The following is a 110,104-nucleotide window of genomic DNA, read 5'->3' as shown; positions in this document are numbered from 1 at the left end:
GTGCCGCTGCCGTCGGGCAGCTTCAGGTCGGTGAAGACCACGTCCGGCATTTGCCGCACGAGCTGGATGCGCGCCTCGCGCAGGTCACCCGCCTGTGCGGTGGTCAGCCCGTCTTCACTCACCACGGCCGCTAGCGCCTCGCGGGTCTCCGCGTCGTCATCGACAATCAAAACATGTGGCATCGCGTCTCGTCAGTTAGTTGGCGAAGGGTTCGGAACGCGGCCCTCGCCGCACGCGTGCAGGGCTACACCCACCGGCCTTCGCCCAGTTCTCCTTCCGCCTATCGTCAACGGAATTCGCCTCGAACCAGGACAGCGCTGCCGTCATCGCGTGCCTCGGTCTCATTCGCAAACGTCCGATCACTATACGCAACGATCCTGAACCCGCCGCGCCCTGATCGTGGCAAGGTGATGCCCCAATGCCAGCCACCCTCCTGTTCAAACACGTGGAGAATCGGGCTTACCGTACCACTGGCCACAACGAAGGCGGAAGTCATGGGATCTCCAGAAGTCAACCACCTGGCTAAGCTACGATCACTCGCATGCAGAGAAGCCCGAGCTCGTGCGGACAGTAGCAATCGCCGTTCCTGGGAAAACGATGCACATCGCGTCTGGGCATACGGCTATCGCGATCGCCGACCATTGGCTAGCAGGTTTGCTCGCCGCGGCGTTGCTGCCTTCTGCTTCTTCGCTGTCTCGTGGTGTCCGACAGCGCACCCTGTTGCAGAGCCCTGCCGCGCCCAGGGCTAGCATTTCGAATACCCGTGTCGCGGGAAAGGCTTGTCGAGGAGCGCAGCGAGCAATTCCGGGTGCAGGCGACTATCGACACGTGACGACGGAGAGGCGGTCATCGAACTCCCCATCCTGCTCCAATTTGGTCACCAGAAACGAAGAGAAAAGGCGGAATGGCACTCAACGCCGAGGTGCTTTCGATCATGTAGATGATTTCGCAGTCCGTGTCCCCTCGTTCTTTCGAGCGGAAAGCTGCGCGGCACGCTTTCTGCTGTGCGACATGCGACTGTGGCTGGCTCAACGGCGCGCAGTCCCACGAGTGAGGAGGAAAGCGCCATGGAAGAATCCGATCGACCGAAGGCTGGCTACGCTGAGGCACGCGCCGCAGATCAGTCATACGGACACGTCCGCGCCGCCGTTTCCTGGAGCGCTATCGTGGCGGGCGCGGTCGGCATGGCGGCGTTCTCCCTAATCCTGCTAACGCTCGGTACCGGTCTCGGCCTCTCGTCGCTATCACCATGGCCGGGCAGCGGCACGCATGCGAAGACATTCGGCGTTGCGGCCATCATCTGGATATGCGTGACACAGGTCCTGGCCGCCGGTCTCGGTGGCTATCTCGCGGGGCGGCTGCGCCGGCATTGGCCCAGCATTGGGACCGACGAAACCCACTTTCGCGACACCGCGCACGGCTTTCTTGCATGGGCGCTCGCCACGCTCCTTTCCGCCGCGTTCCTGACTTCGGCTATTTCGGGGCTTGCCGGGGAAGGCGTGAGCGCAGGCGTGCAAAGCGCCTCTCGGAGGACAAACGAAACAGGCGGGCTTGTCAACCGCGGTAACGCCCTCTCCGCCTATGCTAGCTGGCCCATGGGCTATCTGATCGACGGCATGCTCCGCCCCGCTGCTGGCGCTACTGAATCCAACACCCAAAGTCAGGACCAGTTCTTCGCCACAGCGGCGCAAAAGCAGGAAATTGCGCGCATTTTTCTTAACAGCCTTCCAGCAGGCGGCCCGCTTTCGCCCGAGGACAGCGACTACGTGGCGCGCATCGTGGTTCAAAGAACCGGGCTCGCGCCGGCAGATGCGCATGCGCGTGTCGCAACCACCTGGGCGCGCTTGGAGGAACACGCCAGCGCCGAGGAAAACGCCGCGCGCGCCACTGTGGAAGCTGCCCGAAAAGCAACTGTCCATGTGACGCTGTGGCTGTTTATTTCCTTGCTCATGGGCGCATTCGTCGCCAGTCTCATGGCGACGGTCGGCGGCCGGATGCGCGAACTCTGACGGCATCTTATTCACTCGTACCTTGAATTGTGAGGAGGCAGACATGCGCTCAATACTTCTTTATATGCTCGGTGTCCCTATTCCGATCATCATTCTCATCGCGCTTTTCTGGCACTGAACCCCAAAGGTGTGACAAGCGTTGAGGATCACGTGAAGTCGGTCTGCTCGCCCGCAGAGGGCGCAGAGGGCCGGGCACGATGTGCCTTCGACTAACCGGAAAGTCACATGAGATTCACGCAATCGGGTGCCCTCCCTGTGACGATCGGCCTTTCGGTGCACTCTACTTCTGCTGTGGGACTACACAGACGGCCACTGGTGCGCCTTTCACACATTTCAGCTGGAACGCGTTGTGCCGGGAGGAATCGGATTCTTGTCTTGAGTCGAGGGCAATTCATTTTCAGACCGCTCGTGTTTGCTTTTTTCCCGTGCGTCGCGTTCGGCCTGCTGCGTATCAGCGGGAGGCGTGCCATGCAGCACTCCCTTTGAGTTGGCTTGAGTGCGCTTCTGCATGCTGGCCTCCTGGCGTTCGATTGGCCGCGCAGCAATAGCGCGGCACTCAATCCGCAAAGCGCAACTCGCATGCCGAGGGTGTCGCGTATGGGCAAGTCGAAATCAATTTCCCCGGCGTTACCGGCCCTCACCGTCGCTCATGCATAAAATGCATCGATGCTTTCCTCACGCCTGAAGCGGCACGGCAAATGCGCCAGCGAGTGCTCACGTTCAAAGGAGTCGATCATGACCATGATGAATCCTCAAGCGCCCACGGGCGGCGCACGCATCATCGGCGGCGGTACGGGAGAAGGTCCGGGCCCCGAAATCATGGCTGCCGCAACTCTCGACGGCAACAAAGTCGTTTCCGCCGATGGCGAGCATGTGGGCAAGATCTCGGACATCATGCTCGACGTGCGTAGCGGGCGCGTGGCATATGCCGTGCTCGCACAAGGCGGCTTTCTCGGCATCGGCGATCATCTGCATGCCATCCCGTGGAGCGCGCTGACGCTCGACACAGTCGAGAAATGCTTCCGCGTTGATGTAAGCGCGCAGCGCATCAAAGACGACCCCGGATTCGACAAGGACCACTGGCCGTCTATGACCGATCAGGCCTGGGGCAGCGAGCTGCATCAGTACTACAACCGTGCGCCCTACTGGCAATCTGCGGTCGAGCCACCCATGCGCGATCTGCCGTAATCTTCGCTGTCGGAGCGCACGCCGGGCCGATGCCCCCGGCGGCCCTCTTCCAGGCCGTTGTTGGGGCAGCGTCCAGCCCATTTGCATTTGTGGCTTCGGCGCTCGAAACTCCATGCAACGGCCAACCAAACCGATTGCACAGATTTCCCTAATTGAACCGCGAATGCTGGCGCATGGAGACTCAAGCCCGCATAAGACTCAATGAGCCCAGGAGATAGCGCGCATGTCCAACCAGAAGAAGAAAAGGCAAGCGAAGGAAGAGAAGCCGAAGAATCCTGTGCGTGCCACGCGGTCGAAGCCGTTGCCCAGGCCAGCCGGACGGGCGTCTATCCTTACTGAGCAGCGCCGTCTAAAAATGGCGCGATCGCCCCACGCTTATGTTCGGGGCAACACCGCACAGTTTTATGAATGGATCGTAGAGGCGAACGGCGACTCACTGCCGCACGGACCAGCGATCTGGATTTGCGGCGACTGCCATACCGGCAATCTTGGGCCCATTGCGAACCAGGACGGCAAGGTCGAAGTCCATATCCGCGATCTCGATCAGACCGTAATTGGCAATCCGGCGCACGACATGATCCGCCTTGGCCTGTCTCTCGCGACTGCGGCGCGTGGCTCGTCGCTGTCCGGTCTCACGATCGTACACATGCTCGAAGCGCTCGCCGCCGGCTATGAATCGGCGTTCGAGGCCAAGCACCGGAAACCGCGGCTACCCGAGCGTCCCGAGGCTGTCCACCTAGCGATGAAGATGGCTGTTCGCCGCTCATGGCAACACCTCGCCCAGGAGCGGATCGAGGATCTGGAGCCGACGATTCCCTTGGGCAAGCGTTTCTGGCCACTCAGCCAGGCAGAATGCAAGGCGATCGACGCGCTCTTTCGCGACGGTGCCATTTCGAGTCTGCCCACCGGCCTGAGCGGTCGCAATGATGCGGGGAAGGTCAAGGTGCTCGACGCGGCGTACTGGGTCAAGGGCTGCAGTTCGCTCGGCCGGCTTCGGTACGCCGTGCTGCTCGACGTGGACGGCGGTGTGATCGAAGGCGACGATCTCTGCCTCATGGATATCAAGGAAGGCGTCAAGGCCGCCGCGCCGCGGTACGAAGACGCGTCGATGCCTCGTGACAATGCGGAGCGTGTGGTGGAAGGCGCCCGTCATCTCTCCCCCTTTCTTGGCGAGCGGATGCGCGCGGCACGCATGCTCGATCGGGCTGTCGTGATTCGCGAACTGCTCCCGCAGGATCTCAAGCTCGAGATCGAAGAACTCAACAAGGAAGAAGCGCGTAGAGTCGCGTTCTACCTCGCTGCGGTGGTCGGCAAGGCCCACGCCCGCCAGATGGATCCGACGACTCGACGCAGGTGGCTCGGCGAACTCCGCAGCGGCCGATCGAAGTCAATCGATGCGCCGTTGTGGCTCTGGACGAGCATCGTCCAATTGGTGAGCAGCCATGAAGCTGGATATCTTGAGCATTGCCGGCGCTACGCAACGGGGGCGAATTGATCGGGTATCAGCGAGTTTGGCGGGTCGTTTCAAACAGAAACCACACACGCTCCTCGGTTTGATCGATCGAGCTCTCGATCAGGCTTGCCGTCGCCACGTCCTCGTTTTCGTCACAGAGTTGATGGGGTTCGCGCATGAATCTCACGAGCGGTTCATTATCGTGACGCAGTTCGTCGAGCATTGCCTCGGACGCCACAAACGCATCACTGTTGTCGGAAAAGCGCTTGAGGGACGCGATCTGACCCACCGAGCGCAGCGTTTTGCCGCCGAGCTTGCGCGCCCGCCCAGCGACGGGATCGACCACCACAAAAACCAGGGCCGCCTAGTCGTCGAGCAGCAGATGATAGTCCCGGAAATGCGGTCCACTCACGTGCCAGTGAAAATTCTTGGTGTTGACAAGTAACGTAAAGACATCGGCTAGAAGCGTGGTGAGCCCACTCAATACCGCTTTGCGAGCCTCCGCTCCGATGTCGGTAGGGGGCGTCAAGTTCGGTGCACCTGCGTCGTGAGTTTTCGGCACCTTGTTCGCCATAATGCTGTCTCCTTTGATCGTACAGGGTGAGTTCGCAGCACCCCATCGCTTGTTCTCAGCGCACTGCATGAATTGCCGAGCTACATGAACACGGTGCTTTCGCTATGCGCGGGTCACGTGCCAGTAGCGCTCGAGCCTTGCGAGATCGGCAGGAAAACACCCATCGAAAGCGCGTAGCTGACTTGCGTACTCAAGGACTGCGCGGCGCCTGATCGTGACCGCACGAGCGCTGAGTCGTTCGGGGCGCCACATTTCGTCGAGTAACGTTGCGCGCAGGCCGCTACCGGGCCGGTGCGGAACAGGCCCTCGAGTTTTTTCAACTCCCTGGGCGTTACTGCCGCCCTCGGGGCGCTATGGTGCTAGCGCGACTGAGCGCTCGTAAAGTGCGCTACCGTCGGCAGCATCGGCGGCGAGCTACCTGGATTCACCACATAGCGCCTTCGCCGCAGCGCCAAGGGCTATCGCCGGATCGCCGAGCGCCGTACCGGGCTTCTCCTGAGGTTCGCAACCTTTCGGGTGTCCGATGCTGCAATTGCGCAGCTACTGACGCGAACTATGTCTGCGTCCCTCAGATCAAGGGCTGCGGGGACCGCTCCCACACTCCTGGCGGTCAGCAGGTCTCCGATTAGGAAGAAAATCTATAGAGGGCCGAAAGGCAAAGTCGCTACAGTCCTAACGCGTTCTAACTGGAAAACTCCACGACAATCAAAGATATCCCTACGCCGCCGCACGATTGGTAACATATGTGGCTCGTTGCCAGCCATGTAACGAACGAGCTCAGGCCAAAGCCAGCCAAATGCGCCACGTCTTCGCCGCGGGTTAGCGGTGACCGTCCGCTTACAATTCAGACGCTGCCGTGCCCGAGCCCCAACGTGGATGCGTATTTGAATCTTCGAGGCCGTTCTTTCTGATAGCTTTCACGCGCTGGCGCAAAGCGATGTCCGATTGGGTGGAGAAGAAGTGGTTAGACGGTTAGGTGCAAAAAAGGGACTCGCAGTAGTTACTTCAGAAAAGTCCTATAGCACGCCGAATGGCGCGCTTTCGACCGCTTTCACTCGATACGCTGTCTGGGGAGCACGCTCATATCTACGTCACCGGTAAGCCATGCGACGAACGAGCGACCACTCAACTCACCTTTCGTCTCGTTGGCGTCTATACGAGTCGGCATCTCGAAAATGACTTTGCCGCGTGCTTCATTGGCGAGCGCAACTGGTGCAGCGCCGAAATTGAAAGCGATTCTGAGCGTTTCGCCATCGCCCAGTCTCCAGCCGGCGATCAAGGCTTTTTCGCCTAGCACATCAGCGCCGAGCGCTCTCGCGCTTTTCAGTCGCGGGGTAATGAGCTGTGCGCGAACGGTGAGGACCGATCGGTAAAAATACAACCAGTCGAGGCGATCACTTTCATATTCGTCTACCCCATGGGAAGATGAAAGTTCGAATGTATGCCTATTGTTCGGATCGGGAATCTGCGCACGGCGCTTTTCATCGGCGAAGGCTGAGAACTTTTCGAATTCGCGCCGCCGCCCTTCGCGAACCCCGTCGGCAAGTTCGTCGGGATAGTCGGTGAAGAAAAGGAACGGGCGCCTGGAACCATACTGCTCCTCCATGAAAAGCAGCGGAATTTGTGGCGAAAGAAGCAACAAACAGGTAGCTACGCGAATTGAATCATCGTCGGCGAGTGAGCGCAGACGCTCCCCCATTGCACGATTACCCACTTGATCGTGGTTCTGGAGGAACATGACAAACGCCGTCGGCGGCAGATGCGTACTTCTCTCGCCCCAGGGCGTGCCACCGTGAACGGGCGACGGATCGCCCTGATACACAAAGCCTTCAGAAAGCACGCGCGCCAATTTTTCGATCGGCCTTTCCGAATACGCGCGGTAATAGCCTTCATTTTCCCCTGTCAACAAAACGTGCAGCGTGTTGTGTGCGTCATCGTTCCATTGCGCTTCGAAGTGTTTTTCCAGCAGGCTGGCCGTGTTGCGCTCGTTCTCGAGCACGAGATGCACACTACGGTCTGCCTCGACCGAACTGCGTATCCGGTCGGCGAGTTCGCCCAACCATGCGTCGTTGTCGATCGCATGAACGGCATCAAGACGTAGACCGTCGAAGCGATATTCGTTTAGCCAGTACAGCGCATTCTCGAAGAAGAAGTCGCGCACTTGCGGACGTTCGAAGTCGATCGCTGGCCCCCACGGTGTATTCTCGCCTTCCCGGAAGAACGTCTTCGCGTAGGCATGAAGGTAATTGCCGTCCGGTCCGAAATGGTTATACACCACGTCGAGGAACACCATCAGGCCAAGACCGTGCGCGGCATCGATGAGCTGTTTCAACGCTTCGGGACGGCCATACGCGGAATCCGGGGCGTAAGGCAACACGCCGTCATAGCCCCAATTGCGCCTGCCCGAGAAGTCGTTGACTGGCATCAATTCGATCGCCGTGATGCCCAGTTGCACGAGCTCTGGCAGTCGCGTAATGACACGTCTATAACCGCCCATCGCGCCGATGTGCAACTCGTAAAGCACCGTTTCCTCCCATGGTCGGCCGTGCCAGTCGGTATTCGTCCATCGATATGCGCGCGGGTCGACCACCTCGCTCGGGCCGTGCACGTCTTGTGGCTGGAAGCGCGAGACGGGATCGGGTACCGCCAGGCCTTCATCGAGGCGGTACCGATATAACGCGCCCGCGCCTGCATCTGCTTGTGCTTCGAACCAGCCGTCGCCGCTTGCGTCCATGTCGATAAGCTCTGGCTTCGCGCAACCGGCGTCCTGGATCTCGAGTTGCACACATTCGCGGGACGGCGCCCAGAAACGAAAGCGCGTACGCGGATGCGATGTCTGCCCGCCAACAAGATGCGCACCAAAGGGCAGGCAATACGCGTGAAGCTGCTGATACGGATCGAACGGCCGTTTAAGCATAGTTGTGTGCCCGGCTGGAGCACGGCGATCATCGGCAGGTCCGTCGCACACACCATCGCGCGCGCGACGACAAAGGCCGCTTCTCCCGCGGTCGACTACTTGATACCACTTTCGCAGCATCACGACGCTATGCGGCTATGTGATCGATATGCTATGGCGAACCGGGTCCGCCTGCGCCGCCAGAATTCTCCGCTGAAATTTCTGCCTCTGCCCTATGCCAATATTCGTCGGTATGGTCGTTCGGGCACCCTGCTTTTTCCCACAGCTCGTACGCCCGCCGTCGGATTCGCGCCTCCCGGTCGCTTTCTGAGTGGGTCTCTTCTAGACGTGTTGTGCCGCCGATCGCTGGCGGATCACTGGCCGGGAATGTCTCTTCGACCGCCTTGTCGATCTTCGCTTCGGGCTCTTGATCGGCACTCCTTTGCTCCGTCGCATCTACAGTCATTTGAGCCTCCGTTTCAGCCGTCAGCGGGCAACCCGAGCGGCGTTTCAGTATTGCGGCCGGCTTGGATCGCGCGGCGCAGCCTCTTCGCCTGCTGCACGTCATTTGGGGGATAGCCGCCGACCGATGAGGAAGGGAGCGCCGGTATTTCCGGCCCCGGCGCGGGCGAGTCGATACCTGGACCATCGCAACGTGAAATGTCCACTACGTGGCAGCTCACACTGAGCAGGCGCCATGCCCGCCAAGCGAGCCCTCGTAATAGGCATCTATCGGTCCCCGGGTCCCTCAAGCAGGACGGATCGCTTAGTTGGTTAGTCGCCGATAGGCGCTCAAGTGGCGGACTAGCCCCTGCGCGTCGCCGCGTCTTTCGAGCAACAGCGCTAAATTGTGATGGGCGTCCGCGTAAGAAGGATCGACCAACAGACATTCTTTGTAGCTTCATCTAGTGGGCGAACCTCGTCGGCATACAACAGTTGCTGAAAGACGAGCCCATCTTCTTCTGCACGCACCTGCACTACTCGAGTCCTTCTTTTGGATGCCCATTTAGCCAAGGCGCACCGGCCGCTTTGCGCGAGCGCCTGCTGAAGCAGGCTGTACGGCTTTCCGCCGCGCTTGTCAGGTGCAATGTAATAGGCCTTGTCGTATAAAACCGGGTTAATCGCCTCCTCGGGGATAAAGGCCATTATCTCGACAACATGACTGGCGGCATCTTCCAATGCCTTTAGCTCGTCGCTGGTGAAAAACACGGATCTGTCCTTTTCGAATTCGTAGCCCTTGTTCATGCTTGAACGCTCGACAACGTCACCCGTCTTCTCGGAAACGTATTGCTGCCTCACGCGCACGAGCCGTTTGGCGCCAGCATGTGGAATCTGACGTCAGATGAACTTTCAGTCGCCGTCTAGAGCTTCACTGGGATCGGAACAAGCCCGAAAGACAACGACAGGGAGGCGATTGAGCGGGCGGGCATGAACTTCCCCTCGCGGATTTGTACCTTTGTGGCGCAAAGGACGTTCCGCGGCAATGCTTGTTTCACTGTCGGATCCTAAGCATGCCAAACCGATGTACCGCACCCATATTGTGCTCACCAGCCGGGTAGCTGGATATGTGCATCAGCTGCTGGGGACTTCACGCTTGAGGTTTGAGAGCATCTCTTCCGAGACTCGGCAGATCGCGCGAAAATACCGCTGCGGCGGTCTGCATCGTTGCGCAGCCTGTCCATACAAGAACTGCCACCAACTTTCAGCCCGGCGGCGCACGTAGGCGCCTTGGAAAGCGCATTTTTGGGACCAACCTGACGACGAATTCCGAAGCCTCGCCACGGCGGTGCGCAAAGCCGGTTGTTACGAAAGGTCGTCTGTCCCTCTCGCTGAATTTCGCTGGGCAGACCCGATCAGTCGCCCGGTCGGTCCACCTGAGGCATGAGGCCATTTCGTGCTCCGACTCCCGTGTAGTTCCACGAGTTTCGAGCAATCCATTCATCCATCGGTGCGCCGCACCATAAATATTTCACGCCAGACGTGACAGGCAAGTTTGCCCTGCCCCCCCATGAGCGGCTACCTTAGTATGAGGAAGGCTGCTGCCTGGTTCGTGACGGCCTTACCGCTCTTGTCGAAGGAATGGCAATGAGCATGAACTCGTCGCGGAATCTGGACGTCGCGACCGCAGGCCCCATCTGGGAAATTGCTTGTCTGTTGGGCCACTGCGGCTGGATTCGGGCTGTGGCAGTAGACAATACGGCTAAATGGACTGATACGGTTGCGTTCATTACCGGCGTTCTTTTACGCGTGATATTTTGCGAGAGTCGTGGCGAGTGCGGCGCGGAAACTGCAAAGTTCCCCCGTCAACCTAGAATTTGAGTCGACCTGGGGACTCTCATCCCTAACGTCCGTATGATTGCGCAACTTGAAATGGAACTGCCATGTCCTCTCTGCGCGAACATCCCGCCGTCGCACATCCGGTGTGTCTAACAGTGCGTGCCGCGCCCGGCAGGCTCAGGATTGTCCCCATCTGGCAGGCGCTGGGGCATTGCGCCGCACGGGCGCGCTTGAGCCGCGTGCATTGCAACGGGAAGCAGCATTTTGACGAACTCGTAGTCACTTTCGACGCTGTTTCGCCCGCCGAGCTCAACGAAGCCCTTCTCCGTCTGAACGCGCAAACCTGGGTTATAACCGCTGCAATACGGGCCTGATTCGGCGGAAGACCTGTACCTGGCTCGTCCACATTGCCTCTCAGAAGCAGCGGTTTGCAGATTGAGACGACATGCCATGCTCACGATGCGCCGTGAGATGCACACGCCGCTTTCAACTGCCGCGCGCGGCGGTCGGCTCTCGCGCTCGAACTCATTCCATTGAGTCGCGAGCGCAAAGGCCGAAGTCCCAAGAGTCCACCATCTGCTCGCGAAGTGTGGGCAATCCGTGGGGCGCGCCACTGCGATCATCGCGATGGTGAGCAGAACGGCTTGAGATGACGTCACGGCCGCTCTGATCAACGTCACGCCGATCATGGGCCTAGAGACAAACCGTGAAACGGCGCCGCGAACATCTAAACAGCTGGTTAAAGCTTGAGACGCGACTGTATCGGCACGCGCCTTGCGGCGCCCTCAACCACTCGAATACGCAAAATCTCAGTAAGCGCCTCAGCTGGGCCGTTCGTCCAATCGCGGGCGCGTAAAGCATGATGGTGAACTGGAGCTGCCGGTCAGGTGGCGGTATGCGGCGGACTGGCTCGCGTGTGCAGCTTATCGGCCACACACCAGGGCAAGAGCTCGTCGATGCGGTTGATTTTGTGATCGGCGATATGGGTTAGCACATAGTCGAGATAGGCACGCGGATCGATGTCATTCAGTGTGCAAGTGCCAATCAATGCGTACATCGCGGCTGCCCGTTCGCCGCCGCTGTCTGAGCCGGCGAATAAAAAATTTTTCCGGCCCAGGCTTACGCAACGCAGCGCGTTCTCCGCGATGTTGTTGTCGATCTCGAGCGTACCGTCTTCGCAATACAACGCCAGTGCGCTCCACTGGTTCAGCGTGTAGTTGATCGCCTTGGCCGTATCGGACTTCGACGACAGCGTTTCGAGCTTTGCCCTGAGCCACGCTTCGTAGATTTGAAGCAGTGGTCTGGCTTTCTCCTGCCGTATTCGCAGCCGTTCGGCGGCGGGCCTGCCGCGAATGGCGGCCTCGATGTCGTAGAGCCCGCCAATATATTCGAGTGCCTTTTGTGTTGTGTCAGATGGCGTGCGCACGTGGATGTCGTAGAACTTTCTCCTCGCGTGGGCATGGCATGCCGCCTCGCGTATCGAGCCATCGCGGAACAATTCGTCGAAGCCCGCGTAGGCGTCCGCTTGCAGAGTTCCTTTGAAGCTGGCGAGATGGGTTTGAGGATGGATGCCTTGCCGGTTCGGCGAGTACGCGAACCAGACGGAAGCCGGTTGCGTCGAGCCCGAGCGACGATCGTCGCGCACGTAGACCCACAGCCGGCCAGTGCGGGTCTTCCTGTTGCCCGGTGAGAGCACCGGGATCGGCGTGTCATCCGCGTGCAGCTTGGTGGCCGACACCGTATAGCGGCGCAGCGCCTCTGTTAGCGGTGCGCACAGCGCCTCGCACTGGCCCACCCAGCGACCCATGCTGGCCCGGTCAAGCGTCACGCCGTCGCGCGCCGCGATCGCGGATTGCCGGTACAACGGCTGGTGGTCTGCATACTTCGAGACGAGGATATCTGCCAGCAAGCTCGGATGGGCAATGCTCCGCTCGATCGGCAGGCCGGGCATCGGCGGCTGGGTGATCGTGCTGCAGCATGGGCAAACCAGTTTGCGCCGGATCGTGCGAATGACCTTGAACGCGGCTGTGACCCGGGCGAGTTGTTCGGATGAGTCCTCGCCGAGCGCCCGCATTGGTTGACCGCAATCCGGGCAGCTTGATTCAGGCTCGAGCACATGATCCTGGCGCGGCAGATGCGCGGGAAGCGCTTGCCTGGAAGCCGCTTCGTCCGTCGTTGGGTTCGAGGTGGACGCATTTGCACCGAGGGCCTGCGCACGCTGCACATCCACAACGCCGCGCCCGGCGGCCAGGTCCTCAAGTTGAGTCTCGAGCGTCTCGATTTGCCGCTGCAGTTGCTCGGACTTGCGACCAAACTGCATGCGCCTGAGCTTGTCGATCTGCGCCTTGAGCTGCTCAATCTCGACATCGCGTTCGGCAAGCAGACTACGGGCCTCGACCAGCAAGGCCTTCAGCAGTTCGATATCGTCAGGGAGATCGGCGCCGTTCGACATGCGCCGTAGTTTACGAGTCCGCCGCGCGGTTTACAACATCGATAGTGCTGAAGTGCGGCGGGGCTGCCGCCAGTCGATGCCCTCAAGCAGCATCGACAGTTGCGCAGAGCTCAGATGGACCTTGCCACCGTCGGCCTTGGGCCATATAAAGCGGCCTCGTTCAAGCCGCTTCGCGAGCAGCCAGATTCCGTCCTCCGTAGCCCAGAGAATCTTTACCAGATCGCCCCGACGGCCCCGGAAGATGTAGACGTTCCCGCCCAGCGGATTCTCCTCAAGCGCTGTTTGCACCTTCGCTGCCAACCCCTGAAACCCGCATCGCATATCAGTGACGCCAGCAGCGATCCAGATGCGCGTGCCTGCCGGTAGGGAGATCATGAGCGCAGGCTACCCAGCACGATCCGCAACATATCGGCATCAACCATGCCGTCCACTTTAACCACCGCACGACCGATCCGAATCTCGATCGTGCCGACAGGTGGTACAGGCTTCGCGCTCTGCGCTTGCACTTCTGCCGGAGCTGATGCGATGACCTCCGTCGGCGTGTCGCTTAGCAGTACGACCGGCATGAGCCCGGCAGACCGAGTTTGCTGATCGGCCAGATATCGCCGTCGCCAGGTGAACAGCATGTTCGCGTTGATGCCATTCTCCCGGGCCAGCTTTGCAACTGATACGCCCGGCTCACAAGCGGCCGCTGCCAATCGCTCACGAAGCTCCCGGGGGTAATTCGGGCGCCCCGTTCGTGTACCCGGCTTCTTCTCTGCCGACTGTGTCAAAGTGATGCCCATCAGATCGGAAATGATGGGCATCACTTTGATGTCGCCCTCAGCCACCGTCCATAACGGCCGGCACGAGTCGCTTACGAAGAAAATGGAAACGCCGGAAATCGCTTGTCGCGATGAATTCAGATACGTTTAACTGGTTCACGTTTTATCGTCTCCACGGCGTCCTTATCGCGGACACCTTTTTATCGAAGCTATCGAAGGCCAGATATGAGGCCATAGGCACACTCGGTTCCGCCGGCAAGCCTGGAAAGCTCCTTGACACCATCTGCCGCTGGAGCAACAGCGCACGAGCCGGACACTGATCGAGAGTGTGGGGAGAGACTATAAAAAGCGTGGGGAATCGGCCAATGCATTTTAGGCTGCGGAGATGCATGCAAGGCATACCGGCGCTCGAACCTGCGCGGGGATGTGATAGCGAGAGGTTTCGTCGAGCGTTCGCCAGGGAAAATCCCAATCCTGCTCGCGAGTGTGCGACTGAGGTTCCGGTATGGCCCCGCGACTGTGCAAGGTTACTGGCCGCGGATCAAGGCGAGGCGTACCTGAACGTATGCGGTCGCTCTCGGCAAAGCGGCAGTAAGAGTGCCAAGGGTGGTTTCCAGCATCGCGCACGCCCGAGGAAGCGTCAGTGTCTCTCCAGGAGCTGAAGGACGTGATCGGAAAGAAGTCAGTTATCTCGCGCCTGATGCATGCACTGGCGTAGGCCGCGTTGATTCTGTCACCGTTGCGTGTGTCACAACGCGCTGCCGCCTCCGAACCGCCGGTGCCGCCACGTTTGGGCATTCGACAGAGCGGGCAAAACTGTCGACAATTCGTCGCTACATGTCGATCTCGCTGTCGAGGTTGAGTCGTTCTGTTATGTGTGTCTGATCAACCTGTCGTGCTCGCATGGAGAATTCGATGCTGCGATTTGTCGTAGTTCGCGGATCCCTGACTTGGGGCGTTGGTACCGCTGTCATTTTCACGGCAATTCAGGTTTTGCAGCAACACGAAGTCGGAATGCCAGATGTCACTAGAAATATCAGTATGTTCATGATCGGCGGCATTTTTTGGGGGCCACGATGTGGTGGTTGGGCGGCCGCAAGAAAGGAAAGTCGAGACACGAGCGATGACTCGAGCCATTCAGCGGTTCCCGGCCGACAATATCGGGCGGTAGCCGGCCATCTTCAGACGGTCGCTTTAGTGCTTAACTTGCCATTCAAGCGGCCGCTCGGCTCGAACAAGGGACCTTCGTTCCGGCGTCGCGGGCGACAAGCCATCCGCCGCAGCTGCGACGGACCGATCAGCTGAGGCGCGTCGACGATGTCCTCTCAGACTGAAGGCGCTTTTACCGAGGCAGGTATCCAGCGACATTGCGCAGCCTTTCAGTTAGCTGAAGCCTTAGACGGTACCGCCGGTTGTGGCGGGCCCGGTGCGAGTTGCATGTCAACATCGACAATCCCACCGTTGATCGATAGTCCATTTCTGTCGCGTATGGACGCTGCTGCTTGCATGCACCTCAGAAGAAATTTCGGCTCGCCGCCGGGCAGATTCACAACCCGGAGACAGCGGTACGTAAAGGTCTTACGGTCGGGACCATCGCCCCGTGCAGCAAATCCGCTCGTTGCGCCGGGCCCGCTGGCCTCTTCGGGTAAGAATTCTGCATCATTGATCGCTATCGGAGTCCATCCGCAGCGGCCAGGGCGGTACTGGTCGAGAAAGACGCGAAGAGAGAAGCTGGCTTGCCCAGCCGGAACCCGAACATAGTCCTCAACGGTCTGGGCTATCCTGGGTGAACCCGACAGCGACTGTCGAAGTTCCCCCAGGCAATTTTCTTACTGCCATCGGCCAAGACAGCGAGGCTGGCGTCGTACGTCGGCGAGCCGACGTGCCAATATTTCATCATCGATGCGGTACCCGCCGAAGGAACGTCCCTTAACTGGCTATGGAGACGCGAGTCTGCGCAGGGTGTGCGAGGTGCCAGGCGTTCACTGCGCAGCATCAGGACGTCGGCACGCCAGCCGCGCGTCAGGACGCACCCCGTTGCCTGAAGACCGTCTTTGCCCACGCAGTTGCGTAGCTAGCGAAATGCTAACAGACCGGTAGTTGCATTTCCCGAGTCGACGGACACAGCGGATGACGGCTTGACATTCTGCCCATAGTGTCAAAAAATGCCCGTCCGGTGTCGCCACCTGCCTGAATGCTCGGGAGCAGACTGCTTCGGCAGAGGCCACTCCCTCGAGTTTCACGCTCCGATGTGGATCCACGCGTGCGATTCCGCTGCAAAGCGCGCTCGATCTCACTCAACTTCACCGACTACGGTGACCACGGACGAACGTTACGCACGTTGCTGCTCGACACGGACTCGAGGGAGGACCGTTACGCCGCTTCTGCATAATGCCGTCCGTGCGCGGCTCGCGACTACCATAGTGTGCAGCATCTGTTTGAGTAGGAAGATCGCTGTGCTGCCAATCGCCAACGACCCCGGATACGATATCCGCCATGCCGCGGAAAGAGACCATCGAATATCACGAGCAATGTGATTGCGGCACCATTCCGCTGCGCTTGATGTCATTCGCACCTTTTTTCTATGGATTCGTTCTGTTCCGTTCGCCCCCGCGATGCGGCGGCATGAGTGCCTAGCGATCCAACGATGAACGCTCCTACGACTGTGGAGCGACATTGGCCCGAGGGCGTCGTGTGGTTGTATGCGTCCATGATCTTGTTCATCGTAAAAATGCGGACTACGATTGCATCGCGTTTCCCCCGCATTTGTCGATGGCAACATCGGTGAGTCCTCCAGACAAGTACGCGGGTACGAGCAGTGAAGAAGTCGTCAGTCAGATGCATTGGGACACCCTGGCGTCACATGATGCACGAGCACGGCCGCGGCGTATTCGCTGGGCTTGCACCAAACTGGTCCCGTAGGCGCCCGTTCGGCTCGCCCCGTTTCAGCCCAAAAGCGAGCGCCGCATCGAAAGCAGCGTGCAGGCTGGTGCGCGTTCCTCGAACCAGCGGTGGTCGCTGCCGTCGATCTGGATGAGCTCGCCCAGGCAGGCCCGGCGCGCGCGTGGCTGGTAGACCTTCGGCGGGCGCTGGGCGCGTGGAATCCAGAGTCCGGCGTCCGCCATCAGCTTGCGGACCGTTTCCCTTGATAGCACCAGACCATGGCATTCAGCCAGCTTCTCGCAGGCCAGCGTCGGGCCGAAATCGGCGTAGCGCTCGCGGAGGATCTCCAGTGCCCGCTGCGCCAGACCCGCAGGCAACTGGTGATTGCTGGCGCCGCCACGCCGCCGCGAAACCAGCCCGGACGCCCCGGACTCGCGATACCGCAGCACCAGTCGCTCCACCTGACGACGGCTGATGCCCAGCCGTTCAGCCGCACGCCACGGCATCAGCCGTGCCTCGGTGACGGCCTCGATCACCTTCAGGCGGTCCAGCTCGCGCATGCTCATCGCGATCATCCCGGTACAGGCGAAATCCATTGGGGCCAGGAACAACCGTGCCATCAACAGGCCGAATGTATATATGCAATCCAGCACCTGCTTGCTGTAGGCCAGATCATTTGGCAAACGGGATGAGGCCATGTATAAGTCCGCAACCACCCTCCTCGCCACACACAATCACCTTAGGTCGCGCCGTTGGATATTCCCAGGGGTGGCTGAGGGATGTCCACGAGTCGATCCACACAATTCGGAATACTTATCATATCGATCGACAAACACCGAACTCCCTTCGCGCATGCACACGAAGCTGCGTGACGCGAAGGGCTAACGTTCTGCTAGACGAATAAGGAAAGAAGCGCAGTCGTTAGTTGTAGCCAAGAATCGCCGCCGTAGCGACATCGGCGCGATCGCTTGGGTTGCCAACCAGCGCGACGGTTGGCTCGTGCAAGAGCGATTGATACGGATGCAGGTAAGGTTCGTTCGCCGGATCGGCATCGTCCTTCTCGACCGGCTTGGAGAGGCTGTTTTTGCGGAAGTCCATCATCGTCTCCTGGTATAGGATCTATGTGTTCGAATGGGCCGTTTCATATTCACTGAAACAAAACCATCGACCCGTAAGGGGCCCTACACCAATTCAGCAAATTCGATGCCGAGGAGGCGACGCTTGTCGCCCCAAATCGATCGAAACGACAAGCATCCCGCGCAACCATAAGGCGTGTACGCCTTGCCCCCAAATCGTGACAAGGATTCGGCCTTACATCAGTTGTAAAGCCCACAGAACAATATTACATCACATTATGATATTTTTCCCTCTACCTCGAAACACGAGGCAGCCCGCCCTGTGAAGGCTGCCTCCGGCCCTCGGCTATTGCGAAGTCGTCAGCTTCAGGTTCGGACGCAATTCGTGCGTCACCGCTTCGAGCTGTCCTTTCCGATGGTCCGACACCTGTTCGATGCCGGTCTTCAGCACTTCCTCGCAAAACGCAATTCGCATGCGGTAATACTCGGCCTGTAGTTGTGCGTCCAGGACCCGCTGTTCGGCCTGGAACAGTGCCATGCGCAATTCACCCAGCGCGCGTTGAGCCTGCTTCTCCGGCGTTGCGGCATTGTGGGCAATCAGGTTTGAAAGCCAATGCAACATGGATGAGCCTCCCCAGTCTTCGATTTCGCGATTGCACGCGTCAAGGTTCATAACCACCCGAACTGTCGCTGCGAAAAGACTATCAGAGGCGAACAAAAGCCGTGTGTGCACCAACGAACGTGTTGTATAAACACCGCAAAAAGAAGGAAAAAATGATCGCTTGTGCGAAGCGGTAATCATTCCGTCGAACGATGCCTTCGTTAAACGCAAATAGGGATCGATGATTCGTCAGGCCTATGGGCAAATCACCGTCATTTTGAATGGCCCGCCGTTCGCCGCGGCATGCGCAACGGCTTCGTTCGCTTCGTCGAGTGCAAATGTCGTCACATCGAAATGACCGAGATCCAGCAAGCCGCCGCGGATCAAACCGGTCATCAGCGTCACGGCTTGCGTGGGGTACATCCACTTGCCCTTCAACGTGATGTCATTGCGCATGATCCACGGATACGGCAACTCCAGTCCCGCACCGCCCAGCATGCCCACACCGCCCATCAGCACTACACGCCCATACGGGCGCACCGCCATCACCGCGGTGCGCACCGTCGCGGCCGGCACCGAAGGCGGCATGAGGTCGATCACGCAGTCGATCGGCCCAGGCGCGGCTTGTTGCATGCGCTCGCGATCCGTTGCTTCGTCGCCGCCAAGCGCAACGGTCCGCACGCGCTCGCCGAATTTGCGCGCCAGCGTTTCGAGCGCTTGTGCGTTGCGGCCGGGGGCAACGACACAGCGCGCGCCCATGGCAAGCGCGACCGCAACGCATGCGCTGCCGAAGTTGCCGGTCGCGCCGCTCACGAGCACGATCTCACCAGCGCGCAGATCGGCGGCCAGCAGCCCGCCATAAGGCACGAGCAACGTGTTGAGCGCACACCATCGCGTGGCGTCGGCCGCATCGATCGTGCCGATCGTTCCGATACGCACCGCGTTCTCGGTCGGCACCCGCAGTTGTTCCGCGAACGGCCCGTCATGGAAATAGCGCTGCAACTTCGCGCCGCCCTCGCCTCGCGCGCTCCAGCCCTGCAACACGATGTCGGGCATGAGCGCGTCGTCGCGCGAGCGTACGGTCGGGTCGCAGAACACCCAGTCGCCCGCTTGCAGATGCGTCGCATCCGGACCGGTTGTCCGCACCCGGCCGATCGCGCCGCAGCCCGGCACGATCGGCAATTCGATGGGATAGCGGCGTGCGCCGCTGAACACTTCCTGCGCATAGGACAATACCGGCGCGGCAACGACATCCACGATGACCTCACCGGTGCCGGCAAGAGGCTGCGGAATCTGTTCGATCGCGAGCGGCGTGTTGAGCGTTTTCAGAATGGCGGCTTTCATGGCGCTTCCAGTAGGGGGACGCGTCGATTCTGGCAGGCTTAAAATCGGCAACAAGGCCCGGCGCGATCCCAGGATTGCGCAGTCCCTCCCTGCGCGAAGCGAATGCAATGACAACCACGACTCGAAGCCAATTCGGCGATTTTCTGCGCTCCCGGCGCAAGAAGCTACGACCTGCTGACGTCGGCCTGAACGACGGACAGCGCCGGCGCACGCCGGGCCTGCGGCGTGAAGAAGTCGCGCAGCTAGCGGATATCGGCGTGGACTGGTATGTCCGGCTCGAGCAAGGGCGCGCGGTCAGTCCTTCGGAGGCGACGCTCGATGCGCTTGCGCGCGCATTGCGGCTGGATAAGGCCGAAGCGGCCCATTTGCGCGCGCTCGCGCATCGCAACGAGCCGCGCGCTTTCGTCCGCGAGAGCGTGCCGCCCACCATCGCGCGGGTCGTCGCGAGTCTCGATCTGCCGGCTTACGTGACCGGTCGGCGCTGGGACATCCTCGTGTGCAACGAGGCCGCCTCGGACCTGCTCGGCTTCGATCGTCTTGCCGCGCGGGACCGCAACATCATGATCTACATGTTCATCGAGCCCGAGGCGCGGCGGCTCTTTGGCGCGAGCTGGTCCGATGAGGCGCGCCGCATGATCGCGCTGTTTCGCACGAACCACGACCTCTATGCGGGCGACCCTGCGTTCGTCGAACTGGTGGAGCGGCTGCGTTCAGGCAGCGACGAGTTCGCGCGCTGGTGGATGGCGCACGACGTGCGCAGCGGCGCGTCGGGCCAGAAGGTCTTTGCGCACGCGCAGCACGGTACGCAGCGCTACGAGTATGCAACGTTCCAGGCGAACGACGATCCCGCGCTGAAACTCGCGATCTACACGCCGGTCGATGGTGAGGTCTCCCAGGAAACCGTCAACTAGCGCCCAACGCGCACAGCCGCTCGACAATCTCATCGAACGATGGCCGCGCGTGCGCCTGCGCGGCGAAACAGTCGGCAACGAGCGCATCGATGGCGGCGCGATCATGCGCGTCTGCGGCCGAGCGTTGCGCAAGTTCTTCGAGCAGGCAGCCGAATGCGCGCACCTCGATGCGCTCGAGTGCATCGGCCAGCGGGCGATCGTCGATATCGTGAAGCGACGCCGCGCCGAAGTCGCCGAGCAATACGCGCCCTGCACCGTCATGCAGGATGTTGTGCGCATAGAGGTCGCCATGCATGATCCCGCGCCGATGCAGGTGCTGCACCGCCGACGCGATGCCGTGTGCGATCTGCAACGCAACCGGCGTGTCGAACCAGGCATCGGCCGCGTAGACGTCCCGCGTACACGAGTCGAGGCTCGGCGGCCCGGCGAGATTGCGAAACGCCGGTTCGATGAGCTCCATCACGAGTCCGTGCTCGCCCAGCGGATGCCCGGTGAGCCTGCCGAGCACCGGGATGAGGTTCGGGTGCCGTCCGGCTTGCAGGCACGCGGCCATTTCGAGCTCCGGCAACCCGTCGCTCGTCACCGCGCCCTTGAACAGCTTGACGGCGATCGCCTGGACCGGATGCCCGTCGGCAAGCAGACGCGTGGCGCGATGCGTCACGCCCGATGCGCCCTCCCCGATCGTTTGTCCGAGCGCGAGCGTATGCCAGTCGATGTCGGGCCCCGGCGCATTGGCCAGCGCCACCTGTTCGCGCATGGCGTTCAGCGGATTGCCGGCGTAGGCGAGCCACGCCAGCCGCGGCAGGCGCAACAGCCACTCGGGCAAGGCGTCGAGCCGGTTCGCCGCGATGCGCAGCAGTTCGAGCCGGTTGCAGTCGGCCATCGACTCAGGCAGCGAGCGCAGCCGGTTGCCCGCAAGCATCAGCTTCTGCAAATTCGGGCGCTCGCCGATTTCCGCCGGCAGCGCGTCGATGTCGTTGTCGGTCAGGATCAGCCAGCGCAATTGCGGCGGCAGCGCATGGCCCAGAACGTGCCGGATGCGGTTCGCCTTGAAGCCGACCATGCTGAGCGATTCGCAGTCGCCGAGCACGGCCGGCAACTCGGTGAACGGGTTATTCGAGGCGAACAGAATGCGCAGATGGCGCAGTCTCGGCAGATCGTGCGGCAGCGAGGTGAGCGCATTGCCCGAGAGGTCGAGCACCTCCAGGGTGTCGGCGAGATCGAAGATCTCGCGCGGAAATTCGGTCAAGCCGCAGGCGAGCTTGAGCTGTCGCGCGCCGGCGAGTTGCCCGTCACGAAGTTGGTCGAGGGTAGCGGTCTTCACGCGTGAATTGAACTGGAAAATGGCAAGGCAGTCGCGTGCGCGGTCGTGCAACCGGGGCAACGCGGATTCGGCCATGGCAATTCTAACGGGAACGACCGTGGAGAGCGGTTATCGCGGGCAAAAGGGGGCGCGGACGGTGTGCGCAACCGGCATTTCGATCGGACCCTGTGCGAACACCCGCCCCCTAGCCCCGCGCAATACTCATGTCCGAATCTGGCCAGATCCCAGCCTCTATTTGCATTAAAGTCTGGGCATGCGCCTCGACCCGGAAACCTGCTACCAAAGCATGCTCTCGAAAGATCGCCGTTTCGACGGCTGGTTCTTTGTGGGCGTGTCATCCACGGGAATCTACTGTCGCCCGGTCTGCCCGGTTCGGCCGCCCAAACTCGCGAACTGCACCTTTTTCCCGAACGCCGCCACGGCCGAACGCGCCGGCTTTCGTCCCTGCCTGAGGTGCCGCCCCGAGCTTGCGCCGGGCAACGGCCTGCTGGACGTGTCGAGCCGTCTGGCCCGGGCCGCCGCGGCGCTCGTTGAGGAAGGCTTTCTGAATGACGGCAGCGTCGCCGCTCTGGCCGCCCGAATCGGTGTGACCGACCGGCATCTCAGGCGCATTTTCGATGCCGAATTCGGCGTATCGCTAATCGAGTTCGCGCAAACCCAAAGACTCCTGATGGCCAAGCGCCTGTTGACGGACACGTGTTTGCCCGTCAACACGGTTGCCCTGGCGTCGGGCTTCGGCAGTGTCAGGCGCTTCAACGATCTCTTTCTGAAGCGTTATGGGCTCAATCCGCTCCGGTTCCGCAAGGGGCCGGACGCGCCGCAGGCGGAAAGCATGACGTTCGCGCTCGGCTATCGACCGCCGTTCTGCTGGTCCGGCATTCTCGGTTTCCTGGAGCGCCGCAGCATCGACACCGTCGAGCATATCGGCGACGACGCTTATTCGCGCACCGTCGCATTGCATCAAGGCGGACGGACCCTTGTTGGCTGGATCAGCGTGCGCCATGCGCCGCATCGATACGCACTCGATGTGACGGTTCCTGTCGCCCTCGCCCCGGCTATCGGGCAGATTCTTGCGCGTGTGAGACGCCTCTTTGATCTGGCCGCCCGCCCCGATCTGATCGAAGGGCATCTAGGCGATCTGGCTTGCGTGACCCCAGGCATGCGCGTGCCGGGCAGCCTCGACGGCTTCGAGATCGCCGTGCGCGCCATCGTCGGCCAACAAGACACGATGTCGGATGCACGAGAGATCCTCTCGCGCGTCGCAGATCGTTTCGGAATGCATATTACTGGCCCGCAAGGATTGACGAGGACCTTCCCGGCCGCCGACACGATCGCCTGCGCACCGGTCGCTGCGCTCAGGGAAGCCGGCGCCACACAGGCCCACGCCGAAGCCGTCATTGCGGTCGCACAAGCCGTCTCCTCGGGACGCATGGTCCTCGAACCGGCGGCGCCCCTGGAAGAAACGCTCGCCGCGCTCCGGCGGATTCGTGGCATCGGCGAATGGGCGGTTCAGTACGTCGCCATGCGCGCCCTGGGTTGGCCCAATGCCTTTCCTGAAAGCAACCCCGCAACGCGAGAACTGCCGGACTGCCCGAATCCACCCCAACCCAGCCACCACGGCGACAAATGGCAGCCTTGGCGCGCTTACGCAACCGTGCGCATCTGGGAACAACTGGAAGGCCAACGCCCATGACACCGGCTTACCTGATTTCGAGTCCACTGGGCGATATTGCCCTGCGCGTGGAAGACGATTTCCTGACGGGGCTGTTCTTCGTCGGCCAGAAATATTTCCCCGAATGCTCGCTCATGCCGGTTCGCAAGGACGCGCCGCCGCTCGTCCTCCTCGCCCGGCAGCAGGTGGACGAATTCTTCGCGGGTGGACGCTGCGTCTTCACGCTTCCGATCGCTTTGCGCGGTACGCCGTTTCAGCGGCGGGTCTGGAAAGCGCTTTCCGCCATCCCCTATGGGAGCGTGATCTCATACAGCGATGTGGCGAAAGACGTGGGTTTGAGCGCTGATCACGCACGCGCCGTCGGCAGCGCGGTTGGCCGCAATCCTGTTTCCGTCATCGTGCCCTGCCATCGCGTCGTCGCGACATCGGGCAGTCTAACGGGCTACGCGGGCGGCATCGATCGCAAAGCGGCGCTGCTCGGACTTGAGAGCCGGTCTGCTCCGTCACCCCTGTTTAGCCTCCAGTGAGCGCCATCGAGCGCCTTCGGTTTTCCGAAAACCAGAAAGGATTCCTTCCCTTTTTCGGCCGTGGCTGCCGGGCCCACTCCCGCTCGATCAAGCGCGGTGCACGCCGATCCTGAGCCCGAATCTGTGCGCGCCGATCAGGGTTTGCTGAGGCGCGGCAGCGCCCTGGACCGGGTTCACATCGTGGACCGGCAAGTTCAAGGTCCTGCGCAGCAGGTTGAGCCGCCTTTGCAGATTGGCCGAAGGCCGCGTGGGCATCACGCGTCCTTCGTAGTGCTTCAGGATCGCCCTGCACCCGTCGAGCAAACCCGCTTCGAGTCGCGCCGCAGCATTGCCGCCAAGCACGGTATGGCCAAAATCGAAGCGCTTTCGACCTGGGCTCAGCACGGTCTCGAAGTCCTCGATGATGTCGTTGACGAACGCCACGCGTTTCGCCTCGTCCGCGAGGCAGAACATGGCATAGGTCTCGTCGACGTCCTGATCGACATCGCCGTATGGCGACGCGGGATCGAGGTAGTCGAGCAGCGACGCCTCGAAACGCCGGTCTTTCTGATCGCCCGCCACCACGATGATGTTGCCCAGATTGACAAACGTCTTCATGCCCAGCTTGAGATCGGGAGCGGCCTTCGGATCGCTCTTGCCGCTCTTGAGCCATGATCGCGTTTGGGGCCTGCGCAAGCCCGAGGGGTCAAAACCCGGATGGATGCGATCGGTATTGCCGATGAACGAATCGGCGGCCACGATCTTGCCCATCTTCTCGAGACCGTCGGGACCCTTGAGTGCGCCGATGAATCGCTGCAACGGCGTTTTGTGGCCATTCGCGCGTTGGGCGAGCGCGTACTCCAGCGTGGTGAGGCTTTGCAACCTCATCTTCCCCCATTGGTAACTCGAGTTTCTCAGAGCCGCATCCAGTGCGGCCAGCACCCTGCCGGTGTCGTTGCCCGCGACGCCGGGTGCCGTCGAGCATTGACGGATCAATTCCCTGTATCGATCCGTGAAGCGCGTCAAGGCCATTTTCTCCTCGCCGCTGAGCAGGACGAGTTCGGCGCCGGGATCGACCAATCGCGCAGTGATTCCGCCGTGCCGGATCTTCGCGAAAGCCACCGCCTTGTTCTGCGATACGGCTTCGCCCTTGATGACGATGCGCTCAGGCTCGCCGACTGGTGGTGTGTGCCCCGTCAGCAGAAACACCCTCCCCGCCTTCAATTCGTCGACGGCGCTGATGTCCTGGGCGCGGATGGGTTCTTTCACGGATAAGGGCATGTCGCGACCTCGAATCAATCGGCACAAACGGCACAATCGTGCACAATCGGCACGGGGAGAGCGAACGTCTCTCCCACGCCGTTCGGGTGACAACATAACCGCAACCGCGCGCTTCGTCATTGCACCAAAGTACAATCGCCGCCAACACGACAACGCCGCCGCCCAGCCCGCCTCGCTCTTTTGCCAGGTCAAGAGAATCTGTTCCTTCGCCTTGATGAGCGTCGCCACGTGCTCACGCAAGCGCTCGCGAATGCGTTCGGTCGGGCCGCCAATCGAAAGCCCGTGGAGGTCGCCGCCGAAATCGAGCGCCACGGCCACCGCAGAAAGCTCGGGCGCGCTCTCGCCGATATTCGCATACCAGCCTTGCTCATGCGCCGCGCCAACCTGTTCGGTGAATGCGGCGCGACCCAGGATGGACGCCTTCCCGGGTAACAAGCTGCCGTAGTTATCAACGGCATTGGCTCCGGATAAGGCATCGAAACCTGTCATCGCGCGAATGGCTAACTGTCAGATAAAAACCACTGCTTATAAGGGCCATCGATACGACTAATCAACGTCTGACCGTTCAGGCAGCGTCAGGCGGGCGACATATCGCACCCATGGCTTCCTCGTACACGTCCGGGCGTCGATCCAGCCATACCGGCACCGTAGCGCGATACGCGTCGAGCGGAGCGGGATCAAGCTCCGCGCGCACCACGGTTTCTTCGTGGCTCGATGCGAGCTGCCAGTACATGTCCGCCGGGCGCCGCAATCACACTGCGAATCCACCAATGCGAAGGATTACTCAATGATCGCCCCCCTTCCCCTGGATCAACGCCTCGGGGTGACGTTCGAGATAATCGGAAAGTGCGTTCAAGCCTGCAAGCGTGCGTCGCAACTCGGTCAACGCCTGGCCTACGTCACTCTGCAATGGCGAACCCTGGTCAAGAATCTCCTTTGCCGACCGAAACGCCCGCTGCGCCGATTCAAGTGTCGAGTGCGCCGCAGGAACGACTTCCGCATCGAGCCGCGCAAACAATGCGTTCGACTGCTGGAGCGTCGCGTCCAGATTGCTCCCAATCTGATTGATCGGCATCTGGTCGAGTCGGTGCACGATGGTCGACAACTGCTCCTGAAGTTCCTCAAGCGAGTTGGACAAGGTCGGCAATTCGACAGGCGAGCGATCCGTATCGACGTGGGCCGGGGGCGCGTGCGGAAATACGTCGAGCGCGATGTACTTCTGGCCAGTCAGGAGACTTCCGGTGCGCACCTGTGCGCGTAGTCCCTGGACCACGAGATTACGTAGCAACACCTTGCCTGCTGCTCCCGCGCCGTCTCCCAATGCATCGCGATAGCTTCGCCCGAGCCTTGAGGGATAAAGGCTCAGCGTGACCAGCATGTCAAAATGCTCGCTCGCGGGTTTGAGGTCGATATTAACGGCTGTGACCGTACCCAATACGACACCCCGAAATTCGACGTGCGCCCCAACCGACAAACCTCGCACCGACTGCGCGAAGCGCATCTGGACCACGGCAGGCGGCCCGTAGTTCGCCCGCATGGCGTCTGCCCGGCTACCTGCGAGCGGAAAGTCATTGGCGTTCGCGTTCGCCTCGGCACGGACGTTCCCATGCGACGTGTCGAACGCCACGCCGCCCTCAAGCAGCGCCGCGGACGGCGGCGAGTCCAGCCTCATGCCGGCGGAGTCAAGTGTGAACTCGACACCGCTCGACTGCCACCATCGAGTACCGGAAGCGACCAGGCGATCAAAAGGCTTACGTACAAACACGCCGATGCGAACGTTACCGCCATTGCGCTCCAGCGAATAACCGAGAACCTGCCCGACCTGCGCGCCGCGAAAATAAACGGGTGAGCCGGCATGCAAGGACCCGAGCGAAGCGGCACGAAGGACGAAACGCGCGCCGTCCTCCTCGCCGGTCATCACGGGCGGCATATCCAGGCCGGTGAATGCATGACAGGCTCGAATCGAATGGCGGTCGATATCGACGTCGATCCAGGTACCGGTGACAGCGGTCATGAGCCCCGAAATGTCTCTCACGTCAATGCGCGGGCGCACCACCCAGAACTTCGTTCCGCACATCGCGGCGCGCTGCGCGGCGGCATCGAGTTGCAACTCGGCGTAGACGTGTAGACCGTCAGCCGAGATATGTAGACGGGCGAGCCGGCCGATATCCACCCCGCGATAACGCACGCGCGTTTTCCCGATAGCCAACCCTGCGCCGGACGCAAAGCTCACGGTTACGAGAGGACCGCCCTCCATCAGCGCATGAGCAAACGCCAAACCGCCAATCAAGGCCCCCACGAGCAACGCGGCCCAGATTACCCTGGGTCGCAGCCAGTCATTCACAATTTCCCCGTGACGACATCCCACACGCCGATCGCATATCGGTACGCGAAGGCCAATGCACGGCCGAGCGCGCCAGCAAAGAAGCTCGACGCATTGTGGGCAGCCCGTCGTTGTACACGCTGTCCGGGTGCGCGATGCCGTCGCGCTCGTTCGATTCTCTTAGCCGGATGATTCACGGTGTGCGCGCAACCAGGCGAGGTTGTCAGTGAAATTCGGACCGGTAGCCGATCGCGAATGCGATATAAATCAGGGACGCGAGCAGGCCTGCCATCGTCCCATAGCCGTCTCGCGAACCCGGGCCTTGTGTCACGTGGAATGGCATGCCGACGAGCAAATAGGCCACGCCGAAGGCAATTGACACCATCAGCGGCGGGGAAACCGACATCACGAGTTCGGCGAAGGCATGCATGGTCAATTCACGAATGTCCGTCATTGAATGAACGCGGCCCACAACAGGCGACTGGCACGAAAACAAGGCGACAACGCCCCCTTGGCCCAGACAGCCTCGTAGTCAGCACAACTGTCAGCGCAACTGCGCGACGAGTGCGTCGGCGCCCTTGTCGATGCCGGTTCTGGCCGCGCTCAGAGAACCGAACGCCGCCGGCAGATTCATCGCGTTCGGATATTGTTTTGTCACATAGGCGCGCAGCAGACGCCCCGACGCGCTGTCGTACACTTCCACGGCATACGACACCGAACCGCTGAACGCCCCCTTGCCTCCGCGGATCGCCTGAACGCCGTTATAGAGATTTCCGGCGATATCGAAGTGCATCACTTGACCGATCACGGCAGTCGTTTTCTCCGCGCCCGTCAAGGTGAGCTTCACGCGCAGCGCCGCCGACGACGGATGGGTTGCCAGATCGAACCGTTTTGACAGTCTCTCTGCAAAGGTCTTGTTCATGTAGTCGGCGAGCGCGGCCTTGTCTTCGTCCGACAAGTCGCCGAACTGGTTATCGCTGCCCTGGTACACCACGACCGGATCGACGATGATCTCCGAATAGCGCGACCAGATAACGGGCGCCGCATACCTGAACGGCGTTTGGGACGAGTCGTTATCCCGGTTCTCCTTCAACTGCGAAGACGAGGCGAGGCTCGTATAGGCGACGGGCTGCACGCCCGCACACGCGGACACCATCAGGAGTACTACGCAAGCTGACGACGTCTTGGCGAATCGGATATTGAGCACGGAAGCATCCTTTCAAATGGTGCCAAATGCCCCGGGCATTCGGCTGAGGTCACGATGCGACGAAGAGTAGCATCGGCTCGCTCGAGTGTAAACCGTCTACCCGGTTTGTTTTTGACCGACCGGAGGGGTACAATCGCGGTTTCGTCATCAAACCGGCGCTCTCCTCCCGCGTGCAGGCCGTACGCGCACCATGCGAGCGCGAAATGCAGCGCCCAGCAACAATGGATAACCAGACACGTTCCGAGATTTCCCGCAAAAAGGCAATTGACGCTGCGCTTGCAATCTTGAGCCGAGACGGAGTCGGCGGATTGACCTTCGATGCGCTTGCGCGCGAGAGTGGCATTAGCAAAGGCGGACTGCTTCACCAGTTTCGCAACAAGCTCGGGGTGCTGCGCGCGCTGCTTGATCGTCAGCGCGAGCAGTTCGAGCAGATCGCGCACGAGCACCTGGCCGGTGGCACGGCACGGACTGAACCCGTTCTTTCCACACAGATCGCTATCTTCAGGGAGTCGATCAACCAGCCGGACTCCGTCGCACGCGCGGTGCTTGCGGCCCTGATCGAAAGCCCGGCCCTCCTCGATGACCTCAAAATTCACGATGCGGTCAAGATGGAGAAACTTCAAGCCGAGGCACGGGACCTCGAACTCTCGTTGCTGCGCTACTTTGCGGCGAGCGGCATCGCGTTCAGCACGCTGCTCGGGCTGTCAGCCGTGCCCGACGAGTTGCGCAACCGGCTTTTCGATCGGCTGCTAGACGACACGAAGTGGTGACAGCGCCGCTTCGTCAGGCTTGACGACGGGCCGCATTCATTCGATCACTGTCGCAACAGTGAATGTGTTACCACGCTCCTGCGTCTCAGAACTGCGATTGCCTTCCGTCATTCTCCGCGCGACTATGCATAACGACGCAATGCAAAGCACATCAGGCCCCAACAGGCCAGTTGCCGCCGTTCGCCATCGCCATTACACAGTCATCCGATCGGCTGCTCCGCTCACGCGAACCAGGCGTGCCGGGTGTCTGTGATCAACCAGACCCGCCATTCAAACCGTGACGGAAACTCGCCGCTGAGTGGCGACAGAGCACTTTCCCATGACATGGCCGGTCTAAGGTTCGCTGTCGTGCCCGAGCGTTTCCTGGAGGAAGGCGATGAAACTCGCCAGCTTCGGCGGCATGCGCGCGTCGGGCAGATGCACCACATGGATAGGCCAGGTCTGCGCCGGCCAGTCGGGAAAAAGACGAACGAGCCGACCCGCATCCAGATCTTCCTGCAGCATTACCTGAGGCTGAAAAATTACGCCCAGTCCGGCGAGTGCGGCTTCGCGAAGCGCGAGGCCGCCATTGACATCGAGCCGCCCACGCACCGCAATGCACTCCACGCCATTGCCGTCGGGACGGGCGAAATACCATTCACGTTGGGCTCCCGCTGCGGCCACAAAAGTCAGGCAGTCGTGCTGTACCAGATCGGCGGGCACTTGCGGCTGCCCGTAGCGTGCCAGATAGGCCGGTGATGCGCAGGCGATACGCGGCGAATGGGTCAACGGCCGCGCAATCAAGCCCGAGTCCGGCAGTACGCCAGCGCGGATGGCAGCGTCGAAACCTTCGTCCGCCAGATCGACGAAGCGATCGTTAAGTGACAGCTCCACCTGAACCTCTGGATAGCGGTCGAGGTACGCGGCAAGCGCCGGTACGAGCACACGCGTGCCATAGATGACCGGGCAACTCACCCGCAACCGGCCACGCGGGCTGTTCTGCATCTCTCGCGCATCCAGTTCGGCAGACTCCACCAGCGCCAGAATTTCGAGACATCGCGCGTGATAACGCTTGCCGAGTTCGGTCAGGCTCTGACGCCGTGTGGTGCGATTGAGCAGTCGGCCTTCGAGGCGTCGCTCCAGCTCTCGAATATGGTTGCCCACCATCGTGGGCGTCATACCGCTGCCTTCGGCTGCGGCGGTAAAGCTGCCGAGTTCGACCACGCGTGCAAATACCGCCATGCTGCTGAATCGATCCATTCACAAGCCCAGTTAAGGAGTGTTCGAAGGAATGTCGGGTTTATCAAATCCGACTAAAAAATAATACTAGGGCCTTCGCTTCACTCACAATCCACATTGAGTACTCACCATGACTATTGCAGGCGCGAATCTCCAGCATCAACACGTCGTCCTGCTGGGCGGCACATCAGGAATCGGCCTTGCCACGGCCCAAGCCGCGCTGGCCGTCGGTGCCTCGGTAAGCGTCGTTTCATCACGCAGCGAGCGAGTCGCCGACGCAGTCGCGAAACTCGGCGACCGGGTCAAGGGATACACGGTCGATCTGAGTAACGAAGCCGCAATACGCGCGCTGTTTGGGCAAGTCGGCGCTTTCGACCATCTGGTCTATAGCGCGGGGGATTCGTTGCGAACCGGAGCGCTCGCCGACATGGACCTCGCGACGGTCCGTCAGACTTTCGAAGTGCGACTCTTCGGCGCCATTGCCGCCGTCAAGCATGCAGTGCCGTTTCTCCGTCCCGGCGGCTCCGTGGTGCTGACCGGCGGTATTGCGAGCGTGCGGCCACACAAGGGTTGGACGGCACTGGCCGGCGTTTGCAGCGCGATGGAAGGTCTCACACGGGCACTCGCGTTGGAGTTGGCGCCCATTCGCGTCAACCTCGTGAGTCCAGGTTTGGTGCGCACGCCGTTATGGGATGACTTGCCCGAGTCCGAGCGCGAAGCGCTCTACGCCGCGAGCGGAGTGGCCCTGCCAGTTGGTCGTATCGGCGAAGCGAAGGACCTCGCGCAAACGTACATCTACTTAATGACCAATCGCTATGCTACGGGCCAGACCATAGTTGTCGACGGCGGTGGCGTGCTGGTCTGATTAGTATTAGTAACAGGTAACGGGCTCGACGAAAGCGATGACCGCCACGTCCTGAAAGCTGCCGAAGCGGTCACGCTTCGTCGAGCCTGGCTGGAGTCCGATAACATCGACACCCGACTCACTGCTTGAGTGGCTACAGAATTCCGCCGCAGGTCACCAGCGCTTTCGGTCATCTTTGTGAGCGGCGACATTGACCCGGCACGTATCCGGCATGTAACCCGCATTGGCGACGCGCTGCTGCATAAGCCTGTCGATGAAAGCACCCTCGCCCGCCACATCGCGCAGGCGCTCCACATGGGGTAGCAGCGAGCCAGCGAAGGTTCACCCTGGCATCTTCGGATTACTGAATTTGTTGTTTCAACTTGCTATTATCCATGAAGCTTCGAGACAGGATTCCCCGGTGAAAGTGGTCAGCATAACTCGATAGTAATTGGCATCAACAGGGTTCCGGCAACACGGCCCGCGCGGCCATTCGCCGTCGCGTTCTGCGTCTTTATCATCCGCTCGCAACGGCCAACCGTGGATGAACAGGTCTCCGGCAAGCTCACGTTCTTGAAGTACGCGGTCGCTGCGATCGCAATTGGCCCTCGGGCTGCTATCGACGCGAAAGTGGTTCGCCCATGTGGTTGCTGTCCGTATTCCCGCGGCGACAAGCGGCAACGCCGGCACTACGCCCTGCCATGGCAATGCCGGCATCGAACTTCTCAACGACATATGCAAACCAACCACAACTCATCATGACAATGAAAGCGGAATCCACAACGACTCCCCACTTCCTGATGCGTCGGCGCGTTCTGGGCACGGCATTGTGTGGCGCGCTGAGCGCATGTGGCGGTAGCGCCGCCGTGACAACAAGTTCGGGTTCGGCAACCGGGCCAGTATCGGATGCACAGGTTAATGCGGCACTTGCGCAACTCGATGGGCTCGCACGCAGCATGATGGCAACCTCGGGCATCCCCGGCATGTCGGTCGCGGTTGTGCGGGGCACGAACACCGTCTTCGCGCAGGGCTACGGCGTCACCAGCGTGACAACCCAGCAGGGTGTCAACGCCGACACCGTGTTCCAGCTCGCTTCGGTCTCCAAATCTGTCGGGGCGACGGTCGTCGCGGCGCAGGTCGGTCAAGGCGTCGTGAGCTGGGACACCCCCATGTCCCGCGTACTGCCGTGGTTCACGCTGGCCGACCCGACCACCACGGCGAAGGTGACGGTCGGCGATCTCTACGCGCATCGCTCGGGATTGCCAGAGCATGCCGGCGACACCCTCGAAGAGATCGGCTACGACCAGACGCAGATACTGCAACGTCTGCACTACCTCGCGCTCGACCCGTTCCGTACGACCTATCACTACACGAACTTCGGGCTCACCGCGGGCGCGGCCGGCGTCGCGGCGGCAGCGGGCGTGGACTGGGCCACGCTCTCGCAGCAAGCGATCTACCAGCCGCTCGGCATGACGCGCACCAGTTCGCTCTACGCCGATTTCGCCGCACGCTCGAATGCGGCCGCGGGCCATGTTCTGGTCAACGGCAAATACGTGCCCGGCCCGCTGCGTGACCCCGACCCCCAGTCACCGGCGGGCGGCGTCAGTTCGTCCGCGAACGACATGGCCCGATGGCTAGCCATGCTGCTTCGCAACGGTACCGTCAACGGACAGGTGGTGATTCCCGCCAGCGCGCTTCAGCCGGCACTCTCCCAGCAGATCGAGAGCCGCCCCGCCACCGCGACGCTGCCGGCCGCGTATTACGGCTACGGCTTCGTTGTGAGCACGACCGCCAGCGGCCGCGCAATGTTCAATCATTCCGGCGCGTTCACCGCCGGCGCGGCGACTACCTTCATGGTCGTGCCGTCAATGGACCTCGCCATTGTCGTGCTCACCAACACGGCGCCAGTGGGCGTGCCCGAAGCGCTCGCGCAACAGTTTTTCGATCTCGTGCAGTATGGCAAGGCCCAGCAGGACTGGCTGGCGTTTTTTACCTCGGTGTTCGCCGTGTACTCGCAACCGGTGGGCGCGCTGGCGGGCGCGACGCCCCCCGCGTCTCCTGCACCCGCGCAGCCGCTCGCCAATTACGCTGGCGTCTACGCCAACGACTATTTCGGTCCGCTCCAGGTCGCCGTCCAGGACAATGCGCTCGTGCTCACTCTCGGCCCCGCCAGCACGCAGTTCACCTGCACGCACTGGAACGGCGACGTGTTCAGCTACGTCCTGCCGCCCACGGAGGCTCCGGCTGGCTCGCGCTTCGAGGTCAGTTTCGCGGGGCAGCAGGTGACGCTCGACAATTTCAACGAGCAGGGCTTGGGGACGTTCACGCGCGCGTCGTAGCCGGGCGGTGAAGCGCGCTTCGCCGAGGGCGCGGCGCGCAACCCCGTTTTCAGGTGGATCGGATTCGTCGTATTCAGAGCGGAAAGACGCCCATCACCACGCATGCCAACGTCATGACAACCGACGCGCCGAAAAGGAACGGAATGGCGAATTTTTGATGCTCGGACAATTCCAGTCCTGCCAGGCCGACCAGAAGAAACGTCGCGGGCGTCAGCGGGCTCACCGGAAAGCCGGTGGTCATCTGCCCGAGAATGGCGGCCTGAGCAACCTGAATTTGCGGGACGCCAAGCTGATGCGCCGCGTTCGCCACGACCGGCAGAATGCCGAAGTAGAACGAATCCGGATCGAAAATCAGGCTCAGCGGCATGGAGATCAGCCCCATGATGAACGGGATATGCGAGGCGTGTTCCGCAGGAATGAAGTGAACGGCGGCGTTCGCCATGGCATTGAGCATGCCGGTTCCGGACATGACACCGGTAAAGGCGCCGGCCGCGAGCAGCACGCCGGCCATCATCAGCGCGGCGCGGGCATGCGCGTCAACGCGTGCGCGCTGTTCGTCGGCATTCGGGTAGTTGAGAAACAGCGCGATGACCGTGCCGATCATGAACATCACGACCGGCTCGACCTTGCCGCTGATCATCACGCCCATCACCAGGACGGTCAGGCCGAGGTTTGCCCAGAACATTTTCGGCCGGCGCAGCGCCCGCTCCTGTTCTGACAACTCGCGCGTCGGCACGACGAACGCGGCGCCATCGTGCACCAGGCCGAGGCGCCGCTCTTCACGCTTGCCCAATACGAACGCGGTCACGAGCACGAATACGATGCCTACCACCTGAGCGCCAATGAGCGGGGTGAAAATATCGATGGCCGGGATATGCAGCGCGACGGAAGCACGGATCATGACCCCGCTCCAGGGCAGAAAATTGATGCCCGCCCCCAACGCCGCCATGCAAGTCAACAAGCGCTTGTCCATGTTGAGCCGTTCATAGACCGGCAACATGGCTGGCACCGTGACGAGGAAGCACACCGCGCCGGAGCCGTCGAGGTGAATGAGCAGCGCGAGCATTGCCGTGCCCATCAGAATGCGCGTGGGGCGCCCGCCCACCATCCGGAGAATGCGGTTGATGATGGGATCCAGCATGCCGGCATCGCTCACAATGCCAAAGTACAGAATCGCAAAGATAAACATGCCGACGACGGGCGCAACGCTCTCGATGCCCTTGACGACGAACGTCGCCGTTTTCAATCCGGAGCCGCTGATCAGTGCGGCAACGATGGGTACGGCGATCAGCGCCACGAGGGGCGACATCTTCTTCGTCAGGATGAGCGTCAGTAGCGTCAATACCGATATGAGCCCGATGATTGCCAGCATGTTGTCTCCGTGCGCCGTTTAAGTACGGCAGATATTTCTAATAAAAAAGGCAGCCGCCTTGTCAGATGCTCTGGCGTTTGGCGAACATCGCCCGAGTCACCCTGGAACCCGGCTCGCGCCCGAGTTGCTGTGAAATCCAGACGGAAGTGTCGACGAGCCGCTCGAGGTCGATGCCGGTCGTAGCGCCCAGGCCGTGCAGCAGGTAAACCACGTCTTCCGTCGCGATGTTCCCCGACGCGCCCTTCGCATACGGACAGCCGCCCAGACCGCTCACGGAGCTGTCGAACACGCGCAGCCCGAACTGGTACGAGGCGTGTACGTTGGCCGCGGCCATGCCATAGGTGTCGTGGTAATGACCGGCCAGTTGCGCCACCGGCACGCGCGTGGCGACCGCCTCCAGCATGCGCAATACCGAAGCCGGCGTGCCTGTGCCGATGGTGTCTCCCAGCGACACTTCATAACTGCCCAGCGCCATCATTTGCGCGGCGACCTCGGCCACCCGTTGCGGATCGACCGGCCCTTCATAGGGGCAGCTCACCACGCACGAGACATAGCCGCGCACACGCACGCCTTCGCGCTGCGCGGCCTCGAACACAGGCTGAAAGCGCTCGATCGACTCGCTGATCGAGCAATTGATGTTGCGTTGGGAGAAGCTCTCCGAGGCAGCGGCGAATACGGCCACTTCGCGCACGCCATGCGTCAACGCCGCCTCGAACCCCTTCAGGTTGGGCGTCAGCACCGGGTAGGTCACGCCCGGATGCCGCGGGAGCGCCGCCATCAGCTCGGCGTGATCGGCCATTTGCGGCACCCACCTGGGCGAAACGAAAGATGTCGCCTCGACCGTGCGCAGACCCGCCGCGACCAAACGTTCGATGAGTTCGATCTTCGTTGCGGTCACAACCGTCTGCGTTTCGTTCTGGAGCCCGTCACGGGGGCCAACCTCGACGATACGGACCTGGGTCATGCCCCCTCCCATGCAGGCTTGCGTTTCTCGAGGAAGGCGCTGAGACCCTCGCGGCCTTCGGTTGACGCGCGCACATCGGCAATGACGTCGGCGGTCATCTCCAGCAATGCCTCGTCGACCGGACGATCCACCACGTCATCGAGCAACTGCTTGGTGCGCGCCAGCGCGGCCGGTCCGGCGCCGAGCAGCTGTTGCGCAAAGCGGTCAACGGCTGCGTCGATCGCACCCGGCTCGCATAGGGCATGCACGAAGCCGATACGGTGCGCCTCGGTGGCCGTCAAGCGCTCGGCGCTCAGCATATAGCGCCGAGCGGCCGCCGCTCCCATGGCCTGCACCACGTACGGAGAAATCGTCGCCGGCACGAGACCGATGCGAACTTCGCTCAGGCAGAACTCGGCCGCAGGATCGGCAATACGAATATCGCAGGCCGATGCCAGTCCCATGCCGCCAGCAAAGGCATGTCCGTGCACGCGTGCGATCGTCGGCTTGGGGCAGGTATGCAGCGTGTTGAGCATCCGCGCCAGCTCCACTGCGCTGGCCCGGTTTTCCGCGTGGCTGTATTCGGCCATCTGCTTCATCCAGCCCAGGTCGGCGCCGGCACAGAATGCCTTGCCGCGCCCCCCCAGCACGACTACCCGTACGCCGGTGTCGGCGCCCACTGCGCGCACCGCGTCGGTCAGCTCGCTGATCAGCGCCTCGTTCATTGCATTGCGCATGTCGGGACGGTTGAGCCAGATCGTGGCGACGCCGCGGGCGACCGCGATTTCAAGGTTTCGATAGTCCATACGCGCCCGCTCAGTAGGATTTCGGCAGCCCCAGCACCTTTTCGGCGATGAAGCACAGGATCAGTTGCGGGCTCACGGGCGCGAGGCGCGGAATCCAGCTCTCGCGCATGTAGCGCTCCACATGAAACTCCTTCGCGTAGCCCATGCCGCCGTGCGTGAAGATTGCCGTCTCGCAGGCGCGAAAACCCGCTTCCGCGCCGAAGAACTTCGCGGCATTGGCCTCGGCGCCGCAAGGCTTGCGCTGGTCGTACAGCCATGCGGCCTTCATCGCCAGCAAAAAGGCGGCTTCCAGCTCGATCCAGCGCTCGGCGAGCGGATGCTGAATGCCCTGGTTCTTGCCGATGGGACGGTTGAACACCTCGCGCTCGCCGGCATATCTGGCAGCGCGCGAGAGCGCCGCGCGGCCGAGACCGATCGCCTCGCTCGCGATCAAGATGCGCTCCGGGTTCATGCCGTGCAGGATGTATTCAAAGCCCTTGCCCTCCTCGCCAATGCGGTCCTCCACGGGAATGCGCAGCCCATCGATGAATAGCTGGTTCGTATCCACGCACTTGCGGCCCATCTTCGGGATCTCGTGCACTTCGATCTTGCTGCGGTCGAAGTCGGTGTAGAACAGTGAGAGTCCCTCGGTACCCTTGCACTCCTCCACCGGCTTGGTGCGCGCGAGCAGCAGGATCTTCGCGGCCTCTCGCGCGGTGGAGATGAACACCTTCTGGCCATGCACCACGTAGTGGTCGCCTTCGCGCACGGCGCGCGTCTTGAGCTTGAGGGTGTTGAGGCCCGCATTGGGTTCGGTCACGCCAAAGCAGGCCTTCTCCTTGCCGGCAATCAGCGGCGGCAGCATGCGCTGCTTCTGCTCCTGTGTGCCAAATACCACCACCGGATGCAGGCCGAAAATGTTCATGTGCACCGCCGACGCGCCTGACAATCCCGCGCCGGTGCTCGCAATGGTGTGCATCATCAGCGCGGCTTCGGTAATGCCGAGCCCCGCGCCGCCAAACTCCTCCGGCATTGCAATGCCCAGCCAGCCGGCATCGGCGAGCGCGCGGTAAAACGCTTCGGGAAACTCGCCATCGTTGTCCCGCGCATACCAGTAATCGGCGTCGAACGGGGTGCAAACTTTCTCGATGGCATCAACAATCTGCTGCTGGGATTCTGTGAGTGCGAAATCCATGGTGTGTCTCGTGAAATTCTTTAGGAGAACTGAGCCGAATCGTGCTCAGGTGGGCGTGGCCGTGCCATGCGATTGCACGAGGTCATCGATCTCGGCATCGGACCAACCCAACTCGCGGAGGATATCGGCGGAGTCCTCGCCCAGACGCCGGGCGGGTGACGGCTCGACGCAAGCGCTACGAGACCAGCTCGTCGGGTTGCCCAGCGTGCGCAAAGGCCCTTCGGTCGGATGCTCCTGATGGCCGATAAAGCCCACGGCGGTGAGATGCGGGTCGTCCACCAGATCGTGCGGAGAATTCATCGGCATGTTCGGGATGTCCGCCTGCTGAAGCAGCGCCTGCCACTCCGCCGTGGTGCGCGTGTGCATCAAATCCGCAACCCAGGCATAGACCTCGTCGATATGTCTCGCGCGGTTGGTATGGGTGGAGAAGCGATGATCGCTTTCGAACTTCCCGGCCTGACCGATGGCAGTGAAGAACGCGCGCCAGTGCTTGTCGTTGTAGATCAGCACGCACAGGTGCCCGTCCTTCGTTTTGTACGGCCGGCGGTGCGAGGTCAGGAGCCGCGCATAGCCGGGCTCGCCGTCCTGCGGCTCGAAGCTCAGGCCCGCGAGGTGATCCCCCAGTACGAACTGCGCCATGGCCTCGAACATGGGCACGACGACCGCCTGTCCGGTGCCGGACTTCTCGCGCTCGTAGAGGGCCGTCGTCACGGCATAGACCGTGTGCAAGCCCGTGACACGGTCGGCCAGCGTGAGCGGCGCATAGCAGGGTTTGTCGGCGCCGTACTCGCTCATCAGCCAGGGCAGCCCGGAAGCGCCCTGGATCAGGTCGTCATACGCCGGCTTCGCGGCATACGGGCCGTCCTGGCCAAAGCCGCAACAGGACACGTGGATGATGCGCGGATTGACGGCACGCACGGCTTCGTAGTCGAGACCCAGACGCGCCATCGCCTGGGGGCGCACGTTGGAGATCAACACATCGCAGCGCTCAGCCAGTTGCAGCGCCGCCTTGCGCGCTTCAGGCTGCTTGAGGTCCAGGACAAGGCTGCGCTTGCCGCGGTTGGCGTGTAAAAAGATATGCCCCATGCCGGGGTGCTTCATCGGCCCCACATGGCGCATGTTGTCGCCGTCGGGTGACTCGACCTTGATCACCTCGGCGCCGAGCGCGGCGAGAATCTGGGTTGCGAAAGGCCCCATCACGACGGAGGTCAGGTCCAGGATCCTCACGCCAGCCAGCGGGCCGCCGCGCGCCTGCGCAGCGGTTTCGTGCCCAGGGCCCGTATTTTCGTCCGGTTTCATCGTGTCTCCTGCATGTTGGTAATCGGCCGGTCAGATATCGGCGACATGCGAGCGACTGTAGGCAGAGCAACGATTCCCGTCCAATTGCGTTTTCGGCTCGGACGATCTTTTTTTCGAATCGAAGATGCATTGGCGCGGCGCAACCCTGGCCCGACGATTTACAGAAAGTATTGACGGAGCCTAAAATAGATAAAAATAGCTATCGATGCTGAGATGAAGACGCACTATCTCCGATACTTCTCCGTTCTGGCCGAGGAATTGCATTTCGGGCGAGCGGCGGAGCGTCTGTCCATTACGCAGCCGCCGCTGAGTTCGGCCATCAGGGCGCTGGAGGAGGAAGTCGGCGCCCGCCTCTTCGATCGCGACAGCAAGCAGGTCCAGCTCACGCCGGCCGGCGCCGCCTTCCTGGTGGAGGCCCGCATCATCCTGGAGCGTATTGCACGCGCCAAGGACACGGCCAAGGCCGTCGCCAGCGGCAGACGCGGCCGCCTCGATGTCGGGGTGACCAGCTCGTTCTTCTATCGCGAGGTGCCGAGGATCCTCACGGCATTCGACGAGGTGATGCCGAATATCGAGGTCATCCTGCACGAGACTGGATCGGCCGAACAAGTCCAGGCGCTTTTGCACGGTGAATTGCATGTCGGCTTCATCAACGCCGCCACCGTGCCGCCCCAGCTGAAATCGATTCCGTTACGCGCGGACAAGCTGGCTGTCTGCCTGCCGGAATCTCATGCCCTCGCGCAGCGGGAGTCGCTTCGTATCGCGGATCTGGAGCACGAGCACTTCGTCATGTTCGACCGCGAGATCGCGCCCGCCAACTACGACAACGTCATCGCCGCATTCAGCCGTGCCGGCGTGCACCCGCGCACACGCCATGCAACCCGGACCTGGCTCAGCATCGCGGCAATGGTCGCCAACGGTTTCCACATCGGACTCGTGCCGGAGAGCATGGCCCGCAGCGGCATGCGGGGGGTATGTTTCGTTCCGCTTGCGGATGTGGGCGCCGTGACCCCGGCGCTGATCGCGTGGAACCCCAGCTATGGCTCGCCGGGTCTGGACACCTTCGTGGAATGCGCAAGACGGCATACTGGCCCGGAGAGCGCCGCATTCGAGCACGACTGAATCGGGTGCACAGTCGCGGGCCGTGAGCAGGGCCCACCGTTCAAGCCGTTCCAAAGCGCCGAAGCGTGTCTGGCACGGAGCGTCCCGATCGTTGCGAAGGCAACAACATTCATACGGGGCGCGCTCTTCACAACGGCTCTCAGTAGCGGGGCGTCGATCGTCACGTTGAGGATAGCCCAAATCCCGTCCCGTTTTTGGCTGGAAATCTCCGGCTCCTCGGGGTGGGCCGAATCGGCCCGGATGGCGCACTGACGGGCAAATTCCGCCGGCGTCATCCATTGCAATGCAGAGCGGGGACGCGCCTCGTTATAGTACTCACGCCAGACCTCGATTTTGCCTCTGGCGTCCGCCAGTGACAAGAACCAATGCGCGTTGAGGCACTCTTCCCGGAAGCGCCCGTTGAAGGATTCATTCTTTGCGTTGTCGGTCGGTTTGCCTGGACGCGAGAAGTCAATCTCGACGCCGTTTTCATACGCCCATTTGTCCAGCGCCTTCGAAATGAATTCGCTCCCATTATCTGTCTTGATGTAGCGCGGAAGTGGGCGGCATTGAGCAAGCCGCGTCAGCACTGCAACGACATGCTCGCCCCGCAGCGAACCATTGACTTCGATCGCCAGACATTCCCGCGTGTAGTTGTCGACGACCGTGAGCGTGCGCAGCCGGCGGCCGTCGAACAGATTGTCCGCCACGAAATCCACGCTCCAGATTTCGTTGACCGCGCTGACCATCTGCCGGGGCTGCCTGCGCCGCGCCGACTTGTTGCGTCGTGGCCGTTTGGGAGACCGCGCCAAAGCGGGGGCACTATGCCGCGCTATGGTGAATTGGTGCCCCAGCCACGTTCAAATGTCGTGCTGCCAGCCAAACAGAAATACCGTGCTTTCTCCCCCCGACACGCCTTTGCGCCCACCGCGCACCCACTTCGTTGCCCCCGCAACCTATAACGCAAGGTTATGCAATGGGGTGATCTTGTGATTTGACGCCAAAATTTGTCCCTTCGACACTCGGAGCACACGTTCCCACTCATGGAGAGGCCTGTGCCCGTCACGAACCGTACTTCTCTCGCCCTGAAGGCGAGCCTCGCCGCACTCACGCTCGCATCGTCGCTGTTCGCGCCCGACGGCAGCGCGGCAACGCTGCGCCTGGGCGTGCGCGCCGACGCGCTCACGCTCGACCCCATTGCTTCGAGCGACAACCCTTCCATCTGGACCGAGCTGCTGATCTACGACCAGCTGGTGCGCCCGAGCCGCGACGGCAAGCGCCTCGAACCGGGTGTGGCTGAGTCGTGGACCGTCTCGTCCGACGGCAAGGAGTTCCGCTTCAAGCTGCGCGGCGACGCGCGCTTCTCGAACGGCCAGCCGGTCACGGCCGCCGACGTGGTGTACTCGCTCAAGCGCGCTGCCGGCGAAAAGTCGTCGTGGGCCAGCTTCTTCAAGCCCATTGCGAGCTACAGCGCCGTGGACGACCACACGGTGGTGATGAAGCTCGACAAGCCCTTCACGCCGATGCTCAACAACCTCGCCATGTTCAGCGCTTCGATCCTGCCGCAGAAGCTCGTGGAGCAACAAGGCGACGCGTTCTTCGAACATCCCGTGGGTTCGGGGCCGTTCGTGCTCAAGAGCTGGGCGCGCGGCCAGCGCCAGGTGTTCGAAAAGAACCCGTACTACTGGGAAAAGGGCAAGCCTTCGGTGGATGGCGCAAGCGTCGAGATCGTGCCCGAGGACAATGCGCGCGTGCTCAAGCTAAAGGCGGGCGAGCTGGACGCCATCGTGGGCATTCCCTACAACCAGGTCGACGGCCTCAAGCAGGATGCGAACATCGCCGTGCAAAGCGCGCCGGTGTTCCGCATCGACCTCGTGCAGATCAACACCACGAAGCCGCCGTTCGGCGACCCGCGCGTGCGCGAGGCGCTCAACCTCGCCGTGGACCAGGCCGGCATCATCAAGGGCATTCTGCGAGGTAATGGGCGCGCGGCCACATCGTCGCTGCCGGTCATGGCGTACAACAACACGCAGTTGCAGCCCTACCCGCACGATGTCGCGAAGGCGAAGGCGCTGCTCGCGCAGGCCGGTCTCGCCAACGGCTTCAAGACTTCCATGCTCGTGCCCGGCGGCGACACCGTGGCGCGCCAGGTGGCGAGCGCGCTGCAAGCCGAACTCGCGCAAATCGGCGTGCAGGTCGATTTGCAGACCATCGAGGCGAGCACGCAGTTCAGCACGACCAAGGCGGGCAACTACGAAATGTCGCTTAGCTATGCGACGAGCGACACGATCGACCCCGACCAGCTCACGGGCTTCACCGCCGTCAATCCCGAGCGCGCGAACGCGTTCCACACGCAATGGAAGGACGAGCGCGTGAATGCGCTCTACGCGCAGGAGCGCGTGACGCCGGACGGCGAAGCGCGCGGCAAGATGTTCAAGGAGATCGAGCAGCGCGTGCACGACGGCGCGCCGTTCATCTTCCTCTATACGCCCACGGAGCCGTATGCCTACCGCCGCAACGTGACGGGCTTCGAGGTGTTGCCCACCTCGAACTACTCGCTCAAGAACGTGGTGATGCATTGATGCGTTTTCGCACTTCCGCGGGCCTTCACCGGAAACCGTCATGAAACTCGTCGCATTCTGCGTGTCGCGCGTGATCCAGCTGGTGCCGGTGCTGCTCGGCATCACGGTCATCGCCTTCCTGCTGCTGCGCGCGCTGCCCGGCGACCCCGCCACGCTCATGCTGGGCAGCCGCGGCACCGCGGCCGATATCGCCAACCTCACCGCGCAACTGGGTCTCGACCGGCCGCTGTGGCAGCAATACCTGTCGTTTCTCGCGGACATCCTGCGCGGCAGCTTCGGCCAGTCCATCGCCTATCGCAGCGCCGTCGCGCCGCTCGTGCTGGCGCGTCTCGGCCCCACGCTCGCGCTCGTGGGCGTGAGCACGCTCATGGCGCTTGCGCTCACGGTGCCGCTCGCCATGCTCACGGCGCTCAAGCGTGGCGGCCTCTTCGACCATGGCGTAAAGCTCGTGTTCGTCGTGGCGCTCTCCATGCCGCCGTTCTGGCTCGGCATCCTGCTCGTGCTGCTGCTGTCGATTCACTGGCCGCTCTTCCCGGTGTCGGGCTATGGCGAAGGCTGGGTCAGCCACCTCTGGCATCTCGTGCTGCCCTCGGCCGTCATCGCGCTCGGCACCGCCGCGCTCACCATCAAGTCGCTGCGCAGTTCGGTGATCGCGGTGCTGGGCGCCGACTTCGTTGACACCGCGCGCGCCAAGGGGCTGCGCAACGCCAGCGTCCTGTGGAAGCACGTGTTCCGCAATTCGCTCATGTCCACGATCTCCGTGCTCGCCGTGCATACGAGCTGGGTGATCGGCGGCACGGTCGTGATCGAAACGGTGTTCGGCATTCCGGGCCTGGGGTCGCTGCTCGTCTCCTCGATCGGCACGCGCGACTATCCGATGGTGCAAGGCCTGACCGTCGTGTTCGCGGTGCTCGTCGTCATCATCAACCTGTTGGCGGACGTCGCGTACTCGCTGATCGATCCGCGCGTGAGTCTGTCATGATGCTCGCCGCCACTTTCCGCCTCGCGCGCCGCGCCACGCGCGGCCACAGCCTGCGCGTGGGCCTCGCGATGCTCGCGCTGCTGATATTCGCCGCGCTGTTCGGCCCCGCGCTCGCCGCGCACGACCCGCTCGCCGTCGATCTGGGCCAGTCGCTCCAGGCGCCCGGCGCGGGCAGCCTTCTCGGCACCGACGAACTCGGCCGCGACGTGCTGGCGCGCGTGCTCGCCGGGCTGCGCACCGACCTCGTGGTCGTGGCCATCTGCGTGGCGCTGCCGTTCGTGATCGGCACGGCCGTCGGGCTCGTGTCCGGCTACTTCGGAGGCTGGGTCGATCGCGTGATCATGCGCCTCGTCGATATTCTCTGGGCGTTTCCGTTCTATGTGCTCGTCATCAGCATCGTGGGCGCGCTCGGGCCCGGCACGGGCAACATGTATCTCGCGTTCTCGCTCGTGGTGTGGATCTCGTTCGCGCGCATCGTGCGCGGCGAGGTGCTGCTCGTGCGCCGCCTCGAATACACCCAGGCCGTGCGCGTGCTCGGCTACAGCAACGCGCGCATCATGCTGCGCCACGTGCTGCCCAATGTCATCACCCCCGCCATCGTGTTCATGATGTCCGATGTCGTCCTGACGATACTCGCCGTCACTTCGCTCGGCTTTCTCGGTCTCGGCATCCAGCCGCCTACGCCCGAGCTGGGCATCATGATCTCGGAGGGCCGCACCTTCATTCAGGACGGCTGGTGGATCTCCGTTTTCCCAGGGCTTGCGATCGTTTATATCGGCATGACGTTCACGCTGATCGGCGACGGGCTCGACGACCTGCTGAGGCCCAAGCGATGACGCCCGAAACCCGCATCGACAACAATGACGTGCTGCTCGACGTGCGCGACCTGCGCGTGAGCTTCGGCGACGCGCAGCGCACCGTGGCCGCCGTGGACGGCGTGAGCTTCAGCGTGCGCCCCGGCGAGATTTTCGGCCTCGTGGGCGAATCGGGCAGTGGCAAGAGCGTGACGTGCCGCTCGCTCGTGCAGCTTTTCGGCGGCGCGCGGCCGCTGCGCACGGAAGGCTCGCTCAACTTCGCGGGCCGCGAGCTGGTGGGCGCGTCCGATCGCACGCTGGCCGACATTCGCGGCCGCGAGATCGCGATGATCTTCCAGGACCCGATGACGGCGCTCAACCCCACCATGCGCGTGGGCGCGCAGATCGAGGAAGGCTTGCGCCGCCACTGGAAGCTCACGGCGCGCCAGGCGCGCACGCAGGCCATCGACCTGCTGAAGTCGGTGGGCGTGACCGCGCCCGAGCGGCGCATCCACGACTATCCGCACGCGCTGAGCGGCGGCATGCGCCAGCGCGTGCTGATCGCCATCGCGCTCGCCTGCCGCCCCAAGCTGCTGATCGCCGACGAGCCGACCACGGCGCTCGACGTGACGATCCAGGACCAGATCCTCAAGCTTGTCGTGCAGTTGCGCGACGAAACCGGCATGGCCGTGCTGCTCGTCACCCACGATCTGGGCGTGGTGGCGCAAACCTGCGATCAGGTGGCGGTGATGTACGCGGGCCGCATTGTCGAGCGCGCCGAGACCGTTGCGCTGTTCGAGCGGCCCTCGCATCCGTACACGCGCGCGCTGCTCAACGCCCTGCCCGCCCATGCGCGGCGCGCGGGGCGTCTCGAACCCATCGCGGGCGCGCCGCCCGACCTCGCCGCGCCCCCTGCGGGCTGCCGCTTTCACCCGCGCTGCACGCACGCCGCGCCCGCCTGCGCCGAGGGCCAGCCGCCCTTCGTCGGCGTGGGAGAGGGGCATACGAGCGCCTGCATCCGCATCGAGGAAATCGCATGACCACGAGCTTTCCTTCATCGAATGCGGCCGCGCTCGCGCCGCTGCTCGAATGCCGCGACATCAGCGTGACGTTTCGGCAGACGCGCACGGCGCGCGACCTGCTGAGCGGGCGCAAGCCGCTGAAGCTGCACGCGCTGCGCAATGTCTCGCTCGCCGTGAAGCCGGGCGAAATACTCGGCGTGGTGGGCGAGTCGGGCTGCGGCAAGAGCACGCTCGGCCGCACGATCGCGGGGCTGCAAGCGCCCGATTCCGGCGAGCTGCGCTGGGAAGGCCGCGCACTGGCGGCGGGCGGCGACCGCAAGGCCCGCGCGCGCAACATCCAGATGGTGTTTCAGGACCCCTATGCGTCGCTGAACCCGCGCATGACGCTCGGCCAGATGCTCGACGAAGTGCTGCTCGTGCATGGCCTCGCCGCGAGTGCCGCCGAGCGACGCGAGCGCGTGGACGAACTGCTGCTCATGGTGGGGCTCGCGCCGCAACTCAAGGAGCGCATGCCGCATGCGATCAGCGGCGGGCAGCGCCAGCGCGTGAGCATCGCGCGCGCGCTGGCAGTCGAGCCGCGCCTGCTGATCGCCGACGAACCCGTGTCCGCACTCGACGCCTCGGTGCAGGCGCAGATCATCAATCTGCTCGAAGACCTGCGTGCGAAGCTCGGCATTGCGATCCTGTTCGTCGCGCACGACCTCAACGTCGTGCGCCATATCAGCGACCGCGTAACGGTGATGTATCTGGGCGAAGTGCTCGAATCCGCCTCGGCGGACGCGCTGTTCGAAGCGCCGCATCATCCCTACACGCACGGCTTGCTCGATGCGATTCCGTTGCCCGACCCGAAGCACCGCAAGCGCACGCCCGGCGTGACGGGCGAGTTGCCCGACCCGCTCCATCCACCCGCGGGATGCAGCTTTTCTTCGCGCTGCCCGCACGCCGTCGACGCATGCCGCGCCGCGCGCCCTGCGCTCGCACCGGCCGCCGAGCCGGGCGAACTACGCGAAGTCCGTTGCATCCGGCCGCTCTCCACCACCGGCGCGGCGCTCGCGCCGGTCCACCTGCATCGTCACTCCTGAACCGCCCTATGCTCTTCGAACGCACCCCTACCCTCGACGCGCTCGGCGACCCGCTCGTGCGTCACGCCGTGCAGCGCTTTGCCGGCGCCGGACTCGCGGCGGACCGTTTCGCGCTCACGCTGCTCGTGCATGCCCACGACCGCACCGGTCGCCACGCGCCGCTCGCATGGCGAGGCTATGCCTCGCGCGGCGATGCGCAGTTCTACCCTTGCAGCGTCGTGAAGGTCTTTATCATGGCGGCCGTCGAAGCCGCGCTCGCCGAAGGCGCACTGGAGGCGACGCCCGAGATCGAACGCGCCATGCGCGACATGATCCGCTGGTCGAGCAACACCGCCACGAACTACCTGATCGACCACTATACTGGCACGACCGGCGACACCGAGCTTGCTCCCGACGTGATGGCGCAGTGGGCCGCCGCCCGTGAGCGTATCAACATTTGGCTCATGTCATTAGGACTCCATGAGTTCTCGGGCATCAACATTGCCCAGAAACTCATGGACGACGACCGTTATGGCCGTGAAGCGGAGTTCGTGAAATGGCGCGGCGAAAACCACCACAACCGCCTTAGCGCGAACGCGGCCGCCTCGATGCTCGCGCGCATCATGGACGGCGCAATGGTGAGCGCCGAGGCCAGCGCGCGCATGGCGCAGCGGCTGCTGCGCCCGCGCGACGCCGCGTTCGCGGCCACGCCGGGCGCGCAGGTGAGCGGCTATCTCGGGGAGCGGCTGCCGGAGAGCGTCAAGGTCTGGTCCAAGGCGGGCTGGACAGGCTGGACGCGCGACCCGCTCGCAAGCTACCGCCGCCACGACGCGCTGCATGTCGCCACGCCGGAAGGGCTGCGCTACACGCTCGCGGTGTTCACCGAAGGCGAGGCCGTTTCCGCCGACGACACCGTGCTGCCCGGCATCGGCGAAATGGTCTTTGAGGCGCTGAGCCAGGCGTATCCTCAGGGTCTTGTGGTCGACGCGGTCTAGGCGCAGCGAGTGACGGTCCAGAACGAACGGCGGGGCTTTGCGATGAGGCGCCACATATGGAACTGAAATGGCTGGAAGACTTCGTGAGTCTCGCAACGACGCTCAGCTTTTCCCGCTCGGCGCAGGAACGCTGCGTCACCCAGTCCACTTTCAGCCGACGCATCAAGCAACTCGAACAGTGGCTCGGCACGACCCTCGTCAGCCGCGTGAGCTTTCCGGCCGAGCTCACGCGCGACGGCCGCCTGTTCCTGCCCGTTGCGCGCGAAACGATCGAGACGTTCTACGCCACGCGCCGGCTTTTCGAGGCGCGTACGCACGACATCAGGCCGACGCTCACGTTCTCCGCATTGCACACGCTGGCCGTGACGTTCTTCCCCGCGTGGTTGTGCGAGGTGTCGGAGCAAATGAGCGCGTTCTATCCGCGTCTTTGTCCGGATCACGGCGGCATCGAGGACAACATCAATACGCTGGTCGAAGGCGAAGTGGATTTCCTGCTGACCTACGCGCACGAGTCCGTGCCGATGCTGCTCGACCAGACGCGTTTTCCTCGGCACGTGCTCGGCACGGAACAGGTGTGGCCGGTTTGCGCGTCGCCTGCACGCGAACGTCCGCTCGATCGCGCCATCAGCGAGCACACAGCGCTCGACTACCTGAGCTACGGCGGAGACTCGTTCTTCGGCGTCGCGCTCGCCCGGCTCTTTCGTGAACGGGCCGCGTTCGAGCGCAACGACGTCTACGAAAATACCATCGCCGTGGGCCTGAAAGCGATGGCAATGGCCGGATGGGGCGTGGCATGGTTGCCTGAATCGCTGATCCGCGATGAACTTGCCGCGGGCACGCTGTCGCCCGCGAGCGACGATCCCGCATGGCGGTTTACCGTCGATATCTGCATCTACCGGAACGCCGACGCCACGCGGCCCGTTGTCGACGAGTTCTGGGCGGCGTTGCGCCCTGCGGACGCCGGCGCATAACGACACCGCATCGTTTCATTCGGGAGCGTACGTCGACATTGCGCCCCGTGGCGCGATCTGCGCCTCGATCCAGCGCGCGACGGCAAAGAGCCGCGCGTCGTGGCCGCGTCGCGCGCTAACCAGCAGGCCCACGGGCCAGCGCCCCCGCGCGAAGCCACAGCGCATGCTGAGCGACGGCTGCCCGCTCAGATTGAACAACGCCGCATTGCGCGAGGCCAGCTGGTCGTAATCTGGCGGAATCGCATCGAGCGAGGCAGGCAGCGTTTGCGCCGAGGCCGTCACCATCACGTCGACGTTTCCGGCGATACGCTCCATGTGCTCGATGAAGCGCGTGCGCCGCTGGAGCGCCTCGCGCCATTCGCCCTCCGCTATCGTCGCCTTGCGAGCGAGTTTCGCATGCAGTTCGGCGCTGAACCGCTCCGGCTGCGTGTTGAACGGTGCGGCGAAGCTCTGCCACGCCTCGCGAAAGAGGAGACGGGTTAGCTCGTCTGCTTCGTCCCACTGCGGATCTGCGCATTCAACGAGCGTGGCACCCGCGCGCTCCAGTTTCACGAGCGCGTCTTCAACGGCGCGGGCGATGTCGGGCTCGGCGTTGGCGAAACCGCTTGCGAGCACACCCATACGCGGCGCGCATTCAAGCGGCAGATCGGCAGCCGCATTCGAACCCTGCGCGCCGAGCGCGTTCCACAGCGCCTTGCTGTCATCGATGCCGCGCGTGAACCAGCCCACATGATCGAGCGTGGGCACGAGGGGCACGACGCCCGTGGCGCTGACGACATGTTGCGTCGGCTTGAATCCCGTCACGCCGCAGCAATGCGCGGGATAGCGGATCGAGCAGGCCGTATCGGTGCCGAGTGCGGCAAAGGCGAGCCCCGCCGCCACCGCGACGGCCGAGCCGCTGCTCGATCCGCCCGGATCGAGGCGCGGCCCCCACGGATTCACGGTGTCGCCAAAAAACGCGTTGAGGCCCGTCGTGCCGTACGCCAACTCATGCATCGCAGTCTTGCCGAGCAGAACGGCGCCCGCCGCGCGCAGGCGCGCCACCACATCGGCGTCGCGCGCGGGCGTTTCATCCGGCCATAGCGCCGAGCCGGCGGTCATCCGCACGCCCGCCACGGCGATGTTGTCCTTCACCGCCACCGGTATGCCATGCAGCATGCCGCGCCAGTTGCCCGCGTCGCATTGCGCGTCCGCCTCGCGCGCCGCGGCCAGCGCCTCGTCGGCCGTCACCGTCAAATACGCGTTCAGCCGGGGATTGACGGACTCGATGCGATCGAGCAGTGCGCGCGTGAGCGCCGTCGAGGTGATCTCGCGCCGCTTCAGGCGCGCCGCAACGCTCGTGAGGGACTCGAAGTGCGGACTATGCATCGCCAACTCGCGGGGCGAACAGCGTGGCGAGCGCGGGACGATAATGACCGTCGCGACCCTCGATCGCTTCGGCGGCGAAGAGCGCGTTGAGCACGGCTTCCTCGGTCGCTTCGGCCGCCGCCTGGAACAGCAGGTCGATGCGCGCCTCGTTCAACCGCTGCGCAGGCACGAAATCGCGCGCCTCGTCGTGGTCGAACGCTACGGCCGTCGAAAAACCGAGCGCGATGTCACCGCTGCCATGTCCCCAGAATGCGCCAAGGCGCGCGAGGCCCGCGCCGCAGCGGCGTGTCACGCGCAACAACTGGCGATAGTCCAGCGGGATATCCGTCGCCATCACCACGATCACCGAGCCTTTCTCGGCCACCGCGCTTCGCTCACCATCGCCGCCATCGTCGGGATGCGGCGCACGCGCGCCGCCCGGCAGCACGAGATCGCCCGGCCTGCCAAAGTTCGTGAGCGCAATCACGCCCAGGTGCCGCGTTTCACCGCCCAGCACGAACTGGCGCGACGCACTGCCAATGCCGCCTTTGAAGCCGAAGCAGACCATGCCGGTTCCCGCGCCGACGCTGCCCTCTTCGACCGCGCCCGCATGAGCCGAGCGCAGGGCTTCCCGCGCGTGCGCCTCGCTGACCGCCATCGCCTGAATATCGCTCAAGTGACCGTCGTTGCATTCGCACACGACCGGATTGACGGTGGCCGTCGCGCGCCCGATATCGGCATTTGCCTCGATGGCCGCGCGAATCAGCGCCTGCGAGCAAGCTGCGACCGAGAACGTGTTGGTGAGCAGCACCGGCGTTTCGAGCACGCCGAGTTCCTCGATCTGCACGAGGCCGACACTCTTGCCGAACCCGTTGATCACATGCGACGCGGCCAGCACGCCCCGCCGATAAAGATTGCCGTCGTGCGGCAAGATGGCCGTCACGCCCGTGTTGACCGCACCTTCGCGCAGCGTGCGATGGCCCACGCGCACACCTGGCACGTCGGTGATCGCGTTGAGGCGTCCGGGCGGCAGCGTGCCGCACACCAGGCCCCGTTCTCTCGCTCCCCATCCCATTGCGTCGCTCCTTCGCCCCGCTCACGCGTTAAAGCCGCCCGGCCTTGACGATGCTGCGCAAAAACACGCGCGTCTTTTCGCCTTCGGGCGCATCGAATATCTGCCGCGGCGGCCCCGACTCGTAGACTACGCCGCCTTGCAGAAAGCACACCTTGTCCGCCACTTCGCGCGCAAAACCCATCTCGTGCGTCGCGAGCACCATCGTCATGCCTTTCGCCGCCAGGTCCCGCACGATGTCGAGCACCTCGGAAACGAGTTCGGGGTCGAGCGCCGAGGTGATTTCGTCGAGCAGCAGCACGGTCGGGTCCATCATGAGCGCGCGCACGATCGCCACACGCTGTTGCTGGCCGCCCGAAAGCCGGTCGGGAAACGCTTGCGCCTTGTGCGCGAGCCCGATGCGCGCAAGCAGGCTCATGCCCGCCTCGCGGGCGTCATACGGCGCCATGCCAAGCACCTGGATCGGCCCGAGCGTCACGTTGTCGATCACGCTCATGTGCGGAAACAGGTTGTACCCCTGAAACACGATGCCGACTTCGCGGCGGAGCATGTCGAGATTGACGCCGCGTCCGTCGATGCGATCGCCATGCAGCGTGATGCGCCCGCCATCGATGCTTTCGAGCTGGTTGATACAACGCAGCAGCGTGGACTTGCCGCAACCGGAGGGGCCGATCAGGCAGACGACCTGATGCGCGTCGACGTCGAGCGAGAGCCCCGAGAGCACTTCGGTTGCGCCATAGCGCTTGGTGACGTTATCGATTTCGATCAGTTTCATGCGTAGTCCTCACCGGTCGTGCTCACATGCCCGCGCGCATGCGTCGGCGATCGCGCTCGATCAGGCGGTCGACAAAGCGCGCCTGCGGAATCGTGACGAGCACGAAGACGATCGCGACCGTCGTCACCGCCGAAAGATTGAAATTGTTGCTGGCGATGATCTTCGACTGATTGAATGCGTCGATGGTCCCGATGATCGCGACGAGCGCCGTGTCCTTTTGCAGGCTGATCATGTTGTTCAGCAGCGGCGGCACGATCCCGCGCACGGCGAGCGGCACGGTCACGAAGCGCAGCGTCTTCAGATACGAGAGCCCCAGCGAACGCGCCGCCGCAATCTGGCTGGGGTGAACCGATTCGATGCCGGCACGATAGATCTCGGCAGTGTAGGCGCCATACGTGAGCGTGAGCGCGAGAATCGCATACGTATTCGACGACAGATCGCGCAGCACGGGCAAGTCGGTGAGCGGAAGACCAAAGCCGATCAGATAGATGTTGATGATGACGGGCAGCCCGCGAAAGAGGTCGCAATAGGCGATTGCGAGCGTGCGTATCGGCTTGCCCGCGCGGCCGGGCAAGGTCCGTGCGATTGCGATGGCCAGCGCCCACACGAGAATGCACACAGCCGAGACCGCGAAAATTTCGAGGTTGGTCACGAAGGCGAGCAGGATCGCCTTTGACGATCGCACGATGAGACCGACATCGAAGAACGTGCGGCTCACGGCGGCGTCGTTGGCCACGAGCAGCCATGCGAACGCACAGGCCCCGACGAGCGCGGCGGAGTACGCGAACGACTGCCACGAGGCATCGGAAGCCTGCGCGCCGCAAGTGCGCGCGGCGTAAATATCGTCCGCGCGCTGGGCGCGCGCCGATAGCAGAACCCCTTGCAGCGCCTTGCATCCCAAAGCAAACGCGATACCGCAGGCGAGCGCCGCGCCCGCCATCACGGCAACGGGCGGCCAGCCCGCCGACACCGCGACGCGGGTGACGTGGTACGCCGTGAACGCAACGAGCGCGAATGCGAGCACGCCCACCGCGAGCGCGAGCATGCCCCGGCCGCGATGGACGCGCAGCCGGTTCATCGCGTACCACGATCGCGCGCGATCGCTGGTGAGAGTGGATTCGGTAGCGTCCATGTCGGGGTTCCCGTCAGTCGGTCAGGGTTTCCAGAAAGCCACCGACGCCGGTGAGCGTCCCCATTGAGGTACGAGATAGGTGGCTTCGAGCTTCTTGAGCGTGCCGTCGTTCTTCAGGTCGGTCATCACCTTGTCGATCGAGGCCCGGTTGGGCGAGCCCTTCGGATAGACCCCGGCCGTCTCCTGCCCCGACACATACTGGCCGACGATCTCGAGCTTCCCGTGGGCGTTGGCCACCTGGCCGAGCACGATCGTCGTGTCGGTGAGCACCGCATCCACTTTGCCCGCCACGAGCGCGGTGAACATCGACGAGGTATCGGGAAACACCTGCACGTTGGTCGCCTTGATCTTCTCGGGCACGAACTGGACGAGCGTCGTGCCCGCCTGCACGCCAATGCGGCTCGACTTGATCGACTGCTCGGTCACCGGGTCTTTCTTGCGTGAGGCGACGCCGAAGTCCGATTGCTGATACGGCACCGAGAAGTCCACGACCTTCTTGCGCGGCTCGGTGACCGAGATCTGCGCGAGCGCGATGTCGTAGTCTCTGGTTTGCCCGGCAACGATCGAGTCGAATGTCACGTTGACGAGCTTGAGCTTGTCGAGGCCCAGCCGATGCGCCATGTTGGCGGCCATGCAGAATTCGAAACCGTCCTTGATGGTATCGGGCGTGTCGCCGTTGAAGTCGCCCACGGCCGGCAGATTGATCTCCACGGTGAGCTGGCCGGGCACGGCGGGCTTGATCGTGTCGGTGCCTTTCGCGCCGGTGATGAGACAATCGCCATACGAGGCGTCGGCGTGCGCGGGCGCGGCCGCCATTGCCATGCTGCCTGCTGCGATGGTGGCCGCGAGCAGCGGGCCCAGTCTGCGGGTTGGTTTCATGAGATTCCCCTGTTCTGACCGTGGTTGAATGACGGTACGACGGTGTAGTGCCACTGCCTGGCGCGCGCGCGACGAGCCGCTAGAAAAGAGCCGGCCCGCGTGTTGCCAGCTCCAGATAGATCTGTTGAAGCCGCATCGTCAGTTGTCCGGGACGGCCGTTGCCGATCACCGCGTTTTCAACCTGGACAACGGGCGTGACGGTGCTCGACGCGCTGGTGAGAAACGCTTCCCGCGCGGCCTGTGCTTCTTCAACCGTGAAGCGTCGTTCTTCAATGCGTAACCCTGCATCGCCGGCGATCTGCAAGATGGCGGCCTTCGTGCAGCCAGGCAGCACGCTTTGTGAATTCGGGCGCGAAACCAGCACGCCTTGCGCGTTGACGAGATACGCCGTCGACGATGCGCCTTCGGTCACGTAGCCGTCTTCCACGAGCCAGGCTTCGTGAAATCCACGCTCCCGCACGTCGCGTTTGGCGAGCACCTGGGCGAGCAGCATCACCGACTTGATGTCGCGGCGCGCCCAGCGCTGGTCGGGCACGATGCCCACGGCCACGCCTTCGCGCGCCGATACCGCGCCGGTAATGGGCCGTTGCTGCGTGAAGGCAACGAACGTTGGCACGAGTCCGGGCGCAAACGTGAATTCACGCTCCGCGACGCCGCGCGTCACTTGCAGGTAGACGACCCCTTCTTCAATGCGATTGCGCCGGACCAGCTCGGCCTGGATGTCTGCAATCGCGTGACGCTGCATCGGCATGGCGATGCCGATTTCGCCAAGAGAGCGTTCGAGCCGGGCCAGATGCAGTTCGTTATCGACCAGCCTGCGGTCTATCACGGCACTGACTTCATACACGCCGTCGCCAAACAGAAAGCCACGGTCGAATATGGAAATCCGCGCCTCGGCTTCCGGTACGAAGCGGTCGTTGAGGTAGATCTGTCGCGTCAAATCCGTGTCTCCCTGCGAATGCGTCGAATGCATTCTGATGGGAAGACACGGATGTGGCCAATTCAATTTTCGGCATGCATCATGCGAATCCTGCATACGGCGATTGCCCACCGCGCCGGTGCGAAATCATGCAGAATTTGCTGCCGCGCACCATCGTCGTTATGTTGCGCTTGCAGGTTCGGTCGTTCTTCTGGGTGGGGTCTGGCGCAGGTTCGACGCTTGCACGCTCTTTCCTTTACCGTCACTTGCCGAACCCCGCGTTGCCGATTGCGTGGCGGTGACGGCTGCCGCCATTTCGTTCTGCTTGATGATCTTTTCGATCTCGCCATCGGCCAGCGCGTCGTACTGCGCGAAGACATCGGTGCGATAGCGCGTATTTTGTGCCGCCGCGAGTTGTGTGCCGGACTCGTCGCGCGTATCCGTCTCCACCGTCATGGAAAGACCGATGCGCAGCGGCCGCGCCGCAAGTTCGCGGGGATCGAGCTCGATCCGAACAGGCAGGCGCTGGACGATCTTGATCCAGTTGCCCGTGGCGTTCTGCGCGGGCAAGGTCGCGAACGCGCTGCCCGTGCCCGCCGAAAAGCCCGCGATACGCCCGTGATACTTCACGCCCGAGCCGTAGACATCCGCCGTGAGCGTAACGGGCTGGCCAATGCGCATGTGCTTGAGCTGCACTTCCTTGAAGTTCGCGTCCACCCATACGCCGTCGAGCGGCACGATAGCCATGAGCGGCGTGCCGGGCGACACGCGCTGGCCAACCTGGACCTGGCGCTGCGCCACGTAGCCTGTGACCGGCGCCGGCAAGGTATCGCGCGCATACGCGAGCCAGGCCGCGCGCACTTTCGAGGCGGCCGCCTGGACGTCCGGATGCTGTTCGACCGAGGTGCGGTCGGTCAGCGCATGATTCGCCGCTCCTTGCTGGCGGGCGGCGTCGAGCGCGGCCTGTGCGGCCTGCACGGCGTCGCGGGCGTGGGCAATGTCTTCGGCGGAAACGGCGCCCGACTCGGCGACTGCCGCGCGGCGGCGCAAATCGTCGTTGGCGCGGGCGAGGTCCGATGCGCGTTGCGCCACGTTCGCCGCGTAGAAGTCGTTGTTGACGTACAGGCCGCTCACGCGCCGCACGGTCTGGCCGAGCGACGCTTCGGCGTCGGCCAGCGCGATTCTGGCGTCGGCCGGGTCCAGCGTGACGACAGGGTCGCCCGCCTTCACGATCTGCGTGTCGTCGGCGTTCACGGCAACCACCGTGCCCGTGACTTGCGGCGTAAGCTGCACGAGATTGCCGCTCACATAGGCGTCGTCCGTCGTTTCGTGAAAGCGGCCATCCGTGAAGTAGTACGCGCCGTATGCTGCACACGCTATCAGCGTCGCGGCGCCGAGCAGCGCGATCAGGCGCTTGCGGCGGCCGGGGGGCGTGGCCGCCTTGTTCTCGTGCGCGGGGGCCGCTTGCGCGCCGCCTTGTGGCTCGTCGAGTTGATCCACCGGATCGCGCTCGGTCGTGATCGTTTCGCTCATTTCAGTTCTCCTGACGGGTTTGCAAACATGGCGCTCAACGCGCGGCGACGACGGCATGGGCAGACGTGTCGACATAGCCGCCGCCCAGCGCGGAAGCCAGTGCGATCTGCTGGTCGCGGCGATCCATCTTCAGGTTGGTGATGGCTTCGTCGGCATTCAGCGCCGTGACGTCGGCGTTGAGCACGGTCAGTTGATTCGTCAGGCCGCCCTTGTACTGCGTGATGGCGAGCTGGTCGGCGTCGCGCGCGGCCTGCTGCGCGGTTTGTGCGTCGACGAGCTGCGCATCGCTCGAACGGATCTGGGCGAGCTGTGTGGCCACGCCGCTAAGCGCGCCAATGAGCGTCTGGTTGTAGGCGGCCACCGCGTAGTCGAACTCAGCATAGCGGCCCTTCAATTGCGCGCGCAGTTCGCCCCCGTCGAAGATCGGCAGATGGATTGCCGGGCCCGCCGAGGCCGTGCGGCTCGCGGCGGTGAGGAAGCGGCCGAAGCCGAACGCGTCCAGACCGATTGCCGCGCTCAGGTTGATGTCCGGATAGAACTCGGCCTTCGCCTCCTTCACCTCGTGCGTGATCGCGTCCACGCGCCAGCGCGCCGCGACGATATCCGGGCGGCGGCTCACCAGGTCGGCGGGCAGGTTGTCGGGCAGGCGCACGTCGTCGCCCACGGCGAGCGTCGGTCGCGTGATCGCGATGCCACGGTCGGGGCCTTTGCCCATCAACGCCGCCAGTTGATAGCGCGTGGTCAGAATGCGGCCGTCGAGCGCGCTCACGCGTGAGCGGCTCGTCGCCAGGTTGGCCTGCGCGGTCTTGCGCTCCACTTCGGTGTCGAGCCCTGTCGCAATCCGGCCCGCCGTGATGCGGTCGATCTGCTCGCGGCGCGCGACTTCCTGCTGCGCGATGTCACGCAGCGCGTAGAGCCGCGCCAGCTCGTTGTAGGTGCGCGCAATCGTCGTGTCCAGCGTGAGCTTGACGACTTCCTCGTCGGCCTCGCTCGCGGCCGCCTCCGAGACCGCCGCCCTCAGCGCCTCGCGATTCTTGCCCCACAGGTCGAGATCGTAGGAAGCGGTGAGCAGGCCCTTGTTCTCGGTCTGCCACGAGCCGGCATACGGCGGGGGCACCAGCGCCGTGCTGCTGTACTGCTGGCGCGTGAGGGTATAGCTCGCGTCGACGCGCGGCAGCGTGCCCGCCTCGGCGGTTTCGCTGTACGCCTGGGCCTGGGCCACTCGCGCCCTGGCCTCTTCGATCGTCGGGCTGCCTTGCAGCGCCTCGGCAATCAACGCCTTCAATTGCGCGTCGCCGAACTGGTCGACCCAATCGGTGGACGGCCAGTGCCCCTGCTCTTGCGGCAGGCTCTGCGCCGTCTCGAAGTGTTGCGGCTGGGCCATCTGCTTGTCGCTGTGGATGCCCGCGTAGTTCGCGCAGGCGGCGAGCACGGCCATGGCGATGGCCGATACGCCCCGCTTCAGCGTGCGGGCACCGATGCTTGATCTAGAAGTCTGCGATTTCATTTTCTGACATGTCAGATTAATGGTCGAAAAAAAGCGCGGCGCCACGGCCGCGCCGTTCAGTCGCCGGTGAACTTGCGAAGCAGGCGATTGAGCTCGGCGAACTCCGCCTTCGTGAATTTGTGCAGGCGTGCGTTCAACACATGCGGCGCGATTTCCGGGATCTGCGCCGCCGTTTCCAGACCTTGCGCGGTGAGGTTCAGATTGACCACGCGGCGGTCGTTCGCGTCGCGCGAGCGCTCCAGCAGACCCTTGGTTTCGAGCTTGTCCAGCATTCGCGTCATCAGGCCCGTGTCGATGCCGAGCAGCTTCGACAATTCGAACGGCGTGGTCGCCACACGCTGCTTCAACGAAAGCAGAATGCCCATTTGCTGGCTCGTGATGTCGAGGTCCTTGAGCGCCGTGTCCAACTCCGCGACAACCAGATTGCGCGCCTTGACGATTCTGAAACCGACACTTTCCGTGAGCATGAAATTTTTCGGCGTGTAGTGGTCCATCGCGGCATCCTCCGTATTGAGTCTCACAATATCTGCATTATCAGATACTGTCAAGAAAAAACACGCTGCCGCCCCGTCCTCAGTGGCCGCCGGAGGCAGCCGCGCCCGCGCCGCCGCCCTTCACCGGCCGCGTCACCCAGATCAGCGGAATGATGACGACAAAGATCACCGCTGAAATCCAGAAGATATCGTTCAAGCCCAGCATGGTGGCCTGCGCGTTGAGCGCGTTTTCGTAAAAGGCCGTGGCTTTGGGTATGCCGCCGCCCAGTGTCGCCTGGAGGTGCGCAATGGCGCCCGTGAACGCCGGATTCTCCACGCTCGTTTGCTCGGCGAGCCGCGCATGATGGAGGATCGTGCGGTCGTTCCAGGCGTTGCTCATCAGTGACGTGCCCACCGCGCCCGCGAAAATGCGCGCGAAATTCGACAGACCGGCGGCCGCCGGAATCTCCTCGGGCCGCAGGCCGGACAGGATGATGCCGGTGAGCGGCGTGAAGAACAGCGCCGTTGGAATGCCTTGCAGCAGGGTTGGCAAAATCAGCGTCCAGGCATCCACGCCGGTCGTGTAGTTCGAGCGCATGAAGAACACGGCGGCGAAGCCGGCGAATGCCAGCGTGGCGAGCACCCGCAGGTCCATGCGCGGCATGACCTTGCCCATCACGGGGGCGAGGATCACGGCGAAGATTCCGAGCGGCGCGGTCACGAGCCCCGCATCCACGGCGCGATAGCCGAGAAAGCCCTGAATCCACTGCGGAAGGATCACGAGGTTTGCAAAGAAGATCGCGTATGCGACCGAGATGGCAATCGTGCCGCCCAGGAAGTTGCGTTTGGTGAACAGCCGCAGGTTGACGATCGGTCGTTCCTCAGTCAATTCCCAGATGAGGAAGAACACGAAGCTCACTGCCGCGACGGCGGTGAGCGCCCAGATGACCGGCGAACTGAACCAGTCGAGGTCCTTGCCCTTGTCGAGCATGATCTGCAACGGCGCAACCCAGGCGATGAGCGAAATCAGCCCGACCTTGTCGACCGGCAGTTTGCGTGCGGGCGTTTCGCGTTCGCGATAGATCGCCCACACCACGCCGGCGGCAAAGAGGCCGACCGGGACGTTGATATAGAAGATCCATGACCAGCTGTAGCTGTCGGTGATCCAGCCGCCCAGCGCCGGGCCCGCGATCGGCCCGACCGTTGCGGTCATCGCCCACAGCGCCAGCGCGTTCGAACTCTTTTCCTTGGGAAACGAAGCGAGCAGCAAGGCCTGCGAAAGCGGCACCAGCGGCCCCGCCACGGCGCCCTGAACGATACGCGCCACCAGCAGCGTCAACAGGTTCGGCGCGAGACCGCACGCGGCCGACGAGAGCACGAACAGCAGAATCGCCCCGACGAACAGCTTGACCTGGCCCACGCGCTGCGTAAGCCAGCCGGTCAGCGGAATGGACACCGCATTGGCCGCCGCAAAGAGCGTGATGACCCACGTGCCTTCGTCGATCGACACGCCGAGATTGCCGGAGAGCGTGGGAATCGCGACGTTGGCGATCGACGAGTCCAGCACGTTCATGAAGGTGGCGAGCGCCACGGCGAAGGTGCCGAGCGCGAACTTCGCGCCGGTCAGCTGCGCCGGGCCGCCTGGGTTGATCGATGAATTCATGGTACGTCCTCTCGTCTGGATGCGAATGTCCCGTCAATCACGAATATTTATCTGACTTGTCTGATAATTCGGCAAAAAAAGCGGCCCTGAGCCTGAGGCCGTGTGGCGCGATCTGGAAAGCGGCGTGTTCGAGGTGACGCGTCGAAGAGCGGCCACGACTCACCCATTTCGATATCTGATGCGGAATATATCTGACATTGCAGATATTGGCAAGCGAGTTTCGTCATCGCGCTCGCGCCTGCCCAGCGAGCGGGTATTCAGCCGCCTGACGATGGGCTTCTGACGTAACATGCCGCAGGACAGGGCCACTCCCCGGCGTGCCCGAGTGATTACGATTGCATGACACAACCCGCGCGGGTGTCGCCCATACCGGCCGCCGGAATCATCACAATGACAATGCGAACCGACGACTCTTCCGATCCTTCACAGTCCGCGCAGCCTGTATGGAGCGCGATTCGCGACGACTCCGCCAACGCATTGCACGACACGCTCGTGGAAATCGACGGATGGATGATCCCACTCGATCCGGCAAGCACGAGCGCCGACTATTTCCTTCTTGCCGCCGATGAGCCGTGTTGCGGCGGCTGCGTGCCACGGAATCCTTTCAGTTGCATTGAAGTCGTGACACGCGCGCCTCTCGTGCCCGAGCGCGAATCCGTTCGCTTGAGCGGCCGGTTGATACGGCTGATCGACGATCCGGCCGGTTGGCGTTATCGGCTCGAAGACGCGCAACGCGTGCCGCAGCAGCCGGGCTCACTCGCGTCGGCAACGGGAATGAGCCGGCGCGCATTCCTCGCCTCGGGGGCCGCACTGGGTCTCGCAGCCTGCGCGCCCGGACGCTTTGCACGCTATGCCGACACGCAGGACACGCAGCACGCGTCCGCGGCGAGCGACAGCGCGCCGTCCGCCTGGCAAGCCTCCACGGGCGCGCTCACGATCGACATGCACAGCCACGCGGGACATGTGATCGTTTCGCGCAACCCCGCCCTTGGCGAGCGCCGGGCGCTCACGCCGGTGAGCGCGCCGATGCGCGCGGGCGGCATGAACGTCATCTGCCTCGCCATCGTCACGGACACCGTCGTCACACGCGTGTCCGCCGACCGGAAACGCTTCGAGGCGTGGCGCACGCCGCAGCCCGGCGAGTTGTACCAGCTAGGCCAGATCGAGTTCGCGCGCGCGAAAACACTGGTTGAACGCGAGCAACTCGACATCGTGACGAACGCAAGCATGCTCGCTTCGGTTGGTGGCCAGAAGCCGTGCGTGATTATCGCGGCCGAAGGCGCGGATTTTCTCGAAGGCCAACTGGAACGCGTGGACGAGGCTTACTCGCGACATCAGTTGAGGCATCTTCAGTTGACGCACTATCGCGTCAACGAGCTCGGCGACATCCAGACCGAAGCGCCGGTGCACGGCGGCCTGACCGATTTCGGCGCGGACGTCGTGCGCCGCTGCAACACGCTGGGCATTGTCGTGGACGTGGCGCATGGCACCTACGATCTCGTGAAACGCGCGGCGGCGGTCACGACGAAACCGCTCGTTCTCTCCCATACGGCGCTCGCGAGCCATCCTGGCGCGCGCAGCCGGCTGATCACGGCCGACCATGCGCGCGCCGTGGCGCAAACGGGCGGCGTGATCGGCGTGTGGCCGAGCTCCGGCACGTTCCACGACCTCGGGGCCATGGCGCACGGTTTCAGAAGAATGGCCGATGTGGTGGGCGTCGACCACGTGGGGCTCGGTTCGGACATGTACGGTTTCATTTCGCCGCCCGTATTCCAGCGCTACGAGCAATTGCCGGCCTTGGGCGCGGCGCTTCGCGCGGCCGGCTTTTCGCAGCAGGAAACCGAGCAGATGCTCGGCGGCAATTATCGGCGCGTGTTCGAGGCAACGCTTGCGTGATCGATTTGAACGTGCGTGCGTATCGAGTCGACCATTGCCCCGCCGCTCAGTGCGCCGAGAAAAACGAGCGGGCATTGCCACCCGTTCCCGCGCCACGACGCGCGTCGCACAGGCAGTCCAGACGGCCAAGCAGGTCTCTCGCCTGCTTCTCGACGTGCATCGGCAGCGACGGCGTGGCGAGGATGGTCGTCACCCTGGCGCGCCAGTAGTTCAGGCTCGCTATGGAGCCGTTTTGCGCGACGCGCGCGCCTTCGACCTCATGTTCGAGATGGTCGACGACGTGCCGGATATGCACCAGATCCTGCTCCGAATAATCGTAGCTCACGATCGCTCTCCCTGTTTTTTAATTAGCAGTATTGATCTTGCCTACCGGCGTGAGCGGTTCCGTTGCCACCATTCGTGATGGTCGAGATTGCGCAGAAGATCGGCGCGCCTGCGCTCGCGACGATAGTGGACCACGACGCCGACTGCCGCAATGACAAGCACAATGGCGCCGGCGGCCATACCCAGCCAGGATTGGTCCATGTCAGTCTCCCCAATTGCACTCCGTTCGCCGGCGCCCGTTTCAAGCGGCACCCGGCGTGAATCCGCTCTGCCGCGGCGAGAGACCGTCGATCTCCCGTCGCGTCGTGTTACGCGCGGGCAATCGCACGCAAAATCGCGTCTCCCCTCGCAGTGACGCGAGGCACGGGCAGGCCCACTTCATGGGGTTCGATTTCAATCAACTGAAGCTCGCGCAGGGCGCCGAGTTCCAGGCGGTCCACCTCCATCCGCTCCGGCGCATTCTTTACCAGCATCAACGTGGCAAGTTCGTGGGGGCTCAGCATGGTAGTCCCTCGCAATGCAGGGGTTGGAAAAGGAAAGTGGTAACGCGCGGCACGAGCACGCTGGAGCGGCCGATCGGATAGCGCCATGCCGCAAGGCAACGCCTGTCACGATGACGACCGACTCCCGCAAGAGGATGGATGGCCGGGACCTGAAATACAGCCGAGCCTGACGTGGCAAACAAAAGGTATTGAGGAATGCTCACGAATTGGCTCCAGGGGGGCACCAACCAGCGTTGCCGCTGCCACTGCGGCTTGATCCTCGGCATGCGCGCTTCTGGACACCCGGTCACGGGAGCGCCCTGCCGATCGATCTAGAGCGATCATTCTAACTTTGTTAAATCGACGCCACTAATCTGTATCGTCCAGGAGTTTCCCCAATATGTGAGATTTGGTGCGCGTGAGTTGGGCCGCCACGGTTGGAGGGGCCGTGGCCCTTCACGTGAAGGCTGTCACTCACCTTACTTGTCGCGGCGGCATTCGCGCACGCCCGACATGGTTTCGAGCCGTGAGCAGATCGCCGAGAATTCGCTCGTGCTCACGCGTGACAGCGCGATCTGCACGTCATCGAGATCGGCGTCGTCGTCGGATTGCTGGACGATGAACTGCTTGACGCGCACGCTGCCCGAGCCGAGCGCCTCGTGCACCGAGTCGAGCGTGACGCTACCGCGCTCCACCAGCAGTTGTATGTTGCGTTGCTGACGCACGGAAATGAAGCGCCGCTCCAGCGGTTTCACGCCCACCAGAATGATCAGAATAATGACGGTCGCGCCGATGGCGGCCGTGTACATGCCGCCGCCCACCGCGAGACCGATACCGGCCACCGACCACAGGCTCGCGGCGGTCGTGAGACCGCGCACGACTTCGCCGCGCAGCAGGATGGACCCCGCGCCCAGAAAGCCGATGCCCGAAACGACCTGGGCCGCGACCCGGGAGGGATCGAGCACGACATTCTTTTCGCCCAGCACGTCGGCGAAACCGAACGCCGAAACCAGCATCATCAGCGCGGCGCCGACGCACACCAGCATGTGTGTGCGCAGACCGGCCGCCCAGTTCAGGCGCTCGCGCTCAAAGCCGATCACGCTGCCGAGGAGCGCCGCAATCAGCAGGCGCGACAGGAGTTCGAGGTCGCTGATCAAGATGAAGCTCCGTGCTTTTCGTCAGACAATGTCCCCAAAGGTCGAATTGTGACACTTTCGTGAAATTCATGTCGACCACAGGACGCGTCATCAAGACCGACCGCGCGCTGAGAAAGCCGCTTACACGGTGAATCCGAGCTCCGCAAAGGTGGTGATCTTTGCCTCGCAGGCTCGCACCAGCGCCGGATCGTGGCTCGAAAAAAAGACGGCGCGGTCTTTGGCCAAGGTCTTGAAGAGATCGATCAGCACGGCGCGCGTGGCCGCGTCGAGCCCGTTGCCCGGTTCGTCCGCGATGATCACGGCGGGATCGCCGAGCGCTGTCGCCGTCAGGAAAAACTTCTTGCGGGTGCCGAGGGACATCTGCTCGAAACGCTTCTCCAGATGCGGCGTGAGGCCGAAGCGATCCGCGAGATCGAGCGTGCGGGTATCGAGTGTCGTCTTTTTCGCGGACGCCACGAGTTCGAGAAACGCACGGCCGGTTTGAAACGGATACGCCATGCAATCGTCGGGCACATACGCCAGGGCGGATTTCGCCTCTAGCGGCGCGGCACGCAGCGAATGCCCACCGAGCCATATTTCACCGTCGTCGGCGTCGATCGTTCCGGCAAGAATGCCGAGCAAGGTGGACTTGCCACTGCCGTTTTCATCGCAGAGCGCGACGCATCCCGCGCCCGATGCATAGTGCAGCCCTTGAAAGAGGACGCGTCCGCCGAAGCGTTTGCTGAGGTTTTCGAATCGAAGCATGGTGGAGTGAATCAAACAAAAATGTTCCAGACGACAACAACCCAGGTCGCGGCCAGCAGGACGCCGAGCAACATGGATTGCCGGGTCGCGTAACGCTGCGACAACGAGAGCAATGCCAGCAGCGGCGCACCCAGGCCCACGAGCGCGGCCGCCGACCACAACGACAGCACGCCGTGTGCCACGAGCCGCAGCGGCGTGGCGGCTGCGAACGGCAGCGCCAGCGCGGCCACGGTCAGCATGTCGGCGCGAACCCTGGCGGCGGTCGTGAGCGGCAGCGATTGCATGAAGTGGGAAGCACGCAGATGCGCCGCGCGCAAATCGCGAAAGGTGCTCGCTGCGATCAGTGCGATGGCGGCCTGCGAAATCAGCGTGAGCGGCACGGCGCGCGTGTCGAAGCCCCATATTCCCAGCAGGAAGCCGGTGGAGCCCGTGACCGAGCCCATTATCAGGTAGCGTCCGAGAGCGCTTGCGGCGCGATCCCACACGATGCCGACTTGCAGCCTGACCACGGGCGGCAGTCGAGGCAGCACGTTGGCGCGTACGAAACCCGTGACGCGATGTGAGCGCGCGCCGCGGTTGGCGGAGCGCGAAGTCGTGCGAGGCGGCGCATACGCAATCGCGAACGCGGCGAGCAACAATGGCATCGCCAGCAACACAGGTCGTATCGTGTCCTCGAACTCCATGCTGCCGACGAGAAGGACATTGGCAACGATCAGCGATATCGCGCTACGCAAATTGCGGGAGAGCACCGTCAATTGCCAGCCCAGCGTAATCAGCAGCAGACCGGCTACGAATAGATAGTTGGGCAGCTTCTGCGGCAGAAAGGCCAGCGCGACGGCGGCGGCAACCACGGGCAGCAGCAACGGCGTGCTCGCAATGAGCACGACGACGACGTCGACCACGCGGCGGCGGCTCGCGGAGGCAGGCAACGACTTGAGGAAGGCGGCGAACGGCCCCCCGGCGATGGCGGTACGCTGCGCGAACACCCACAGGACAGCGACGGCTTCGAGCATGTGCACCCACGCATAGCGCCATTCGACACCGTGCGAGGGGGCCAGCGCTTCGAGCACCGGGGCGCCCAGAATCTGCGTCTGCGCGAGCACCGGCATGGCAGGCAACAACAGCGAGATCGACAGCAACAGTGCCTGCCAATGCCTGCGCAGCATGCGAGACGTCGCAAGGGCGTACCACCGAAGTCGGCAAGACAGGATCATGTTCCAACTCACATTGACGGCGCAAACGGCCTTGGCCTTGGCCTCGCGCCGTGCGAACAGGGTTCGCACGCCACCCCCGCCCAGGCGAATCACGCCCAGCTTATCAGAAGCGAATCCTTGCGAAGATGTCTGCCGCGCGTGGGCGTTATTGAGCAAGCCGTTGCGGGTCGATATGCGCTATTCGCTTTCGCGCTCACTCGTCCACGCGATCGATCAGGAACTGCGTGAGCAACGCCACGGGCCGCCCGGTCGCACCTTTGTTCGCGCCGCCGCGCCAGGCCGTGCCCGCGATGTCGAGATGCGCCCACGGATAGGCGTGCGCGAAACGCGAGAGAAAGCAGGCCGCCGTGATGCTGCCGGCCGCCCGGCCGCCAATGTTCGCGAGATCGGCGAAATTCGATTTCAACTGCTCGCCATAGGCGTCGTCCACCGGCAGACGCCATACGGCGTCGGAGGCGGTTTCCGATGCGCGGAGCAACGCGTCGGCGAGCGCATCGTCATTGGCGAACAGGCCACTGCGGTGATGACCGAGCGCGATCACGCACGCGCCCGTGAGCGTGGCCACGTCGATCACCGCGGCGGGCTTGAAGCGCTCCGCGTAGGTGAGCGCGTCGCACAGGATGAGCCGCCCTTCAGCGTCGGTGTTGAGCACCTCGATCGTGAGCCCGTTCATGCTCGTGACGATATCGCCGGGCTTGTTCGCATCGCCGCCCGGCATGTTCTCGCACGCCGGTACGATGGCGACCACGTTCAGCCGCAGCCCCATCTCGGCAATGGCTCGCATCGTGCCGAGCACCGAGGCTGCGCCGCACATGTCGTATTTCATCTCGTCCATGGCTTCGCCAGGCTTGAGCGAGATGCCACCGGAGTCGAATGTGATGCCCTTGCCCACCAGCACGACCGGCGCGGTACGCGCGCCGCCGCCGCGATACTCCAGAACGATCAGTTGCGCCGGTTGCGCCGAAGCGCGCGCAACGCTCAGGAATGCCCCCATTTTCAAGGCCTCGATGCGTTGCGCGCCGAGCACCTCCACTTTCATCTCCCAGTCGCGGGCGATCTTCTTTGCCGCATTGCCGAGCCACGCGGGCGTGCACACGTTGCCGGGCAGGTTGCCCAGATCGCGCGCAAGATCGATGCCGTTCGCCAGCGCCACGGCGCGCCGGATCGCGCGTTTCGCGGCCTTCGACGCGTCGGCTTCGACGGCGAACACCACGGTATTCAACGCGCGCGGTGCACCCTTTTCCTCGCTTTTCATCTCGACGAAGCGATAGCTCTCGTCGCGCAGTTCGAGAATCGCCGCACGCACGCGGGCTGCGCCATCGAGGTCCGTCACGGGGGCGAGCGTGAGCGCGATACTCACCTTCGCGAGCCTGGTGGGGAGGATGGCGCGCCACGCGGCGCGCACCGCCTCCTTGTAACGCCGCTGATCGAGCGCCTCCGGTTTGCCGAGTCCGACCACGAGGACACGCGACGCGCCCATGCCTTGCACTTCGTGCAGCCAGAGCGTCGAGCCGACCTTGCCGTCGATATCGCCGGCCTTCCACAAACGATCGAGGCGCGCCGCGATCGCGCTGTCGATATCCGCCAACGCGGTGGACGGTTTCTGATTGTCGAACAGGCCGATCACGAGGCAATCGGCATCGGAGGGATAGCCGCCGGAAGGCGTGCAAAGCAAAAAATTCATGGGCTGTGCGTATTCGGAAGTGAATAAAAATACCGCGGCGCTCGATTCCGCGGCCTGCGCTGCGAGCAATCCGCAATCGTACGCGCGGTGATGCAAACGACTTTTGCAAAATAAATCGCCGTACAGCCCTGATGAAGCATGGTTTTGCGTGGCACACGCACTTGCCGGAATGCATTTGCGCTCAGTATCCCGACGCGGCGAAACTGCCGCCAAGCCGTTGCTCGCGGTGAGCGACGTAGCGGCACACGCTGAGTGGCCAGTGGGGAAACTACGGTGACGCAATTCGCGTTGGATTCAAACCACTTTGAGTTTGGCGGTTTTTGTAATGGCATACTCAAGCCTGGGCGCTGTGCAGATGTGTTGTCACGTCCAATGGGACAGCGGCGCGAATTTTGTGCGCTTCTTCATGTGCTGTTTTTCGTGCACGCTTTTCGTGCCCTCACGCCACTCGTCCAGGAATTAGTGTCACATGAATTACAGCTCTCCGGTCAGCCGGGCTTCGACGAGATATAGCGCGGACGACGAACGCGCCCGCTCGCGCGCGGCCTGGTTAGCCAGCGAGTTTCGCGCGAGCTATGCATGGCTGAAGTCGAAACTGCAACGGCGCGTGGGCTCGCCAGCCGATGCGGAAGATCTCGCGTCGTCGTCGTTCGCCGAACTTGCAGATGTGCAGGACCCGGCCACCGTTCGCGATTCGCGAGCGTTTCTCACGGTCATCGCGCAGCGTCTCACGTTCGAAATGTGGCGCCGACGCGACCTCGAACGCGCCTACCTCGAAACGCTCGCGTATCAGGAAGAAGCCGTCACGCCTTCGGCGGAAAGCATGGCCGAAGTGGCGCAGGCGTTATTGCTGGTGGACCAGGCTTTGAACGGCCTTTCGCCGAAAGCGAAAAGCGCTTTCGTCATGAGCCAGATCGACGGCCTCACGCACGCTGAAATTGCCGAACGGCTCAACGTGTCGGTGAGTATGGTGCGCAAATATATTGCGCAAGCTTTGACGCAATGCTATTTGGCCGTGTGAAGCGAAAGCGTGCAAAGGCGCAGCATGGGCTGCGCCTTCCTGTGAAACACCAATCATTGCGCGAAGCGTGGTGAGTCAGAGTGCGGCCATCGTGCTACGGCATCGATTCACGACATCGCGAATGCAGTTTGCCGCGAAAGCAATATCGTCTTCTGTCGTGAATCGCCCGAGGCTCAGGCGCACCGTACGGCTGGCCGCGTCCTCGTCGAGCCCGATGGCCGTGAGCACATGCGAAGGCGTGCCCGCCGCCGAATTGCAGGCCGAAGTCGACGAAATCGCCAGATCGCCCGTGAGCAGGAACGGAAAGAATCCCGGTAGATCGAAAGTCAGGCTCAGCGTGTGAGGAATGCGCCGCGCGCGCGCCGCATTGTGGCGCACACCGCCCAACACGAGCACCCGGTCGAGCAGTTGTCCGGCGAGTTGACCGATACGCGTGCGCTCCTGTTCCATTTCCCGCCGTGCAAGCTCGCACGCCGTGCCCATGCCCACGATCTGATGCGTGGCGAGCGTGCCCGAGCGCAAACCGCGCTCGTGACCGCCACCATGCATTTGCGGCGCAATGCGCTCGAACGCTTCGCGGCTCACGTAGAGCGCGCCCATCCCCTTCGGCCCGTACACCTTGTGTGCGGACATCGACAGCAGGTCGATGCCGAGCGCCCGAACGTCCACAGGCGTCTTGCCGAGCGCCTGCGCGGCATCGACGTGCAGCAACGCGCCGGCCGCGTGCACGACGCGTGAAATCGCGGCGATGTCCGTGAGCGTGCCCAGTTCGTTGTTCACGAGCATGAGCGAGACGAGACCCGTTTCCGGCGTCATGGCTGCCGCGACCGCATCGACGGTAATTTCGCCTTGTGCAGCAGGGGCAAGATACGTGAGCGTCATGCCGCGCTTTTCGAGGCTCGCCATCGTGTCCAGAATGGCCTTGTGCTCGATCCGGCTCGTGATGAGATGCGTTCGATTCGTGGCGCGCTCCGCGTAACCCTTGAGCGCCAGATTGTTCGACTCCGTGGCGCCCGAGGTCCAGACGATCTCCTCGGCGTGAGCGCCGATCAGCGCCGCGACCTGCTTGCGCGCCGCTTCGACAAGCGCTTTCGCGCGCATGCCTGCCGCGTGCGAGCTCGACGCCGGGTTGCCGAATTCGCCGTCCACACCGAGGCATTCGTACATCGCCGCCATCACGCGCGGGTCGGCCGGCGTCGTGGCCGCGTAATCGAAGTAGTGCAGTTTGCCCTTCTCGCTCATCGTTGTTTTCTCGTGTTTTGGAATGGGCGCGTGGCCATCGGCGTTTCGCACAAGCATGCGTTCGTCAACTCGCCGCGCCTTGTCGCTCCAGCCGTTGCGCGATCATGTCGATCACCCGTACGGGCGCGGTTTCGAGCTGCGCGTCGTGATGCGTCACCAGTGCCGCGAAGGTGCGAAACGCAGGCATGTCGAACACGTAGCTTCCTTCATGCCCCAACGCATAGGCGTCGCTCGCGATGCGCTCGTATTCGTCGAACGCCTGCGTGTGCTCGTTGCCGTAGCCGCGCTCGCGCAGCATGGCGGCGGCCATCGCCACGCGCAGCAGAATGCGCAGGGCCGTCAACGAGCCCGCCCCGACGCGCAGCGCTTCGAGCTGAAGGTGATACTCCAGCGAGAGCGCATCGCGAATGGGCTTGGGCAAAGGCAGCAGTTCCGTTTTGCCTGCCCTCGATCGCGCTCTCGACTGGTCCAGACGTTGCGCCCAGCCTTTCATCATTTGGCCACCGCCGGTATGCACGCGTTCATCACGCCGTGCCGCCCACCGTCATGTCGTCCACACGCACGGTGGGCTGCCCCACGCTGACCGGAACCGACTGGCCTGCCTTGCCGCACACGGCGCGTCCCGTGTCGAGTTCGAGGTTATTGCCGACCAGGCTGATCTTCTGGATCGTTTCGGGGCCGTTGCCGGTGATCGTGGCGCCCTTCACGGGCGCGGTGAGCTTGCCGTTTTCAATCAGGAACGCTTCGGATGCCTCGAACACGAACTGGCCGCTCGTGATGTCCACCTGGCCGCCCTCCAGCCCCGCAACGTAAATGCCGTTCTTCACCGAGGCGATGATCTCCTCGTGCTCGCGATCGCCGTTGAGCATGAACGTGTTGGTCATGCGCGGCATGGGCAGCACCGAATAATCCTCGCGGCGGCCATTGCCCGTGGGCTTCATGTTCATGAGACGCGCGTTGAGCGAGTCCTGCATATAGCCGCGCAGCACGCCGTCTTCGATCAGCACCGTGCGTTGCGTCGCGCAGCCTTCGTCATCGAAATTGAGCGAACCGCGGCGGCCTTCGAGCGTGCCGTCGTCGACGATGGTGACGTTACGCGCCGCCACGCGCTCGCCGATACGGCCCGCGAACACCGAAGTCTTGCGCCGGATGCCGTCGGCTTCGAGTCCGTGGCCCACGGCTTCGTGCAGCAGCACCCCGTTCCAGCCCGGGCCGACCACGACGGTCATCTTCCCCGCAGGGGCGGCCCGTGCGTCAAGTTTCGTCAGCGCGGCTTCGACGCGGCCGTGCACCAGCACGCGAAGGTCTTCGTCCGACCACGACGCCACACCGAAACGCCCGCCGATGCCGCCGCTGGCGCTTTCCATGCGCGCGCCGGATTTGACCCGGACGTTGACCGAGAGCCTCAACATGGGCCGCACATCGCCAAGACTGAGTCCGTCACAACGCGCGACCCACACCGTCTCCCATGACGCGCCAAGCGTGGCGTTGACCTCCACCACGCGCGGGTCCTTCGAGCGAGCCAGTTCGTCCACGCGCTTGAGCAGCGCGAGTTTTTGCGCGGCGTCGATCGAGCCAAGCGGTGCGAGCGGTGCATACAGCGAGCGTCCCGATTGCGAAGCGGGAACGTTGCCGCTGTCTTGCGCGGTTCGCGTGAGCGCCTCCTCTCCCGAGCGAATCTGGCGCGCGACAGCGCGCAACGCGTCCGCTCCGATTCTTTGCGAGCTTGCGAACGTCGCTTCCTCGCCCTTCAGCACGCGAATGCCGAAGCCCGAATCGCATAGCCAGGAGCCGCCGCGCACGGCGCCGCCTTCGAGCGACCACGATTCGGAAATCGTCTCCTTGAGGTAAATATCGGCAAAGTCGCCCGATTGGCCGAGCGCGCTGCTCAGCGCGGCAAGCAGATGCGTTTCGTCGATGCCGTGTTTTTCGAGCAGCCCCGCGTGCGCCGCGCGGCGCACCTCATCAAGCGGGGCGTGGCGCGCGGCGGCATTCAGAGTGTCATGCATAGTGTCGTACCGGTATGTTGCGGGGAAGACTTTTGGCACGCTGCGCGTGTCAGCTTCCGCCTATCCTCATTTCGTCGATCAACCACGAACCCGTGCGGAAACTCCCTCGCGTCAGGGCGTCCGCGCCCACGGCGCGCACGCCCGCGAACATCGCGTTCAGATTCGATGCCAGCGTGATGCCGGTTACGGGAAAGCGGATCTGGCCGTTCTCCACCCAGAATCCCCGTGCCGCTCGCGAAAAATCGCCCGTCAAGCGGTTCACGCCGCCGCCCACCATTTCCGTGACGAGCAAGCCGCGATCGAGCCTCGCCAGCATGGCTTCGATACCGTCCGCACCGCCGGTCTGCGCACTGCGCACTTCGAGGTTGTGCGGGCCCCAGCCGTTTCCGGTCGGCGTCATCGAAAGGCGGCGCGCCGCATAGAGGCCCAGAAAATAGCCACGCAACACACCGTCCTCGACAACCCGGCGGCGCGACACGGCAATGCCATCGGAGTCGAAGCAGCGGCTGGCCATGCCTCGCATTACGAACGGATCTTCGGATACCTGAATATGTTCGGAAAAAAGTAGGGTGTCGAGGCGGCCGGTCAGAAACGATCCGGTGCGGTAAAGCGCATCGCCCGACGCCGCGTTGACGAATTCCGCGAGCAGCGACATTGCCGCCGTCGGCTCGAACAACACAGGGCAGGTTTGCGTAGCGATCTGCTTGCCGTCGAGCAGCGAGAGTGCGCGCTTCGCGGCTTGCGCGCCGATCTCCATGGGGGAATCCAGATCGGCGTAGGCCCGCGCGCCATCGCTCCAGAAGCCCATTTGCTTCTCGTTCGCGCCGGCCGCAACCGGTGTGCAGGAGATGGAATGTAGCGACCAGGGTGCGCTGTGCGAGAAGCCACCGCTCGTCGCGAGCAGCGACATACCGGCCGACGTATTGACGCTCGCACCGTTAGACGTGACGATGGCCGGGCTTGCGGCAAAGGCGGCCTCTTCCGCGCGGCGGGAGTCGTCGAGCATGGCATCGAGCGATAGATCGAGCGGGTGATACAAATCCAGATCGATGAAATCTTTGGCAAGCAGGTCATTCGGCGCAAGACCCGAGGCCGGATCGACCTCGGTGACCGCCGCGATATCCATCGCGGCTGCCACGGCCCCGGCGAGGCCCGCTGCGGACAGATCGGACGAATTCGTCGCGCCACGCCGGCCGTTGCGATAGACCACGAGCGAGATAGCCGAAGCCAGTTGAAGGCTCCGTTCGGTCGGCATGCGGTTGCGCACCGTCGTCGTGCGCGACTCGACGTGCCCCACTTCCACGCGCGCGCCGTCAGCGCCCGCGCGTCGTGCAAGATCCAGCGCGCGATCGGCGGCCTCCTCCAGATCCGATCCCACTTCGCGCCACTGCGTACCGCCGTCCTGCATAGCATCACTCCGCATGTTGAATTGCCATACGACCCGAGGGTCGCTCAATGGGCTGCCGCAATTCCCACTCGCTTTGCCCGGCAGCCCATCAAAAACAGTCTATCAATCGCTCTGGAAATGTTTTTACGAAACAATTCGCTTTATCGCTTATTCCGGGAATCGCTTTTCAGTGGCGCCCCAATACGTAGAAATCGAATCCGCTGAGGCGATTCCCGGCGCCGCATTACGCGCGCGGCTTCGTCAATTCAATCAAACGATCGCCGAAGCTCGCCCCCATCTTGCCCAGCGAGTCGGTGCCTTCGTCATAGTGCGACCGGAAGCGGCCGATGAGTTCGGGATCGACCTCGGCAACGCGCTCCAGTGTCGTTTCGCCTTGCGATGGCGCTTCGCCGCGTTCCACCGCGCGTTTCGACGTTTCCTCGGCGAGTTGCAACATGCGCCGGTCGTCGTCGGACGTCCAGTTGCATGCGCGGCGCAGCAATTCCCACTGCGCGCCCGCGAGCGCGAACACGAAGTCGGTGATGATGGCGGAGTCGTTAAGCGGTTGGCTGACCGACTCCATGAGCCTCACGGCAAGCGCGCGCTTTGCGTCGAACGCGGCGGTATCGATCTGGTTTAGCCCCTGCTTGATGGCCGCCAGTTCCGAATCCAGCGGCCCTTCCCCTCGCGCGGCATCATGCTGTGCGGCGAGCCGGTCGCGTATCGAAAGCAGCGCCGGATCGCCGTTGATCAACGCCGTCAACGGCTCGCTGCGCAACAGATCGGCAAGCAGCATTGGCGGCAGGTGCGCGAGATTCGCGCCAACCGGAACGGCGTCCAGCCATTGCGCAACAAATTCGGCGCTGTTCAGATGCGTCTTGCGATAGCTCGATAGCGCTTCGACAAGGGCGATCAGGTTTGCCGGTACGCCAAGCGCTCTTGCGCAATCGTCCACGTCCGTGGCGTTGGCGACGAACTGAATGGCGCTGCCGATTTCGCCGTCCCACATCGCTTCCGACGGCGTGGCGCGCTTGCGATCCAGCCATGCGCGTAATGCGTCAAGGCGCTCCGCCTTCGTCTGGGCGTCGCCGCCAAATGCATTGAGCGCGATGGCGACGGCCGCCGGCATCTGCGTGGCGGTGCCGAGATGGCTGTCGATAAAACCGGCCAGTTGGGTGGCGGAACGATTGCCGACCACACGACCGAGTTCCTTGCCGCCCTGCATGAGAATCAGCGTGGGAATGCCTCGTACGCCGAATCGGTCGCGCACCGCGGCGTTTTCATCCACATCGACCTTGACGAATTCCACGCTGCCCTGGAACTGCTCGCTCAATCTGGACAACGTGGGCGAGAGCGCCTTGCACGGACCGCACCATTGCGCCCAGAAGTCGACCAGCACGGGCAACGGGTTGTTCGTCACGTCGGTATCGAATGTCTCTACCGTCACTGCTTTCAGATTGCTCATGGGATATCCTTATTTTTAATGATTAGTCATGCTATTTGTTATATAGACGCAACGTTATTTGCGATTCCTGCGATCAGCCCGGCTGCGTGCTTGCGTATGCGCCGCTACCGGCAAGCGGGCCAGCGGTCTCGTCAAGCGGGCGCTGCGGCGGCTCCTCCGTCGTGCGTGCGAGGAAATCCAGCGTCGTGTCGTGGAAGGCCAGCAATTCCTTGCGATGCGCCACGCTGATGATCGTGGCATGAGGCAGGCGCTCGATCAGCAGGCGGTAAAGCTCGTTTTCGCTCTGGCTGTCGAGCGCGGACGTGCATTCGTCGAGAAACACCGTGGAGGGTTTGGCGAGCAGCACCCGCGCAAACGCCACGCGCTGTTGTTCGCCGCCGGAAAGCCGCGTGCTCCAGCGATCCTCTTCGTGCAGCGAACCCGTGTATGCGGCCAATCCGCAGGCGCGCAACAGTTCCTCGCACTCGTTATCCGCGTACGCCGAAGCTTCGCGCGGGTAAGTGACCGCCGCCTTCAGCGAGCCTGGCGGCATATAGCTGCGCTGAGGCAAGAAAAACGTGCCCGCCGCGGGACGCGCGATCCTGCCTTCGCCATAGGGCCAGAGGCCCGCGAGCGCGCGCAGCAGCGTGCTTTTTCCGCAGCCCGAGCGGCCGCGAACGATGCATCGCTGGCCGGCTTCGAGCACGAAGTCGGGCACGCGCGAGAGCGTGTCGCCCGATGCGTCGCGCAGCACGAGTCCGCTCGCGGCAACCTGGCCGGTGCGGTTTTCCTCCACCGCGATTTCGCGCTTCGGTTCGCGCTCGCTCACGTAGAGGAATTCGCGCAAACGGTTCGCTTCCGCGCGCCACGACGTGAACCCCGGGTAAGCTTGTGGAAAGAACGACAGCGCGCCCGTCACGGCATGAAAGGCGCCGTTCGATTTCATCAGGCCGCCCAGCGTGAGACTGCCCGACATCAACTGAGGCAGAACCAGCAGAGTGGGAATGACGGAGCTGACCTGGCCGACGACATTGGTAAACAGCGAAAGCCGCGTATTCACCCAAAGCGTGGCGTAGAGGTTCGACACCACGAAGCGAAACGACGCCGTGAGGCGGCCGTGCTCGGCTGTCTGCCCCTGGAAGAATGCGATCTGCTCCGAGAACTCACGCACGCGCACCATCAGCACACGGAAATCGCCCTCCATGCGATGCTGCCTGGCCGTCAGCGTAATGAGCCTGCGGCCCAGAAAATGTGTCGCCGCGAAAATGCCGCCGGTATAAGCGAATGCCGCAAGCACCAGGTAGCCGTGCAACGCATAAGTCGAGCCGCCGAGATGCACCTGCAACGGCCCGCCAAGTTGCCATAGCACGATGCTGAACGACACCACGCTAACCGGCACCGAAAGAAACCCCAGGCCGAGCAGCAGCGTGTCGTTGACGAACAGCTTCACGTCCTCGGCAATACGCTGGTCGACGTTTTCCAGCGCGCGGTCGCGCTCGATCCGGTAGTAGTTGTTGCGCGCGAGCCATTTTTCAGCGAGCCATGTCGTGAGCCACCGGCGCCAGCGAATCTGCACGATCTCCTGGAGCACCACGCCCGTCATCTGTACGGCGGCACCCGCCATCGCCACCAGCAGAAAGCGCACGAGCAGTTCCGGCAGCACCTGAAAATGCGAAGCGCCGATTGCGTCGTAAAACGTGCCGGTCCAGTTGTTATTCCACAGCATCACATAGGTGCCGGCCCAGCTCGAACCGATCACGATGCACAACAGCAGCAGCGAGAGCATGCCTTCGCGCGTGCGCCAGTAAGGCAGCAGGAGCCGCCATACCGAAGGAAAGCGGCGTCTTGCTTCCGCGTCTTCCGCGCGGTCTTCTGGAAATGCGCGATTCACGGTCATTGGCGCGCCTCGGGCGGTTGCATCACGAAGTTGATCTTGTTGAGGCCGCCGCCCTGGAGGTCCGCGAGGATCGTCGCGACCTTGCCGTATTCCACGTGCTGATCCGCGTTGATGTTCACCGCAGGCGGTTCGCCCACGGCCGCTGCGGCGGCCACGCGCGCCTTGAGCGCGTCCTCGTCGACCGGCTCCTTGTTCCACAGCACCGTTTTATCGGCCATGATCGACAAATCGATGTCCTGCGTTTTCGACACGGCCGGTTGCGCCGCCGCCTGCGGAAGATCGACTTTCACCGCTTTGTTGATGACCGGCAGCGTGACGATGAAGATGATGAGCAGCACCAGCATGACGTCGATGAGCGGCGTCATGTTGATGTCGTTCATGACGCCTTCGTCGCCCGCGCCATCCGTAATCATTGACATGATGCGCTCCCTCAGGCAGCCAGGTTCGCGCTGGCGCGTTTATTCGCAACGGGCGCATCGGTGGATCGGCGCGCGTCGGCGCGGGCCTTCGCGCCCGTGACGAAATACACGTGCAGTTCGTGCGCAAAGCGGTTCAGACGATGGCTCACGCGCTTGTTGCCGCGATTCACGTAATTGAAGCCGAGCACCGCCGGGATGGCCACGAACAGCCCGATGGCCGTCATGATGAGCGACTCGCCCACCGGACCGGCAACGTGATCCAGGCTCGCCTGGCCCGAAATGCCGATCGCCATGAGGGCGTGATAAATGCCCCAGACCGTGCCGAACAAACCCACGAACGGCGCGGTGCTGCCGATCGAGCCGAGCACGGCGAGACCGTTCTGCAAGCGCGCGACTTCGTCGTCGAATGCATTGCGCAATCCGCGCGCCACCCAGTCGCTCGCGCTCAGGCTACCCTGCATGGAGGGCTCGTTGCCCGCATGCTGCTCGTTCGCTTCGCGCCCCGCGAGCACCAGCGTGCGATAGGGATTGTCGCCGCCCTCGCCGAGCGCCGCGACGCCCTCGTTGATCGACGAGGTGGACCAGAAGCGCGTTTGCGCGCGCTTGCCCAACGATTCGAGGCGTCGATTGGCGAATCCTTTAGTCAGGATGACGAACCATGAGGCGACCGACATACCGAGCAAAAAGACGAAGATGAAGCGGGTAACGAAGTCACCCTGTTGCCAGACGTTGGCGATGCCATACTGTTCCATGTGTTGCTCCGGTTGGTGCGAGTTCAGTCGTTCAGGTTGAATGCGACAGGTTGCGTGGCTTCGACCGACCGAGCGATGCCCGCGGTCTCGTACGGGTGACAGCGTCCGGCCCGAATCGCCGCGACGGCGGCCGCGTCGAGCAGCGGCGAACCGCTGCTCTGCGCCACGCGTGCAGACGTCACCGCGCCATCGGCGCCGATGCTCAGGTGCACGAGCACCGTGCCCTCCTGTTCCAGCCGCCGCGCTTTCGCGGGATAGTCGGGGCGCGGCATCTGGCATCCCAGCTGCTTCAACTCACCCGCGCTGATTTGCCTGGGGGCGTCGAGCAGGTTCGGCCCGGGCGCCGCTTGCGCGGGCGCGGCGGGCTGTGCCGGCGCCGCATTCGCGACGGGCGCGGGCGGCGGTGCCGCGGGTTTGGCCTCGGCGGCTTTCGGGGTCTCGGCGGGCGCCGCTTCCACTGTGCGCGGGCTCGGCGCGCGGGACGCCAGCACGTGTGTCTTTTCGATCTTCGGCCTGGCTACCGGCTTGGGCGGCTCGGCCTGCGGTTTGGGCGGTTCCGGCGGCGTCGGTGTTGGTCGAGCGGGCTGTGGTGTCGGTGCGGCTACCAGTTGCACCTGCACCGAGCCGCCCGCCGGGCGGCCCGCCTCGAGCTTGAGCGTTACCGCGCTCTGATGAACCGCCACATACAGGCCCAGCGCGTGCGCGAGCAGCACGCCTGCGGCACACGCCACCCGGCGTGTGCGCGCGTAGGGCGCCTGGTGCACGTTCTCACGCACGGCGAGACCGTCCCACGGCCGCGCGGGCAAGGAATCAGAAGTCATAGGTTCCGGTCAGCAGGATGGTTCTCTTCGGTCCCATCGGGATGAAAGAGGGTGTCGTGCTACTGTCGTAGAGCTTGCGGTTGAAGATATTCTTCACCGAGAGATTCAACCCGTAGCCCTTCTTCTGGTAGAACACGCCGATATCGGTTTGCAACTGGCTCGGCAGCCGGTAACTGTTGTCGGTGCCGACGTACTGGTCGCCGCTAAAGAAGAGTCCGAGGCCCACCCCCAACCCCTGAAGCGCGGGCGTCTGGAAGTTATAGGTGGCCCACAGGCTCGCGGTGTTCTTCGGCAGATTGACGACGGTGGTCACCGCCGAAGGCTGATGGAAATTGTTGTAGGTATAGGTCGCCATCAGGTTGACTCCGGGATACACCTGGCCCTGCATTTCAACCTCGAAGCCGCGGCTCACCGCGCCGCCTGCCGATAAAAAATAGCCCTGATGAACCGGATCGGAGATGTTGTAGTTGCTGTACGAGATGCGATAGGCCGCCGTCGTGATCGAGAGCTTGTCGTCAAGGAAATTGAATTTCGTGCCCACTTCGACCTGCTCGCTGATCTGCGGCGGCAACAGGCCGCCGCCGTATTGCGGCGAGGTTCCAGGCTGATAGGCCCGGTTATAGTTTGCGTAGGCCGCAATATCCGAGGTCAAGCGGTAGAGAATGCCTAAGCTCGGGCTATAGGCCGATTGCGTGGTTCCGGGATTGCCCGTTTCGATGAACGTATCGCGCCGCACCGAGGCAAGCAGATTCAGGTTCTCGTACGCCATCTGCTCCTGCACGTAGTACGAGTTCTGCTTGTAGCCCAGCCCGTATGAGGGAATATACGTGCCGTTGCTCAGATCGGGAAACGGCGTGGCGGGATTGAACACGTTGACCTGAAGCATCTGGCCGCCGCTGCTCGAGTCAGCCTGGTTGTAATGCGTGGACGAATAGTCCCAGCCCACAATGATCGTATTGCGCATCTTGCCAAAATTGACTTTGGCGCGCAGATAGTTCGAGAGACTCCACGAGTAGTAGTACTGCAAGGAATTGCTGGCCATGAAGAGCGACGTGCCGTCCGCCCCGATGGGGGTCACCGGCGCCCAGCCTTGCAGCACCTGGCGCGACTTGTTGTACGACTCCTTGCTCACGAACGTGACGTAATCGCCGAGTTTCTGTTCGAGGTTGAGAAAGACGTTGTCCGACTGCACCCCGAAATGGTCACCGGGATTGCCCAGCGGATGAGTGAAATACTGGCGGTAGATATCCCCACCCTCATAGCCCATCGTGAATTGCGGAAACGGCTGGCGTGCGTCCGTGCGCTCGTAGCCCACGGTGATATCGGTGCTGCGGTCTTTCCATTGGACGGTTGGCGCGATGTAGAGGTTGCGCTTGCCGTCGTAGCCCATCGAGCTTTCGCCGGAGCGATCGCCGGAAACGATGAAGCGATAGCGCAACCTCTCGTCGCTCGTGATCGCGCCAGTGGAGTCGAAGGCCAACTGCATGTCGCCATACGAGCCGTAACCCACCTGGACTTCATGAAACGGCTCGGCTTGCGGCGTTTTCTTCACCAGGTTGATGACACCGCCCGGAGGGCTGTTGCCGTTGACGATGGCGGAGGGCCCTTTGAGCACTTCCACGCTTGCCAGCGCGATGGTGGGCGTGAGGCTCGCGAACGATGCCTGCGCAGGCGCCCCGTCGGTCGTGATGCCGGTGCTGCCAAAGCCAGCCCCGGTGAAGCCCCGCACGGAGTACGTCGGTGTGCCGAACGGGCCCTGCTGCATGACCACGCCCGAGACGTTGCGCAGAATGTCGCTCAGGTCCTGCGCATTCTGGCTCTGGATCACAGCGGCGTTGACCACCGAAACGGACTTCGGCGTGTCCGCGAGGGGCACGTCCGAACGCGTGAGCGTGCTCGACGTTTCCGCCACGAAGCCGGTGCCGCCGGAGTCGCGCGTCGCGGCCACGCTGATGAGCGGCAGCGTGGTATCGACGGGGGCGGTAGATGCGGCGGCAGCGGACGCCGCAACCGGCGCGGCCGCAGCGGGCGCGGCGGACTTCGCTGCCACTTTCTGGATGGTCAGGCCGCCGCTCGAGGTGGCGACGAGATCGAGGCCGGTTCCCTTGAGCGCCTGCCGGATCGCGCCTTCGGCGGAGTAGCTGCCCTCAACGGGCGCCGATTTCAACGATTGCACAAGACCCGCGTCGTAGCTCAACCTCACGTTGGTAGCCTGCGCGATTTCGACCAGCGTGCGGTCCAGCGGACCGCTTGCGAGATGCCACGTTTGTTGCGCAGCCTGTTGCGCGAGGGCCGAAGCGGCCACGAAAACCTGCGAGACGGCAACGGCGATAGCAACCCCTGATACCTTGCTGACAATGCCCCGGCGTGTTTTGATCTTGAGCTTCACGTTAGAATCTTTCCCTTGTCGAATGTATTGTGGTTCTTCGTTGTTTCAATTAGTTGTGCTATCTGCCTGAGTGCCGGTAATCATCCTGTCGCAAAGCGTCTTCATACTTCGTGTGAACCTTGCCGCCGGCCCTTCTGCAAACGCGTCATCGATGAAACAAGTCTATCGTCCGGGCGCGGAATGTTTTTTTGAAACAATTCGCTTGCGCCGCCTGGCCTGGAATTTCATTCCGCGATTCGAGCCCGCCGTTGGAAATCCCGTTCCTCGCGCGCTCACAACACGTAATCGAGCGGCAGCATGGTCGTATGCTTGATGGTCTCCATGGAAAAACTGGAGCTGACGTCGAAGATATCGACCTCGCTGATCAGCCGCTTGTATACGCCGTCGTAGGCTTCGATATGCGGCACGACCACTTTGAGCATGTAGTCGATGTGCCCGCTCATGCGGTAGACCTCCACCACTTCGGGTATCGTCGCGACCACTTCGCAAAAGCGCCGCAGCCACGCGGCGGTATGCTGCGCGGTCTTGATCTCGACGAGAACGGTCACGCCCACGTTGAGCTTCTTCGCATCCAGGAGCACCACGCGGCGCGCAATCACGCCGTCCTGCTCGAGTTTCTGGATGCGTCTCCAGCACGGCGTGGTCGAAAGATTCACGCGGTCGGCCACCTCGGACACCGAGAGCGTGCTGTCCTGCTGGAGCACGGACAGAATGGCCTTGTCGATAGTGTCGAGCACAGTTCCTCCGCTCGGGTGCACGGTTAATGTCGAGCGTTTTGGTGCGCTCTTGATTACCTTGTGCAACGAGCGGCGAAAAGTGACACCGAAAAACGAAAAATTTTTGGGGCGGGACACGCGCACAGCGAGGCGCGCCGCCCCCGCCGTTTCAGGCTTGCGTGGCGACGGCGAGCACGTTGCCGTAGAGTTTCAGGGAAAACCCGAGGCTCTCGGCCAGTTGCTGGAGCGCGCCTTCCACGTCGTTGAGCGGGAAAACGCCGCTTACGCGGCGCGACAGCGCGGCCTGGGGAAAGCGGATATAGCCGCCGAAGTAACGGCCCAGCGTTTCCACCACATCCGGCACGGCGCGGTCGAGCACGACGAGCGTGCCGCGCGTCCACGAGAAAATGTCGGCCGACGTTTCGGGCATGCGCGCGATCTGCCCGGCCGAGAGCGACCACGCCGAGCCATCGGGCACGCGCAGGCGGCGCCCCTGATGGACGGTCAGAACCGCGTCGCCGCCTTGCACGGCCACGACGGTATGCAGGCGCAAGACGTCCACGCTCACGCGTGCGCGCTCCGCGCGGACCATGCCGTCGCGCGTCGTCACGACGAGCGGTTGATAGCCCCGGCGGCCCGCGTCGGTCGCGATCTGGCCCGCCGCCAGATAAATGTCGCCTTGCGCGCGCTCGCCCGCGTACACGCGCGCCGCCGCGCCGGCGGTCACCGGAATGTCGCCGTCGAGCGCGATTCTTTGCGGGGCCGCGTGGCCGTTGTGATAGTCCGCGTCGAGCGCCCAGGCCGAAACCAGTTGGCGCGTGCCTACCCCGGCGAGCACGGCGGCCGCCACGCCCGCACCGGCTTTCACCAGACGCCTGCGGTTGCGCGACGGTTCATCGAGCGCCTTGCGCACCGCCGCGCCCGACGTGCCCTGCAACGCACTCAGCCTGCCAAGACGCTGTTGCAGCCGCGTCCAGGCTTCTTCGTGCGCCGGATCGGCGTGTCGCCAGGCCGTGAAGGCGTCGCGCTCCTCCTGCGAAACCTCGCCCGAGCGCAGCCTCACTTCCCAGTCAATCGCTTCTTGCGCGGCGGGATCGAGTGCGGAAATGCCGTCCATAGGGGTCAATCGATTGAAGGCGAACAGGCTTGCGCCTGCGACAATACGGCTCGTTGCGAGCCCGCTTCTTTGCAGGCGACTTGCAGCAGGAGAATAGCATGCCACGCCAAAATTGCGCCGGGTGATCGGGAATGTGCAGCAACTGTGGCTGTTGTGAGCAGGCCTGCGATTTTAGTTTGGCATACGAATCAAAATTTCGCGCACTGGCAGGTGAGCACCGAGATGTAAGCCATCAACCGAGCGAATAACACCGGCTCAGGGCCTGAGCAATATACTTGCGCACCATGCTCGGCGACACGCCAAGTTTTCCGGCGATTTCGGCATAAGTGAGGCCGTCGACCTGGCTGTAGATAAACGCGCGCTTCGCATTCGGCGAAAGCCCGTTGAGCGCCTGATCCACCAGCAGCAGGGTCTGTGCGATCTCGGCAACGGCTTCGGCCGAGGCCGCTAGCGGTTCCTCGCCCGAAGCGAGCGACGCCAGATAGGCGCGCTCCAGATCGCGACGCCGCCACATTTCAAAGGTGAGCCGCTGCGCAATGACGCTCAGCCATGCGCGCGGATCGCGAACGCCGGGCGGATCGCTCACGCCCGCCAGTTCGACGAACGAGGACGAAGCGAGATCCTCCGCGTCCGCCTGCGAGCCTACGCGCCGTTGCAGCTTCGACTTCAGCCACGCGTAGCTCGCGCGAAACTCGTCGGCGAGCCACGCCGCACGAGAAGCGTCTGCCGCGGCGGGCGCCTCTTGCTGGCGCAGATCCGCCGGTGAATGCACGACCAAAGACCTATCCCTCATATCACCCCGCCTCCCGGCGGGACCTGAGTGGCTCGCTGCTCGCGCCCTCTTTCTGTCCGCCTCCCGAAGCGCCAGATTGGTTCGAATGTCCCGCTACAGCCGTCAATTCCCTTCGACGGCCAGCGTAAAACGGCGCGATCCGCATCTTATCCCGGCGAATCGGGCGGTCAAACCAACGCATTCAGATATCGATATGGCATAGGTACGAGGCGCGTGGCATCACGCAACGCGATAGCCACCCCGCCCCGCCTTCCATCACCCCGACGCATCAACCCGCGTTAATGACCTTCGTTTCCAGGTAATCCTCGAAGCCAAACGCGCCCCACTCGCGCCCGTTGCCCGACTGCTTGTAGCCGCCGAACGGCGCATCGAATGACTGGTCGGCGCCGTTCAGACTCACCATGCCCGCACGCAGGTCGCGCGCCACGGCTCGCGCGAGTTCGCCATCGCCCTGCACGTAGGCCGCGAGCCCGTACGGCGTGTCGTTGGCAATCGCGACCGCTTCGTCGAGGTTCCGGTACGGAATCATCGAGAGCACGGGCCCGAAGATTTCCTCGCGCGCGATACGCATGCCGTTATGCACATTGGCGAACACCGTCGGCTTCACGTAGTAGCCGCGTTCGAGACCGGCCGGCGCATCGAGACCGCCTGCGACGAGCGTGGCGCCTTCGTCGATGCCAACCTGAATGAGCGCGCGGACCTTCTCGAACTGCACGCGCGACGAGACCGGGCCGATATGGTTGCCTTGCTGCTCGGGACCCTCCACGCGAATGCTCTGCGCCACCTCACGCGCAATCTCGACGGCCTGAGCGTAATCGCGCTCGGGCACGAGCATGCGCGTCGGCGCGTTGCACGACTGTCCGCTGTTCGCCATGCAGTGGCGCACGCCGCGTTCCACGGCGCGGCGCAGGTCGGCCCCTTCGAGAATGATGTTCGGCGACTTGCCGCCCAGCTCCTGGGTCACGCGCTTGACCATTTGCGCGCCCACCGCGCCAATCGCGCTGCCCGCGCGCGTCGAACCCGTAAACGAAATCATGTCCACGTCGGGATGCGCCACGAGCGCCGCGCCGGCGGTCGCGCCGTCGCCGTTGATCATGTTGAACACGCCCGGCGGCAAGTCGAGCTCGTCGATCATCTCGGCCCACAACAGCGCGCTCAACGGCGTGACTTCGCTCGGCTTGAGCACCATGGTGCATCCCGTGGCGAGCGCAGGCACCACCTTGCACGCGATCTGGTTGACGGGCCAGTTCCACGGCGTGATCAAGGCGCACACGCCGATCGGCTCGCGCACCACCGTACCGCCGGATACGTCGTGCTGGAAGCGAAACTCGCGCAATGCCTTGATGCCCGCTTCGATGTGTCCTTGCCCGGTGCGCGCCTGGGCCGCCACGGCGAAATCGATCGGTGCACCCATCTCCTGCGAAATGGCGCGCGCCATCTCGTCGTAGCGCCGGTTGTAGATTTCCAGCAGCTTCACGAGCCAGCGCTCGCGCTGTTCGAACGTCGTGCGCGAATACACGCCGAAAGCGGCCTTCGCAGCGGCCACGGCGCGATCGACGTCTTGCGCGGACGCAGCGGCGATAGTCGCGAGGACCGACTCGTCCGCCGGATTTGCCACCTCGATCTGCGCATTCGACTCAGGTGTTTGCCATTTGCCCGCAATGTAGAACCGCTTCGCATTGGTCATTCGACTCTCCAGCTATTGAATTAAGAAGGGACGACCCATTCCCGGCGTCGTCACCATGATATATGATGCATCACCATAGACGTGCCCGGGATTTCCCTCAACGTCCCGATTCACTCGCATGCTTGTGCGTTCCTGCATCCAGGAATATGATGCATCATATATTTTCATCGATTTGACTCACAGGAGGAGAACTCATGACCAGGGTTGCTGTAGTAACGGGTGGCGGCACCGGCATCGGCCGCGCGATTGCCGAGGAGCTTTTGCAGGCGGGCTTGCGCCCGGTCTGCATGGGAAAGGACGCCGACGACGATCTCGATCCCGCCATCGAATTCCGCAAGGTGGACGTGACGTCGGCGGCCGAGGTTCGCGACGCTTTCGGCGACCTCGCCGAGATTGGCGTGCTCGTCAACGGCGCGGGCATCATCCTGCACGAGGGCGCGGAATTCGGCTCGGCGGGCTTTCGCAAAGTGGTCGACGTCAATCTGAACGCGTGCCAGCTCACAACCGAAGTCGCACTGGACAAACTGGCCGCCGCTCGCGGCTGCGTCGTCAATATCGCTTCGATGTGGAGCTTTTTCGGCTCGGCGCGCAATCCCGCCTACACGGCCAGCAAGGCCGGTGTCGTCGGTCTGACGCGTGCCCATGCGGCCGCCTTCGCCGAACGCGGCGTGCGCGTCAATGCGGTGGCGCCGGGCTGGATCGAAACGCGCCTGTCGGCCGGCGCGCTGCACAATCCCGAGCGCAGCGCGTCCATCCGCGCGCGCCTGCCGCTTGGCCGCTGGGGCCAGCCTGCGGACGTCGCCAGGGGCGTGAAGTTCCTCTGCTCGAAAGATGCGGATTACATCACCGGCATCGTGCTGCCCATCGACGGCGGATTCAGCATCGCGTGATGCGGCAGTGAAGCAACGCGGCGGCATTGCGCCGCCGCGTGCGTGCGCCCTCGCGGGAAAGGCGTGACGGTCGTGGCTTGCGGCTTACGTGGCGTCGGCTTCCGCGCGCTCGCGCTCGGCCATCCATTCGAGCAACACGCGCTGGCCCCATTCGATATCTTCCTGGATGGCCTGCGACGCCGCGAGTGCGTCGCCCTTGCGCAGCGCGGCCAGCACGCGGTAGTGGGGATGCGATCGGTTCGAGATCTCGCGCCGGGGCAGATGCGAATGGAACGTGTGCAGCAACGGCCCCATGCGCACCCACATGGTTTCCACGGTCGCGCTGAGCGTGGGCATCCGGGCCGCGGCCATCAGTTCGAAGTGGAAGTCGCGGTTGCGCTCCGCGGCCTCGGAAGGGCTCGCGGCAACGGCCTCGATGAACTCGTCATGCGTGAGGCTCAGATGGCGGATTTCCTTCTGCGTAATGCGCTGCGCGGCCTGCTCGGCGGCGGCGCCTTCCAGAAGGCGGCGCATGAGCTGGATCTCCGCGACGGTGTCGGGGTCGAGCACCGGCACCACGATCGAGGTGGCCGCCGTCATTTCCAGCGCCTGTTCGCTGACCAGACGGAAAATCGCCTCGCGCACCGGCGTGATGCTCGTGCCCAGCTTTTCGGCAAGGTCGTTGATGCGCAGCCGGTCACCGGGCGCATATTGACCGTTCATCAATCGGGAACGAATCTCTTCGTAAATACGTGACGAGAGATTGCTCTTTTCGACACGGGCGAGTGGCTTCATTCTGGCAATTTGGACGAAAACAGTTTGCATGCATCATACATCACGCCCGGCCGCCGCAACAGGCGGCGCCGGCCGTGCGCGGCGGATCGGCGCAGACTCGCCAATCAGTCCACGACGGCAACCGGCCGGCCCGGCGTGGTATGGGCTTTCAACGACTCCAGCGCTTGCGGCAGCCGCGCGAATGGCATCGGTTCGACGGGCAGCGGCGCGAGGGCGTGATGCAGCACGTCGGTGAGCAACCGCTCCCCCGCCTCGACCAGCGCGCGCCAATGCGCCGCCGAGCCATGCGCGTGCAGCGCATTGAGCGCCACTTCATGCAGCGAGATGGCCGTCGTGAAGGGCGCGACCGGAGGCGTCTCCATGCGGTCCTGGATGCACACCAGATGACCGTTCGCGGCCACGAAGCGTGCGAGCTGCGCGGCATGCTGGCCGCTCACCGTATCGAATACGACGTCGAAGGGCCGGCGCGACGACAAGGTGCTGCCTTCGCTGTCCGGCACGAGACAGGTCGATGCCCCGAGGCGCGCCATGCGCTCGAAATGCCGCCCGTTGCACATGGCGGCCACGCGCCAGCGCGAGCGCACGGCCAACTGGACCAGCAGCGTGCCGAGCGCCCCTCCCGCGCCCGTGATGAGCACTTCCAGGCCGGGTTGATGCGGCACTTTCTGCATGGCCTGCCAGGCCGTCAGCATGGGGCACGGCAGCGCCGCGGCCTCGGCGAAATTCAGGCCGGGCGGCAAGCGCATCAGCGCGCGCACCGGCACGGTCGTGTATTGCGCGAAACTGCCGTCACGCGTGAGCGATTGATGGTAGGCCACGCGCACGCCGAGCCATTCGCGCTGCACGCCGGGCCCCACCGCAACCACCTCCCCCGCGCCGTCGACGCCCGGCACATGCCCCGGCCGCCACGCCGGCGAGCCCCACTCGACGAACTTCCAGTCAACGGGATTCAAACCCACTGCGCGGTTGCGCACGAGCACCTCGCCGGGTCCCGGCGCGGGCTTCGCCGCTTGCCGCCAGGCGAGCGTTTGCGGCGCACCGGCGGTCTGCCAGGTCCAGGCGTCCATCGTGCCGGTCGAGTCCGTTGTATCGATCGTGTTCATGGTCACGCTATCTTCAGACATCGCTATACCACCGCTTCGAGCACGGCTCGACTCAGGGCTGTCTTGCCGAGCACGTAGTCGGCGCCCTTCTCGCCGATCATGATCGACGCGGCGTTCGTATTGCCCGAAATGAGATTCGGCATCACGGATGCATCGATCACGCGCAGCCCTTTCACGCCGCGCACGCGCAGTTCCGGGTCCACCACCGCCTGTGCGTCGATGCCCATCTTGCAGGTGCCAACTGGGTGATAAACGGTTTTCGCGCGCTTGCGAATGTAGTCCATGAGCGCGGCGTCGGTCGCAATCGATGCCCCCGGCAACGCCTCTTCGCCCGTATAGGCACGCAGCGCGGGTTGCGCGAGAATCTCGCGCGCTTTTTTCAGGCCCTCGACGGCCACGCGCCGGTCTTCGGCGTGCTGGAAATACTTCGGGTCGATGCGCAGCGCCGCGGCCGGGTCCGCGCCCCGCAGGCGAATTTCGCCGCGGCTTTGCGGGCGCAGCACGCATGGATTGATCGTCGCACCCGCGGACTTCACGCTGTCCTGGTCGAGGTCGAGGAACACGATCGGAACGAAATGCATCTGGATGTTGGGGCGCTCCTGCGGGTCGTCGACGTTGACGAACGCGCACGCTTCGGTCACGTTCGAAGTGACGGGGCCGCTCTTGAAGAGCAGATACTGCATGCCGTTCTTCAGCGTGTTGACGATGCTGTCCTGGCCGTAATAGCCGTAGTTGCCCGTGCAGTAGGAAACCGCGGGAAACTCGATATGGTCCTGCAAATTCGCGCCGACACCCGGCAGGTCTTGCACCGTCTGGATGCCATGGCGCGCGAGTTCCGCGGCGTCGCCAATGCCGGAGAGCATCAGCAGGCGCGGCGACTGCACGGCCCCACCCGAAAGAATCACTTCCTTGCACCCTTTCTCGCGCACGACCTGGCCGTTGCTCGTGTATTCCACGCCCACCGCCCGGCCCTGCTCGATCAGAATCCGGTCCACGCGCACGCCCGTGCGGATGGTCAGGCGGCCGCTCGCCTCGGCATTGCGCAGATACGCGACCGCCGCGCTGCAACGCTTGCTGTTGCGCGTCGTGATCTGGTTGAAGCCCACGCCGTTCTGGCGCACGCCGTTGAAGTCGTGCGTGAACGGAATGCCCGCCTGCTGGCCTGCGCGCACGAACGCCGTGGACAGTTCGCAGCGCTGCGTGAGGTCCGACACGCCGAGCGGTCCGCCCACGCCGTGATAGTGATCGTCCAGGCGCTCGTTGTCCTCCGCACGCTTGAAATACGGCAACACCTCCTCGTAAGACCATCCGGAATTGCCGAGGCGGCCCCATTCATCGTAGTCCTCGCGTTGGCCGCGGATATAGATGAGCGCATTCACGGAACTGCCTCCGCCGAGCACCCGCCCTTGCGGCACGATGCGCGGCCTGGCGTCGAGACCGGTTTGCGGTTCGGTTTCGTAGTGGTACAGAAGATCCGTCGAGAGCAGCCTCGTGAAACCGGCGGGGATATGCACGAGCGGATTCCTGTCACGCGGGCCCGCCTCCAGCAACAGAACCTTCGCACCGGCTTCGATCAGCCTCCCGGTCGCGGCGCTCCCCGCCGAACCGCCTCCGATCACGATGTAGTCGTACGTCAAAGATGTCTCCTGAGTCTGTTTCTAGTCGAGTGAACGGGGCGCGGCCGCGTTACGCACATGGGCTGCGGCGGCCCGGCATGGTTGCATGATATATGATGCATCTGCTTTGAACAACCGGTCGCACCGTTTCGGCGGCGCTCCGGCGTCCTGGGGCAAACACTCATCTCGCATGTCTCGGCGTTAGATATATGATGCATCATCCATTGCGACAAGACAGCAACACGATTCGACACACACAAAGGCGCTCGCGGGCGCTGCCGGGTCGCACAACAGGATTACCGAGGAGACGATGAGCAATCATTTGGTCATGCGCAACATCAGCAAGCACTTTGGCGGCGTGCAGGCGCTACGCAACGTCAGCCTGGAAGCGCACGGCGGCCAGGTACATGCGCTGATGGGCGAAAACGGTGCGGGCAAATCGACGCTCATGAAGATATTGGCCGGCGCGTACACGCCGGACGAAGGCGAAATATCGCTGGACGGCCAACGCCTCACGATCGACAGCCCGCACGCCGCGCAGGCGCACGGCATCAGCGTGATCCATCAGGAGTTCTCGCTTGCGAAGCACCTGTCCGTGGCCGAGAACATCTTCCTGCACGATCTCGGCGCGGGACGGACGATCATCAACTGGTCGAAGCTCAAGGCGCGCGCCCGCGAACAGCTCGATGCACTCGGCTTCGGCGAACTGGACGTGTCGCGGCCCGTTGCCACGCTGTCGGTCGCCGAGCAGCAGATCGTCGAGATATGCAAGGCGCTCTCACGCACTTCGCGCGTGCTCGTGTTCGACGAGCCCACGGCCGTGCTCACCGCACGCGAGACCACACGCCTCTTCGCCTTGCTCGAACGGCTCAAGCGCGACGGCGTGTGCATCATCTACATCTCGCATCGGCTCGAAGAAATTTTCCATCTGTGCGACAGCGCCACGGTGCTCAAGGACGGCGCCTTCGTGAGCACCGTGCGCATTGCCGACATCGACGAACACCGGCTCGTGCAGTTGATGGTGGGCCGGGAACTGGGCGATCTCTTTCCGGCGCGCGACGCGCGCATCGGCGAAACACGCCTCGACATACGCGACCTGTGCGCGGGCGAGCGCGTGCGCGACGTTTCGTTTCACGCTCGCGCGGGCGAGGTGCTGGGCTTTAGCGGGCTCGTCGGCGCGGGCCGCACGGAAACGATGCGCGCGATCTTCGGCGCGGATCGCCGGGACAGCGGCGAGATCCGCGTGGACGGCCGCCTGATCGCGCATCTGAAGCGCCCGCGCCACGGCATCGAAAGCGGCATCGGCATGCTGCCCGAGGACCGCAAGCAACAGGGCGTGCTGCTGAACATGCCGATACGCGTGAACGCGATGATGAAGCCGCGCAACACGCTCGCGCGCCTGCGCTGCGTTCTCGACCATCGCGCCGAACGCGCACAAACGCGCGAGCTCATCAAACGGTTGCGCGTGAAGGCGCGCGACACCGAAATCGACGTGTCCACGCTCTCGGGCGGCAACCAGCAGAAGGTCGCGCTGATGAAGTGGCTGTCGAACGGCTGCCGCGTGCTGATTCTCGACGAGCCCACTCGCGGCGTCGATATCGGCGCCAAGATCGAGATCTATCAGGTCATCAACGATCTCGCGCGCGCGGGCGTCGCCGTCATCGTCGTGTCCTCCGACATGCCGGAGATCATCGGCCTGTGTGACCGTGTGCTGGTCATGCGCGCGGGCCGCATTGCGGGCGAACTCAGCGGCCCCGCCATCAATGAAAAGTCGCTGATATCGCTGGCCATGGGAGTGAAGTAATGGAAGGAATCATGCAAACGCGGCGCGCGGAGGTTCCGCTGCTACGCGGTCTGGTGCGCTATAACGCGCTCATCATGCTGGTGGTGCTGTTCGTCGTATCGAGCATCATGTCACCGGCGTTTCTGAGCCAGGAGAACCTCTATAACCTGCTGCGCCAGATGACGCCCTTGCTGTTCGTGAGCCTCGGCATGCTGCTCGTCATCAACACGGGCGGCATCGATCTTTCGGTGGGATCGATTGCCGCGGCGGGCGGCCTGCTCGTCGCCATGCTGGTGCCCGTGATGCCGTTCGGCGGCGCGCCCGGCCTCCTGCTCGCGGTCGTGCTGGCCGTGCTGCTCGGCGCGATTTTCGGCGCGCTCAATGGCGCGCTCGTGACCGCCTTCGGGCTTGCGCCGTTCATCGTCACGCTCGCCATGATGACAATTGCGCGCGGCGTCACCTACATGATGTCGAACGGCCAGCCGACGATGCTGCCGCTCGACCTGCCGGCGGCGGACCTGCTCAACGAATTCGGCAGCGGCACGGTGCCTTTCCTCGGCGTGCCCTGGCCGGTCGTGCTCGGCGTAGTCGTCGCGCTGCTGTTCTACTTCCTGATGAACTACACCACCTTCGGGCGCATGGTCATCGCAACGGGCAGCAACGAAACGGCCGTGCGCCTCGCCGGTATCTCGGAGCGCGGCTACAAGTTCTGCGTCTATGTGATCTCCGGCGCGCTGAGCGCGGTCGCGGGCATCGTTTTCACGGCGCGCACCGGCGTGGGTACGCCGATCACCGGCGTGGGTACGCCGATCACCGGCGTCGGGCTCGAACTCGACGGCATCGCCACCTGCGTGATCGGCGGCGCATTGCTCTCGGGCGGCAAGGGCTCGGTTGCCAATACGGTGATCGGCGTGCTAGTGCTCGGCCTGATCGGCAACGTCATGAATCTTCTGAGCGTGCCGGTGTACCCGCAGCAGATCATCAAAGGCGTGATTATCGTGCTCGCCGTGCTCGTTCAACGCGTCGGCCAGCGCTGAGCCCTCATGCGTTACGGGGGGGCCGCCGCGCGGCTCGTCCCTGCCCTGCTTTCCTTTCGTCCAACAACACCCTCCAGGAGACTGATATGCGCGTTGCTCGCAGAGCACTCGCCGTCGCAACCATGCTGGCGTTCGGCATGACGGCCCCCATCTACAGCCAGGCCAAGGCCAAGATTTACACGCTGCTGCCGAACACCGCCTTGTCGGGCGTGGTCGATCCGGCGCTGCCCGATCGCACGGCGGTCCGCAAGGCGTGGCCGAAGCAGCCGGCCAATGCGAACCAGCTCAAGATCGGCTGGACCGATATCACGCTCGGCAATCCGTGGTTCGTCGAACTCATCAAGGGCGCGCGGCAAAGCTCGGCGAAATACGGCTATTCGATCGATGTGCAGGTCGCCGACGGCGATCTGCAACGCCAATGCGCGCAGATCGACAACTTCGTCACGCGCAAGATGGACGTGATCGTGGTCGATCCGACCGACACGCTCGGCGTCTCGGCTTGCATCAACCGCGCCGTCGATGCGGGTATTCCGGTCGTCACCGTCGGCACCACCCCCGATGCGAGCGCCCGCGTGCTGACCACACTGCTTGGCAATCCTTATGGAAGCGGCTTCGAAGTGGGTCAATACGTGGCGAAAACGGCGGGCAAGGACACGCCGATCGACGCGGCCGTCATCATCGGCGTGCTCGGCAATTCGACTTCGGAAAGCCGCATCAACGGTCTGATTGCAGGCATTGTGGACGAACGCATGCGCGAGCGCACGTCCAATGCCAGCCGCGAAGACGCCATGCTGCGCGGCTTCGAACTGTTCCAGACGCTGAAGAAGACCGGCAAGCTGAGCGCGCCCGATATCAACTTCAACGTGCTCGCGCTCGGCGTGGGCAAGTGGACCGAAGAAGGCAGCCTCGCGGCGACGGAGGACATTCTCTCTGCCAACGGCAGCAAGCTCAATTTCATTCTCTCCGAGAACGACTTCATGGGGCTCGGCGCATTGCGCGCGGTGCGCAACATGGGCAAGCAGGGCAAGATCCGCATTGCCGATGCGGCGGGCGGCTATCGCGGCGAACTCGACCAGATCAAGAAGGGCAATATTCTCGTGTCCGGCGAAAACTCCGGCGAGCAAACCGGCGTGGCCGCGATCGAATTCATTCACAACGCCTTCACGCACCGCGTCGACGCGAACAATCTGCCGATGGGCTCCGGCTTCCCGCCGGCGATCATCACGCAAAGCAACGTCGACCAGAAGATCGACCCCGATCCTAGCAACCTCTTCTACAAGTACACGATCCCGCCGGTCAAGTCGATTCCCGAACTTCGCGCGCAAGCCACGGGCAACTGATCGTTTCGCTTTCACCCCCCAACGCGACACAGGCACGCGCGCGGCGCTTTCGCCGCGCGCCCTCGCGTTTCCAGAGGAGATTCACTTCATGAGCTTCGACACCGAGAGCTTTCGCGCCGATCTGTTCGCCGGAAAGCACGTACTCGTTTCCGGCGCGACGAGCGGCATCGGTCTTGCCATCGCCCAGGCGTTTCACCGTCTCGGCGCGCATACTATCGCCACGGGCTCGTCCGCCACGAAGCTGGCCGCGCTGCGCGACGACGCGTCGCTGGCGGGCCTGCGTTTCGCAGCGCTTGACGTGCGCAACGAAAGCGAGATCGACACCTTTTTCAGCGGCCTTTCGCGCCTCGACGTGCTGGTCAACGCGGCGGGCGTGGCCCGCCCGCGCGACGAATATGCGGACGACGTGTTCGGCGCCGTAATCGACGTCAATCTGCGCAGCGTAATGCGGCTCTCGCAGGCGGCGCGAGCGCTGCTCGAACAATCGCGCGGTTCGATCGTCAATATCGCCTCCATGCTCAGCTACCTGGCCGACGCCGACGTGCCCGCCTACTGCGCGAGCAAGACCGGCGTGGTAGGCCTCACCCGCTCGCTCGCCCACGAATACGGCAAGCGCGGCGTACGCGTGAATGCGATCGCACCCGGTTACCATCGCACCGACATGACGCGGATATTCTGGGAGTCCGAGGCGTTGTCGCAGAAGATCGTGTCCCGCTCCGCGCTGGGGCGCTGGGGCGAAGCGGACGATCTCGCGGGCGCGACGGTGTTTCTCGCGTCGCCCGCCGCTGCGTTCGTGACTGGCGTGACGCTGCCAGTCGACGGCGGCTATGTGTCCGGCTTTTAGGCCATTGACTGGCGCTCTTTAAAGCCGTTCAAATAGAAATGGCCGCCTGCTGGCGGCCATTTCATCTTCTGCGCGCGCGGCGATCAGGCCATGCCGCCGAAGCACAGGTATTTGATCTCGAGGTAATCGTCGAGACCGTAACGCGAGCCCTCACGGCCCAGACCGCTCTCCTTCACGCCGCCGAACGGCGCGACTTCCGTGGACACGATGCCTTCGTTGATGCCGACCATGCCGTATTCGAGCGCCTCCGCCACGCGCCAAACGCGCGCGATGTCGCGTCCGTAGAAGTAGGAAGCAAGGCCGAACGGCGTGTCGTTGGCGAGCGCGATGGCCTCGGCTTCGGTCTTGAAGCGGAAGATCGGCGCAACGGGACCGAACGTCTCTTCGTCGAAGATGCGCATGTCGCGTGTGGCGTCGGCGAGAATGGTCGGCTCGAAGAAGCTTGCGCCCTGCACCGCGCGCTTGCCGCCCGCCACCACGCGCGCGCCCTTCGCGAGCGCATCCTGCACATGCTCTTCGACCTTGGCCACGGCGGCCGCGTCGATCAGCGGCCCGATCGTGACCTCTTCATCAAGACCGTTGCCGACCACGAGCTTGCCAACGGCCTGAGCGAGCCGTTCGACGAAGCGGTCATAAATGCCATCCTGCACGAGCAAACGATTCGCGCAAACGCAGGTCTGCCCGGCGTTGCGATACTTCGAAGCCATCGCGCCGCGCACCGCCGCGTCGATATCCGCGTCGTCGAACACGATAAACGGCGCGTTGCCGCCCAGTTCCATCGACGTCTTCTTGACGGTCGCGGCGCACTGCGCGAGCAGTTGCTTGCCGATCTCCGTCGAGCCGGTGAAAGAGAGTTTGCGCACGATCGGGTTCGAGGTCAGCTCCGCGCCAATCTGGTTCGCCTTGCCCGTGACGCACGAAATCACGCCGGGCGGAATGCCGACGCGCGCCGCGAGCACGCAAAGCGCCAGGGCGCTGAACGGCGTTTGACTCGCGGGCTTGAGCACTACCGTGCAGCCCGCCGCCAGCGCGGGCGCGAGCTTGCGCGTGAGCATCGCCGCCGGAAAATTCCACGGCGTGATGGCCGCGCACACGCCAATGGGCTGCTTGAGCACGACGATCCGTTTGTCCCCGCCCGGCGCCGGGATCGTGTCGCCGTATACGCGTTTGCCCTCTTCGGCGAACCACTCGATAAACGACGCCGCGTAGCCGATCTCACCACGGCTCTCGCTCAAGGGCTTGCCCTGTTCGAGCGTCATGATTTTCGCCAGATCCTCGCAATGTTCGAGCATCAGCTCGTACCATCGGCGCAGCAGCGCGGCGCGCTCTTTGGCCGTTTTCGCGCGCCAGTGCGGAAGCGCTTGCGCGGCCGCGTCGATCGCGCGGCGCGTTTCGGCCGTGCCCATTCGAGGGACCGTGCCAAGCAGCGCCCCCGTTGCCGGATTGAACACGTCAATGGTGGAACCGTCATCGGCGGCGAGCCACTCGCCACCGATCAGGCACGCGTCTCTCAACAGATCCGCATCGCGCAGATTCACACCGCGCCAGGTATCGCTATTCAACATCGCTACTCCCGTTTATCAAAGCTCGCGCGAAGCGGCGGCGTCCGAGCCCCGATGTCCGGGAAGTGGCTTCACGAGCCGCTTTCTCTTTGCGCCCCGTCGCGCGTCACACGATCAAGTCCGAATCGCCGCCCGCGAAGCGGCCTGCTTCATCGCGGGCGGCGCGTGCTTCAGGTTACTTTCGAGTCACCTTCAGGTCACCTTCAGGACACTTTGGCGAGCGCGGCCCGCGCCACCCGCGTAATGCCGGGACCGTCCAGCTCATAGTGCGCATACAGATGCGTGGGCGGCGCGATGAGGCTGTACTCGTCGTAAATCCCGTGGCGCATGAGCCGCACGCCCAGCCCCTCGTCGGCCAGCACTTCGGCCACCGCCGCGCCCAGGCCGCCGATCACGTTGTGCTCCTCGACCGTCACGAGCACCTTCGACTGGCGCGCCGCCGCGATAATGGCGTCGCGATCGAGCGGCTTGATGGTCGGCATGTCGATCACCCCCGCCGAAACGCCTTGCTGCTTGAGATTGGCGGCGGCTTCGAGCGCGCCGGCAACCGGCAACCCGCAGCCGATGATCGTCACGTCGCTGCCCACCGAATGCACGATGGCCCGACCGATCGTGAACTCGACGCCGTCCTCATAGACTTTCGGGTCGCGCCCGCGCCCGATGCGGAAATAGATCGGATCGGGCCACGTGGCCGAAGCGCGGATCGCGGCGGCGAGTTGCGCGCCGTCGGCGGGCGAAATGACGGTCAGGTTCGCAATCGCGCGCATCGTCGAGATGTCTTCCGTGGCGTGGTGCGAGGTGCCGTAGAAGCCGAGCGAAACGCCGGTATGGTGGCCGATCAGGCGCACCGGCAGCTTGCAGTAGGCGACGTCCATGCGGATCTGCTCGCAGCACAGCAGGCCGAGAAACGACGCGAAGGTCGCGACGAATGGCATGACGCCCGTCGTTGCCATGCCGGCGGCCGCCGAAACCATGTTCTGCTCCGAGATGCCGAACTGCACGTAGCGTTCGGGAAACTCGCTCGCGAACTTGTTCAAGCCATTGGAATATTGCAGATCGGCGGAGCCCGCCACGACGGGGTGGCCTTCGCGCGCGAGTTCGATGAGCGCATCGGACAGATAGTCGAGGCCGGGATTGCGCGCGTTCAGCGCACGGTACTGCCACGAATCGGGATTTTGCGGAGTCGACATGCTTAGATCACCTTGCTCTTGATTTCTTCAATTGCGCGTTGCGCGTCGTCGGGCGCGAGATAGCCCAGGTGCCAGCCCGGTTCGGTCTCCATGTACGACACGCCCTTGCCCTTGATCGTCTTCGCGATGATGCAAACCGGCTTGCTGCGCGCCGTGTCCGCCTTTACGCGGCGCAGGAGCGGCACCAGCGCGTTCAGGTCGTGGCCGTCCACCTCGTGCGTCTCCCAGCCGAAAGCACGCCATTTGTCTGCGAGCGACTCGATGCCGATCACGTCGTCAACCTTGCCGTCGAGCTGGTAGCCGTTGCGGTCGACGATCGCGATCAGATTCGAGAGCCGGTGGTGCGCGGCGAACAACGCGGCTTCCCAGACCTGCCCTTCCTGCATCTCCCCGTCACCGAGCAGCGTGAAGACCTTGAACGGGCTGCCGGCCATGTGGGCCGCCTTCGCCATGCCCGCGCCGTTCGACAACGCGTGGCCGATGGACCCCGAACTGAAATCGATGCCGGGCACCTTGGTCATGTCCGGGTGGTCGCCCAGCGGATTGCCCAGACGCGTGTAGCCGTCGAGCGTTTCGCGCTCGATGTAGCCATACTCGGCGAGGATCGGGAACAGGCCGACGGCCGCGTGGCCCTTGCCCATCGTGAAACGGTCGCGGTCCTTCCAGCGCGGATCGCCCGCGCGCAAGGACATCACGTCGTAGTAAAGCGCGGCAAAGATTTCCGCCGCTGAAAACACCGACGTGTAGTGCCCCGTCTTGGCGATTTCGATCAGACGAATCGTCTCGAGGCGGACGAATTGCGCTTTCTCGCGCAAATGCGCGAGCGTCTCCGAGGCGAGCGCGTGATCGCTCTCCTGCAATGCTGTCGACATAGAGTCTCCTGTTGATGCCTGAATGGAATGAGGCGGGAGGGGGCGCGAATCCGGGTCTCGCCCTCCACAAGACGTATGATGCATCATATATCTTTGTGAGACAACTGCCGGTTTGCATGCGATGCATCGGACCCCGCACCTGGACCTTGCGGCATCGCTCGATGATGATGCATCATATATCGATAATCATTCTGGAGAGACACCCATGCCCACCGCTCCGCCCGCTTCGCCCAAGGTCAACGGCGAAACGCAGGTCATCGTCCTGATGGCGTGGCCCGCCAGTCACGTCCGCACGCCGACATTCTTCAATGCCCTTTGCGCGCAGCGGGGCATCAACGCCATCATGGTTCCGTGGGCCGTGCGGCCCGAGCATTTGCAGGAGGCGTGGAACGGACTGCGGCACGTCGCCAATCTCGCGGGCGTCGTGCTGACCATTCCGCACAAGCAGACGGCGGCGCAACTGTGCGACCGGCTCGAAGGTGACGCATCGCTGCTAGGCGTCGTCAATACGGTCCGGCGCGATGCAGATGGCCTTTATACGGGCCGCATGTACGACGGTTCGGGTTTCGTCACGGGCATGCTGCGCGAGGGCATTGTGCTCGCGGGCAAACGGGTACTGCTGCTGGGCGCCGGCGGCGCGGCAACGGCGCTGGCCCTGGCGTTGGCACGCGAGGGCATTTCCCGGCTGACCATCGCCAACCGCAATCGCGAGAAGGCGCAGCACCTCGCCACGCTGGTTGCGCAAGCTGCGCCCGGCTGCGACGTGCGCCCCGGCAGCGACGATCCAGGCGACCACGACATCGTGATCAACGCGACCTCCCTCGGACTCAAACCCGATGACGCGCTGCCATGCGACACCTCGAAACTCATGCCCGCGATGGTCGCCGCGGAGGTCGTCATGCAACCCGCCACCACGCGGTTCCTGATGGAAGCCGAATTGCGCGGCGCACGCATTCATCGGGGCGAACACATGGTCACCTCGCAACTCGATCACTTTGTCGAATTCCTGCTGCCGGACGTGAACCGGCAAGGCTGAGGTCCGCCGCCTCCTGCTCGATGTTTCGCTAGGGCTCGCCTTCGAGCGGGCCTCGCTAACGTGACTCGCGACGGATCGAAAACCAGGCGGCGTGGTGCGTCCATTACAAAGATATATGATGCATCATGAAAAGAAACTCAAATATCCAACCCCATCATCAACATCCCATGACTGCACTCACTTTTGGCTCTCCGGGCCGATATATTCAGGGCGACGGCGTCGTCGGCGACATTGGCCAGTACATTCGCGCCTGCTCGCCGCGCGCGCTCATTCTTTGCGACAGCTTCGTGCGCGAGCAATTCGGCTCGCGCATCGTCGCGTCGTGCGCCGCACACGACGTCACGGCTCACTGGCTTGAATTCAGCGGAGAACTCACGCAGCGCAAAGTCGCCGAACTGGCGCAGGCGGCGCAATCATTCGACTTTGGCGTCGTGGTGGCGATCGGCGGCGGCAAGACGCTCGATGCGGGCAAGGCGCTCGTCGACGCGGCCGGTTGCGCGCTGATCACCGTGCCGACCATCGCGTCGAACGATTCCCCCACGTCGAAGAACTATGTTCTCTACGACGACGATCATCAACTCGCCGCCGTCAAGCATCTACCGCGCAGCGCCGCTTACGTCGTGGTCGATACCGCGCTGATCGCGCAAGCGCCCACGCATTTTCTGCTGGCCGGTATTGGCGACGCGATCAGCAAATACTTCGAGGCCGAGCAGTGCCTGCAAAGCGGCGGCAAGAACATGTTCGCGGCACGCCCGTCGTTTTCCGCCTACGTGCTCGCGCGCGAATGCTTTTCGATCATTCGTTCCGACGCCGCGCCGGTGCTGGACGACCTCAAGCTCGGCCGCACGCATCCGGCGTTCGACCGCCTCATCGAAGCGGTGATCCTGATGAGCGGCCTTGGCTTCGAGAGCGGCGGGCTCTCGATCGCGCATTCGATGACACGCGGCCTCTCCCGGCTTGCCGGGGCCGCGCATGCACCGCACGGCTTGCAGGTGGCCTATGCGCTACTCGTGCAATTGCACCTCGAACACCGCGCGCCCGACTTCATGCGCGACATGATCCGCCTGTATGAACGCCTCGGCCTGCCGACCCGCTTGAGCGATCTGGGCGCTAGCGGCGCGACGCGCGAGCACTACGAGACGGTCGCGCGCCTCACGTTGGAAGCCCCCTATGCGGGCAACTTTGAACATTCGCTGAGCATCGCGGACATCGTCTCGGCGATGGAGAAGGTCGAACGCGCCGCTGCCTGAGTCATTTACCCGAGTGAATCGCGGTGCGAACACCGCGCCCGCAAGACAATATTGGAGACGTTGTGGCTTACCTTTCTGAAACCTCTTCCTCGTCCGTCACCGCGGACACCGCGCCGCCGCCCTCGCACTGGCGGTCCCTGATCGCGTCCAGCCTCGGCAATCTGCTCGAATGGTTCGACTGGACCGTCTATACGGTCGCATCGGTCTATATCGCGGGCGCGCTGTTCGACAACACCAACAAAACGTCGTCGCTGCTCGGCACGCTCGCCGTGTTCGCCGCGGGCTTCTTCGCACGACCGCTCGGCGGCATCGTGTTCGGCGCGGTGGCGAACCGGCTCGGGCGGCGCGCGGTGCTCCTGAGCACCATGCTGCTCATGGCGTTTGCGAGCCTGCTGATCGCGGTCATTCCTTCATATGGCGCGATCGGCAGCTGGGCCTCGGCCGCGTTGCTCGCCGCGAGGCTCGTGCAGGGCGCGGCGCACGGCGGCGAAACCACCGCTTCCTATGCCTATGTTGCCGAGATCGCGCCGCCGGCGCGGCGTGGCTTGTGGTCGAGCGCGGTGTTCATTTCCGTTGGCGCGGGCTCGCTGATCGCGACCTTCTTCCTCGCGGCGCTCACGGCTTTTCTCTCCACGGACGCCATGCAGCAATGGGGTTGGCGCGTGCCCTTCGCGGCAGGCGGGTTCCTCGCGATATTCGCGCTGTGGCTGCGCCGCAATATGGTCGAGAGCATCCACGAGGACAGCGCGGCCCAGCTGCGTCACGCCCCATGGCCGCGCACCAAGCTCCTGCGCGAAGGCTTGAAACTCTTCATCTATGAGGCGGGCTCGACGCTCACTTACTATACGTGGGTCACATCGGCGGCCATCTACGCGATCAGCGCGAAGCACATGGATGCACATGACGCATTCACGATGAGCTGCATTGCCCAGGTGATCTATCTGATCGCGCTGCCGCTCATCGGACGGCTCTCCGATTTCACCGGACGCAAGATCACGACGCTCATTTCGCTGCTCGGCATCTCGGTCACCATCTTTCCGCTGTGGAACCTGATCTCCAGCGCGCCGTGGACCTTGCTCGTCACGCAGTCCGTCGGCCTCGTGCTCGTTGCGTTCATCACGGGCAGCAAGCCCGCCGCCATATCGGAACAGGTGCCCACACGCTATCGCACGCGCCTCTTCGGCTTTTTCATTTCGCTCGCGGTGGCGTTCTTCGGCGGCACGGCCTCCTATCTCAACGCGTGGCTGTATTCGATCGACAAGGGTCAGCTATTCAATGTCTATCTGATCGTGGTGGCGGTCATCGCGAGTTGCGCCGTGTTGACGTGGAAGAACAACACCGGCGTGCCGCTCGACGACATCGAGTGATCGACGCTCATCGCCGCCCGGCCGCATGGCGCGAAAGGTCGTCAAGCGCCGTGCGCCGTCGCAGGTTGTGCGCACCCAGCTCGCCGGGCCGGTTCACGCCGAGCAGCGCCATATTGCGCATCATCTCGGCGGCGAGAATCGCGAACGCGTGCACGATGCCCGCCTGCCCCGCCACCGCGCCCGCATAGTTGAACGGCCGCCCGACGAACACGGCCCGTGCGCCCAGCGCGAGCGCCATCAGCACGTCGCCGCCGCGCCGGAAGCCGCTGTCGATCATCACGGGGCAATCGGCGTCGACGGCGGCCACCACGGCAGGCAGCGCGCGCAACGGCGCAATCGACCCGTCGAGCTGACGCCCGCCATGATTCGACACGATCAGCCCGTCGGCCCCGAGTTCGCGCGCGCGGCGGGCGTCGTCGGGGTCGAGTATGCCCTTGACGACGAGCGTGCCCTGCCACTGCCGCCGGATCAGGCGCAGATGCTCCCAGCTCAGATGGTCGCGCGCGCCAAAGTCGCGCAGCACGTTCGACGAGAGAATCGGCGCGCCGCGCTCCGTGCGCGAGTTCTCGAAGTGCGGCATGCCGTGCCGCCACAACGTGCGCAACGCCGTGCCGAACAGCCAGCGAAGATGCGTCGCGCCGTCCCACGCGAGCCGCAGCGTGGGACGCAACGGCGTGGAGAATCCCGCGCGCAGGTTGTTCTCGCGGTTGCCCGACACCGGCACATCGGCGGTCAGCACCAGCGTGCGAAAGCCCGCGTTCGCCACGCGTTCGAGCAGCGCCGAAATCTTGTCGGGCTCGCCGGGCACGTACATCTGGAACCACGCGTCGGGATTGGCCGCGCAAACCTCTTCCATGCGAATGAGCGACGAGCCGCTCATGATCGTCGGCACGTTGGCGAGCGCCGCCGCCTGCGCCTGGATCAGGTCGCCCCGGTATGCCGACAGCGCGCTGATGCCCATGGGCGCGACGCCGAACGGCGCGGCGTAAGTGTGGCCGAACAGCGAGGTCTCCAGCGTGCGCTTCGACGTATCGACGAGCACGCGCGGCACCCAGTCGTAGTCCTCGAACGCGCGGCGATTTTCGCTGAGCGACCGATCGGTCTCGCAGCCGCCGCTCACGTAGGCAAAGATCGGCCCCGGCAGGTGGCGGCGCGCCGCCGCCTCGAAATCGGCGAGCGCGAGCACGCGAGCAAGGCGGCGCGGAATGTGCCGCGACGCAGCGGTGCGGGGCGCGGTGTGATTGGCGAGCGGATAGTCGCGCAGGTTGAAGGTGTCTGACATGATCGCAATGCGAGGTCGGTGCGCCGGGCGGCGCGAATGACGGGCAGCGGTGTTCAGGCGATGAGCGGCAACGCCATGCCCGGCTGGCCGACGTCCGCCACGAGCACGCTGCCGCTCTTCGATTCGGTGATGAACAGTTGCCGCCGCTGCGCGCCGCCGAAGGCGAGATTGGTCACGGTCTCGCCCGCGCACGACTTCACGCGCGCGATGCATTCGCCGTTGGGTGCGAACACGAACACGTGCCCGAGCGAAGCATGCGCGACATACAGATTGCCGGCCTCGTCCATCGCCAGGCCGTCGGGACCGCTCGTACCGAACAGCGAGCAGAAACGCCCCACCTTCGCGGTGCCGCCGCTCGCGAGCAGCGGCACGCGCCACACCGCGTTGTCGCGCGTCATGGCGACGTACAGCACGCGCCCGGACGGGTCGAGCACGAGGCCGTTCGGGCTCACGCCGTTCGAAAGCAGACAGTCGAGGCGGCCGTCGGCGGCGAGCCGGTACACGCGGCCCGTGGGGTCTTGCAGGCCCGTTTGCCCCTGGTCCGTGAAATAGATGTCGCCATTGGCGGCGATCGCCAGATCGTTGCAGCCCTTGAACGATTCGCCGTTGCGCGACACGAGGAGCGGCGCCACGCGCCCGGTTTCGGGATCGAACTGCATGATGCCGTTGCGATAGTCGGCAATCAGGATGCGGCCGTCCGGGTGGAACTTCAGGCCGTTCGGCTCGCCGTCGTACTGCGCGACGAGCGACCAGTCACCCTCTTTGCCAATACGAAAGATCCGGCCAAACGGAATATCCACCACATACAAACGCCCTTGCGCGTCGAACGACGGCCCTTCCAGGAAGCTGTCGACGGGCTGGCCCGCCTTGTTGGCGTTGGCCCACGCCGATGCGACGCCGGTCTGTCGATAATGCGCCGGCATGGCGGAAAACACGCGCGTTTCAATGAGTCGCGGCGGTTGGTCGAGATAGAACATGACGTACCCTTGTGCTTCCTGCTATGCGGAGATCTGTTCGAGGCTGAGGCCGCGCGAGCGCGGGCCGAAGAAGCCAATCGTCAGGACGACTACGCACATCGACCCCGCGATCAGCGAGAACACCCCCACCACGCCCATATGCCGCAGGAAGAATCCGATGAGAAAACCCGAGAGCATGGCGCTGATGCGGCTCGCCGAATACACGAGCCCGATGGCGCGCGCCCGCATGCGGGTCGGGAAGAGTTCGGCCTGATAGGTGCGATACGAGAACGTCATGCAGTTGCCCGCCAGCGTCATGAGCAGGCCCATCGCCACCAGCAGGGCGGGATCGCGCTGCTGCGCGAAGATCACGCCGAGCACGGCCATGGCGGCGGCCGAACCGACGATCAGCCATTTGCGTTCGACGCGGTCGGCGATCAGCATGGAAAGCAGCGGCCCGATCGGGCTCGCGATGGCGATGAGAAACGAATACCAGAGGCTGTGCGTGAGCGTCACGCCCTTTTCCGCCAGCAAGGTGGGCACCCAGCTCGCGAAACCGTAGTACCCGATCGACTGGAAGAAGTTGAACACCAGCAGCATGACGGTGCGGCTGCGATAACGCTCGCTCCACGGGCCGTCGTTCGGCTCCGCCGATGTCGTTGCGTGCGCAACGTTCTGCTTGGCTGCATTGTCCGCATTGGCTGCGACCGGCAGCGGTTTGCCCGTGGCGCGCTCGATACGGCGCTCAAGCCGCGTGACGATCGCCTCGGCTTCGGCCATGCGGCCGTGCTGGATCAGCCAGCGCGGGCTTTCGGGCAGGCCAAGGCGGATCAGCCAGACGAACACCGCGCCCGAGCAGCCGATCCACACCACCCAACGCCAGCCGTCGTGGCCGAACGGCGCGATCGGCACCAGTTGCCACGAAAGGAAGGCAATGGTCGGAATCGACGTGTACTGGATCGCCTGGACGAACGCGAACGCGCGGCCACGCAGGCGGGCGGGCACGAACTCGGAAACATAGGCGTCGATGGTCACGAGCTCCGCGCCCACGCCGATACCCGCGACCACGCGCCAGAACACGACCCAAACGGGATCGCTTTGCAGCGACATCATCACGGCGGCGAACGTGTAGCACAGCAGCGCCCCCACGAACACACGGCGGCGCCCCAGCCGGTCGGCGACGAAGGCCACGCCGATCGTGCCGATGAAAAGCCCGAGAAAGAGCGCCGCGACGAAGGCACCCAGGCCGCCCAGATCGAACAGCGACGCCGTCGTTTTCGTGAAAATGCCCGCCTTCACGAGCCCCGGCGCGATGTAGGCGGTGAGGAACATGTCATAGATCTCGAACCAGCCGCCCAGCGCGAGCGCGGCGATCAAGAGCCATACGGGGGCGCTCGGCGGCAGGCGGTCGAGGCGCGCCGAGATCTGGCGCGCGTGCGCTTCGGGGGCCAGCGCGGCGGGCGTCAAGGCGTGCGGCGCGAGCGCCGCGCCGTCGTGCGTTGCGCCCGCCACGGCGTGCGCTTCGGCAGTGCTGGAAAAGGGATGCATGGCCTCGTCTCCTGATTGTTGTGCTGGCGATGCCGCCGCGGCCTGGGCGGCATCGGCGGCGTGTGCCGCGCGAAGGGTTCGTGCGTGCGCCGGCGGCCTTACACCGGGCAGCCCTTCTTGCGCAGCAGCGCGTTGAAGCGCTCCGGGTCGGCCGAGCCTGCCGCGTTGCTCGCGCGGATCGCGGCTTCCTTGTCGGCGTGGGCGCGCACGAGCGGCAGCAGCGCGTCGAGCCGGTCCACCGGCACGGCGATCACGCCGTCCGCGTCGCCCATCACCAGATCGCCGGGATTCACGACGAGCCCCGCGCAGGCGACCGGCACGTTCACCTCGCCGGGGCCCTCCTTGCTCGGCCCGCGAAACGTGTGGCCGCGCGCGTAGACCGGAATCACGCCCTCGGCCCACTCCGCCAGATCGCGGATCGCGCCGTCCACCACGAAGCCGCCAATCTTCTTCGCGAGCGCCGACGTGCGCATGAGGCCGCCGATCAGCGCCTGGGTCAGGTCGCCGCCGCCGTCGATCACGATCACGTCGCCGGGCTGCGCGAGCTCGATGGCCTTGTGGATCATCATGTTGTCGCCCGGACGCACACGCACCGTGAGCGCCGGGCCGCACATCGTGAGCGAGACCGAGTGGTGATAGGCGGTGAGGCCCATCGCGCCGATGCTGCGGCCGAGGCAGTCGCCCGCGTGCGCGACGGGCACCTCGCGAAACGCCTCGACCTGCGCGGCCGTGGGCAGCGACGCGCGTTGACCGACGAAGAAGCCTGCGGGCCAGCCGGCCCGATCCTGCGGGATGTTCATGCGATGACCTTTTTCTCTGAGTGAAGGGCGCCGGGATTCACGCAGCTCGCCGCGTCCACGGCCTCGCCGCGCAGATAGCGCAAACAGGTTTCGGCGGCGCTCACGGCGACGGCGTCGAGCGCGTCGGGCGTCGAGCCGCCCACATGCGGCGTGAGCACCACGTTCGGCAGCGCGGCCAGCGGATCGTCCGCGCCGAGCGGCTCGTGGCAAAACGTGTCGAGACCCGCGGCGGCGAGCTTGCCGCTTTGCAGCGCCGCCACGAGCGCGGCCTCGTCGATCAGCTCGCCGCGCGCCGTGTTCACGACGATCGCGCCGTCGGGCAGCCGCGCGATGGCCTGCGCGTCGAGCAGGTTGCGCGTGTGTGCGTTGACGGGGCAATGCAGGCTCAGCACGTCGGCTTGCGCGAGCAGCGCGTCGATGGAGCGTTCGAGCGTCACGAACGGCTGCGCGGCGGCCTGCGTGGCCACAGGATCGAATGCGCGCACCGTCATGCCGAGCGCGTGCGCGATCGCCGCGACGCGCCGCCCGATCTGGCCGTAGCCGACGAGCCCGAGCGTGCGGCCATGCAACTGCCGCCCGTCGCCCGTGCGGGTCCAGCGGCCCGCGCGCAGTTCGCTGTCGTAGAAGTTGACCTTGCGCGCCGCGCCGAGCATGAGCGCGAGCGTCAGCTCCGCCACGGAGTGCGTGTTGGTGCCGGGCGTCGTGAAAACCGGAATGCCGTGCCGCGTGGCGGCTTCGACGTCGATGTTCGTCACGCCCACGCCGTGCTTGCAAATGACGCGCAGCGACGGGCAGCTCGCGATCGCCGCGCCGGAAAGCTCGACGGTGCGCGAGATCACGGCGTCGATGGGTTGTGTCGCGAGAATGCGGGCGACCTGGGCGGCGTCCTGCGCGTCGTCGATATAGACGACTTCGCACTGCGCGGCCGCCAGCACGCGCTGCCCGGCCTGCGCGAGACGCGGCGCCGTGACGAGAATACGGTGGGACATCGGTGTCTCCTTCTGTCTGCATGAAGCTTCACGACATTGTTGACACCTCGACTCATAATGTCTATTTTCGTTTTTTCATCTTTCCATTCCTGGTGGTTATGAATTTCAGCGACCGCCCGAACGTCTGCCGGAGCCGCCCGTGGTCATGAATTTGCAGGTGCGCGACCTGATGTACTTCGCGAAAGTCGCCGAACTGGGGCACCTGGGGCGGGCGTCGCAGGCGCTGCACATCACGCAGCCCGCGCTCTCGAAGTGCATCGACCGGCTGGAAGAGAACTACGGCGCCGCGCTGTTCGAGCGCAGCGGGCGCGGCATTCGCCTGACCGACGCGGGCCGCCTGCTCCAGGAGCGCGTGCGTCTCGTCGAACGCACGCTCGACGAGACGCAGCGCGAAATCGCCTCGCTGGGGGTGGGGCTCGCGGGTCTCGTCAAGATCGGCGCGGCGGCCACCATCGCCGAGTTCATCATGCCCACGGTGTGCCGGGCGTTGCAGGAGGAAGCGCCGGCGGTGGTCGTCGAATTGCAGATCGGCATGAACGACGTGTTGCAGGACGCGCTGCGCAAGCGGCTGCTCGACGTGGTGATCGGCCCGCTCGGCAGCCACGACGAAGCGCTGGTGCAGATCCCGATCGTGGCCGACGACGTCGTGGTCGCGGCGAGCGCCACGCACCCGCTCGCGGGCAAGCACGCGACGCTCGAAGCGATGTCGCGCTATGGCTGGGTGCTGCCCGCGCAGTCGGTGGCGACGCGTCAGTGGCTCGAACACGCGTTCGCCTCGCGCGGACTGCCGTTGCCGCGCGCGGCCGTGATGACGAGTTCGATTGCCGCCGTGCCGCGCCTGATCGCCGAAACGGGTTTGCTGAGCTTCATTTCGCGGCGCAATCTGGAAGCGGGCCGCTTCACGCCCGCGCTGGTCGAACTGCCGAATCCCGACACGACGATGACGCGCCAGTTCGGCGTCGTGCATCGCAACGACGGCTATCTGTCGCCTGCCGCGCGGCGGATCATCGATATCGTGCGCGAGCAGAACGCGCCCCGCTGATCAACGGCCGCTGCCGTGCCCCGCCCGCAGCACGAGGCCGTTCGATACCGAGCGCACGCCGTTGACCGAACCGGCGACATCGGCGGCCCGGCTGATCTGCGAGCGCTGCGGCACCCAGCCTGTCAACGTCACGACGCCGTTGCGCGCCTGAACGTGAATGCTCGATGCGTTCAGCCCCTGGGTGCGCGCGAAGGCGTGGCGGACGTCGCGAACCAGTTCGTTATCGGGCCTGCTTGCGGGGATACCTGCGGGCGTGCCTCCGTACGCCGCGCACGTTGCGATGGCAACGATCAATACCGCGCGCATGGCCTGTTTCAGCAGAGTATGTCTCACGCTTCCTCCCACGCCGCTCGCGATTCGCTCAGTTGCCCGCTTCGTCTTTCTTTTTCTCGGTCAAGCGGTTTTGCACGCCCGTGACGCCATGCACGGATCGGGCCGCATTGGCCGCGCGCGAGATCTGCCAGGTCTCGGGCACCGATCCGGTGAGCGTGACCACGCCCAGGTGCGCCGTAATGCGGATACCCGAGTCGTCCATCTCCGGCACCCGGCCGAGCGCGCGGCGAACGTCGCGAATGAGCGCGCTGTCGGACCGGCTTCGAGGCGGCGACGACGAAGCCGCCACCGTTTGCATGCCTGCGCCCGTTTGTGCACCCGCTTGTGCGCCCGTTTGCGCGATCGCACTGGACGCCCCGCCCGCGATGGCCGCAATCAACATCGCGCCGACCACGCTGCCCGCTACGCTTACGTTCATGACGCCTCCTTCGGGGACCGTCAACCGAACACCCCGCTTGCGCAAGGCTAGCAGATTGAATCCGCATCGACACGCACGCTGCACCCGCCGTTTCACGAAGCCGTGATGCAATGCGGTGCAGCCGCCCTGCCATCGCGCCGCCGCGCAGCCCGGCGCGCTCTGCTGTCACAATTGCGTTCAGCAGTTACGCTGATGGACCGCTGCAAACGTATCGTCATGGAGCATCCCACTTATGCGCATCTTTGGAATTAGCCTGTCCGTCATCATCGCCGTGTTTTTCGCCGTGCATGCCGTGCGCACGCAGCAGAACATGTACTGGATGCTGATCCTGTTCCTGTTTCCCGGCCTTGGCAGCCTGGTCTATTTCTTCGTCATCTACTTGCCGACCCTGCGCCAGTCGCGCGGCGCGCGGGCGACGTCGAAGGCGATCTCGCAGTTCGTCGATCCCAACCGGGCCGTGCGCGAAGCGCGCATGGACTTCGATAGCGCGCCCACCGTCGCGCATCGCATGCGGCTGGCCGCGGCACTGCTCGAAGCCGGCGACGCCGCCGAAGCCCTGACGC

Annotated in this window: 94 protein-coding genes and 7 pseudogenes (1 of these 101 cut by a window edge); 30 read left to right on the top strand and 71 right to left on the bottom strand. The window is 63.7% G+C overall.

Going from position 1 to position 110,104, the window contains the following annotated elements; translation table 11 throughout:
- Nucleotides 1-182 (bottom strand): response regulator (locus tag C7402_RS24000; protein WP_116612393.1); only part of this gene is annotated, 182 nt, incomplete at its 3' end.
- Between the two features lie 885 nt (nt 183-1,067).
- Between C7402_RS24000 and C7402_RS23990 the strand changes: the two genes are divergently transcribed.
- The gene (locus C7402_RS23990) at nt 1,068-2,009 is read left to right on the top strand and encodes a hypothetical protein (protein ID WP_112175313.1); all 942 of its coding nucleotides are present in this window, start codon (nt 1,068-1,070) and stop codon (nt 2,007-2,009) included.
- 333 nt (nt 2,010-2,342) lie between these two features.
- Here the strand turns inward: C7402_RS23990 and C7402_RS47060 are convergent, their stop codons facing one another.
- A complete protein-coding gene (locus C7402_RS47060; RefSeq protein ID WP_165841979.1) occupies nt 2,343-2,519 on the bottom strand; it encodes a hypothetical protein in 177 nt (58 codons plus the stop codon).
- 225 nt (nt 2,520-2,744) lie between these two features.
- Between C7402_RS47060 and C7402_RS23985 the strand changes: the two genes are divergently transcribed.
- Both C7402_RS23985 and C7402_RS23980 read left to right on the top strand, forming a co-directional pair.
- Nucleotides 2,745-3,197 carry a PRC-barrel domain-containing protein gene (locus tag C7402_RS23985; RefSeq protein WP_112175312.1) on the top strand — a complete coding sequence of 151 codons (453 nt, stop codon included), beginning with the start codon at nt 2,745-2,747 and terminating at the stop codon, nt 3,195-3,197.
- A 223-nt stretch (nt 3,198-3,420) separates the two neighbouring features.
- On the top strand, nt 3,421-4,692 hold the full coding sequence (locus C7402_RS23980; RefSeq protein ID WP_112175311.1) for a DUF2252 family protein: 1,272 nt from the start codon (nt 3,421-3,423) through the stop codon (nt 4,690-4,692).
- Nucleotides 4,693-4,699: 7 nt separating this feature from the next.
- On the opposite strand, the pseudogene C7402_RS48330 reads toward C7402_RS23980, so the two are convergent.
- The 5 genes and pseudogenes from C7402_RS48330 to ku form a co-directional block, all read right to left on the bottom strand.
- A pseudogene (locus C7402_RS48330) lies at nt 4,700-5,224 on the bottom strand (Dps family protein).
- Between the two features lie 1,051 nt (nt 5,225-6,275).
- A complete protein-coding gene (gene treZ / locus C7402_RS23970; protein ID WP_116612392.1) occupies nt 6,276-8,141 on the bottom strand; it encodes a malto-oligosyltrehalose trehalohydrolase in 1,866 nt (621 codons plus the stop codon).
- 151 nt (nt 8,142-8,292) lie between these two features.
- Nucleotides 8,293-8,586, bottom strand: a complete 294-nt coding sequence (locus C7402_RS23965; protein WP_244314920.1) for a DUF2934 domain-containing protein — start codon at nt 8,584-8,586, stop codon at nt 8,293-8,295.
- A 300-nt stretch (nt 8,587-8,886) separates the two neighbouring features.
- A pseudogene (locus C7402_RS48325) lies at nt 8,887-8,997 on the bottom strand (tetratricopeptide repeat protein); the annotation flags it as partial.
- Between the two features lie 23 nt (nt 8,998-9,020).
- Nucleotides 9,021-9,550: pseudogene (gene ku, locus C7402_RS23955) on the bottom strand (non-homologous end joining protein Ku); the annotation flags it as partial.
- A 320-nt stretch (nt 9,551-9,870) separates the two neighbouring features.
- On the opposite strand from ku, the pseudogene C7402_RS47780 reads away from it, so the two are divergent.
- Nucleotides 9,871-10,005 (top strand): annotated as a pseudogene (locus C7402_RS47780) (ParB-like protein); the annotation flags it as partial.
- Nucleotides 10,006-11,280: 1,275 nt separating this feature from the next.
- Here the strand turns inward: C7402_RS47780 and tnpC are convergent.
- The 7 genes and pseudogenes from tnpC to C7402_RS23915 form a co-directional block, all read right to left on the bottom strand.
- A complete protein-coding gene (gene tnpC / locus C7402_RS23940) occupies nt 11,281-12,849 on the bottom strand; it encodes an IS66 family transposase (protein WP_116612391.1) in 1,569 nt (522 codons plus the stop codon).
- A gap of 30 nt (nt 12,850-12,879) precedes the next feature.
- A complete protein-coding gene (gene tnpB / locus C7402_RS23935; RefSeq protein ID WP_116612390.1) occupies nt 12,880-13,224 on the bottom strand; it encodes an IS66 family insertion sequence element accessory protein TnpB in 345 nt (114 codons plus the stop codon).
- Nucleotides 13,221-13,679 carry an IS66-like element accessory protein TnpA gene (gene tnpA, locus C7402_RS23930; protein ID WP_244314919.1) on the bottom strand — a complete coding sequence of 153 codons (459 nt, stop codon included), beginning with the start codon at nt 13,677-13,679 and terminating at the stop codon, nt 13,221-13,223. Before tnpA ends, tnpB begins: the two co-directional genes overlap by 4 nt.
- Nucleotides 13,680-16,585: 2,906 nt before the next feature.
- A pseudogene (locus C7402_RS23925) lies at nt 16,586-17,062 on the bottom strand (helix-turn-helix domain-containing protein); the annotation flags it as partial.
- Between the two features lie 355 nt (nt 17,063-17,417).
- Nucleotides 17,418-17,594, bottom strand: coding sequence for a hypothetical protein (locus C7402_RS47050; protein WP_165841977.1), 177 nt, complete (start codon nt 17,592-17,594; stop codon nt 17,418-17,420).
- Nucleotides 17,595-17,918: 324 nt separating this feature from the next.
- The gene (locus tag C7402_RS23920) at nt 17,919-18,194 is read right to left on the bottom strand and encodes a hypothetical protein (RefSeq protein ID WP_116612389.1); all 276 of its coding nucleotides are present in this window, start codon (nt 18,192-18,194) and stop codon (nt 17,919-17,921) included.
- A gap of 234 nt (nt 18,195-18,428) precedes the next feature.
- Nucleotides 18,429-19,517 (bottom strand): zinc-binding dehydrogenase, encoded by a 1,089-nt coding sequence (locus tag C7402_RS23915; protein WP_116612388.1) that lies wholly within the window; start codon nt 19,515-19,517, stop codon nt 18,429-18,431.
- A gap of 107 nt (nt 19,518-19,624) precedes the next feature.
- Between C7402_RS23915 and C7402_RS23910 the strand changes: the two genes are divergently transcribed.
- Nucleotides 19,625-20,428 carry a helix-turn-helix transcriptional regulator gene (locus C7402_RS23910; protein WP_116612387.1) on the top strand — a complete coding sequence of 268 codons (804 nt, stop codon included), beginning with the start codon at nt 19,625-19,627 and terminating at the stop codon, nt 20,426-20,428.
- Here C7402_RS23910 and C7402_RS23905 read toward each other — a convergent pair.
- Nucleotides 20,421-21,827, bottom strand: a complete 1,407-nt coding sequence (locus C7402_RS23905; RefSeq protein ID WP_116612386.1) for a leucine-rich repeat-containing protein kinase family protein — start codon at nt 21,825-21,827, stop codon at nt 20,421-20,423. The genes C7402_RS23910 and C7402_RS23905 overlap by 8 nt on opposite strands.
- Nucleotides 21,828-22,005: 178 nt before the next feature.
- Here C7402_RS23905 and C7402_RS23900 point away from each other — a divergent pair, with 178 nt between their 5' ends.
- Nucleotides 22,006-23,445 carry a DNA-3-methyladenine glycosylase 2 family protein gene (locus tag C7402_RS23900; RefSeq protein ID WP_116612385.1) on the top strand — a complete coding sequence of 480 codons (1,440 nt, stop codon included), beginning with the start codon at nt 22,006-22,008 and terminating at the stop codon, nt 23,443-23,445.
- A complete protein-coding gene (locus tag C7402_RS23895; protein ID WP_116612384.1) occupies nt 23,442-23,951 on the top strand; it encodes a methylated-DNA--[protein]-cysteine S-methyltransferase in 510 nt (169 codons plus the stop codon). Before C7402_RS23900 ends, C7402_RS23895 begins: the two co-directional genes overlap by 4 nt.
- Nucleotides 23,952-24,038: 87 nt before the next feature.
- Here the strand turns inward: C7402_RS23895 and C7402_RS23890 are convergent, their stop codons facing one another.
- The 5 genes from C7402_RS23890 to C7402_RS23870 all read right to left on the bottom strand — a co-directional run bounded on the left by C7402_RS23890 (nt 24,039) and on the right by C7402_RS23870 (nt 28,690).
- Nucleotides 24,039-25,700: an IclR family transcriptional regulator gene (locus tag C7402_RS23890; RefSeq protein ID WP_133254539.1), complete on the bottom strand. Its 1,662-nt coding sequence runs from the start codon at nt 25,698-25,700 to the stop codon at nt 24,039-24,041.
- A 76-nt stretch (nt 25,701-25,776) separates the two neighbouring features.
- Nucleotides 25,777-25,944, bottom strand: a complete 168-nt coding sequence (locus C7402_RS47045) for a hypothetical protein (protein WP_165841975.1) — start codon at nt 25,942-25,944, stop codon at nt 25,777-25,779.
- 51 nt (nt 25,945-25,995) lie between these two features.
- Nucleotides 25,996-27,555: a PqiB family protein gene (locus C7402_RS23880; RefSeq protein ID WP_244314918.1), complete on the bottom strand. Its 1,560-nt coding sequence runs from the start codon at nt 27,553-27,555 to the stop codon at nt 25,996-25,998.
- 202 nt (nt 27,556-27,757) lie between these two features.
- Entirely contained in the window at nt 27,758-27,964 is a 207-nt protein-coding gene (locus C7402_RS23875; RefSeq protein WP_244314917.1) for a hypothetical protein, read from the bottom strand.
- 114 nt (nt 27,965-28,078) lie between these two features.
- Entirely contained in the window at nt 28,079-28,690 is a 612-nt protein-coding gene (locus C7402_RS23870) for a DUF3313 domain-containing protein (protein WP_116612380.1), read from the bottom strand.
- 272 nt (nt 28,691-28,962) lie between these two features.
- Between C7402_RS23870 and C7402_RS23865 the strand changes: the two genes are divergently transcribed.
- Nucleotides 28,963-29,511, top strand: coding sequence for a TetR/AcrR family transcriptional regulator (locus C7402_RS23865; protein ID WP_112174094.1), 549 nt, complete (start codon nt 28,963-28,965; stop codon nt 29,509-29,511).
- A 333-nt stretch (nt 29,512-29,844) separates the two neighbouring features.
- Here C7402_RS23865 and C7402_RS23860 read toward each other — a convergent pair whose 3' ends face one another.
- The gene (locus C7402_RS23860; protein ID WP_116612379.1) at nt 29,845-30,750 is read right to left on the bottom strand and encodes a LysR family transcriptional regulator; all 906 of its coding nucleotides are present in this window, start codon (nt 30,748-30,750) and stop codon (nt 29,845-29,847) included.
- A gap of 109 nt (nt 30,751-30,859) precedes the next feature.
- Here C7402_RS23860 and C7402_RS23855 point away from each other — a divergent pair, with 109 nt between their 5' ends.
- Together C7402_RS23855 and C7402_RS23850 are read left to right on the top strand one after the other, a co-directional pair.
- A complete protein-coding gene (locus C7402_RS23855) occupies nt 30,860-31,594 on the top strand; it encodes an SDR family oxidoreductase (protein WP_116612378.1) in 735 nt (244 codons plus the stop codon).
- A gap of 779 nt (nt 31,595-32,373) precedes the next feature.
- A complete protein-coding gene (locus C7402_RS23850) occupies nt 32,374-33,912 on the top strand; it encodes a serine hydrolase (protein WP_116612377.1) in 1,539 nt (512 codons plus the stop codon).
- A 73-nt stretch (nt 33,913-33,985) separates the two neighbouring features.
- On the opposite strand, the gene C7402_RS23845 is transcribed toward C7402_RS23850, so the two are convergent.
- The 5 genes from C7402_RS23845 to C7402_RS23825 form a co-directional block, all read right to left on the bottom strand.
- Nucleotides 33,986-35,284 (bottom strand): CitMHS family transporter, encoded by a 1,299-nt coding sequence (locus C7402_RS23845; protein ID WP_116612376.1) that lies wholly within the window; start codon nt 35,282-35,284, stop codon nt 33,986-33,988.
- A 61-nt stretch (nt 35,285-35,345) separates the two neighbouring features.
- Nucleotides 35,346-36,248, bottom strand: coding sequence for a hydroxymethylglutaryl-CoA lyase (locus C7402_RS23840; protein WP_116612375.1), 903 nt, complete (start codon nt 36,246-36,248; stop codon nt 35,346-35,348).
- Nucleotides 36,245-37,033, bottom strand: a complete 789-nt coding sequence (locus C7402_RS23835) for an enoyl-CoA hydratase/isomerase family protein (protein ID WP_116612374.1) — start codon at nt 37,031-37,033, stop codon at nt 36,245-36,247. The genes C7402_RS23840 and C7402_RS23835 overlap by 4 nt, the downstream gene beginning before the upstream one ends.
- A 10-nt stretch (nt 37,034-37,043) precedes the next feature.
- A complete protein-coding gene (locus C7402_RS23830) occupies nt 37,044-38,207 on the bottom strand; it encodes an acyl-CoA dehydrogenase family protein (protein ID WP_116612373.1) in 1,164 nt (387 codons plus the stop codon).
- 45 nt (nt 38,208-38,252) lie between these two features.
- Entirely contained in the window at nt 38,253-39,506 is a 1,254-nt protein-coding gene (locus tag C7402_RS23825) for a CaiB/BaiF CoA transferase family protein (protein WP_112174105.1), read from the bottom strand.
- Nucleotides 39,507-39,719: 213 nt separating this feature from the next.
- Here C7402_RS23825 and C7402_RS23820 point away from each other — a divergent pair, with 213 nt between their 5' ends.
- Nucleotides 39,720-40,628, top strand: a complete 909-nt coding sequence (locus C7402_RS23820) for a LysR substrate-binding domain-containing protein (RefSeq protein WP_112174106.1) — start codon at nt 39,720-39,722, stop codon at nt 40,626-40,628.
- A 197-nt stretch (nt 40,629-40,825) separates the two neighbouring features.
- On the opposite strand, the pseudogene C7402_RS23815 reads toward C7402_RS23820, so the two are convergent.
- A pseudogene (locus C7402_RS23815) lies at nt 40,826-41,404 on the bottom strand (IS3 family transposase); the annotation flags it as partial.
- 258 nt (nt 41,405-41,662) lie between these two features.
- Between C7402_RS23815 and C7402_RS23810 the strand changes: the two are divergent.
- The 7 genes from C7402_RS23810 to C7402_RS23780 are packed head-to-tail and all read left to right on the top strand — an operon-like array spanning nt 41,663 to nt 49,014.
- Nucleotides 41,663-43,189, top strand: coding sequence for an ABC transporter substrate-binding protein (locus C7402_RS23810; RefSeq protein ID WP_244314916.1), 1,527 nt, complete (start codon nt 41,663-41,665; stop codon nt 43,187-43,189).
- 40 nt (nt 43,190-43,229) lie between these two features.
- Entirely contained in the window at nt 43,230-44,171 is a 942-nt protein-coding gene (locus tag C7402_RS23805; protein WP_112174108.1) for an ABC transporter permease, read from the top strand.
- Nucleotides 44,168-45,007, top strand: a complete 840-nt coding sequence (locus C7402_RS23800) for an ABC transporter permease (protein ID WP_116612371.1) — start codon at nt 44,168-44,170, stop codon at nt 45,005-45,007. The genes C7402_RS23805 and C7402_RS23800 overlap by 4 nt, the downstream gene beginning before the upstream one ends.
- Nucleotides 45,004-46,005 (top strand): ABC transporter ATP-binding protein, encoded by a 1,002-nt coding sequence (locus C7402_RS23795; RefSeq protein ID WP_112174110.1) that lies wholly within the window; start codon nt 45,004-45,006, stop codon nt 46,003-46,005. Before C7402_RS23800 ends, C7402_RS23795 begins: the two co-directional genes overlap by 4 nt.
- On the top strand, nt 46,002-47,069 hold the full coding sequence (locus C7402_RS23790) for an ABC transporter ATP-binding protein (protein WP_116612370.1): 1,068 nt from the start codon (nt 46,002-46,004) through the stop codon (nt 47,067-47,069). The genes C7402_RS23795 and C7402_RS23790 overlap by 4 nt, the downstream gene beginning before the upstream one ends.
- An 8-nt stretch (nt 47,070-47,077) precedes the next feature.
- Nucleotides 47,078-48,043 (top strand): serine hydrolase, encoded by a 966-nt coding sequence (locus C7402_RS23785; protein WP_165841973.1) that lies wholly within the window; start codon nt 47,078-47,080, stop codon nt 48,041-48,043.
- 56 nt (nt 48,044-48,099) lie between these two features.
- Nucleotides 48,100-49,014, top strand: a complete 915-nt coding sequence (locus tag C7402_RS23780) for a LysR family transcriptional regulator (RefSeq protein ID WP_116612368.1) — start codon at nt 48,100-48,102, stop codon at nt 49,012-49,014.
- 15 nt (nt 49,015-49,029) lie between these two features.
- Here the strand turns inward: C7402_RS23780 and C7402_RS23775 are convergent, their stop codons facing one another.
- The 10 genes from C7402_RS23775 to C7402_RS23730 form a co-directional block, all read right to left on the bottom strand.
- On the bottom strand, nt 49,030-50,382 hold the full coding sequence (locus C7402_RS23775; RefSeq protein WP_116612367.1) for an amidase: 1,353 nt from the start codon (nt 50,380-50,382) through the stop codon (nt 49,030-49,032).
- Nucleotides 50,375-51,436, bottom strand: coding sequence for a DmpA family aminopeptidase (locus C7402_RS23770; protein WP_116612366.1), 1,062 nt, complete (start codon nt 51,434-51,436; stop codon nt 50,375-50,377). Before C7402_RS23770 ends, C7402_RS23775 begins: the two co-directional genes overlap by 8 nt.
- Before the next feature lie 28 nt (nt 51,437-51,464).
- Complete coding sequence (locus tag C7402_RS23765) at nt 51,465-52,202, bottom strand: amino acid ABC transporter ATP-binding protein (RefSeq protein WP_208948986.1); 738 nt, start codon at nt 52,200-52,202, stop codon at nt 51,465-51,467.
- Nucleotides 52,203-52,230: 28 nt separating this feature from the next.
- Entirely contained in the window at nt 52,231-53,340 is a 1,110-nt protein-coding gene (locus tag C7402_RS23760; protein WP_116612364.1) for an amino acid ABC transporter permease, read from the bottom strand.
- A 21-nt stretch (nt 53,341-53,361) separates the two neighbouring features.
- Nucleotides 53,362-54,219, bottom strand: a complete 858-nt coding sequence (locus C7402_RS23755) for an ABC transporter substrate-binding protein (protein ID WP_116612363.1) — start codon at nt 54,217-54,219, stop codon at nt 53,362-53,364.
- Nucleotides 54,220-54,298: 79 nt separating this feature from the next.
- The gene (locus tag C7402_RS23750) at nt 54,299-55,159 is read right to left on the bottom strand and encodes a D-amino-acid transaminase (protein ID WP_116612406.1); all 861 of its coding nucleotides are present in this window, start codon (nt 55,157-55,159) and stop codon (nt 54,299-54,301) included.
- 159 nt (nt 55,160-55,318) lie between these two features.
- Nucleotides 55,319-56,671: an HlyD/EmrA/EmrK family protein gene (locus C7402_RS23745; protein WP_116612362.1), complete on the bottom strand. Its 1,353-nt coding sequence runs from the start codon at nt 56,669-56,671 to the stop codon at nt 55,319-55,321.
- 34 nt (nt 56,672-56,705) lie between these two features.
- Nucleotides 56,706-58,178, bottom strand: a complete 1,473-nt coding sequence (locus C7402_RS23740) for an efflux transporter outer membrane subunit (RefSeq protein WP_116612405.1) — start codon at nt 58,176-58,178, stop codon at nt 56,706-56,708.
- A 56-nt stretch (nt 58,179-58,234) separates the two neighbouring features.
- Nucleotides 58,235-58,672, bottom strand: a complete 438-nt coding sequence (locus tag C7402_RS23735) for a MarR family winged helix-turn-helix transcriptional regulator (protein ID WP_112174120.1) — start codon at nt 58,670-58,672, stop codon at nt 58,235-58,237.
- A 79-nt stretch (nt 58,673-58,751) separates the two neighbouring features.
- Nucleotides 58,752-60,314: a DHA2 family efflux MFS transporter permease subunit gene (locus C7402_RS23730; protein WP_112174121.1), complete on the bottom strand. Its 1,563-nt coding sequence runs from the start codon at nt 60,312-60,314 to the stop codon at nt 58,752-58,754.
- A 390-nt stretch (nt 60,315-60,704) separates the two neighbouring features.
- On the opposite strand from C7402_RS23730, the gene C7402_RS23725 reads away from it, so the two are divergent.
- Nucleotides 60,705-62,210 carry a dipeptidase gene (locus C7402_RS23725; RefSeq protein WP_116612361.1) on the top strand — a complete coding sequence of 502 codons (1,506 nt, stop codon included), beginning with the start codon at nt 60,705-60,707 and terminating at the stop codon, nt 62,208-62,210.
- Between the two features lie 46 nt (nt 62,211-62,256).
- On the opposite strand, the gene C7402_RS23720 is transcribed toward C7402_RS23725, so the two are convergent.
- From C7402_RS23720 to C7402_RS23695, 7 genes are all read right to left on the bottom strand, one after another.
- On the bottom strand, nt 62,257-62,535 hold the full coding sequence (locus C7402_RS23720; RefSeq protein ID WP_112174123.1) for a hypothetical protein: 279 nt from the start codon (nt 62,533-62,535) through the stop codon (nt 62,257-62,259).
- A 41-nt stretch (nt 62,536-62,576) separates the two neighbouring features.
- A complete protein-coding gene (locus C7402_RS47040) occupies nt 62,577-62,735 on the bottom strand; it encodes a hypothetical protein (protein WP_165841971.1) in 159 nt (52 codons plus the stop codon).
- Between the two features lie 107 nt (nt 62,736-62,842).
- Nucleotides 62,843-63,037, bottom strand: a complete 195-nt coding sequence (locus C7402_RS23715; RefSeq protein ID WP_112174124.1) for a hypothetical protein — start codon at nt 63,035-63,037, stop codon at nt 62,843-62,845.
- A 458-nt stretch (nt 63,038-63,495) separates the two neighbouring features.
- Nucleotides 63,496-64,173, bottom strand: a complete 678-nt coding sequence (locus tag C7402_RS23710; RefSeq protein WP_112174125.1) for an MgtC/SapB family protein — start codon at nt 64,171-64,173, stop codon at nt 63,496-63,498.
- A 120-nt stretch (nt 64,174-64,293) separates the two neighbouring features.
- A complete protein-coding gene (locus C7402_RS23705) occupies nt 64,294-64,917 on the bottom strand; it encodes an ABC transporter ATP-binding protein (RefSeq protein ID WP_112174126.1) in 624 nt (207 codons plus the stop codon).
- Nucleotides 64,918-64,928: 11 nt separating this feature from the next.
- Entirely contained in the window at nt 64,929-66,083 is a 1,155-nt protein-coding gene (locus tag C7402_RS23700) for a DUF6136 family protein (protein WP_116612360.1), read from the bottom strand.
- A gap of 241 nt (nt 66,084-66,324) precedes the next feature.
- Nucleotides 66,325-67,815 (bottom strand): leucyl aminopeptidase, encoded by a 1,491-nt coding sequence (locus tag C7402_RS23695; RefSeq protein WP_116612404.1) that lies wholly within the window; start codon nt 67,813-67,815, stop codon nt 66,325-66,327.
- Nucleotides 67,816-68,284: 469 nt separating this feature from the next.
- On the opposite strand from C7402_RS23695, the gene C7402_RS23690 reads away from it, so the two are divergent.
- Nucleotides 68,285-68,836, top strand: coding sequence for a sigma-70 family RNA polymerase sigma factor (locus C7402_RS23690; RefSeq protein ID WP_116612359.1), 552 nt, complete (start codon nt 68,285-68,287; stop codon nt 68,834-68,836).
- Between the two features lie 84 nt (nt 68,837-68,920).
- On the opposite strand, the pseudogene C7402_RS23685 reads toward C7402_RS23690, so the two are convergent.
- The 14 genes and pseudogenes from C7402_RS23685 to C7402_RS23620 form a co-directional block, all read right to left on the bottom strand.
- Nucleotides 68,921-70,078, bottom strand: a pseudogene (locus tag C7402_RS23685) (cysteine desulfurase family protein); the annotation flags it as partial.
- Between the two features lie 64 nt (nt 70,079-70,142).
- The gene (locus C7402_RS23680; protein WP_244314915.1) at nt 70,143-70,499 is read right to left on the bottom strand and encodes a Fis family transcriptional regulator; all 357 of its coding nucleotides are present in this window, start codon (nt 70,497-70,499) and stop codon (nt 70,143-70,145) included.
- A gap of 103 nt (nt 70,500-70,602) precedes the next feature.
- Nucleotides 70,603-72,087 (bottom strand): metalloprotease TldD, encoded by a 1,485-nt coding sequence (gene tldD, locus C7402_RS23675; protein WP_116612357.1) that lies wholly within the window; start codon nt 72,085-72,087, stop codon nt 70,603-70,605.
- Nucleotides 72,088-72,136: 49 nt separating this feature from the next.
- On the bottom strand, nt 72,137-73,510 hold the full coding sequence (locus C7402_RS23670) for a TldD/PmbA family protein (RefSeq protein WP_244314914.1): 1,374 nt from the start codon (nt 73,508-73,510) through the stop codon (nt 72,137-72,139).
- Nucleotides 73,511-73,718: 208 nt separating this feature from the next.
- Complete coding sequence (gene trxA / locus C7402_RS23665) at nt 73,719-74,939, bottom strand: thioredoxin (RefSeq protein WP_116612355.1); 1,221 nt, start codon at nt 74,937-74,939, stop codon at nt 73,719-73,721.
- 73 nt (nt 74,940-75,012) lie between these two features.
- On the bottom strand, nt 75,013-76,815 hold the full coding sequence (locus tag C7402_RS23660; RefSeq protein WP_116612354.1) for an ABC transporter ATP-binding protein/permease: 1,803 nt from the start codon (nt 76,813-76,815) through the stop codon (nt 75,013-75,015).
- Nucleotides 76,812-77,234, bottom strand: coding sequence for an ExbD/TolR family protein (locus tag C7402_RS23655; RefSeq protein ID WP_116612353.1), 423 nt, complete (start codon nt 77,232-77,234; stop codon nt 76,812-76,814). The genes C7402_RS23660 and C7402_RS23655 overlap by 4 nt, the downstream gene beginning before the upstream one ends.
- 11 nt (nt 77,235-77,245) lie before the next feature.
- Nucleotides 77,246-77,986, bottom strand: a complete 741-nt coding sequence (locus tag C7402_RS23650; RefSeq protein WP_116612352.1) for a MotA/TolQ/ExbB proton channel family protein — start codon at nt 77,984-77,986, stop codon at nt 77,246-77,248.
- 23 nt (nt 77,987-78,009) lie between these two features.
- Nucleotides 78,010-78,807: an energy transducer TonB gene (locus C7402_RS23645; RefSeq protein ID WP_116612351.1), complete on the bottom strand. Its 798-nt coding sequence runs from the start codon at nt 78,805-78,807 to the stop codon at nt 78,010-78,012.
- On the bottom strand, nt 78,797-81,196 hold the full coding sequence (locus C7402_RS23640) for a TonB-dependent siderophore receptor (protein WP_116612350.1): 2,400 nt from the start codon (nt 81,194-81,196) through the stop codon (nt 78,797-78,799). Before C7402_RS23640 ends, C7402_RS23645 begins: the two co-directional genes overlap by 11 nt.
- A 272-nt stretch (nt 81,197-81,468) precedes the next feature.
- On the bottom strand, nt 81,469-81,933 hold the full coding sequence (locus C7402_RS23635) for an Lrp/AsnC family transcriptional regulator (protein ID WP_116612349.1): 465 nt from the start codon (nt 81,931-81,933) through the stop codon (nt 81,469-81,471).
- 148 nt (nt 81,934-82,081) lie between these two features.
- The gene (locus C7402_RS23630) at nt 82,082-83,029 is read right to left on the bottom strand and encodes a DUF4880 domain-containing protein (protein WP_116612348.1); all 948 of its coding nucleotides are present in this window, start codon (nt 83,027-83,029) and stop codon (nt 82,082-82,084) included.
- Between the two features lie 232 nt (nt 83,030-83,261).
- Entirely contained in the window at nt 83,262-83,801 is a 540-nt protein-coding gene (locus C7402_RS23625) for a sigma-70 family RNA polymerase sigma factor (RefSeq protein WP_244314913.1), read from the bottom strand.
- Nucleotides 83,802-84,090: 289 nt separating this feature from the next.
- Nucleotides 84,091-85,509 (bottom strand): aldehyde dehydrogenase family protein, encoded by a 1,419-nt coding sequence (locus tag C7402_RS23620; RefSeq protein ID WP_116612346.1) that lies wholly within the window; start codon nt 85,507-85,509, stop codon nt 84,091-84,093.
- 194 nt (nt 85,510-85,703) lie between these two features.
- Between C7402_RS23620 and C7402_RS23615 the strand changes: the two genes are divergently transcribed.
- Nucleotides 85,704-86,399, top strand: a complete 696-nt coding sequence (locus C7402_RS23615; RefSeq protein ID WP_112174129.1) for an SDR family NAD(P)-dependent oxidoreductase — start codon at nt 85,704-85,706, stop codon at nt 86,397-86,399.
- A gap of 84 nt (nt 86,400-86,483) precedes the next feature.
- Here C7402_RS23615 and C7402_RS23610 read toward each other — a convergent pair whose 3' ends face one another.
- The 3 genes from C7402_RS23610 to C7402_RS23600 form a co-directional block, all read right to left on the bottom strand.
- Complete coding sequence (locus tag C7402_RS23610; RefSeq protein WP_112174130.1) at nt 86,484-87,173, bottom strand: GntR family transcriptional regulator; 690 nt, start codon at nt 87,171-87,173, stop codon at nt 86,484-86,486.
- Nucleotides 87,174-87,277: 104 nt separating this feature from the next.
- Nucleotides 87,278-88,276: a zinc-binding dehydrogenase gene (locus C7402_RS23605; protein ID WP_165841969.1), complete on the bottom strand. Its 999-nt coding sequence runs from the start codon at nt 88,274-88,276 to the stop codon at nt 87,278-87,280.
- Nucleotides 88,277-88,299: 23 nt separating this feature from the next.
- Nucleotides 88,300-89,913: a GMC family oxidoreductase gene (locus C7402_RS23600; RefSeq protein ID WP_112174132.1), complete on the bottom strand. Its 1,614-nt coding sequence runs from the start codon at nt 89,911-89,913 to the stop codon at nt 88,300-88,302.
- A gap of 289 nt (nt 89,914-90,202) precedes the next feature.
- On the opposite strand from C7402_RS23600, the gene C7402_RS23595 reads away from it, so the two are divergent.
- The 4 genes from C7402_RS23595 (at nt 90,203) to C7402_RS23580 (ending at nt 94,896) form a co-directional block, all read left to right on the top strand.
- The gene (locus C7402_RS23595; protein WP_112174133.1) at nt 90,203-91,696 is read left to right on the top strand and encodes a sugar ABC transporter ATP-binding protein; all 1,494 of its coding nucleotides are present in this window, start codon (nt 90,203-90,205) and stop codon (nt 91,694-91,696) included.
- Nucleotides 91,696-92,712: an ABC transporter permease gene (locus C7402_RS23590; RefSeq protein WP_116612344.1), complete on the top strand. Its 1,017-nt coding sequence runs from the start codon at nt 91,696-91,698 to the stop codon at nt 92,710-92,712. Before C7402_RS23595 ends, C7402_RS23590 begins: the two co-directional genes overlap by 1 nt.
- A gap of 86 nt (nt 92,713-92,798) precedes the next feature.
- On the top strand, nt 92,799-94,052 hold the full coding sequence (locus C7402_RS23585; RefSeq protein WP_116612343.1) for a sugar ABC transporter substrate-binding protein: 1,254 nt from the start codon (nt 92,799-92,801) through the stop codon (nt 94,050-94,052).
- Nucleotides 94,053-94,140: 88 nt separating this feature from the next.
- Nucleotides 94,141-94,896 carry an SDR family NAD(P)-dependent oxidoreductase gene (locus tag C7402_RS23580; RefSeq protein ID WP_112174136.1) on the top strand — a complete coding sequence of 252 codons (756 nt, stop codon included), beginning with the start codon at nt 94,141-94,143 and terminating at the stop codon, nt 94,894-94,896.
- Between the two features lie 83 nt (nt 94,897-94,979).
- Here C7402_RS23580 and gabD read toward each other — a convergent pair whose 3' ends face one another.
- From gabD to C7402_RS23565, 3 genes are all read right to left on the bottom strand, one after another.
- Nucleotides 94,980-96,461, bottom strand: a complete 1,482-nt coding sequence (gene gabD, locus C7402_RS23575; protein WP_116612342.1) for an NADP-dependent succinate-semialdehyde dehydrogenase — start codon at nt 96,459-96,461, stop codon at nt 94,980-94,982.
- Between the two features lie 200 nt (nt 96,462-96,661).
- The gene (locus C7402_RS23570) at nt 96,662-97,648 is read right to left on the bottom strand and encodes a transketolase family protein (RefSeq protein WP_116612341.1); all 987 of its coding nucleotides are present in this window, start codon (nt 97,646-97,648) and stop codon (nt 96,662-96,664) included.
- A gap of 2 nt (nt 97,649-97,650) precedes the next feature.
- Nucleotides 97,651-98,520 (bottom strand): transketolase, encoded by an 870-nt coding sequence (locus C7402_RS23565; protein ID WP_116612340.1) that lies wholly within the window; start codon nt 98,518-98,520, stop codon nt 97,651-97,653.
- Between the two features lie 205 nt (nt 98,521-98,725).
- Here C7402_RS23565 and C7402_RS23560 point away from each other — a divergent pair, with 205 nt between their 5' ends.
- From C7402_RS23560 to C7402_RS23550, 3 genes are all read left to right on the top strand, one after another.
- Entirely contained in the window at nt 98,726-99,556 is an 831-nt protein-coding gene (locus C7402_RS23560) for a shikimate dehydrogenase family protein (protein WP_116612339.1), read from the top strand.
- A 167-nt stretch (nt 99,557-99,723) separates the two neighbouring features.
- A complete protein-coding gene (locus C7402_RS23555; protein ID WP_112174141.1) occupies nt 99,724-100,806 on the top strand; it encodes a glycerol dehydrogenase in 1,083 nt (360 codons plus the stop codon).
- A gap of 62 nt (nt 100,807-100,868) precedes the next feature.
- On the top strand, nt 100,869-102,173 hold the full coding sequence (locus C7402_RS23550) for an MFS transporter (protein WP_116612338.1): 1,305 nt from the start codon (nt 100,869-100,871) through the stop codon (nt 102,171-102,173).
- Between the two features lie 7 nt (nt 102,174-102,180).
- Here the strand turns inward: C7402_RS23550 and C7402_RS23545 are convergent, their stop codons facing one another.
- The 5 genes from C7402_RS23545 to C7402_RS23525 form a co-directional block, all read right to left on the bottom strand.
- On the bottom strand, nt 102,181-103,455 hold the full coding sequence (locus C7402_RS23545; protein WP_112174143.1) for an alpha-hydroxy acid oxidase: 1,275 nt from the start codon (nt 103,453-103,455) through the stop codon (nt 102,181-102,183).
- A gap of 53 nt (nt 103,456-103,508) precedes the next feature.
- Nucleotides 103,509-104,432 carry an SMP-30/gluconolactonase/LRE family protein gene (locus C7402_RS23540; RefSeq protein ID WP_116612337.1) on the bottom strand — a complete coding sequence of 308 codons (924 nt, stop codon included), beginning with the start codon at nt 104,430-104,432 and terminating at the stop codon, nt 103,509-103,511.
- Nucleotides 104,433-104,453: 21 nt separating this feature from the next.
- Nucleotides 104,454-105,959 carry an MFS transporter gene (locus tag C7402_RS23535; RefSeq protein ID WP_116612336.1) on the bottom strand — a complete coding sequence of 502 codons (1,506 nt, stop codon included), beginning with the start codon at nt 105,957-105,959 and terminating at the stop codon, nt 104,454-104,456.
- Between the two features lie 98 nt (nt 105,960-106,057).
- Nucleotides 106,058-106,759 carry an RraA family protein gene (locus C7402_RS23530; protein ID WP_116612335.1) on the bottom strand — a complete coding sequence of 234 codons (702 nt, stop codon included), beginning with the start codon at nt 106,757-106,759 and terminating at the stop codon, nt 106,058-106,060.
- Nucleotides 106,756-107,748, bottom strand: a complete 993-nt coding sequence (locus C7402_RS23525) for a hydroxyacid dehydrogenase (protein ID WP_112174147.1) — start codon at nt 107,746-107,748, stop codon at nt 106,756-106,758. Before C7402_RS23525 ends, C7402_RS23530 begins: the two co-directional genes overlap by 4 nt.
- Before the next feature lie 145 nt (nt 107,749-107,893).
- Here C7402_RS23525 and C7402_RS23520 point away from each other — a divergent pair, with 145 nt between their 5' ends.
- Entirely contained in the window at nt 107,894-108,790 is an 897-nt protein-coding gene (locus C7402_RS23520; protein WP_112174148.1) for a LysR family transcriptional regulator, read from the top strand.
- Here C7402_RS23520 and C7402_RS23515 read toward each other — a convergent pair whose 3' ends face one another.
- The gene (locus tag C7402_RS23515) at nt 108,791-109,123 is read right to left on the bottom strand and encodes a BON domain-containing protein (RefSeq protein ID WP_244314912.1); all 333 of its coding nucleotides are present in this window, start codon (nt 109,121-109,123) and stop codon (nt 108,791-108,793) included. It abuts the gene before it with no gap.
- Between the two features lie 28 nt (nt 109,124-109,151).
- Nucleotides 109,152-109,541, bottom strand: coding sequence for a BON domain-containing protein (locus C7402_RS23510; protein ID WP_116612333.1), 390 nt, complete (start codon nt 109,539-109,541; stop codon nt 109,152-109,154).
- Nucleotides 109,542-109,773: 232 nt separating this feature from the next.
- Here C7402_RS23510 and C7402_RS23505 point away from each other — a divergent pair, with 232 nt between their 5' ends.
- Nucleotides 109,774-110,104: the 5' portion of a tetratricopeptide repeat protein gene (locus C7402_RS23505; protein WP_112174151.1), read on the top strand. 419 nt of this gene lie beyond the right edge of the window; only the first 331 of its 750 coding nucleotides appear in the window; the start codon lies at nt 109,774-109,776; its stop codon lies beyond the right edge, outside the window.

It is taken from the genome of Paraburkholderia unamae (assembly GCF_003096875.1).
GTDB lineage: Bacteria > Pseudomonadota > Gammaproteobacteria > Burkholderiales > Burkholderiaceae > Paraburkholderia > Paraburkholderia unamae.
This window is presented reverse-complemented; position numbering and strand designations above follow the sequence as displayed.

What these genes read in the sequence shown, in the direction of transcription:
- C7402_RS23570 (WP_116612341.1), bottom strand. Translation starts at nt 97,648, where the DNA reads ATGTCGACTCCGCAAAATCCCGATTCGTGGCAGTACCGTGCGCTGAAC.
- C7402_RS23660 (WP_116612354.1), bottom strand. Translation starts at nt 76,815, where the DNA reads ATGACCGTGAATCGCGCATTTCCAGAAGACCGCGCGGAAGACGCGGAA.
- C7402_RS23740 (WP_116612405.1), bottom strand. Translation starts at nt 58,178, where the DNA reads ATGAAATCGCAGACTTCTAGATCAAGCATCGGTGCCCGCACGCTGAAG.
- C7402_RS23735 (WP_112174120.1), bottom strand. Translation starts at nt 58,672, where the DNA reads ATGGACCACTACACGCCGAAAAATTTCATGCTCACGGAAAGTGTCGGT.
- C7402_RS23865 (WP_112174094.1), top strand. Translation starts at nt 28,963, where the DNA reads ATGGATAACCAGACACGTTCCGAGATTTCCCGCAAAAAGGCAATTGAC.
- C7402_RS47060 (WP_165841979.1), bottom strand. Translation starts at nt 2,519, where the DNA reads ATGCAGAAGCGCACTCAAGCCAACTCAAAGGGAGTGCTGCATGGCACG.
- C7402_RS23645 (WP_116612351.1), bottom strand. Translation starts at nt 78,807, where the DNA reads ATGACTTCTGATTCCTTGCCCGCGCGGCCGTGGGACGGTCTCGCCGTG.
- gabD (WP_116612342.1), bottom strand. Translation starts at nt 96,461, where the DNA reads ATGTTGAATAGCGATACCTGGCGCGGTGTGAATCTGCGCGATGCGGAT.
- C7402_RS23895 (WP_116612384.1), top strand. Translation starts at nt 23,442, where the DNA reads ATGACACCGGCTTACCTGATTTCGAGTCCACTGGGCGATATTGCCCTG.
- C7402_RS23520 (WP_112174148.1), top strand. Translation starts at nt 107,894, where the DNA reads ATGAATTTGCAGGTGCGCGACCTGATGTACTTCGCGAAAGTCGCCGAA.
- C7402_RS23555 (WP_112174141.1), top strand. Translation starts at nt 99,724, where the DNA reads ATGACTGCACTCACTTTTGGCTCTCCGGGCCGATATATTCAGGGCGAC.
- C7402_RS23835 (WP_116612374.1), bottom strand. Translation starts at nt 37,033, where the DNA reads ATGGACTATCGAAACCTTGAAATCGCGGTCGCCCGCGGCGTCGCCACG.
- C7402_RS23650 (WP_116612352.1), bottom strand. Translation starts at nt 77,986, where the DNA reads ATGGAACAGTATGGCATCGCCAACGTCTGGCAACAGGGTGACTTCGTT.
- C7402_RS23540 (WP_116612337.1), bottom strand. Translation starts at nt 104,432, where the DNA reads ATGTTCTATCTCGACCAACCGCCGCGACTCATTGAAACGCGCGTGTTT.
- C7402_RS23605 (WP_165841969.1), bottom strand. Translation starts at nt 88,276, where the DNA reads ATGAACACGATCGATACAACGGACTCGACCGGCACGATGGACGCCTGG.
- C7402_RS23705 (WP_112174126.1), bottom strand. Translation starts at nt 64,917, where the DNA reads ATGCTTCGATTCGAAAACCTCAGCAAACGCTTCGGCGGACGCGTCCTC.
- C7402_RS23580 (WP_112174136.1), top strand. Translation starts at nt 94,141, where the DNA reads ATGAGCTTCGACACCGAGAGCTTTCGCGCCGATCTGTTCGCCGGAAAG.
- C7402_RS23830 (WP_116612373.1), bottom strand. Translation starts at nt 38,207, where the DNA reads ATGGATTTCGCACTCACAGAATCCCAGCAGCAGATTGTTGATGCCATC.
- C7402_RS23585 (WP_116612343.1), top strand. Translation starts at nt 92,799, where the DNA reads ATGCGCGTTGCTCGCAGAGCACTCGCCGTCGCAACCATGCTGGCGTTC.
- C7402_RS23760 (WP_116612364.1), bottom strand. Translation starts at nt 53,340, where the DNA reads ATGGACGCTACCGAATCCACTCTCACCAGCGATCGCGCGCGATCGTGG.
- C7402_RS23795 (WP_112174110.1), top strand. Translation starts at nt 45,004, where the DNA reads ATGACGCCCGAAACCCGCATCGACAACAATGACGTGCTGCTCGACGTG.
- C7402_RS23510 (WP_116612333.1), bottom strand. Translation starts at nt 109,541, where the DNA reads ATGAACGTAAGCGTAGCGGGCAGCGTGGTCGGCGCGATGTTGATTGCG.
- C7402_RS23920 (WP_116612389.1), bottom strand. Translation starts at nt 18,194, where the DNA reads ATGTTGCATTGGCTTTCAAACCTGATTGCCCACAATGCCGCAACGCCG.
- C7402_RS23965 (WP_244314920.1), bottom strand. Translation starts at nt 8,586, where the DNA reads ATGACTGTAGATGCGACGGAGCAAAGGAGTGCCGATCAAGAGCCCGAA.
- C7402_RS23820 (WP_112174106.1), top strand. Translation starts at nt 39,720, where the DNA reads ATGAAGACGCACTATCTCCGATACTTCTCCGTTCTGGCCGAGGAATTG.
- C7402_RS23535 (WP_116612336.1), bottom strand. Translation starts at nt 105,959, where the DNA reads ATGCATCCCTTTTCCAGCACTGCCGAAGCGCACGCCGTGGCGGGCGCA.
- C7402_RS23870 (WP_116612380.1), bottom strand. Translation starts at nt 28,690, where the DNA reads ATGGTGTCCGCGTGTGCGGGCGTGCAGCCCGTCGCCTATACGAGCCTC.
- C7402_RS23725 (WP_116612361.1), top strand. Translation starts at nt 60,705, where the DNA reads ATGACAATGCGAACCGACGACTCTTCCGATCCTTCACAGTCCGCGCAG.
- C7402_RS23800 (WP_116612371.1), top strand. Translation starts at nt 44,168, where the DNA reads ATGATGCTCGCCGCCACTTTCCGCCTCGCGCGCCGCGCCACGCGCGGC.
- C7402_RS23825 (WP_112174105.1), bottom strand. Translation starts at nt 39,506, where the DNA reads ATGAAACCGGACGAAAATACGGGCCCTGGGCACGAAACCGCTGCGCAG.
- C7402_RS23745 (WP_116612362.1), bottom strand. Translation starts at nt 56,671, where the DNA reads ATGAGCGAAACGATCACGACCGAGCGCGATCCGGTGGATCAACTCGAC.
- C7402_RS23700 (WP_116612360.1), bottom strand. Translation starts at nt 66,083, where the DNA reads ATGCTGCGCAGGCATTGGCAGGCACTGTTGCTGTCGATCTCGCTGTTG.
- C7402_RS23560 (WP_116612339.1), top strand. Translation starts at nt 98,726, where the DNA reads ATGCCCACCGCTCCGCCCGCTTCGCCCAAGGTCAACGGCGAAACGCAG.
- C7402_RS23840 (WP_116612375.1), bottom strand. Translation starts at nt 36,248, where the DNA reads ATGACCCAGGTCCGTATCGTCGAGGTTGGCCCCCGTGACGGGCTCCAG.
- C7402_RS23770 (WP_116612366.1), bottom strand. Translation starts at nt 51,436, where the DNA reads ATGGGATGGGGAGCGAGAGAACGGGGCCTGGTGTGCGGCACGCTGCCG.
- C7402_RS23875 (WP_244314917.1), bottom strand. Translation starts at nt 27,964, where the DNA reads ATGCATGCCTTCGCCGAACTCGTGATGTCGGTTTCCCCGCCGCTGATG.
- C7402_RS23610 (WP_112174130.1), bottom strand. Translation starts at nt 87,173, where the DNA reads ATGAAGCCACTCGCCCGTGTCGAAAAGAGCAATCTCTCGTCACGTATT.
- C7402_RS23890 (WP_133254539.1), bottom strand. Translation starts at nt 25,700, where the DNA reads ATGACAGGTTTCGATGCCTTATCCGGAGCCAATGCCGTTGATAACTAC.
- C7402_RS23805 (WP_112174108.1), top strand. Translation starts at nt 43,230, where the DNA reads ATGAAACTCGTCGCATTCTGCGTGTCGCGCGTGATCCAGCTGGTGCCG.
- C7402_RS23695 (WP_116612404.1), bottom strand. Translation starts at nt 67,815, where the DNA reads ATGAATTTTTTGCTTTGCACGCCTTCCGGCGGCTATCCCTCCGATGCC.
- C7402_RS23780 (WP_116612368.1), top strand. Translation starts at nt 48,100, where the DNA reads ATGGAACTGAAATGGCTGGAAGACTTCGTGAGTCTCGCAACGACGCTC.
- C7402_RS23615 (WP_112174129.1), top strand. Translation starts at nt 85,704, where the DNA reads ATGACCAGGGTTGCTGTAGTAACGGGTGGCGGCACCGGCATCGGCCGC.
- C7402_RS47050 (WP_165841977.1), bottom strand. Translation starts at nt 17,594, where the DNA reads ATGGACTTCCGCAAAAACAGCCTCTCCAAGCCGGTCGAGAAGGACGAT.
- C7402_RS23755 (WP_116612363.1), bottom strand. Translation starts at nt 54,219, where the DNA reads ATGAAACCAACCCGCAGACTGGGCCCGCTGCTCGCGGCCACCATCGCA.
- C7402_RS23900 (WP_116612385.1), top strand. Translation starts at nt 22,006, where the DNA reads ATGCGCCTCGACCCGGAAACCTGCTACCAAAGCATGCTCTCGAAAGAT.
- C7402_RS23620 (WP_116612346.1), bottom strand. Translation starts at nt 85,509, where the DNA reads ATGACCAATGCGAAGCGGTTCTACATTGCGGGCAAATGGCAAACACCT.
- C7402_RS23670 (WP_244314914.1), bottom strand. Translation starts at nt 73,510, where the DNA reads ATGCGGAGTGATGCTATGCAGGACGGCGGTACGCAGTGGCGCGAAGTG.
- C7402_RS23565 (WP_116612340.1), bottom strand. Translation starts at nt 98,520, where the DNA reads ATGTCGACAGCATTGCAGGAGAGCGATCACGCGCTCGCCTCGGAGACG.
- tnpB (WP_116612390.1), bottom strand. Translation starts at nt 13,224, where the DNA reads ATGATCTCCCTACCGGCAGGCACGCGCATCTGGATCGCTGCTGGCGTC.
- C7402_RS23785 (WP_165841973.1), top strand. Translation starts at nt 47,078, where the DNA reads ATGCTCTTCGAACGCACCCCTACCCTCGACGCGCTCGGCGACCCGCTC.
- treZ (WP_116612392.1), bottom strand. Translation starts at nt 8,141, where the DNA reads ATGCTTAAACGGCCGTTCGATCCGTATCAGCAGCTTCACGCGTATTGC.
- C7402_RS23905 (WP_116612386.1), bottom strand. Translation starts at nt 21,827, where the DNA reads ATGGCCGAATCCGCGTTGCCCCGGTTGCACGACCGCGCACGCGACTGC.
- C7402_RS23845 (WP_116612376.1), bottom strand. Translation starts at nt 35,284, where the DNA reads ATGCTGGCAATCATCGGGCTCATATCGGTATTGACGCTACTGACGCTC.
- C7402_RS23530 (WP_116612335.1), bottom strand. Translation starts at nt 106,759, where the DNA reads ATGAACATCCCGCAGGATCGGGCCGGCTGGCCCGCAGGCTTCTTCGTC.
- C7402_RS23775 (WP_116612367.1), bottom strand. Translation starts at nt 50,382, where the DNA reads ATGCATAGTCCGCACTTCGAGTCCCTCACGAGCGTTGCGGCGCGCCTG.
- C7402_RS23595 (WP_112174133.1), top strand. Translation starts at nt 90,203, where the DNA reads ATGAGCAATCATTTGGTCATGCGCAACATCAGCAAGCACTTTGGCGGC.
- C7402_RS23985 (WP_112175312.1), top strand. Translation starts at nt 2,745, where the DNA reads ATGACCATGATGAATCCTCAAGCGCCCACGGGCGGCGCACGCATCATC.
- C7402_RS23525 (WP_112174147.1), bottom strand. Translation starts at nt 107,748, where the DNA reads ATGTCCCACCGTATTCTCGTCACGGCGCCGCGTCTCGCGCAGGCCGGG.
- trxA (WP_116612355.1), bottom strand. Translation starts at nt 74,939, where the DNA reads ATGAGCAATCTGAAAGCAGTGACGGTAGAGACATTCGATACCGACGTG.
- C7402_RS23850 (WP_116612377.1), top strand. Translation starts at nt 32,374, where the DNA reads ATGCGTCGGCGCGTTCTGGGCACGGCATTGTGTGGCGCGCTGAGCGCA.
- C7402_RS23545 (WP_112174143.1), bottom strand. Translation starts at nt 103,455, where the DNA reads ATGTCAGACACCTTCAACCTGCGCGACTATCCGCTCGCCAATCACACC.
- C7402_RS23790 (WP_116612370.1), top strand. Translation starts at nt 46,002, where the DNA reads ATGACCACGAGCTTTCCTTCATCGAATGCGGCCGCGCTCGCGCCGCTG.
- tnpC (WP_116612391.1), bottom strand. Translation starts at nt 12,849, where the DNA reads ATGTCGAACGGCGCCGATCTCCCTGACGATATCGAACTGCTGAAGGCC.
- C7402_RS23715 (WP_112174124.1), bottom strand. Translation starts at nt 63,037, where the DNA reads ATGCTGAGCCCCCACGAACTTGCCACGTTGATGCTGGTAAAGAATGCG.
- C7402_RS23730 (WP_112174121.1), bottom strand. Translation starts at nt 60,314, where the DNA reads ATGAATTCATCGATCAACCCAGGCGGCCCGGCGCAGCTGACCGGCGCG.
- tldD (WP_116612357.1), bottom strand. Translation starts at nt 72,087, where the DNA reads ATGCATGACACTCTGAATGCCGCCGCGCGCCACGCCCCGCTTGATGAG.
- C7402_RS23590 (WP_116612344.1), top strand. Translation starts at nt 91,696, where the DNA reads ATGGAAGGAATCATGCAAACGCGGCGCGCGGAGGTTCCGCTGCTACGC.
- C7402_RS23655 (WP_116612353.1), bottom strand. Translation starts at nt 77,234, where the DNA reads ATGTCAATGATTACGGATGGCGCGGGCGACGAAGGCGTCATGAACGAC.
- C7402_RS23980 (WP_112175311.1), top strand. Translation starts at nt 3,421, where the DNA reads ATGTCCAACCAGAAGAAGAAAAGGCAAGCGAAGGAAGAGAAGCCGAAG.
- C7402_RS23915 (WP_116612388.1), bottom strand. Translation starts at nt 19,517, where the DNA reads ATGAAAGCCGCCATTCTGAAAACGCTCAACACGCCGCTCGCGATCGAA.
- C7402_RS23990 (WP_112175313.1), top strand. Translation starts at nt 1,068, where the DNA reads ATGGAAGAATCCGATCGACCGAAGGCTGGCTACGCTGAGGCACGCGCC.
- C7402_RS23855 (WP_116612378.1), top strand. Translation starts at nt 30,860, where the DNA reads ATGACTATTGCAGGCGCGAATCTCCAGCATCAACACGTCGTCCTGCTG.
- C7402_RS47040 (WP_165841971.1), bottom strand. Translation starts at nt 62,735, where the DNA reads ATGGACCAATCCTGGCTGGGTATGGCCGCCGGCGCCATTGTGCTTGTC.
- C7402_RS47045 (WP_165841975.1), bottom strand. Translation starts at nt 25,944, where the DNA reads ATGTACTGGCAGCTCGCATCGAGCCACGAAGAAACCGTGGTGCGCGCG.
- C7402_RS23860 (WP_116612379.1), bottom strand. Translation starts at nt 30,750, where the DNA reads ATGGATCGATTCAGCAGCATGGCGGTATTTGCACGCGTGGTCGAACTC.
- C7402_RS23630 (WP_116612348.1), bottom strand. Translation starts at nt 83,029, where the DNA reads ATGGACGGCATTTCCGCACTCGATCCCGCCGCGCAAGAAGCGATTGAC.
- C7402_RS23690 (WP_116612359.1), top strand. Translation starts at nt 68,285, where the DNA reads ATGAATTACAGCTCTCCGGTCAGCCGGGCTTCGACGAGATATAGCGCG.
- C7402_RS23910 (WP_116612387.1), top strand. Translation starts at nt 19,625, where the DNA reads ATGACAACCACGACTCGAAGCCAATTCGGCGATTTTCTGCGCTCCCGG.